This window comes from Pedobacter jaeyakensis, assembly GCF_054461315.1.
In genome coordinates, this window is the sequence record NZ_CM136921.1 from 3,977,495 (window position 1) to 4,092,837 (window position 115,343).

A 115,343-nucleotide genomic window follows, 5' to 3' on the forward strand; every position below is an offset into this window, starting at 1 on the left:
AGCAGACTGGATACAATTAATGCCTTACAGCAAAAGCACAAAGTGAATACCAACAGGGAACTGATTGAGGTAAAGGAAAAGCTGTCTGATAGCTTGAACGCACTTTTAAATAGTGATGAGACCATTGTAAAATTGGAGAGGGAATTAATAGAGATGAGTTCAAAGCTTGAAAAGATGTCGTCCACACTTTCTGCCAACCGAAAGCAATCTATTAAAAAAACAGAAGAACAAGTTATAGCTATATTGACCAATGCTGGTATGCCAAACGCCAGGATTAAATTAGAGCAACAACCACTTTTAGAATTTAATAAAGATGGTAAAGACGCCATAAACCTGCTATTCTCAGCAAATAGCGGTCAGCCACCTGCACCGGTGGCAAAAGTAGCATCCGGAGGAGAACTATCCCGGCTAATGCTTTCTATTAAATCTATACTTGCGAAACATACATCACTGCCAACGCTAATTTTTGATGAGATAGATACAGGTATATCTGGTGAAACAGCTGTGCGTGTGGGAAATGTGATTGGTGATCTAGCGCTAAATATGCAGGTAATTTGTATTACTCATTTACCCCAAATTGCAGCAAAAGGGCAATCACATTATTTTGTTTATAAACAAGAAGGTAATGAACGTACCACGACAGGCATAAAAAAACTGAAAGCAAATGAACGAGTAGCAGTTATTGCCGAAATGCTGAGCGGTAAAAACCCTGGAGAATCTGCCTTGCAGAATGCGAAGGAACTACTCACTGCAAACTAATTCTTTACATATCGTTTCCTTATATCTTTCATATTTTTCTTACTTTCGATAAATTAATATAGCATAACAAAACCAAGATATATGTATAATTTATTAAAAGGTAAACGTGGTATCATTACCGGCGCATTGGATCAGAATTCCATTGCCTGGAAAGTTGCAGAGAAAGCGCATGAAGAAGGAGCTACATTTGTATTAACCAATGCCCCAATTGCGATGAGAATGGGTGAGATCAACGCACTTGCTGAAAAAACAGGTTCGCAGATTATCCCTGCAGATGCTACCAATGTTGAAGAATTAACAAATTTGTTTACCCAATCTCAAGAGATATTAGGCGGAAAGATAGATTTTGTTTTGCACTCAATCGGTATGAGCGTTAACATACGTAAGAAGATTCCATATACTGAATCCAATTACGATTACTTTATGAAAGGAATAGACGTATCTGCGATGTCACTTCATAAAATGCTGGCTGTGGCTAAAAAATTAGACGCGATCAATGAAGGTGGTTCAGTTGTAGCGTTAACTTATATGGCTGCTCAAAGAACTTACCCATTCTATACTGATATGGCTGATATAAAGGCAATGCTTGAATCAATCGCAAGAAGCTTTGGCTATCATTATGGAGTGGACAAAAAAGTTCGTATCAACACTGTTTCTCAGTCTCCTACAAAAACGACAGCTGGAACTGGTATAAAGGGATTTGGTGATTTTTACGATTTCGCAAATTCTGTTGCTCCACTTGGAAATGCTGACGCAGAGTCTTGTGCAGACTACTGTATTACGCTATTCTCTGATCTTACCCGCATGGTAACTATGCAAAATCTGTTTCATGATGGCGGTTACTCCTCTACTGGCGTTAGCGATGACGTGATGCAAAGATTAGGTGTAAGTACAGAAGTGTAAATTTACATGTCTAAAGAACTTTAATAGAGATCCCGGCCCTCGACAGGCCGGGATTTTTTCTTTTGTGGGCAACACTTTATTGGTTACATTAGTGTGATGGTCCGCTGCATATTAACGCTTACATTTCTTTTCGGATGGTCTTGCATTTGTTATGGGCAGGACTCATATGCTATAACTGGCATCATAAAGGATAAAAAAGGAGAAACCTTGCCTGGAGCCGCAATTTACTTAAGTGGATATAAAATTGCTACAGTAGCTAATAATGAAGGTAAGTTTTCCTTGGGAAATCTAAAACCGGGTAATTATGATGTTTTAGTACAAGTAATTGGCTTCTTACCTCAAACAAAAAACGTTCTCCTGTTCGACAAATCTGTTAGTATAGAAATCATACTTGTGGAAAATGTAACCCAGCTGAGTGAGGTTGAAATTAAACCCGACCCCAATCGTGGAAACTACCTCAGCATATTTAAGAAATCATTTATTGGTAATACACCCAATGCAGAGCAGTGTGTGATTACCAATCCTGAAGTTATCCAGACAGACTATAATAAGGATACGAAGGTACTAACTGTTACGGCCTCCGACTTTTTGATCATAGAGAACAAAGCATTGGGTTACAGAATTAAATACCTACTTACTTATTTTGAAAATGATGCTAAAGAAAATGTGCTATTTTACGCAGGTCACCCGCACTTTGAGGAAATGGAGAAAGCTGAATCCAAAAGAAAGCGTTATTCGAAAGTGAGAGAAGCTGCTTACTTAGGTTCCTCGCAGCACTTCTTTAATTCGTTATACCATCATCGAACCAAGGAAGATGGCTTTGTTATACATAAAGTAGCTAAAATACCTAACAAAGACCGACCAGCTGATAGCATAATAAATGCCAATTTGAAACGCTTTGTAAGGACTTATGCCCGTGGCACCAAACTGTCTGATGCGCCTACTGATTCACTCAAGTACTGGAGAGAAAAAAAGAATGAGCCTTTGATGCTATCTATTTTAAACCGATCTGAAGTGAAAGTAGATACCCTTGTGAAAGATATGTTTAGTGATGTGAAATCCATCAACTATACGGATGCGCTTTATGTAATCTACACTAAAGAAAAAGAGTCGAAAGACTACACGCAATTTTCCGGGCACAGTGTAACCAGGCCAAAAGACATTCCAAATTTCCAAATCTCTGTTGTTTATCAATTATTGAGACCTGCTAGCTTTTATGAGAATGGCAGTATTTTCGATCCAAGATCTCTTTTATACGAAGGCTATTGGGCATATGAAAAGGTAGCTGATATGGTTCCAATGGATTATATCCCAGAGCCAAAAAAGTAAAACTTTTCTGGTAAAAATACTAATAATATTAGTATTTTTATAAAATGGATTCCAGTAACGATCTTCCCGAAAACTACCATAGAGGGCGCGGGGCACAAGTTAATCCCCATAATAGGTTTGCAAAAAATGATTATGTCCGGGAACATGATGAAGGTATAGACGATTGGGAAGAGGAAGCGCAGAAAACATCATTTATACTTGGTCGATCAAAATCAATTGTAAATAAAGTTGACAGTCCGGATGTTGGAATGGCATATTCACTAAATCCCTACCAGGGCTGTGAACATGGATGTACATATTGTTATGCCAGGAATGCACACGAATATTGGGGCTTTAGTGCCGGACTTGATTTTGAGCGCAAGATCATTGTTAAAACCGAAGCCCCGGTGTTATTTAAAAAGTTCCTGGAACGTAAGGGTTGGGATGCCAGTACAATTTCGCTGTCGGGGAATACCGATTGCTACCAACCGGCAGAACGAAAGTTCAAAATTACCAGAAGGTTACTTGAAATCGCCCTGGAATACAAACAGCCCATAGGGATGATCACTAAAAACTCATTGATTTTAAGAGATATGGATATTTTAAAAGAAATGGCCAGTCTTAATTTATGTATGGTTTACGTATCGATCAATAGCTTAAATGAAAAATTAAGGTCTAAAATGGAACCCCGGACTACAACTGCTAAGCAACGCTTAAAAGTAGTGGAAGAATTGAGTAAGGCTGGAATTCCTGTAGGAGTTATGGTAGCGCCACTGGTGCCGGGCTTAAGTGATCATGAAATTCCTGCCGTTTTAAAAGCAGTAGCAAATGCTGGTGCAATTGCTGCAGGGTACACTATTGTAAGACTGAACGGGGCTATCGGTACAATATTCGAAGATTGGTTAAGGAAAAATTATCCTGACAGGTTCGAAAAAGTCTGGCACATGATTCAATCCTGCCATCGTGGTAATGTAAACGATAGCAGGTTTGGCGATAGAATGCGTGGAGACGGAAACATTGCACAGCTGATTAGTGACAACTTCAAACTGCATTGCAGGTTGAACCACCTCAACCAGAAAAGAACTGAGCTGGATCATAGCATTTTTAGTGTGCCAAAAGACCAGCTTAGTCTTTTTTAAAATATCAATTAAACTAAAAAATTATCACATTCCCTATAAGCCTGGATTACCCTCAATTCTCCTTCTTTTCCCTGTTTTGAGTTACCATGCTCCATACCCATTACACCCTTATAACCCTTCTCATATAAATGTTTAAAAAGGTTTTTATAATTTATTTCGCCGGTTGTTGGTTCATTTCTGCCAGGGTTATCACCAATCTGTATGTAGGCGATTTCATCCCAGCACCTGTCCATATTTACCATTAACTGTCCTTCGGTTTTCTGCATATGATAAATATCGAATAAGATCTTGCAAGATGGACTTTTTACAGCTTTGCAAACCGCATAAGTTTCATGCGTTTGTTGCAAAAACAGTTCGGGTGTATCGCTAAGTGTTTCCAACACCATCACCAAGCCATGAGGTTCGAAGATTTCCGCTCCGGCACGCATGGCATCAATGACATTAGCAAACTGATTTCCGTATGGGAGATGACGCTCATAAAATCCTGGTACTACAGTAAGCCATTTGGCATTACATCTTTTTGCCGCTTCCACAGAACGCTTGCAGGTATCAATAAATTTATCTTTAAACTCTTTTTTTCCCGTAGTGAGTGATATTTTCCAATTGTCGCCACCATCAACCACAAATACCCCCATCCGCATTCCCAATTTGGCAAGAAGATTCCCGATTTTTGTTTGATCCTCCACAGACCTTCCTAAAAAACCATTGTCTTCAATAGAACGGAACCCCTGATCGTACATATATTGGATCTGATCAAGAAAACTGTTGCCTGCATTATTTCTGAACATGCCTTCATGAGGGGCATAGTCTAAATTAAAAGTCTTTCCTGCTAATTTTGCTATATCAGGACGCAAGTCTGGATTTGCAAGAGCATTTGTGGCAGATCCGGTTATAACGGCTCCAGTTGCTACTAGACTATTTCTCAAAAAATCAATTCTGTTCATATGTATGGTTTAAGTTTTGGTTATCACTAATTTAAAAAATATTATTCATCCACAATCATCTTTCTAAATCCGGCTGTCATGATATCTTTAACTTTCCCTTCCCGATCATGGTATATGATATAAGCCTCCAGTTTTTTTGATCTTGCAAAATTCAAAGCTTCATCAACATGCATAGCCATCACTGCGTTGTCATACCCGTCTGCAGTAATTGCATCCTTCGCATAAAGGGTTACGCTGATCATCTCATTTTGTAATGGGTAACCTGTTTTAGCGTCAATAAGATGCGAAATCTTTCGACTGCCTTGTTGCAGGAATTTCCTGTAATTCCCGGATGTTGTTATAGCTCCTGAGCTTAGACTGATCACATGCTTTACAGAGGGTTCTGTATGATCTGTATCTGCCGGACCTTCAATACCGATCTTAAACAATTTCCCATCAGGCCGAAAGCCTTCAATTCTCAACTCACCACCTATTTCAACAATAAACGAATTAATACTATTCTTTAAAAGGTGGTTGGCAACAACATCAACAGAATAACCCTGTGCAATTCCATTGAGATCAACTTGAGTGCAGGATTTGTTTTTGTGCAGGAATTGACCACTTAATTTTAGATGACGCATTCCAGTGCACTGTAGCAAGCTCAGAATAGTTGTGCTATCGGGAAAATCGGATATAGGTTGTGGACCGAAACCCCAGGCTTGCACTAATGGTTTTACAGTTACATCAAACTTACCTGCAGTTGCCTTATAGATTTCAAAGGATTTGCGTATCACTGCAGCAAAATGCTTATCGATTTTTAGGCCGTGAACCGATGAGTTAAATCTACAAATCTCGGAATACGGCTTGTAGAGCGACATTGACGAATCGATTTTTAATAAGATACTATCAATTGCGGCTTTTGTAACCAAGCTATCTGTCGCAAAATATTTAATTGTATAATCAGTTCCCTGAGCAAATCCTTGTATAATGTACTGTTGTTTCTCCTTCCTCTGGGGAAGAAAAAACAACAGTACCGTAAGAAAAATCAAGTGCTTAAAAAAAAGATACATTCAGATCAACTGAATTAGATCACTTTAGTTACGCCCGGGGTAGGGATCGGATACAATCCATTCGCATCAGGCAGTAGTTTCGGTTTTGCGTCCCATGCAAGGCGCTCTGGAAACAGACTATTATTGGCTTCCATTGCCTCTTTCCAAGTGATGGTTTTTCCAGAATAAGTAGCATAACGACCCATAATGGCTGTTAAGCAGCTTTTTGCCACGCGTTCCGCATCCCAGAATTTATATTCACCTTTAGCGATGGCTGCAAAGAGTTCTTCATGCTCCACTTCGTAAGGGTTTCTATTTGTTTTTGAGCTATAGTTATACAAGGAATTACCTTTCGTATCCCATATTTTTGCCTCATTCCCTGCAGACAAATAAATACGTCCTTTCGTTCCCTGGAAGCTCTCATCAACCCGGTTATCAATACCCTCGAAGTGACGACATTGACTATGAATTACCGCGCCGTCGGCATAAGTAAGTTCTACAGAATGGTTGTCATAAATTTCACCATAGTCTTTACCAGTTCTCCATGCACGGCTTCCTGTACCCTGAACCGAAACTGGATAAGCATTCTTTACCCAATTTGCGATATCTATGTTATGGACATGTTGTTCTACGATATGATCTCCACAAAGCCAATTAAAGTAATACCAGTTTCTCATTTGATACTCCATTTCTGTCTGATTTGCTTCGCGGGGTTTTACCCAAACACCACCACTATTCCAGTATACCTGACCTCCGGTAATGTCTCCCATCATGCCATCTTCAATACGTTTTAAGGCTTCACGATAGTTGGTTTGATATCTGCGTTGCAATCCCACAACGACATTGAGTTTTTTCTGTTGTGCAATCTTTGCTACCTCCAGAACTTTACGAACGCCAGGAGAATCAACCGCTACCGGCTTCTCCATAAAGACATGCTTATTCTGGCTAATTGCTTCTTCAAAATGACTTGGCCTAAAACCAGGAGGAGTTGCAAGTAAAACAACATCTGCAAGGGCTATTGCTTTTTTATAAGCATCCAAACCCACAAATCTACGCTCTTTCGGAACGTCGATCTTTTCCGGATACTTTTCATAAAGTTCTTTATATGCACTTTCCAGGCGGTCCCCAAATGCATCGGCCATTGCAACCAGTTTTAGATTCTGCTTGGTCATAAGTGCTTGTACAGCGGCACCAGTTCCGCGGCCACCGCAACCAATCAGGGCAATTTTAATGGTATCATCAACGGATGAATGAGCACCGCCACTCGCAAATGCAACACCATTTATCATTACACCGCCGGCAACCAGTGCCGACGTTTTCAGGAAATCCCGGCGTGTATCACGCATTTCTTCGTTATTCATGTAGTTTAGGTTTATAGATTGGTTAAAGTTTGTGTGAATTATTTAGTTATCTTTTATTGGCGCTTTGTCGTAGTACGCGTCAATTTCTGCTTTTGAAGGTGGAACGACTGGTCTTACAAGCCTCATCCCAACAAAGGGTGCTTCCGGAAACCACCAATTACTTTTCGGGATTTGGGGATCTAATTGTTTCCAACTTTTATCTGAAGGTAATCTAGATGCAGACCTGGTATCCTTTGGCTCATCGTTATATGCCCCTCCCCTAACTGAATTTGGATACAGCTTTGTTGGTACTGAAATTGGATTATTTGCTTTAGCATCTTTGACGGTTGCATAGAAATCTTCATTGTATTGATCGAAAGTCCACTCTGCAACGTTTCCATACATATCATATAATCCCCATTGATTTGGCTTTTTCTTCCCCACTAAATGTGTTTTGTCTCCACTATTTGCGGCGTACCAAGCATAGTCAGTTAATTTTGAGGCATCGTCGCCAAAAGAATATTCTGTAGTTGTTCCTGCGCGACAAGCGTATTCCCACTCAGCTTCAGTGGGTAGTCGGTAAAAGATACCAGTTCTGGCATACAACCACTTACAATATTGAATTGCATTATAATGTGTCATCGCAAGCGCAGGTTGCCCCTCTTTACCCATTTTAAAAGTCATATCCAAATATGGCTTTGTTGGACGCGTTACAGCATCCACGTTAGCGGGAATAGGCGTTACACTTTGAGAAACCTCATAATTCTTATACAAAAATGGTTCATAAATATCCCAGGTTACTTCAACAGCACCCATGTAGAAAGGATCAATCTTAACTTTATGAATCGGCAATTCGTCAGGGTTTCCTTTTTTACTCCCCATTTGGAACTCTCCACCAGGTATTCCTACCATGTCGAAAGTCAGTTTAGTACCTGTAATTTCCTGCTTATAAGACTTGGGCTTATCCTGCGCAGACGCACATAACCCTGCCAATAGGCATGGAAATAGTAAAGACAATTTTATGCTCATTATACAATTTGATATTATTTAACCTAACCTAACAGACTCTAAAATAGAAGCAAATTTTCATAAACCAAAATTTAGGAGGATAAATTGTGTCAAAATGTGTAAAACTAACACTATGTAGCGATGAGTTTAAAATAATGATAATAAAAAAGCCCTCTGAAAATTTTAATCTCCAGAGGGCTTGCATTAAGTAGATAACATTACTCTACGTTACCTTCTTCTTTTTTCTTTTTCTTACCCGGACTTCTGTTCTCTACTACGATTAGATCATTCTCTTTATCATAGTCTATTTCCAAAGTATCTCCGTCATGGATTTCGCCCTTAAGGATTTCTTCCGCAATAGGGTCTTCCAGGTATTTTTGAATAGCTCTTTTCAATGGTCTGGCTCCGAAGTTACTGTCAAAGCCCTTGTCGGCTATAAAATCCTTTGCCTTATCAGTTAGCTTCACTTCATAACCTAAGTTGTGTACACGACCAAATAGAGATTTTAATTCAATATCAATAATTTTAAAGATCTCATCCCTACCTAAAGTATTGAATACTACTACATCATCCACGCGATTTAAAAACTCTGGAGCAAACGCCCGTTTTAACGCACTTTCAATAACGCCCCTGGAGTGTGCATCAACCTGGTTAACTTTAGCAGTAGTCGAAAAACCAACACCTTGACCGAAGTCCTTCAATTGGCGTGCACCTATATTTGAAGTCATAATGATGATTGTATTTCTAAAATCAACTTTTCTTCCCAAACTGTCAGTAAGTTGACCCTCATCTAATACCTGCAACAAAATATTGAATACATCTGGATGGGCTTTCTCAATTTCATCAAGAAGGATAACTGCATAAGGTTTACGACGTACTTTCTCAGTGAGCTGGCCACCTTCCTCATAACCAACATATCCCGGAGGCGCACCTACTAAACGAGAAACCGCAAATTTCTCCATGTACTCACTCATATCTATCTGTATCAGTGAATCATCACTGTCAAACATGAATCTGGCAAGTTCTTTTGCTAACTCTGTTTTACCAACACCTGTTGGACCTAGGAATATGAATGAACCAATTGGCTTTTTAGGATCCTTTAACCCAGCTCTTGTACGTTGAATTGCTTTTGTCAGTTTCTTGATGGCGTCATCCTGACCAATAATTTTTTCAGCAACCGTTTCATACATATTCAGCAATTTGATGCTATCTGTTTGTCCAACACGTTGCAACGGAATGCCAGTCATCATCGATACTACCTCTGCTACATTGTCTTCAGATACAGTATATCTTTTAGCTTTAGTTTCATTTTCCCAGGCAGCTTTTGCGCGGTCGAGTTCTTCCAGTAAATTTTTCTCTGTATCTCTTAACTTAGCAGCTTCCTCATATTTCTGACTTTTAACTACTTTGTTCTTTTCCAATTTGATCTCTTCGATCTTGCTTTCAATTTCAATAATGTTTTCAGGAACATGAATATTAGTTAAATGCACCCTTGAACCTGCTTCATCTAGCGCATCAATAGCTTTATCAGGCAAGAACCTATCCGTGATGTATCTAGACGTCAACGCCACACATGCATTAATAGCCTCATCTGTATAAGTTACCCCATGGTGATCTTCATATTTCTCCTTAATACGATTAAGTATTTCAATAGTCTCATCCGGCGTAGCTGGTTCGATCATTACTTTTTGAAAACGACGGTCAAGCGCGCCATCTTTTTCAATATATTGACGGTACTCGTCAAGGGTAGTAGCACCAATGCATTGAATCTCACCCCTAGCTAAAGCTGGTTTAAACATGTTTGAAGCATCCAAGGACCCAGAAGCACCACCAGCGCCTACAATAGTATGTATCTCATCTATGAAAAGGATCACATCTGTAGATTTTTCTAGCTCGTTCATCACGGCTTTCATGCGCTCTTCAAACTGTCCACGATATTTAGTTCCTGCTACAAGAGATGCAAGATCTAAAGTAACCACTCGTTTATTGAACAATACCCTTGATACCTTTCGTTGTACGATCCTTAAGGCCAATCCCTCTGCAATTGCAGATTTACCGACACCTGGCTCACCAATTAGTATCGGATTATTTTTCTTACGACGGGATAAAATCTGTGATACACGCTCTATTTCTTTTTCGCGGCCAACAATAGGATCCAATCTACCTTCTTCAGCAGCTTTCGTCAAATCCCTTCCAAAGTTATCCAACACAGGAGTCTTAGACTTAATATCAGAAACCTTTTTCGGAGTGCTGAAAGATTCATCTTCACGGTAATCATCATCACCTGTGGAAGCGCTATTTTGCGGATCATCCCTGAAACCGTTCTTATTCACCTCTACCTCTTGTTTAAATATTTCATAATTGACACTATACTGCAACAGGATCTGAGAAGCAATATTATCGTCATCACGTAAAATAGATAACAATAAATGTTCTGTTCCAATCAAATCACTCTTGAATATTTTAGCTTCTAAATAGGTGATCTTTAATACTTTTTCAGCCTGCTTGGTCAAGGGGATATTTCCAAGATTTACAGTAACACTTGAAGTTCCTCTAACTGAATCTTCAATTGACCTGCGAAGCTTTGAAGTATCAACTCCTAATGATTTCAATATCTTGATTGCCATACCGTCGCCTTCGCGAATCAGGCCCAATAACAGATGCTCTGCGCCTATATAATCGTGACCTAATCTCAGGGCTTCTTCCCTGCTAAAAGATATCACGTCTTTTACTTGTGGAGAAAATTTCGCTTCCATATATACCTTTCTAAATCCGGAATGCTCTAAACTATAAAATTTGTTTTATAAATGCACCCCTGACATGTTTATTTTATCAACAATTACGCCATCCAGCAAGAAATAGATTCAACATATGACGTAATTACATGAATGTTGTTGTTTTTTGACTGATGTACATTAATCAACCTATAACATTCCGAAAACCAAAATCTACCTTTCCAAGCTCTGAAGGGCATATTATTTCAACAAAACCTAAACAAAAACACCATATGCCATTAAAATGTAAGGTTTCTATTGCAAATAGAACGCTGTCAAAACTGGTTAAATAATTATTTAAACGTTCAAAATGTCAGGAACCTTTTGCGTAATCTAAATGGCCGTAGAGCAACCAGAGCCTAGTTTAATTGCAGCGATGATGATGGCATACAATATTTAATTACGTGATTAATTGGAAAGACTCAAAAATTTAGAACGGCTTGCGACAGACTACTTTTTAACTCAGTAAGCTTTCCTATCTTTGCTACAAAAGTAGAGGCTGTAAAGAAAAATTCTACGCTAAAATTTTAATCATATAAAGATGTCAGACGAAAAAATAATCTTCTCCATGGCTGGGGTAAATAAGATTTACCCTCCTCAGAAACAAGTTTTAAAAAACATATACCTTTCTTTTTTCTACGGTGCAAAAATTGGTGTTATCGGATTAAACGGTTCAGGAAAATCATCAGTACTAAAAATCATTGCAGGTATTGATAAGGCATTTCAGGGAGAAGTGGTTTTCTCTCCGGGCTATACAGTTGGTTACCTGGCACAGGAACCTGAACTGGACAATAATAAGACAGTAAGAGAAGTTGTAGAGGAAGGTGTTTCAGAAATTACCGCCATTTTAAAGGAATACGAAGCAATTAACGAACAGTTTGGTTTGCCTGAGATTTATGAAGATGCAGATGCCATGGATAAACTAATGGTAAAACAAGGTGAGCTGCAAGACAAGATTGATGCTACTAATGCCTGGGAACTGGACATAAAACTCGAGCGTGCAATGGACGCTTTGCGTTGCCCAGATCCTGATACCAAAATTGGGGTATTATCAGGAGGAGAGCGCCGCAGGGTGGCCATGTGTCGCCTACTTCTTCAGGAACCTGATGTACTATTGCTGGATGAACCAACCAATCACCTGGATGCGGAGAGTATTGACTGGCTGGAGCAGTTTTTGAAAGACTACAAAGGGACTGTAATTGCGGTTACTCACGATAGGTATTTCTTAGATAACGTGGCCGGGTGGATTCTTGAACTTGACCGCGGAGAAGGTATTCCATGGAAAGGTAATTATTCATCATGGCTAGATCAGAAAGCGAAACGCCTCTCACAAGAAGAAAAAACAGAGAGTAAACGCCAGAAAACACTGGAACGTGAATTAGAATGGGTACGGATGGCTCCTAAAGCAAGGCATGCAAAATCTAAAGCAAGGTTATCCAACTATGATAAGCTAGCCTCTGAGGATTCAAAAGAAAGAGAAGACAAACTGGAACTATTCATCCCTGCAGGTCCACGATTAGGAAATGTAGTTATTGAAGCCAACAACGTCACGAAATCTTACGGAGATAAAATTTTGTTTGAAAACCTAAGTTTCTCATTACCTCCAGCTGGCATCGTTGGAATTATTGGCCCCAATGGTGCAGGTAAAACAACATTATTCCGCTTGATTACTGAACAGGAAACACCTGATGAAGGAACCTTCCGCGTTGGAGAGACTGTGGCATTGGGTTATGTAGACCAAATGCATAACGATTTGGAAGGTGACAAAACTGTTTACGAAAATATTACTGATGGCCTGGATAACATCCAACTGGGTAATAAAGCGGTGAATGGGCGCGCATATGTTTCGAAATTCAACTTTAATGGAGGTGATCAGCAGAAAAAAGTAAATATCCTTTCTGGTGGTGAGCGTAATCGTGTACATCTTGCTATTACCTTAAAGAAAGGCGCTAATGTTTTGCTTCTGGATGAGCCCACAAACGACATCGACGTTAATACCTTAAGGGCATTGGAAGAAGCTCTGGAGAATTTTGGAGGCTGCGCAGTAGTAATTAGTCACGATAGGTGGTTCCTTGATAGAATCTGCACACACATCCTTGCCTTTGAGGGAAATTCACAAGTGTATTTCTTCGAGGGAAATTATAGCGATTATGAAGAAAACCGTAAAAAACGTCTGGGTGATGCTACTCCTCACCGGATAAAATATAAAAAACTAGTGTAAAAAAAGAGGGGTGACTTTTCAGACACCCCTCTTTTTTTGTGTTATGCATACTGCTTTAGTATCTTCTCGAGCAGCAATTTGGTTTTCTTAATACCTTCTTCTTCAGAAAATCCATCTCCTTCCCATTCAATGCCCACAATACCACTAAATTTAGCGTCATGGATAATCTTGAACATCCTGGTATAATCAATATCAGGTTCTTCGCCCCTCTCATCAAACTTAAAAGTTTTAGCACTAATTCCTTTTGCAAAAGGGGCAAGATCTTTCACACCCTGATAAATATCATATTGTCTGTCGGCGCTAATTTTGAAATTACCAAAATCCGGTAATGTGCCACAAAAAGGACTATTTACCTGCTTCATCACATCAGCCAACCATTTACCGTCTGATGAGTAACCACCATGGTTCTCAACAATGATATTGATTTTACTTTTCCTGGCATATTCTGTAAGCCTTCCCAATCCATCTATAACTGCAGTTTTAACATCTTGCTCAGATCCATTACCGGCCGCATTTACGCGTACGGTAAGACAGCCTAATGTTTTTGCTGCATCAACCCACTTGTAATGGTTTTCAATAGCTTTTGTTCGTGCCTTCTCATCTGGATTACCCAAATCCCCTTCTCCATCAACCATGATCAAGTGATTTTGAATTCCTTCACCCTTGGTAATGGCAAGCAACTCCTTTAAATAAGCTTGATCGGTCTCCTTTTTATTGAAAAAGGGACTGACGTACTCAACGATGTTAATGCCAAACTCCTTCTTTGCACGCATTGGGAAATCCAAATTGGTCATTTTCCCACCGAATAGTGCTTTATGAAATGACCACTCTGCAAGAGATATTCTAAAGAATTCTTTTTTGGAACCAGCCAGCGCATCCAGAGGAAGCACAGAACCTATACCCGCGGCCGCACCGAGAATACCAAGGTCACGGATAAAACTTCTACGGTTTTTTGTATTAATAGCCATAACTATTTCTTATTAAAGTTATTATTAAAAAACATCAATTGGAAGCCAATTGCATTGGTCCAGTATTCCCAATTATGAGCACCCGGTCTGATTGTAAAATCATGAGGAATATTATTGTAGACTAATTTTTCGTGAAGCTTTAAATTAACATCATAGAAAAAATCGTCTCTCCCGCAATCTATATTAATTGCAAGGCGATTGGGCGTAAGTAAATATATCAGGTTGATCACTGAATTTTGCTCCCACCTTTCAGGATATTTATCCTCTGCACCAAGTCGTTTGGCTATATCCCAATTTAAAGGGAAAGGTCTGATGTCTACACCACCACTCATACTTCCAGCTGCCCCAAATACATCTTGGTGCTTAAAAGCGAGGTAAAGTGCACCATGTCCACCCATACTCAATCCTGTAATTGCTCTGCCTCTTCTGTCTTTAATGGTTTTATATTTCTTATCGATAAAATTAACGAGTTCGGTACCTACATAGGTTTCATATCTCCAAGCAGGATCCTCCGGACTATCAAAATACCAACTTGTCACATTTCCATCCGGACAAACGATAATAAGCTTAAAGTCATCTGCATACTTTTTTATAAGCGGAACTTTCTCAACCCAACCAGAGTACTTATCTCCAGCTCCATGTAATAAATAAACCGTTGGATATGCTTTACCTGAGTTATAGCCTTCAGGCAAAACAACAACTGCTTTTATGTTTTTTTTCATTGCTGCACTGTAGGTGTCTACAGTGTCTACTTGTGCCGCGAATACATTGCCTGTTAACAAAAGTCCTACTGTGGCAAGGAATAAAAAATACCTTTTCATATGTTATACCCAGCTACACGCCGCCCCAACAAGGGCCGCATCTTCCCACATTTCTGTTCTTCTAACTACTACTGACTTATCTATAAGTTGTTCCTTGAGTCTTACAATGAAATGATCCCAAGTCCTGGCGATATTTCCTCCGATAACTAAAACCTGCGGTTTTTCTTCAGCTATAAAATCATTTAAAAAGGCAGCTAGATTAGTGGCAAACTCATCAAATATTTTTGCTTTTGTATCAGCGCAATCGGTGTTCAGAAATAGTTCAACGTTTTTAATATCATTACCTGTAAGTTCTTTATACCGCTTTAAGAACCATCTTGTTGAAATATACTCTTCTGCGATGCTATCCAGAAAGGGAGCAAAAGCTTTGTTCATATCCTTTACTTCACCGCTACAATTACTGGTAGAACCTAATCCTGTACCCAATGTTATGCCTATAGCTCTATCAAAGTCTGAGGCTGCCCCAGAAGCCAATTCCCCGCGAAGAAAAGCCTCAGCATCGTTTATAAAAATAATGTCTTCAGCTGGAACCCCAAGTCGTTCAGATAGTATGGTACGGATGTTCATTCCATGCAGGGCATCATATTTCTGCATGCCCTGCATTAAAGATATCCCCTCCTTATAATCGAAAGGTCCGGGCATAGCAATTCCAATTTTTGTCGATTCAACCCCAGATTTGAGAATCAATGAAGAAAGCGCTTCAACCCATGATGTGAATATGGTTTCTGCTTCGTCCATAGAAGAAACGCGTTCCCGCTTCATGGTGTGGTCGATGATTTTATAAGTGTTGCAATCTACATGCGCCGCTGTGATGTGGGAGCCCCCGATATCTACACCAATAAATGGCAGCTTAGATGGATTAGAGTTCATGGTATCGTTTTATTCTTGGTTTAGGTGAATCCAAAAGATTCAATTTCTAAAATAAGGTTATTTAAACCGTTTTAGCAAACCTTTACAAATAAATAATTTAACCGCCCTCCGGTCATAAGCCTACCTTTTAAAGGGTGGCAGCATCTTCCTTTGGAGGGCGTGGCCCACGCTTGTAAATTACCAATCCATTCAGAAAATTGCGTAAAATTTGATCTCCGCACTTTTTAAAATTAGGATGATCATCTTTCCTAAAAATGTCCCCAAGCTCACTCCTGGTAACTTTAAAGCCCACCAGTTCCATTATCTTAATTATATCATCATTAGTTAGCGCTAGCGCTACGCGTAATTTCTTAAAAATATCATTGTTACTCATATTACATCGCTATTTCAATTTTTACCTTTTTGTTCTTAATGCGTTCATCAGCCAACGCTGATAGCACCTTGCCGACCATTTTGCGTTTTATTGCTACATAGGAATTCTGGTCTTTTACTTCGATCAAACCTACATCTTCCTTCTGTAAGCCACCTTTTTTTAATAGAAGCCCAACTATGTCTATCTTGTTTACTTTATCCTTCTTCCCCGCAGCAATGTATAAGGTCTGCCATTCACTGTCAGCCGGTATCTTAAAGTTACCTTTTAAATTTTCTGTTTCAACATCTCCCTTCAAAAAGGGGTATTTCTCGTCATCTGCGATAACTAAATATGCAGTTCCCTTTGCATTCATCCGTGCCGTCCGTCCATTTCGATGTAAAAATGCATCTTCCGTATATGGCAATTGGTAATGTATAATACACTCCACTTCTGGAATATCCAATCCTCTGGATGCAAGATCTGTAGTAATCAATATTTTTATACTTCCATTGCGGAATTTCAACAGCGCACGTTCACGCTCGTCTTGTTCCATTCCTCCGTGAAAAATATCATGTGCCAAATCTTTATCAATCAACAAGTCGCTAATCCTGTCAACCGTCTCTCTGTGGTTACAAAATATTAGGGTGCGCTTATCGCCGATTTTACAGATCAACTGAAAAAGTGTATCCAATTTATCTGCCGCTGTAGTCAGCACTTTTTTAAGCTTTAGATCCGGCACAACTTTCACATCCTTTAAAAAATCAATTTCTACTGAGTTATTAATTCCTGTAAAATCAGGTATTTCTTCCATTGCTGTTGCCGAAGTCAGTATTCTCTGTTTGAGAGACAACAACTTCTTGATGATGTAAGACATGTCTTCCTGGAATCCAAACTCAAGCGCTTTGTCAAACTCATCCAATACTAATGTTGTAATTCCTGATTCATCAAAATTTTCGTGCCTAAGATGATAAGCGATCCGTCCCGGTGTCCCTACTAATACAGCAGGGGGCTGTTCAAAGTTATTACGCTCTGTTTTAATTGGATGTCCGCCATAACAGCAATTGACCTTAAACCCAGTAGACATCAATTTAAATACCTGCTCAATTTGTAATGCAAGTTCTCTAGATGGAACCAGTACCAGAGCCTGTACACGTCCCTTTTCAAGGCGTTCCAGATTATTAAGCAACGGAAGCAGAAAGGCCAATGTTTTACCGGAACCTGTAGGTGCGAGTAAAACTATGTCATTGCCTTTTTTAGCAGCACTTATTGATGCAGACTGCATATCATTTAGCGCATTAATTTTTAATTTCTCAAGTATCTTTTCAAGCATAAGTCGTCAAAGATAGGTTACAAAGCGAACAATGTAGTGATACAACAATAAAGGGAGACATAAAGTGTTGACAACAAGATAATTGTTAGCAATTAAACAACCTATTTTTAACCTCATTTTAATTTAATAGGCTTAATTTTAAGAAACATGATACCGTAAACCGACAACCGAATGACATGGAAAAAATTTAGCGGTGAGCTGATTAGCTCATCAATTCTTGAAGAAGTGGAAAACGCCATCATCAGGGAAACCACTAGCGGTTATAAACTTAAAGTATGTATTGGCACGGATTCTCAAGTTAAGGGAGACCTAACTGATTTTGCTACCGTAATTGTTTTGTTGAGGGAGCATCATGGGGGTTTTATGTATATCCACCAGGAAAAGACACCTCAAAAAATGAGCATAAAAGAACGTATGCTTGTTGAAGTACAAAAATCAATTGAAACAGCCTACTCCATATGCGACTTACTAGATCTATACGATGTGGATTTGGAAGTACACGCTGATATTAATACCAATCCGGTATTTAAATCTAACAAAGCATTAAATGAAGCAATGGGCTACATTTTAAGTATGGGTTTTATATTTAAAGCTAAACCAGAGGCCTTTGCCAGTTCAACTTGTGCAGACAAAATGGTCCACTAATAAGTGTTACCAGTTTTTAGTTGAAACAGCACTGGGTTTTGTTGTCGCTTTCTTTGGTTCAGTTGGCGCATTCCCAATCATTGCACCAAGTTTGTCTGCAACCTTTTTACAGCCAAGCATTACAGCCGCCATATTAGATTCCCATTCAGACCGATTTAGTTTACTAGGCGTTTGTTCTAAAGGAGTACTCACTGTTCCTGGAACAAAATTGCTAAACCGGTCACGTACATAGGGAGTTAGAACGATATCTGTAATAACTAGACGGTATTTACCCGCTCTCAATGAAATCGAAATCTGATAGGTAGCATCACCAGAAGGATGACCGATGCCTACTACCTCTTTCTGGATAAACATTTTTCCCTTACCAGAAAAAACTGTATCACTTTCACTATTTTTCAATTGCAGAGATTTAGAATTCTCTTTAAAAAAACGTTTTACATTAGCAGCCATTATAGCTTGAGTTACCAACTTGAGTTCTTTAATTTCTACAAATGCATACTTTCCGTCCTCATCTATGGGAAGCGTTTTCTCCTGGCAATAGGAATTAAAACTGAACATCACTAAGAAAGCAAAAAAGATAATTCTCATAACTTGTTTTATAACAAAGGCTGTCAGAAAATGCTCCTGACAGCCTCAAATTTAAAAAATAAAGTTTAGCTTTTTAGAATGCGTATACTGCTGCTAAAGAGAACTGACCAGCACCTTTAGTTGCCGCTCCGCTACTTTTAACAAAAGTAGTTGGAGTTGTTCCGCCATTAAAAATACCTGTTGCAGATCCATTATCAAATCTTACTTCAGGAATAAAAGTTAAACCGCCTGCTTTAACGTTAGCAGATATTGTCGCGGCAAAAACACTTTCTCCGGCAAGTGGACCGTAAAGTACACCACCGTTATCTTTTGTCTTAAAATACTCACCTCTCAAACCTAAAGCAAATGCCGGACTAAATGCATATTGAGGATAAATCGCAGCACCTGTAAATCCAGTTTTATCAGCGTTTAAGCCTGCAGACCAATCAGCAACGTTTAAGCCCAACTTGAATTTTTCAGTAACTTGATAAGCAGTAGTTAGGTCAACTTCAGTTCCTGAAACATAACCTGTAGCAAGATTCAAATAAGCAGTCCATCCTTCAACAGGCGACACCATTAACTGAGCACCAAAAGTAGAAACTCCAAATCCAGGATTAGCAGTATAAGTGTTCCATGCATCATTAAAAGCGCCTACCATTAAGCTAACTTTAGGAGAAAATGCATAAGTGGCTTTTATACCAGCATTTTGGAATGGTCCGTTAGTAAACAAATAAGAAGTTGAATAGTTAAAATTAGCGGCCGGAGATATCACTTCATAACCGATAAAAGTACCCATGAAACCAGCAGTCATTGTAAACTTATCTGTAAAAGCATAGTTTACATATAGGTTCTGAATATGAAAAGATTCAGTACCAGCTGGGACTAACGACTGACCTTGTCCACGCGGACCAAAAGATAACTCTCCAACAAAAGATGCTTTGCCAGTTGTTTTCTTTAAAGCCAAATCTATCATACCTATTGATACAGAATTATGATCTGAAGCAAAACTGGTTGGAAGATTAGATACCTTTCCAAAATCATATTTATAATAAGTATCAACAGAACCAGAAATCTGTAGTGGAGCCTCAGCTGCTTCCTGAGCGAAAGCTGCAGAAGTGAAAGCAAGGGAAGCTATTGTCAGTAATGATTTTAATTTCATAATGTTTGTTTTTGAGTGAAATTTAGATGTGGGCTAATTAGATTTTGTTTTCTACTTCTTGTCCTGCAACGATCAAAGTACCTTGAGAATATTTCTCATTGTGTTGACTTGCATCCAATCCTTCTTCTTCTTCTTCTGAAGTTACGCGGATTGGTTGGATCAGGTTGATGAATTTGAAGATAACAAATGACATGATAAAGCTGAATGCCACAACGATAACAACTCCTTTTAGTTGAGTGATGAAGAATTCAGCATTACCGTAGAATAAGCCATCAACGCCAGCGCTGTTTACAGTTTTAGTTGCAAATACACCTGTTAATAACATACCAACAATACCTCCTACACCATGGCAAGGAAATACATCCAATGTATCATCTAAACTTGTTTTTTGTTTCCATGAAACAGCAAGGTTAGAAATAATAGCAGCGATTGCACCAATAAAGATACTAGAAGGTATACTTACAAAGCCTGCTCCTGGAGTAATCGCAACTAGACCAACAACTGCACCAATACAAAAACCAAGCACTGATGGTTTTTTACCTCTTGATACATCAAAGAACATCCAGGCTAAACCTGCAGCACCTGCAGCGGTATTGGTGGTTAAGAATGCAGACACAGCAAGACTATTCGCTCCAAGTGCAGATCCTGCATTAAAACCAAACCAACCAAACCAAAGTAAACCAGTTCCGATCAAAACATATGGAATGTTAGCAGGTGGAACTTCAATATGCTCAATGTGAGATTTTCTACGTTTTAGCACCAATGCACCAGCTAATGCAGCCATACCAGCAGAAATGTGCACCACAGTACCTCCGGCGAAATCCAGAACACCCATTTTGAAAAGGATGCCCTCAGGATGCCATGTCCAGTGCGCTAGAGGAGAGTATACAAATATTGCGAACAATACAATAAACAAGATATAAGATGTAAAACGGATACGTTCAGCTACGGCTCCAACAACTAGTCCTGGAGTGATGATAGCAAACATCAATTGGAAAACAGCAAATAAAGAAAGTGGAATAGTTGCAGCAAGGCTCCATGAAGGACTTGAGTTTACGCCTTGAAAGAAAAAGAACGTTTTAGGGTTTCCAATAAATCCGCCGATCGTTTCTCCAAATGCAAGACTAAATCCAACTACTACCCAAAGTACAGTAATTACACCTGCAGCTACAACACTCTTAATCATAGTTGAAAGAATGTTTTTACGGTGAACCATACCACCATAAAAAAATGCAAGACCTGGTGTCATTATGAATACCAAAGCTGTAGCTATTAATACAAACGCGATATCTGGTCCGCTGTATTTGCCCTCATCAAAATTTGGAAGTAAGGGAATAAAAAGGGCAAGAACTGCAATTATTAATAAAACTGCAAGTGGGCCCCATTGTTTGAATAAAACTTTTGCCATAAATGTGTTTTTTAACTGTTTGTAATTAAAGTTTATTTGATTTTTTGATAAAACTAATAATTATTTTGATAAAAAAACATTTGATTCCAAACAATTTTAGGAAATCAGTGTATATAATTCCATTTTTTGAGACTAAAACATAGGAAAATAACAATTTATACTCTAATTTTTTGCGTATTTACAATAATTGACCAATCAAATACCTTTATTTTTAAGAAATGAATAAAAATCACTAAAAGCAATAAGTTTGTATCTTTAGCTACTTATGAAATCTTACCAATTCACATTTTCACAACAGCTTCCTATTCCATTGGCAGAGTGCTGGAATTTCTTTTCATCACCAATGAATTTGGCTAAAATCACACCGCCTGAAATGGCTTTTACAGTTACTTCCAAAAAGGAGCACCTTAAAAGTATGTATGCGGGTATGTTGATTACCTATGAAGTGTCACCTATGCTAAACATCAAGTTAAACTGGATGACAGAGATCACTCATGTGGAAGACAGAAAATATTTTATCGACGAACAGCGTTTCGGACCTTATCAATTTTGGCATCATCAACACCACTTCAGAGAAATAGAAGGAGGTACGGCAATGGAAGACATTCTGACTTATGGCCTGCCATTCGGCATTATAGGTAACCTGGCCAATAGTTTATTCGTAGAGAAGAAAGTAAAGGACATTTTCGAATTCAGGAGAAAAAAGGTGGTCGAGTTATTTGGCGACTACACTACGGCAACTGATACATAGGCAGAGCCTTGCACTACTCCTCTTCGTTCTATTTCTTTATCGATATAGGTTTGAATTGCAGATTTGTTCAATCCCCAGTTTGGGGCAATAAGCAAGTCCCAATCCGATATGCCAAATAATCTTTGTATAACCACATCAGGCCGAAGCAATGGGATTAGCTTGCAAAGCAAATCCGTGTACTCTTCCAGAGAGAAAAGTTTAAACGGAGACTTCTTGTATTTGGCACCCATGATAGAACCTTCAACGATATGAAGGTGATGGAACTTCACAAATTTGATTTGCGGAAACCTATTTATCTCGTGTATGTAGCCTAGCATCATTTCTTCTGTTTCCCAAGGAAAGCCAAATATCGTGTGTACACACAAATCCAATTTACTGTTTTCCAATAGCTTAACAGCTTCTACAAACTCACCGTGACTGCATCCTCTGTTAATTTGACTTAAAGTTTCATCATAAATAGACTCCATCCCCATTTCAAGATCTACATCGTAACGGTCTGAATAGCTTTCCAAAAGCGCCACTTTTTCAGCATCTATACAATCTGGGCGTGTTCCTACGGAAAACCCAACTACATCTTCTGGATTTATTGACAATGCTTCATCATACATCATCTTTAAATAATGTACCGGGGCATAAGTATTGGTATTTGGCTGAAAATAAACGATAAATTTATCAGCTTTGTAAAAACCTTTCCCTCTTTCCATGCCCTGCTCAAGCTGTTCGCGGATGGAGGGAAGCTTACGGGAAAGCTCTGGAGTAAAAGAATCTACATTACAGTAGGTACAACCTCCATAACCTTTACTGCCATCACGATTGGGACAGGTAAAACCGCCATCTACAATCACCTTAAAAACACGTTGCCCTTTATACTTCTCTTTAAGGTGTGTACCGTAATTGTTGTAGCCTTTAATTCCCTGATCCAGTAATGTTCCCAATTCGTTTGCAATTTTTACAAAACTACAAAAAATTAATTCATGTTACTGGTTGTCTAGCCATTGTCTGGCTACTGTTGTATCCGTAAAAAACTGAGTCACCACATTACCCATAGCTATATCAACACTTCTATTCGCTGCTAATCTGCTAAACATACTGGGCGAGTAAACCCAGGCAAAATACTTAAGTCCAGCTCGCTCCATCATTGGAAACCACTCCTTACCTGCCCAGTCCGCAGCTTCAGACCATGAGCCTAATACATTTGTATTGTCATTTAAGACTTTTGTACAATTATTTTCTTTCAGCATCTCCAGCATAACCAGCCCTCCATTCTTCACAGTTTCTATGTCCTGATAGCCCGTCCAGTCAACTTCAAGCGCCAACGCAGTACGATTGTAGTTAATTGTAATGTGCTCATCCTGGTAATATGTTCCCGTTTTTAGCCTCGGACTGATCGGTTGATCTGAATGCAGAGGTAATCTAAAAAAGAAAATAGCGCCATTCCCTGGTTCACTTTCAATCCAAAAGCTTCCATCATGTCGCTTCAGTATTTCCGATGAAATGTACAATCCTAAGCCTAACCCCTCAAAACGCATGGCTGTATTGTCTACCCGATAATACCTGTCAAATAAATGATCTAAGTTCTTTTCTGCAATACCAATCCCGAAATCTTGTACAGACACCACAATATTGCCCAACTCGACTTTACTTTTAACTATCACCTTTTTGCCTTCTGGAGAATATTTTATGGCGTTAGACAGGAAATTGTGTAATACCTGTTCCAGCCTTAATTGGTCTCCTGTAAAAATAATATCCTCGTTAGTTTCTAGAACAATATGGTGGGTAAGCGTAGTGTGCTGCACGCTTTCTATACTTGCCTCAACCATCTCTGCAAAATTAAAAGGCTCCATGCTATAATTCATTTTGCCAGCATTGATCTTCGTTACATCTAAAAGATCTCTGATTAACATTTCCAAACGATGGACTTGCTCTGCCGATTTTGAGATAAAGCCGCGCATGCGTTCAGTATCCCCTGTACGTTGCATTAACTGATTAAAAGCTTTGATACTGGTAAGGGGTGTTTTTAATTCATGACTAGCTATAGATATAAATTCGTCTTTTTTACGCTCACTTATTGCAAGCTCCTCCATAGAAATGGCCAGCTCCTCATTTGTTGCAGTCAATTCTTCGTTTAGCGCCTGTTGTTCCTGCTCACTTTTCTCCAATAGTTTACGAGATTCAACCATCGGGGTTATATTGATAACGGAAGCCATAATGGCATCAATATTTCGTTCGGCATCATATAAAGGAGAATATTGAAAATCTACATAGATTCGCTTTTCTCCCTCGGCAGTACCTATAATGGCTTCAATTTCTGAAATGGATATCGGTTTTCCCGTATTAAAGACCTGCTCAAAGAGTCCTAAGAATGGCTGCCCAACAAGTTCAGGAAATACTTCCACCAGTTCTTTACCAATTACCTGCTCCCGTGTTCGGCTCCATATATCTAGCATCGGCTGGTTTGCCATCTCTATCTTCAAATTGCGACCTCTAAACACACCCAAACCAACTGGAGAAGTCATAATCATACTCTGCAGCCTATCTTCACTTTCTACCAAAGCTTTGGTTCTGTATGCAACTCTTCTTTCAAGCTCTTCATTTAAGCTAGACAAACTGTCCTGGGCTTGCTGCAATTCTTCGTTTGTAGAACTCAATTCCTCATTTGCAGCGGCAAGTTCTTCGTTCAGCGCTTGCTCACGCTCAAACAATCCCTCCTGCTCAAAGGCAAACGAGTTATTGAGTATATTTCCTATATGTAAACCAACCGATTCCAGAAAATTCTGATAGTTATCATCTAAACGTTTCCTTGGTGATATCCCAAAGACCATATACCCATTTACCTTAGAATCAGCTGCATTTACAGGTACAACCAAGACCTCCGAACAAACCTCTGACCTAATATTAACAGGGAGTTCCTCTATAAATTGACCAAGGTCATTAATGTAAATAGATTTGTTTCCATCTTTAGGATCGGGCTTAGGCCATCTTGCTTTTACAATTTCTTTAGTTGCTGTTCCTGTATAAAGAACTACTTCTCCTCTTATTTTATAATTTTCCGAAAAAGTGAATAAAAGACTGAAAGGGATATCCTCAGTAGCAGCGGCCAAAAGTGATTCAATATTCTGCAAACTGTCAGCAGTACTTCTAGAAAGATTAGCAAGGAGCAACTGGTGCAACAATTGCTTTCGCCTTTCATTGATTACACGGTATGTCGTCTCAATCACAGCATTAAACACACCCCCAATTTGATTCTTCGAATCTACTATCGGAGAAAGGGTATAATCAAAATAACATTCCTCTACATAACCATATCTATTCATTAGCAACAAAGAATCTGGTCTTCTTATTGACTCACCAAAGTTTAGTACGCTATTGAATTCTGGCGCCAAGCCATCCCAAATCTCTGGCCACACTTCTGCTCCCGGCATTCCCAGCGCATGGGGATGCTTATCTCCTGGAATGCTACTCCAGGCATCATTATAAATTAGAGTAAAATCTTTCCCCCAATATATCGCAATTGGGAATCCGGAGTTAAGGCTAATGCTTACGGCCAAATTTAAGCTCTCTGGCCAATCCTCGCGTCTGCCTAATGCAGTGTCAGACCAGTCTTTAGATTTTATCAGTTCAGTCAACATCATTGAAGGCTTCCACAACAAAAGATATGCCTATTTATTTTACAGTATAATTATGTAAGTTTGAAGAAGCACATCTACTTTAACATCATACATGGAGCAGCAAAAGGAACCCCAACCTGAGGTACTAAAGGTATTTGAAACCATACCTGCAATGTATCTTATATTGTCTCCTGATTTGATTATTCTAACTGCAAGCAATCTTTACCTAAGCCTTACTCTAAAAGTCAGGAATGAAATTAAAGGAAAAAACATTTTCGAAGTTTTTCCGATAGACGAGACGGACACCAATTCCTACTCCTTAAGAGATTCTTTGGAAAATGTGCTCCAAACCAAGAAATCACACCGGCTTCCTGTAGCTTATTTTGTGCACCGTTATTGGGACAGCACCAATACGCCCGTGCTCGATGATGATGGAGAAATATCTTATATTATCCATGCTACCAACGACGTTACTTCAGAGGTATTAGCAGAAAGAAATTTAAAAATTAGTCTGGAAAAGCAAACTTCAGCTGCTTCAAAATCTGCACAACTCAGCAAGCGCATCGAAAAATTATTTGCAGATTTACCCGCCAGAATTGCGGTACTTTCGGGGCCAGAACTTACATATGAATTTATAAATCCTTTGTACCATCACCATATCGGATACCGGGATCTTCTTGGAAAACCCTTTATTGAAGCCCTGCCTGAAATGGCAAGTCATCCTATTTACCAGGAATTAAAAAAAGTTTACAAAACAGGAGTAACCTACGAGGGTAAAGAAATTCTAATCAATCTATTTAACAAACAGGAACAAAGCTATACCGACTACTACTTTAACATCATGTACCAAGCGCGTCTTGACGAGCATGGTAATGTGAACGGAATACTCAGTTTTGCTTATGACATCACTGAATTGGTTAATGCCAGGAAAAGCGAGCACATGAAAGACGAATTTCTTTCTATTGCCAGCCACGAATTAAAAACGCCACTAACAAGCATAAAAGCTTATAACCAGTTAATAAAAAGATCAACAGATGTTGAGAAGCTACACGTTTTTGCTCAAAAATCAGCAGAAAACATCACTCGTTTGGACAGGTTAATATCAGACCTCCTGGATGTAACAAAAATCAATGCTGGTAAAATGCAATATAATATGCAGGAATTTAGTTTCAGCGAAATGATTAATGATGTGATAGACAATGTTCAACACACCTCTAGCTCACACAAGATCAATTTAGAAAGTGATGTTGATATTTTGTACACAGGCGATAGGATTCGTATCGAACAGGTGTTAAGTAATTTTCTTAATAATGCAATTAAATATTCGCCAAACGGTGATCGTGTAAATGTTACGTGTAAAATACTCCTACAGAACATTATAGTCTCAATTCAGGACTTTGGCATAGGCATCAATCAACACGACATGGATCATCTCTTTGAACGCTATTACCGGGCAGATAATAGTAATATGCAGTTTGAAGGACTAGGATTGGGACTGTTTATTTCTTCGGAAATTTTGAAAAGACACAATGGAAGTTTTTGGATTGAAAGCACCGTAGGAATTGGTTCTAAGTTCTTCTTTAGATTACCACTACCAAAACTGATAGTTGCATTACCCTCAAGAAACAACCCTGAGTATTATGTTGACGAATACATAACGATTAAATTTAATGAGTTATCAAATTGTATCGAGGCGGATTGGACTGGATTCCAAAATGCAGATTCTGTTCGAGCCGGCTGTCTGAAAATCCTTGAAATGATCAGGCATTTCAAAACTATAAAGTTAATCTCCGACAACGCTCATGTACCCGGAAGCTGGTCTGAAGCTACAGACTGGCTAAGAGAGATCTGGCTTCCATCATTGGAAAAAGAAGGGTTAAGATATTTTGCGTGGGTTCATGCTACAAACTCATTTAGCATACTATCAGTAAATAAGAGCACAGGTCCGTCAAAGGGCGAACTTAACGTCCGTCTTTTTCAAGATTACCAGGATGCAATTGCCTGGATCAACGACAATTAAAACCTACATGATCAATATTTTGCCGGAACTCCTTGTTTTGGTAACGACTTCAAAATAAAATCTCTTATGCTTTCATTTGCTGCAGCTAAATCTGGCTTACGCAAATACATCATATGGCCGCTTTCATAACCTTGCCAAGTCATCCTTTCTTTCAGTTTTCCACTTGGATCCAACTGCCACATATTATATTTAGCGTTAAAATAATCACACGCACCGTCATAATAACCTGATTGTACTAGCAAATGCAAATAAGGGTTTTGAGCCATCGCAGAACGTAGATCTTCACCTGTGCGATTACCTGTATTGTCCCATGGATAAACCGATCCGAACATGTTGTATTTAAGATCGGTTTTATAATTTAACTCATTACGCAAGTACATATTAATTGCAGGTGTAAAAGAATGTAGCCAAGAGGTTAATTCAGCATTAAAATCTGGTTCAGATCCCGCATCTGCCCGATCAATTCCTTTATATCTCGAATCTAAACGGCCAACTGTGAAACCTTTGTCCCGAAGTAACTCTTTCCAAAATAGACCAGTAGAGACATCAAGATTATTCTGTAAAAATATTTTTTCTGAGATTCCTGAGTATCTTGCCATTTTTGCCGCTATCTTAATCTTTTCATCCATAGACAAGAAGCCACCCTTAGCTACTGCCGGAAGCAATTCGTTAACGGTAAAATTCTCCACTTCTGGGAGCATCTCTGTCAATCTCTTAGATTGAAGATCCGCAGGAAGCATCTTATGATACCAGGCAGTTGCCGCAAAATACGGCAGCCGCAAAGAAGCGTCCATCACACTACCTCGCTCAATCCCAAGGTCAGTTGGAGAAACCAGAATTACGCCATTAAGGTACATCCACTGACTACTCTGCAACTCCAGCGCCAATCCAGAAACCCTTGTCGTTCCGTAACTTTCGCCAATAAGATATTTAGGAGATGCCCAACGGTTGTTACGAGTTACGAAGGTGTTTATCCATTCGGCCAGATAGCGTATATCTGCGCGCACACCAAAAAATTTATTCGTTGGAACATCTTTGCTGATGGCACGTGAGTAGCCAGTATTGACGGGATCAACGTAAACAATATCAGCTACGTCTAAAATGGACGCACTATTTTCCTTATATCCGTATGGCTGTACAGGGTAACCCTCGTCGTCTATGTTTAATACTACAGGACCAGTGTAAGCAATATGCATCCACACAGAGGCGGAACCCGGCCCTCCGTTAAATGAAATAACCAACGGTCTTGCTGACTTATCATGAATATCTGAACGTTCATAATAAGTGTAAAACAGCCCTGCAATTGCTTTACCTTCTTCATCCCAAACCGGCAGTGTACCAGCAGTGGCCTTGTATGGCACCGCCTTGCCCTTAATATTTAAAGTATGATTAGTTACAACCGAACTTTCGGCAACTATATTTCTACTTAGCGCTAAGTTTGTATTATCTGGGGAAACAACCGCGTCCTTAGTTAAAGTAATTTCCTTACTTACCCTTGAAGCAGGCGATTTTTTGGAAGATTGGGCAGATACAACAGAGCAATAAGCTAATAATAGCAATATAAATGTGCCTTTCATGAAATTTAGTTTGATGATTTGGTCATAAAGATCAAAAAAACAAGGATAAAAAAGGCTTTAGAACGAATTTGTTACCTTAGCTGTACTTTTTTAAAAATGAAATCTTTTTACTCGTCATTCTTAGCCATTCCCGGGTCATCAATTCATGTCCTGCCACAGTTGGGTGTACATGATCCCATATCCAATACTTTTCAGGAGCATGCTTAAGTGCCCTGTTAAAAACTTCTTGATAAGGAACAAAAACGGCACTGTAATCAGCTGCAATTTGTTTGACGATCTTCTGCCTCAATTTCACATCTTCTAAGCGAGGGTTTGCCTCACCCTCTGCACCATAAAAAGGCAAAGTAAAGGGCTCTCCCAATACAAAAATAATATTTGGGTTTTGGGCTTTGACCTGATTCAAGATTTGACGGTAAGTTTTGTCATACTGATCTGGAGAAACTCCCATTTTATGATCTGCACGGTAAGAGTCACTATCATTTATTCCAACTAAAATGCTCAATACATCAGGTTTCAAATCTAACGTATCTTTCTGCCAACGATCAGCAAGATCCCTAACATTCTGGCCACTAATTCCTTTGTTAATGAAAGTTAAGTTTCGTTCTGGGAAATCTGCGCCTACTCTGCTGGCAATACTGAAAGCATAACCATGACCCATGATATGGTTTAAATCCCAATCGGTCCTTCCTCTGTTTCCATCAGTAATTGAATCTCCTTGAAATAAAAAAACTATTGACGCATTTTGGGCAAATGTTGGCATAGCGAACAATCTGCTTTTGGACATTGCCGATAACATTGCCGTTGTCGCTACTGATTTTATGAGTTTTCGTCTATCCATTTTTATTTTGCCTTGGCCCCCTGTCTGTCTTGGCTAATTTACATCAACTACATTACATCCTGGCAAAAGGGTGGATTTTTTATACATTTAAATAGAAAAAAAATATTATTGATAATGATCCGATCCGCTTCAGTACTTTTTTGCTTTTTGTCACTGCTAATTAACGTTACACATTTGCCCGCCAACGGTATCAAAAGAGACGCAAAAACAAAAACGATAGCTATAAGTGTTCCTGGCAAGAAGTTGGAAATTATAATTGATTATGCACACGGCTGCTCAATAAAACAATTAATGCTGAAAGGTAAACAACTACCTTCTTCTTCTGGAATATACACTGGATTTAAAAGTAAAACCGACAGCTTCAATTCTTCCACACAAATTGGCCAAATAAAAGTAAAGGAACACTTAAACGAAATTACAATTACCGGCATAAGTTATGGCGACAGCGTACTTACTGTTGATGAAGACTGGAGTTTTAAAGTTACTGGAGATAAAATATTATGGAAAATTGAAAGAAATTACAACAACAATGCACAGCTTGAAGAAATAGCAATGCCAAAGTGGAATTTTTCTGATCGTTCCGTATGGAAAGGTGGGATATTGGACAATGGCGGAATGGTTTGGTGCAAATACTTAAAGCATGTTGACGATACCTATGGGGTTCATACCGGCGGTGTCACATTTTGGAACGAAGAATCTGGAAATGCCCTCAAAATTACTGCAAAGTCCTATTCCGGTAAAAACATAGCTGCTAAATATTCGCAGAGTGACAAAAATGAATTCACCTGCACACAAATGATAAGTGATACACCGTTAACGCAGCGTTATGAGTTAAGCAGGTTTGTTGCTGGAAAAAGTAATGTTTTTGGACCTATTGAGGTTAAAAAGGGAAAGATTAGCATTTACCTGGCTCTGGAGTATATCAACTTCGAGAAAGAGTATTCTCGAGGTACTCTTCCGGGTATAGACGCCACCGCGGTTAGGGAACTAATGAACACAACTGGGAGGTACGGGGTTGTCGACAATAACATTATTGGAGCTAATGGCTGGCTCACCAATTGGAAATGTTTGCACGAACCATTTTTCGCTCAAATTGGAATGGCTTTAGGTGACGAAAACTACACCAGGAACATGTCAGCTACTCTAAACCAGGAGCGTGATCTGGCTATGCTTGCCGATGGGAGGGTTCTCTCCCGTTGGCACAACGCCGCTGGAGACGAAATTCCAGGCACATATAATGACAAGACAGGTTATTATGAGGCGATGTGGGGATATACTATTGATTCACAAACAGGATACATTATTAATACGAGTGAGCAGTTTGAGCTAAATGGAGATCTAAAATGGCTCAAATCGCATCAGGCAAGTTGCGAAAGAGCGCTTAATTGGCTGATCAAGCGTGATGCTAATCACAATGGCATATTTGAGATGATGAATGATGGTGTTGCTGATAAAAAAGCCAGTGATTGGCTCGACATTGTATGGGCAAGTTACGAAAATGCTTTTGTAAATGCCCAAATGTATGAAGCCTTGAGGCTTTGGGCAAATTGCGAGAATGTATTGGGAAATGTAGAAATGGCCAACTACTATCATGCTGTTGCAACTAAATTGAAAATAGCTTTTAACAAACCAATTGAAGAAGGCGGATTTTGGTCCACAGAAAAAAAACAATACGTTTACTGGCGCGATAAAGATGGTTCAACCCATGGAGATAACTTGGTTACGCCAGTTAATTTTGCGGCTATCGCCTTTGGTCTATGTGATGACCCGGTACGTATGGCAGCAATCCTTGATCAGATTGAAAATAGATCAAAGGCAGAAAATCTATTTCATTGGCCACTTTGTTTTGATTCTTTCACAAGAGATGAAGTAAGTGATGGCAATTGGCCTTTCCCTAAATACGAAAACGGCGACATTTTCCCCAGCTGGGGATATCTAGGAATTAGAGCCTACGCTCATTATGATAAATCCATAGCCTTAAAGTATATCAGCAAACTGTTGGCGCAGTATAAAAAAGATGGGCTCTCCTCTCAGCGTTACAGTAGAAGTACTCAGCTTGGTTTGGGTGAAGATATTTTAGCCGGCATTTGTACCAGCATCACTGGCCTCTACAGGGACATCTATGGAATCAGACCGAAATGGAACCGAATGGGTCTGGAGCCTAATATGAGCGAAAAATTAAATGGCACCAAGTTTTCATATAAACTAAGAGGAAAAACTTACCATCTGGAACTCAGCACGAATAATTACCTGATGAAAACAAAGGGGTTTTCAGTTAGGAGCAGAGAAAGTTTTGGCGCTGATAAGACTGAAAACAAGCTTATAGTTTATCCTCACAACACGGAGGTCATGAAGCTTTCAATAACAGCAAATAACAATTCAAATATTGATTTAACAATCGGAAACTGGGGTCGAGAACGATACTCCTGGATCAACAATTCGCCCGGAAATTATACCACAACAATTAGTGGTCTTGTTCCTGGAGCTAAATATGAACTCTTTGTAAATAAAAGTCAAAAGACCATTCATGCGTCAGAAGATGGAACGTTAACCCTACGCAGAGCGTCTAAATCTGCAACTACATTTACCCTGATTTCAAGCTACAACTGATTTATTACTAAAACGGGCAACATTATTGCTATATTAATGGCAAATAATTTTGATTCATTAAATGACTGAAAAACCTTCTTTTTGGCAACGAATTGGCGTTCAGGATTGGTTTCTGACCAATAACGGAGGCACTGCCGCTACGAAAGCACAAGCCCTCACTCCGAATATTGTTTTTAAATACATTATTGAAAAGTTCGAAGAATCTATAGCTCAACTTTCCTTTTCTGAAAGGATTGTTTTTTATCATGAGTACATCATTTGCCTTAATTCAGACGATTATCGGGAATTTATGGACAACAAGAAAGGGATCCTTGGTTTAATAGCACAAGAGTCCGTCAAGAATTTCTACGAAATATTAAATCAAAAAATAAGTGAAGGGAAGAAAGCAGAGCCATCCAGCAATAAGTGGGTTTTTCGATTCGTATCTCATCCAGATTATAAACCAGGCGATAAAGGGTTTATAGGTAAACTACTGCCAGACAATAACAAAAAGGACGAAAACCTAAGAGTGACGTTTATTCCCAGACAAACGGGTATGGCGCAGACATTTGATATCAATAATGACGTCTTAAAAGATTTTATATTTTATAGTGAAGGTTATTATGAAATCCCATATGTAAGTACCTTGGTATTCGATCCAAAAACTCCGCTAAAAAATGAAAATGAACTACTTGCAAGGTTTGAGACTACATTACCAGATCGTGCATTCTCTGGCAAAAAGGTCGAGTTTTTAATGAAAAAAGAAGAGATTATAGTAACGGGCGAGGAAGATTCGAGGATTGAAGATTTTATATTTAAGATACCTTCAGAATGGGTAAATACCCCCCACCTGAAAATCCGGTATAGCAATGCAGATGATAAATTTTACCTGGCTTCCTTTGGGGAGAAAACAATTGTTAATGAAAATTTGATTGAACGCAGCGATATCAATGGTCCAAAATGGACAGAATTACCGCTTAACTCAAGAATTATTTTAAATGGGATTATAGGTATGAACATCTTTAAATCTTAATTGCTATGTCGCATGTTCTTTCTATAGCATTCCTGGTCCTGTGTTTAGCAATACTTGTTATTCACTTTAGAAACGTTAAAAATTCACCTAAATAAAATGGGTAAAAATCATTTTGGAATAACAGACATTGGTAAGGTTCGAAGCAATAACGAAGACACATTTATTGCAAAGGATACCGCTGCTGGTGATTATATAATTGCCTGTGTAATAGATGGCGTAGGTGGATATTCAGGCGGAGAGATTGCTGCAGAGATAGCCAAGCTATCTATATTAGAGCATTTAAGTAAACCTCAAGGAGACATCCTATCTCTGATGAAACAAGCCATCTCCGAGGCAGATTCAAAAATTCTCGCAGAAAAACAGCAAGCAAAAGAGTTGGAAAATATGGCTTGCGTGTTAACGTTGGCCATGGTCGACTTAAGCAAAAATATGCTATTCTACGTTCATGTTGGCGATACCAGGATGTACTTGTGCCGTGATAATTCTTTAGTTAAAATTACAAGCGATCAGTCCTTCGTCGGTTTCATGGAAGACACCGGGCGCTTAACTGAAGAAGAAGCAATGAAGCACCCTAAACGCAATGAAATTAACAAGGCTTTAGGTTTTGGAGTTAACCTTGTGCATCAGGATGATTATATTGAAATGGGTCAATCTCCATTTTTACCTGGAGATCTTTTGTTGATCTGCAGTGATGGGTTGTCGGACATGGTCAATAAAAATGAGATTGTAAATGCCTTGCACAGAGGGAAAGATTTAACAGGAAAAGGAACAAACCTCATTGTTGCCGCTAATAAAAATGGTGGTACAGACAACATAACGGTTGTTTTGGTAGAAAATACAAATGCCCCAATAAAGCATGAAGCAACTAAACCAGGGCAACCAGTCAAGTCTTCAATTTATTCTCAGCCATTACTTTTCGATGAGCCTGAACTCCAATCGAAAAACAATACAAAAGAGGTTGAGGAACTTCCGAATCCTCCTCTTGCACAGCCAATTATATACAAATCTAATAAAGGTCTTATCAGCCTGCTTGTCGTGGTGTGTCTGATCTTTATTGCCAGTACAGCTTACCTTTATTGGCTCTACAACAACCACCCTGCAAATGAGGTAAAGCAGCAACCATTGACTGAGGTCACTGAAAAAAGAAATACAAAAGAAATTATGCTTCAGGACACCCTGAATAAAATGAAAGGACAAACCCTGGTGCTAACGGATTCACTTTTTTCTTCTCCAATAATTTTGCACCAGCCATTGGAAGTTAACAAGGATACGATTTATTTGAAATCTGAAAAGGAACTGGTCTTCATTAGTGACTCTCTTTATAAAGGTGTCGCTATAAACATTAGGCCGGCCAGCAAGTTGCTACAATTACGAAATATTGCTTTCGAGAATTTTAATACAGCGATCATAACAGCCAATAATGCACTGGTTCTAAAAAATATTCGGTTCACCAACTGCCCTAACACCATACAAAGCACTTATAACCTGGCTCAAAAAAAATATATAAACGGTAAAATCCCGTTTAGCTCATTTACTGCAGACTCCCTATCCTTCAAGGAAACCGATTAATATGCAAAGAAGAACTGAACGCATTTTTATTTTTCTGATCACCATAGTTCTTGGTGCATTATTTTTTACGCTCTTTAGTGTGCTGCAAAGGGGTTTTGCTGATGTAGGCAAACGACTTGACAACGGGACAATGATCAATTTAAACAGCAGAAATGCTGGTTCTGTTATGGCTGCCCTGTTACAAAAAGGATATTATTTTGAAGACAAGCGCGACATTGCGATTATTGAGAACACTGTTTCAAATGGCATAAAGACATTTACCGAACCGATCGACAATATTGGTGAGCTCAACAAAAATAAGTTTTTTGTTAACGCGGATTTAGCTTCTTCAGCAGGCGGGGAAGTCTTTAAAAAACGTGCTGCTGATTCCCGGGGGCTATTAGGCTATACAGGTGAAGATGAAAAGCGCTTTTATGAGGAATTGCGAAATCCGCCGGAACTACCCTCATCAAAAGATCTGGCTTTGGGACCATATGATATTGATGGGAACATCTTAAACCAGGAAGATGGAGTAGTAGCTGGGGTATTGATCAAATTGTCGATGGTTCTGCCTCAAGATAGTGGCTACGTAGAAAACGATTCTATCCCTGTAAAACCTGAACTCGTTTTATATGCACGAACAGATGCAGACGGCCGATTTTCCTTTCAGCACCTGCCATCAGGTAAAGGCTTCGAAATTTTACCATTAAAACCAGGTTACCAGTTTGGCAGATCTCAGGGTGTCCAAGAATTGAGCAGCGATGCCAGTTTTACTTTTAGGCAATCGCCGCATACGATAAGGCTGTTTTCTGCGCGCGACTTTAAAATCCTCAAAAAAGAAAAATCACTTATTGTAAGAAGTATCGAAGAGTACAACCAATGGTATTGGATTATTGCGGGCAGCTTTTTTCTCGGCTTCTGGATTTTACATATGGTGATCAGTTTAAGATTCCCTCAGGCTGATCAATTGGTACTCCCGTTAGTTATGCTGATGACCGGCATTTCTTTTATTACCTTATTAAGCCTGCAAGATCCCCTCAGAGATCGCTTTTTGGCAAAGGACTCCCTCCTGTTTTTTGGAATAGGAATTTTTGGGATATTATTAATCTTGCTGGTTAACTTCAGAAAATTCACAGTAGATTCTCGCTTTTACAGGATGTTTGTGCTAAGTAACAAATCAAATAAAGCAAACGGATGGCAATGGGCATTGGTAGCGTTAGGTCTTCTTGCATTAACGATTGTATTTGGCAGTGGACCAGAAGGTAGCGGTGTGAAAGTAAATCTATTTGGCGTACAGCCGAGTGAACTTGTAAAATACGGCATTATCCTGTTTCTAGCAGGTTTCTTTGCCAGTAAGGAAAAATTTATAACAGAATATCGAAGCTGGAAAAAAAGATGGTACTTTTTTTCATTTGCATTAGCCGCGATGCTGGTTGCAATTTTGATGTATCTGGTACTTGGCGACCTTGGCCCCGCAATGGTAGTTTGTTTCACGTTCATTATTCTATTTTCTTTTTCCAGAGGAGATTTTATGATGATGCTATTTGCCATTATCGTTTATACATTATCAGTTTGGTTCTTAAATATCTGGATTGCCACCCTCGCAACTGTAGTCGTCATTGCCCTCACCATGTTTTTTAACAAGAAACAAACCAGCGAATCGGCCATTATGGTCATCATGGTAATGGCAGGTTTTTTATTGATAGATCAAATTCCATATTTAGATAAACTTATACCCGGCCCTGTAAACCGACTATCTGAAAGGAAATCAATTTGGCAGGACCCATGGAATAATGAAGTGTACGGGGGCGATCAGGTGGCAAATGGCATCTGGGCAATGGCAGGCGGTGGCGTTAGCGGACAAGGCGTCGGTGAAGGTTTTGCTAAAACTATTCCTGAAGCCCATACAGATATGATATTACCGGCAATTGGAGAAGAATTTGGCTGGGCAGCAATAACTGGGATTTTTATATTATTTCTAGTTTTACTTAACCGCTCTATAATTATTGGTCGACAAACTGGAACCCCGTTCCTGTTTTACCTTTCTGCGGGCATAGGGATAAGTCTATTTGTACAATTCCTTTTAATAGCAGGTGGCTCAACCGGGGCATTGCCTCTTTCTGGGGTCGCCTTACCGTTCATAAGTTACGGTGGATCATCACTTGTAGCAAACATGTTGGCAGCAGGTTTTCTGCTTTCAGTGTCTAAAGTTAGAGGTACTGCCTTGCAAATGGACTTTATCACCAAACAGCAGGACAAGAATCTTGTTCCTGCATTGCTCTCAGCAAGTATCGCCGTACTTCTTTTAACGGTAACCGTATCCAAATATGTAGTAAACAACAAAAAATGGGTAGTTCAGCCGGCTTTAGTTGCAGATAAAAGTGGTGCAAGGATGTTTAGCTACAATCCACGTATTGCAATTTTAATGAACAAATTAGAAGCCGGAGAGTTATATGACAGAAATGGCAGAATATTAGCAACCAGCAATCCAGACAAAGTAAAGAAGCAGCGCAATCTTCTACATCAGGCTGGTTTAAATTACAATCTGGATTCTGCGGTTCATAAAAGAGTTGATCGCTATTATCCGTTTGAAGAACAAGCATTTTTTTGGACTGGCGATGTAAATACTGGTGTATTCAATGGAAGCACCAATGGGTATTTCGCGGAGTATGAACATGCGGCGGAGCTTCGAGGCTTTCATACCCCTGGTGTATCATTAACAACGAAAGCAAACAAGTATAGGGAGGACCGTTTTCTTCCCAGGGGGATAAAAGAGATGACTGTTAGTAAAAGAGATTACTCTGAACTAGCACCATTGCTGTTAGCAGGACTAAATAGTAACGAAGTTACTGAGTTTAAAAAAAGGAACAGAGACGTTAAACTTACTCTGGATGCCCGGTTACAAACTGCAATACAACACTCCATTAGTAGAGACGATTCTTTAAAAAACAATAGGGTGTCTGTGGTTATTTTGGAAGACATCACGGGTGATGTTTTAGCTTCGGCAGTTTATCCTTTACCACAGGTTAAGGATTGGGAGTTGCTGACCATGACCAATGCTGAACAAAATAAACTGGCAGGTTGGTACACAAACGTAGATTTAGGATTTACGTACGCTACACAACCAGGATCAACGGCGAAGGTACTAACCGCTATGGCGTCATTTAATAAGTTAGGCCTTGCGGCTACCGAGAAAACTTTCAACGTTAGCCTTAACGAAAGAATAAGAACTAAAGGAATTGAACCCGACGAAGTAGGTAAGATCAACTTACAACGTGCCATCGTAAATTCGAACAATGTTTATTTCATCAAGTTAGCCAACGAAGAACATCTACAGGAAGATATGGCGGCACTTTATCTTAAAACCGGGATGTTTTTGCATGGGGTTGGGGGTTACTATTTTAATAAAGCCACGAACAACGAAAAACAGGAAGAAAAATGGATGGATCTTTGGAGGAGAACAGAGTTTAAAACCAAGCCTCCATACGACCCGGGAAATATTAGAAAAACCAGAGCAAAAGGGATTTCGGGTATGGCATGGGGACAAGGCGAGCTTATCGCCACACCAGCAGCGGTTGCCAGGTTAGCTTCTGCTGTGGCCAATAAAGGAATATTGGTTCCAAACAGATATGCACTCAAAATCAGTGATTCTACTGTGGCGGTAAAGCAGGGCATCAAACTAGCTAATGACCCTAAATATGCCGCACTTCTAACGGATTTTATGCTAAAGCAAAGTGCAAATAAATCTTTTACACTAGGCCTTACTGTTGCAGGGAAAACCGGAACGCCGGAGCGGGTATGGAAAAAGGAGCGCATCAATGATGGTTGGTATGTATTCTTTGCGCCAAAGAAAAATGGAAAAGGTCATGTCGTAGTTTGTATTAGAATAGAATCTACCAGGGGCTCAAGCAAGGCTGTACTATTAGCCGGCCAACACGTGGTGCCAGTATTGAAAGCGCTTGGTTACGTTGCTGAAACAAAGAAACCAGCCGTAGAGAACATTATTAATTGACCGTTCATTTAAACGAATACTAACAAGATGTTTAATTTATTTAATAAAAACACACCTGAAAAACCTCAAGATGTAAAAGCTATCAGAGAAGCGATGCTCGTTTTTATCAAGCAGGAGTTGCAAAAAATGGAAGGTGGAGAAGGTAAAAATATAAAAGGCTTCCAGCTTTTCATCTGCTGTTTACCCGCAGAGCAATTTATGTATGATTCTGCTTTATTTTCCGCAGAGCAAGATCGTTTTAAGAACGAAATACAACGAATTGCGGATGATTTCGCAATAGATCTGCCTCAAAACTGGACATTGGAAACACTTTTTGTTGACACCTTACCCGAGGGAGCCATAAAAATGGATAACCTGGATGCTGCACTTCTCATAAAAATACCTGAGCACACAAGCGTTCAGAAATCTGAAACCGCATATGTAAAAATACTTGCAGGCGAAGCAGAACAGTTAGTTTACGCCATCAAATCTGGTGATGGAAGAATAAATATTGGTAGAGGCAAGCAGGCACAGGATACCGATGGCTTTTTCAGAAACAACGAAATCGCATTTCCAGATGAAAGTGCTAATGAGTGTAATAAGTATATTAGTCGCCAACATGCACATATCGAATGGGATAATGAATCAAGCGCATTTATGCTTTTTGCCGATGACGGGGGAGTACCTCCAAGAAATAAAGTAAAAATCCGCTCCAAGTCTGATCATAATCCTGTTAAGCTGACTTTCACAGCGCTTGGATTTATTCTTCACGAAGGAGATCAAATTATATTAGGAGAGTCTGCCGTTCTGGAGTTCAGTTACAGTAAATAAATAGGAAATGGCAAAAGTATTTACAATAACAGAAGGATTAGAAAATATGGGCGCGCTTAGCACAGGTGGCCAGGGCTCCGTGTATAAGGGCAAACGTATGGGTGCGATCATCTCTGCTGTGAAATTGTTGCCTACGCCTATATATACGGAAAACACTGAAGATAAAAACTTCAGAGACTTTCAAAATGAGGTTGAAAAGCTTAAAAAGGTTAATGAAATTCCTAATCCTAATGTGGTAAAAATTATTAACTCAGGGCTCACTGAAAGCGGATCCTTTCCTTTCATAGAAATGGAGTACATAGAAGGCCCTGACTTAGAACAACTGCTAAAAGCACCGCATCCACCCATATTCACAATTAGAGAGACTATTAAATTAGCAACCCACCTTTCCAACGCATTATCTCATTGTCACAGGGCCGGGGTAAAGCATGGAGATATCAAAAGTAACAACGTAAAATTTAATACCGATACAGGTAATTATATATTGTTGGATTTTGGACTAGCTGTAATGTCAGATGAGCAGCGCAGGTCCAGCCTTAGACATGCTGGTGCAGTTGAATTTATGGCTCCTGAACAACATGAGGGTGAAATTCTTTTTCAATCTGATGTCTACAGCTTTGGCATTATTTTATATGAATTGCTGGCTGGAGTTGTTCCATTTCCATTAATCAGCAAGGGTGAATCAAATCGTAATCAAGTGATGTTGGCGCATATTGAGAGAGATGTACCAAGCTTGATGTCACTTCGAGAGGATAAACTACCTCAGGAATGGAGTGAAGAAAAGAAGCTTGCAGAAATGAACATACCTGAATGGCTACTCGGAATAGTTGAAACTTGCCTAAAGAAAGCACCATCTGATCGCTACTCGAATGGTGTCGTTTTACATGATGCCGTATGCAATCAAGTAGAAAATACGATCGCCGTAAACGCTGTTCCACCAATAATGGAAGTAGATACGGATCGTCTAAAATTAATTGAAGAAAACAAACAGCTAACTGCGGAGTTAAGTAAATACAGAACGGATTTTAAAAAGAAATCTATCTATCTAGGTATTGCAATGGTATCGCTTTGTTTGGTAACTTTAGCAATGAGTACATTGTTCGGCAGTGACAAAAATACAGAAACAGTTTTGAACGACAGTGTAGTAATCGCTAAAGCAGATAGTCTCAAAAAAATAAAGACTAAAACCAATAATATTAAAAAAATCAACGAACCAGTAAAGAAGAAAAATGCTCCGGCAAAAACTAAAGATGGTTTAATAAATGATGTACCTGAATTTTAACAGCGCTAAACATGAGTAAAGTATTTACCATAACAGAAGGACTAGAAAATATGGGGGCCCTGCGTACGGGAGGTCAGGGTTCAGTTTATAAAGGAAAACGAATTGGTGAGATCATAACAGCTGTAAAAATCTTGCCTACCCCTATACATACAGAAAATATCGATGATAAAAATTATAGGAATTTTAGGAATGAAGTCGAAAAGCTTAAAAAAGTAAACGAAATTCCTAATCCAAATGTTGTGAAGATCGTCAACTCTGGCCTTACTGAAAGTGGATCATTTCCTTTCATTGAGATGCAGTATATTGAGGGGCCTGACTTGGAAGAACTGCTTCAGCCACCGCACACCCCTATTTTCACAATAAGGGAAACTAAAAAATTGGCTCACCAACTAGCTAATGCACTTGCACATTGCCACAGGGTCGGTGTTAAACATGGCGATATCAAAAGTAACAACGTTAAATTTAATACAGATACAGGCAATTACATTTTGCTTGATTTCGGATTGGCGATCATGTCTGACGAACAGCGCCGCAGCAGCATACAACATGCAGGTGCAGTAGAATTTATGGCACCAGAACAGCATGATGGTGAAATGTTTTTCCAGACTGACATTTATAGCTTTGGCATAGTGTTGTACGAGCTACTAGCTGGTCAGGTTCCTTTCCCCTTAACCAACAAAGGTGAGGCCACAAGAAATGCGGTTATGGTATCTCATATGGAGAAACCTGTCCCGGACATATTAGCATTGCGTAAAAGCAAAATACCAGAAAATTGGTCTGCAGAAACGAAAGCACGGGAAATGAACATTCCTTTTTGGTTAATGCAGGTAATTAAAAAGTGTCTTGAAAAAAACCCGGAAAAACGATATGCTAACGGAACCGAACTTCAGGAAGCAATCCTCCATGAAACTGCTGAACAAGGAGCGATTACCGCTGTTAAATCGGTGAAAGTGGCCATTAGCAGTCCAGTGCCTGTTAATCCCGCTTTAGAGCCGGCCAATCCGGGAAGTTTAAGATCTCCGGATACTATGGAGGTTTCCAAGCCTTTATTTATCTCGCTGATTCTCCTGCTGGTGGCATTAGGTGGTTACTCCGCATATTCTTTATTCATCGCAAATACTGAGCGTAAACAGATCGTTTATGAAGATTCAGTTGCAAAAAACGCACCCGATACCACGGCATTGGACAATCCCTATCCTATTCAGCCAGATACTACTAAAATAAATCAACCTGTAGCAATTGATACTGCAAAAAGGAAGGCTGAAGTTGATAGTTTACAAAAGGCGTATATCGAGCAAACGGGCGATAAAAGTGTGAAACCTCCTACAGCTGCTGTTCCTACTGAAAGCGGCGTAGAACCCATTTTGGTTAGCAATGGAAAGCGATACAGAATGCCGAAAGGCGCAGCTTTTTTTTATGATGAACCCAGTGCAGAGTCTGTAAAACATGGTGTACTCGGACTTTGGGTAAATACCAAGTTCAGTGTATTGGATGAGCAGAATGGATTTATATTGGTCACGCACACTAACAACGATGGAGAGGTAACAAAGGGTTGGCTAAATAAGAATGATCTAAGGGAAATTCAATAATTAAAAAATAATTTTTAAGGATTAAAACCTATTTAAAGTAATCGTGAGGGCTATTTTAAGAAATATCAATAAAATTTGAAAAAAAATAAAACCTTTTCAAAACTTCAAGCGTTATGTATATAGTTTGTTTGGTTTAGTTGATCTGTGGTGGGTCAACATCTATTAAAACAGGGATAGCAGTTCATAGCTTATCCCTGTTTCTTTTTACAGCTAGTTTAACTCTCCTTTTCTTTAGTCAGGTAATAGATTGGTATTCCAATTAACATAATTAGCACACCCCAGCCACATGTTGCAAATTTATACCTAAGCAAACCTATACACAGGGCTGAAGCCAACAAAATATACACAGCGGGTAAAACGGGATATCCGAAGGCTTTGTACGGACGTTCCGCATTCGGCATTGTTCTTCTAAGAATAAAGATTCCATAAATGGTGAGAATGTAAAAGATCATCACTATAATGACAACAAAGTCAAGAAGATCTCCATATCTGCCGGTTAAACATAACGCGGATGCCCATATTCCTTGTATCCACAATGCCCACTCTGGAACATCAGACTTATTTAACGTCGCGGCCTTTTTAAAAAACAAACCGTCTTTTGCCATCGTATAATAAACCCGAGCTCCTGCCATGATCAATCCATTGTTGCACGCAAATGTTGAGATCATAATCATTACTGCAATGATAATCGTACCTGCTTCTCCAAAAATATATTGTGCAGCAACTACCGCAACCCTATCAGATTTCGCGGTAGCAATAGCATCTAAAGGCAAAACAGCAATGTACATCAAATTTGCCAGTATGTAAATTACAGATACGATGAATGTGCCAAGAAACAAACTTAAGCCAACATTCCGTTGTGGATTTTTAATTTCACCTGCGATAAAAGTAACGCCATTCCAAGCGTCACTGGAAAATAGAGACCCAACCATAGCTGCTGATATGCCCGAAAGTAACAATGAGCCGTTGATGCCGGTCCAACTCATTGTAGTGGTATTAAATGCTCTCGGCGTCCACACGTTTGCCCAGTTGGCATTCCATATTTCTGATTTTGCAGCAAGTGTAAATCCAAATATGATTAAACCAAAAAGCGATAGTATCTTAATAATCGTAAGTATGGTCTGCAAAATTTTACTGTCCTTTACTCCTTTGCTGTTGATGTAGGTGAGGAATATAATAGTAATAATAGATACGATTTGAGCGGCATTCAGTTTAAAGCTCCCTAATTCATATAGGATATTTTCATTACTCAACGGTTCATACAGATAAGCAGCGAACTTTGAAAATGCGACTCCTACAGCCGCTATTGTCCCTGTTTGAATAACCGCGAAAAGACTCCAGCCATATAAAAATGCGACGAGCTTATTGTATGCTTCTTTCAAGTAAACATATTGACCGCCGGCTTTCGGGAACATGGCGCTTAGTTCTCCGTAACTTACGGCCGCTATCATAGTAATCAGTGCAGTAACTACCCATATCGCAATAAGCCATCCTGCCGATCCGACCTGCCTAGCAATATCCGCACTTACAATAAATATTCCTGAACCGATCATCGATCCAACCACTAGCATTGTACCGTCCAAAAGACCGAGTTCCCGCTTAAATGAACCGTCTTGAATTTCTTTTTCCATTATTACTAAGTTAGTTTGCTTGGTTCGCTAATATATTTAAAATTTACAACTAATATGAAATACTACATTATATTGGGCATATAATGAATAACTTAATAAAATATTTGGTTATTTCAGAAACACCATTATTTTTGTATCCCCCGCTATATTTTATCTGATGATCACCGTCCTAGAACAGACAAAATATAGCCGGTGGAATTAACCAAATATTAGAACCTAAAAACTAAACGACATCCTATGGATTTTTTACAAGACAATTTAATTTATTTTATTCCCCTACTGGGATTAATCGGCCTGCTGGTGATGGCGGTTAAAAGCGCCTGGGTAAACAAGCAAGACGCTGGCGACAAAAACATGCAGGAGCTGGCCGGTTATATTGCCGATGGTGCTATGGCATTTTTAAAGGCTGAATGGAAAGTGTTAAGCATCTTCGTGCTTTTTGCAGGAGCACTTCTTGCATATTCCGGAACAGTGAACGAAATAAATGGTAAACCTATTCACTCTAGCTGGATCATTGCGATATCTTTCGTCATAGGTGCTGTGTTTTCTGCAACTGCGGGATATATAGGTATGAAGTCTGCAACTAAAGCAAATGTACGTACTACCCAGGCGGCAAGAACAAGTCTGAAACAAGCGTTAAAAGTTTCTTTTACAGGGGGTACAGTAATGGGACTTGGCGTTGCCGGACTTGCAATACTTGGTCTTGGAAGTTTATTCATAGTTTTTCTTAACTATTTTAATGTGATAGGCGCCGATGGTGTAAATCCCATTCACATGAAAACGGCGATTGAGGTACTAACAGGTTTTTCACTAGGAGCAGAATCTATTGCGCTATTTGCGCGTGTAGGTGGTGGCATCTATACCAAAGCGGCAGATGTTGGTGCCGATCTTGTTGGTAAAGTTGAAGCTGGAATACCAGAAGATGATGTACGTAACCCCGCCACTATTGCAGACAATGTGGGTGACAACGTTGGTGATGTTGCCGGTATGGGTGCAGATCTATTCGGTTCATATGTCGCTACCATCTTAGCAACCATGGTGTTGGGGCAAGAAATTACCGTTGTGGACAAATTTGGTGGGATGTCTCCCATATTGTTGCCAATGGTAATTTGCGGTCTGGGAATCTTGTTTTCTATCATAGGAACTTGGTTTGTAACGATTAAAGATGAAAACTCAAGCGTACAAAATGCCTTGAATTTAGGTAACTGGTCGTCAATTGTGATAACAGCTATTGCTTCCTACTTTATTGTAAAATGGATGTTGCCTGATACATTAAACCTACGGGGTTATGAGTTTTCGAGCATCAATGTTTTTTATGCAATTATGGTTGGCTTGGTAGTAGGAACAATAATGAGCGTCGTTACCGAATACTACACCGCAATGGGTAAAGGCCCGGTAAATTCAATAATACAACAATCTTCTACCGGTCATGCAACAAATATTATTGCTGGTTTGTCGGTAGGAATGAAATCTACTGTTATTCCTATATTAGTATTAGCAGGTGGTATCATGTCATCTTACTATTTTGCAGGATTATACGGGGTTGCAATCGCTGCCGCTGGTATGATGGCTACTACAGCAATGCAATTGGCTATAGATGCATTCGGACCGATTGCAGATAATGCAGGTGGGATAGCCGAAATGAGTCAACTGCCGCCCGAAGTTCGCGAGCGTACAGATAACTTGGACGCTGTAGGGAATACGACTGCAGCTACAGGAAAAGGATTTGCAATTGCATCCGCAGCGTTAACATCGCTGGCATTGTTCGCTGCATTTGTGGGTATTGCCGGTATTTCAGCAATCGATATTTACAAGGCGCCTGTATTAGCAGGTCTGTTTGTGGGTGGAATGATCCCATTCGTGTTTTCTGCACTTTGTATACAGGCTGTTGGAAAGGCAGCAATGGATATGGTACAGGAAGTGCGGAGGCAGTTTCGCGAGATTCCAGGAATTATGGAATATAAAGCTAAACCTGAATACGAAAAATGTGTAGCCATTTCAACTGAAGCTTCAATCCGTGAGATGATGTTGCCTGGAGCAATTGCACTGATTACGCCAGTGGTGGTAGGCTTTGTCTTCGGACCTGAAGTACTTGGGGGCCTGCTTGCTGGTGTTACCGTTGCCGGTGTTCTCATGGGGATATTTCAGAGCAATGCGGGAGGTGCCTGGGATAATGCCAAGAAATCCTTTGAAAAAGGAGTTGAAATCAATGGCGAAATGTACTACAAAAAATCTGAGCCTCATAAGGCATCAGTTACAGGGGATACAGTGGGTGATCCATTTAAAGACACTTCAGGTCCTTCAATGAATATTTTGATCAAATTAATGTCTATTGTTTCTTTGGTTATTGCACCTTACATCGCAATTTCTTCTGAAGGAATCGCTTCAGCAAATGGCATTTCCGTTAATGGCATGACCATACATGCTAAATCTAGTTCAAATTCAGTTGAAATGACTGTAAATATGGATTCAGTTGTAAAGAAATCCATTGAAAGCAAGATTTCTATGCAAATGAAGATGCAGAAACAGATGGATTCGCTTCAAAGCGTCATCGATAAGCAGTCAGAGAATCTATTACTGGAAACACATCAACAGAATTAATTATAATTGTTACGAATAAAAGGGGTTTTGAGGCAAAATCCCTTTTATTTTTAGATATATTTTCTTTACGTTTGACTTTCGTAATTCATTTAAAAAAACTAAACTAAACTTATGGGTCTTTTTACAAAGAAATCAATTACACAATTACTGGCTGATGCGTCAGAGTCTGAAAAGACTTTAAAGCGAACGCTTACCGCAGGGTCGCTGATCGCTCTCGGTATCGGTGCAATCATTGGTGCAGGTTTGTTTGTGCGTACTGCTTCAGCAGCAGCACAAAATGCAGGTCCTTCCGTAACCATCGGGTTTATTGTTGCAGCAATAGGCTGTGCCCTGGCCGGATTATGCTATGCAGAATTGTCTTCTTCTATTCCAATCTCCGGTAGCGCCTACACTTATACTTATGCCACAATGGGCGAGTTGGTAGCTTGGATCATTGGTTGGGATTTAATTCTTGAATATGCTGTTGGAGCTGCTACTGTTGGAATTGCCTGGAGTGAATACCTGAATAATTTCCTCGTTGAGGTCCTCGGGGCAAGTCCAATCCCATATCAGTGGTGTCACTCACCATTTCAATCTTCAGTTGACGGGGTAACTGGTATCATGAACTTACCCGCGCTGTTTATTGTTTCCTTATTAAGCTTGCTATTGATCAAAGGAACACAGGAGTCAGCACTGGTAAATAACGTAATTGTTATTGTTAAAGTAGCGATTGTAGTGATGATCATCATTTTAGGATGGAGCTATATTAACCCTGCTTATCACACACCTTATATACCTGAAGCAACAACTTATACAGATCATCAGGGAATAACTTATAATTTTGGTGGTGTTATGGGTATTCTCGGCGCTGCAGGTACGGTATTTTTTGCATTTATTGGTTTTGATGCTGTCAGTACAGCTGCTCAGGAAACTAAGAATCCTAAAACAGCAATGCCAATTGGTATTCTAGGTTCTTTAGCCATTTGTACTGTTCTTTACATTTTGTTCGCACACGTCCTAACAGGTTTGGCACCATTAGAATTCTTTAGGGACCCAACAAAGGGTGGTGAAGCCTCTGTTGTTGCGGCAATCAAGGAAGGTATGCCTGCAACATATAGCTGGTTGAGCAAATCAGTTACTGTGGCAATTTTGGCGGGATTCTCGTCTGTTATTTTAGTTATGCTTTTAGGCCAAAGCCGTGTTTTCTACTCAATGAGTAAAGATGGTTTATTACCAGCTGTATTTTCTAAGCTGCACCCTAAATTTAAAACGCCATATAAAGGAAATCTAGTGATTTTAATATTGGTTGGAATTTTTGCAGCGTTCGTTCCGGGAGATGTTGTGGGGCACATGACGAGTATAGGTACTTTATTTGCATTTATGCTGGTATGTGTAGCTGTAATCATCCTCAGAAAAACAAATCCCGATCTTCCACGTGAGTTTAAAACTCCATGGGTGCCTGTTATTCCTATTTTGGGAGTCATAGCTTGTGGTGCGATGATTTTTGGTTTGGGCTGGGAAAACTGGCTAAGGTTATTTGTATGGCTAGCTATAGGTTTTGTTATCTATTTCACTTACAGCAAAAAGAATTCTAAACTAGGCACTGAAGGAATCACAGTAAATCCTGTTGATCCTCCAGCTCCCAAGCCGTAGCTAAGCGATTTTAAGCCCCTCTTGTAATGCAAGAGGGGCTTTTTTATTTAGTGATGGTTTACGTTTGTAAAACGCATACCTTTGCTGAAGCAACTCGTCACAGCTATGGAATTTAACTTCAGTCAGATACTCTCCACAACCATGGTCTTATTTGCAATTATCGACATATTGGGTTCCATACCTGTTGTAATTGAATTAAGAAGGAAGGCTGGTCATATTCAATCAGAAAAGGCCGCAATAGTTGCCACAACATTGATGATCATTTTCTTATTCGCCGGGGAGACTTTGCTAAAAGTAATTGGTCTTGATGTGGAATCCTTCGCGATTGCGGGTTCCATGGTCATCTTTTTCATCGCTATGGAAATGGTACTCGGACTTACCATCTTTAAAGAAGGAGAAGCTCCGGAAACTGTCTCGATCGTTCCACTTGCCTTCCCATTAATCGCTGGAGCAGGAACAATGACAACCTTGCTGTCCTTAAAAACAGAGTACGCCACCCAGAACATCATTATAGGCATTCTGCTTAATATGGTATTTGTTTACGTAGTGCTAAAGAATACAGAACGGCTGGAGAAACTACTAGGGAAATCCGGACTCAACGTTCTTAGAAAAGCATTTGGGATCATTCTCCTGGCCATAGCTATTAAGTTATTCCGAAATAATACGGGACTGTAACAATCTTTTGGTAAATTAGTCCTAACTAAAAACCGAATATGAACAGCTTCGAACAATTGACTTTGATAATTGGCGGACTAGCGGTACTATTTGAGGCCGTCAGGCACCTGAAAGAAAAACTTAAAGATTGGTTAAAAACCAACCACCATTAACATTTTTGTTTGATCAGCCTTGCTGCGAACATGGTGTCAGCCTTATCATTATATCCTTTTATCACACGAGTATCTTCAATTTTTAAAGGCAGGTTATCAGTTAACCAATTGACTACGTCTTCATTCTCTTCAGCGAAAACAGAACAGGTAATGTAAATCAACGGCTTACCCTCTTTTAAATATTTTACCACATTTTCGGCGATGGACTTTTGTAATTTTGAAAAGTATGCAACCTTATGTTCATCAAAATAATAAAGCATCTCAGGCGTCCGTCCCCAAGTCCCTGATCCGCTACAAGGCGCATCAAGAATAATTCCATCAAACTCATAATGGTGCAAGTCCTGATCGTTATTTTGTAAAAGATCAAGTACTTTCTTTTGGTACTTTTTCAGCCCTGCTTCTTGAAACCGCTCCTCAAGATTGTTCAGACTATTTTCCCGTACATCGCTTACCAACAGCTGAATTTGTGGTTCCAGGTCATGTAATAGCAAAGATTTCCCACCAGATGCGGCACAGCAATCCCACCAGTAGTCCCATTTTTCTGGCCTGAATAAATCTCCGGTCTTCTGAGAGGAAAGATCTTGCACCTGATAATACTTCTGATCTAATAACTGCTCCAGCCTGGTGCCATTGGGCAACGCAAAAGTAGATTCTGTTAGTTGTTTATAGGGCACTTCGGCTTCGTTAAAGCTTTCAGTTATCACTTTAGAATATGAAGGTTTCACCCTTAAAAAAAGATCAGGTTGGGTAAGGTAAGAGGTATAGAATTCAACTTGATCAATTGAACTGCTCAGTTTGGCTTTGAATTGAAAAAGATCCGCCACCTTAAATTTTGGATAAGTCTTTTGAATCAAGCCAATCTTATATTCCACACTTTCGGTAATATGATCCTTGAGTTCAGTCAAATAGCTATCAACAATGAGACTTGAAGTCTGGTTACAAAGGAAATCTGCAATCGCTAGTCTTTGCAACTGACCTTCCCCCATTAATGCTTTTCCCAGTCTAAAAAAACTATAAATATAACGGGTTGCCCATCGTCTGTCTGATGAGCCCATCTGCTTATTCTGTTTGAAATAAGCAAACAAAAAACGATGCAGTGGTAAAACACCATCATAACTTTTAAATATCTGCTCAAATGATCTTACCTGATGTTCTACCCTCATTCAATTGTAATTAAAGCAAAATTCTGATATTTCAAAAGCATCACACTAGTATTAATATAGCCTTGTTTAGGATCGTACCGAAAATCGAAATTATTTTGCAATCCCTTATATTTTTCTTTGGTTAAATATTGCTGATAATTCTTCCCGTGTTCCGCTATTAATTTCGCAAAATAATATCCGGAATCAAACCCCTTATATGCATACTCACTTGGTTCAAAATGAAATGTCGACCGATATTTTCTAATAAACTGACTCACTTCCTTTCGGCTGTAGTCTACTTTATAAGAAGAACTGATAACGGTATTCAACGCCTGCAATTTATCTGTGCTATATCCTTGCTTTATCCAGTCTGGATGCCCAAACAGATCAATCGAAACACCTGAATTTTTTAGTTTAATCATTTTGTCGATAGTCGACACCACAAACTTTCTGTCAGAAGTACTGAGCAGGATCACATACTTTTTATTTTTGATCAGTTTAAGCTCCATCGTAAAAACAGAGGCAAATTCCTGGAAAAAAAATGGCTTCTTAGGGTCTTCAAAAAACTTTCTTAGTGGCGTTGCCATCAATGCCTCTTCGGCCCTCGCAGGATTGATGAGCACTACTACAGTTTGCGAAGGATTGTAATGGCTGGCTACGTATTCTCCAATCCTTTCCGCATGCAGGTCCGCATTGCTGCTTACAGAGATCATATTGGGATTATTGAACTCCTTAGGATGAGTAGCTGCCAGTGGATTAACAATGGCCAAATTCTTCTCGATGGCATATGTCCGGATGTGCTTTAAACCCTCTGGAAATATGGGGCCAACCACAAGATTACTTGAAAGCAATCCTCCGTTTTGCATTAGTCCTTCTATCTGAGAATTATTGTCGCGGGTATCATAAACTTTAAGCTTAAAATTTAAACCAGATCCTGCTACCGAATCCATACCTAATTTAAAGCCCTGATAAAAATCGATCGCCATTGCAGATTTCTCCACCTCAGCTTTTGTCGCGGTTTTTAAATTTACGCTGTTCAGTTTAAAGGGCAATAGCAAAGATACTGTCGCTTCCGTAAATTTAGCCACGGGTTTTTCCGGCTTCTTTTCCACTACCTTAGGAATATCACGCGGTTTAGTTACCGCAGTTTTAACCTTCGGAGAACATGATGCTAAGACTAATCCAAGAAGAACAACGAGGCGGTAATTACTCCCACTCAATAGTTGCCGGTGGTTTTGAGCTGATATCATATACAACGCGATTTATTCCTTTTACTTTGTTAATGATCTCATTCGAAATTTTTGCCAGCACAGGGTATGGAAGATGGCACCAATCAGCCGTCATACCATCTACTGACTCTACGGCTCTAAGGCAAATTACGTTCTCATAGGTCCGCTCATCACCCATCACACCTACAGACTGAACTGGTAAAAATATTGCACCTGCCTGCCAAACTTTATCGTATAAACCTGCTTCTCTTAAATTATCAATATATATCGCATCAGCTTCCTGAAGTATGGCCACCTTTTCCGCAGTTACTTCGCCAAGAATCCTGATTGCCAAACCTGGTCCAGGGAAAGGATGCCTACCGATAATAAAATGTTCAAGTCCCAGCGATGTTCCAACTCTTCTAACCTCATCTTTAAACAATGTATTTAAGGGCTCCACCACCTTCAGCTTCATAAAATCTGGTAATCCGCCAACGTTGTGGTGAGATTTGATGGTGGCAGATGGGCCCTTAACGGAAACCGACTCAATTACGTCAGGATAAATAGTCCCCTGAGCGAGCCATACCACATCCTTCACTTCATGCGCCTCGTCATCAAATACCTCGATAAAGACTCTACCAATTGCTTTACGCTTCAATTCAGGATCCTTTAATCCCGCAAGCTGGCTTAAAAAGCGATCTTTAGCATCAACACCTTTAATGTTCAAACCTAAGTGCTTATACTGCTCCAATACAGCTTCATATTCATTCTTGCGAAGTAATCCGTTATCAACAAATATGCAATGTAAATTCTTACCAATAGCCTTATGTAGTAAAATGGCGGCTACAGAAGAATCAACACCACCAGAAAGCGCAAGAACGACTTTGTCATTACCCAGCTTTTCCTGTAAGGCTGCAATTGTCGTTTCAACAAATGCATCTGCAGTCCATTCTTGCTTACATCCACAAATGTCAACAAGGAAATTTTCCAGCAGCTGTTTTCCATCAGCGCTATGTGTTACTTCTGGGTGAAACTGAATAGCATAAGTTTGTGAATCCTTAACTTGAAAAGCAGCAACTTTAACGCTGTCTGTGCTGGCGATCAGTTCGAAGTTTTCAGGAACTACAGTAATGGTATCGCCATGCGACATCCAAACCTGTGATCCCTTTTCAATATTTTTAAACAGCTTATTTTCTGAAGAAACGAAATTCAGATTAGAGCGACCATATTCTCTCGTCGAGGATTGTTGTACCTCGCCACCAGAGTGTTGGGCGATATATTGGGCACCATAACATACAGCCAATACGGGATAATGATTATGGAACTTCGCAAGATCAATTTGTGGAGCATCTTCCTGACGAACAGAAAAAGGGCTTCCGGAAAAAATAATTCCTTTTACGTCTGCTGTAAGCTCAGGAATGTTATTGAAAGGGTGTATTTCGCAATAAACGTTTAATTCGCGTACCCTGCGGGCAATTAATTGTGTGTATTGAGAACCAAAATCGAGAATAATGATTTTTTCTAGCATGGCCAAAGTTAAGAAAATTTAATTACCTCCACACCGAACCGACGCAAAAAATCAACTCCTTCATCGCTTGGCAGGCCTTTATAGGCAGCATAAGAATCCCGGTAGAGGACAACTTTAATGCCCGACGATAAGATTAGTCTCGCACAGGCTATACAAGGCGAAAGGGTGGTATACAAGGTTGCCCCAGAAATTTTAGATCCATTTTTTACCGCATATAAAATTGCGTTCTCCTCCGCATGCAAAGCCAGTGAACAGCTACCCTTCGAGTCACGATCACAACCAGTTTCGGGCCATTCTTCATCACAATTGTGTGTGCCAGCCGGAGGCCCGTTATAACCTATGGAGATGATCCTTGTATCCTTCGCCAGAACAGCGCCGACGTGTGCGCGAACACAGTGTGAGCGAGCCGCCAGATCAGAAGCCAGGTTCATGAATATGTGATTAAAGCTTGGTTTATTTGTCATATATCATAAAAAAGCCACAGGAAATCCTGTGGACTCAAAAATAGTTTAAAAAATTTAATGTCCTCCTGAAAGCTTTTTGTCAAAAGAAATTCCTTGATTTCTTAGAATTCCACTAACTTTCCACGCATAAAAGGCCAGGTATGCAAAACAGATAATTCCTACCACATAACTGTATTGTATTCCAGTGAATTCCGAAACATATCCCTGTATCCAACTGATAATACCTCCACCCATAATCATCATGATCAGGAAACTACTTCCCTGACTGGTATTCTTACCTAACCCACTTACGGCCAATGTGAATATACAAGGCCATAATGTGCTACAGAACAAACCAACACTAGTAAATGCATAAACACTGATCATTCCTGTTGTCAACATTCCAATCAATAACGCAGCGATACCCACAAAGGAGAAAATTAGCAACATCCTTGCTGGGTTACCCTTACTTGCCGCATCGGCGATAATCAATAACAGAATAATTATTGCATACACATAAAATGGAGCAAGATCGTGTTTGGCTATCGCATTAACAGCAAGGAATATTCCAAATGCAAGATATGGTGCAACAAACCGCAACACCTTTTGCACACTGATTTTATCGGTAAACGCTTCAACCGCACCTGTCCAACGACCAATCATCATACTCGCCCAGTATAAAGAAATATAGGGCGCAATATCCTTAATTGCAAAACCCAGATCCTTCTCCATATAAGCGGGTAAATTACTTGCGGTTGACACCTCAACTCCTACATACACGAAAATAGCGATCATACCCATAACCAACTGAGGGTAACGCAAAGCTGAGCTTTTCATTGATGTGTCTTCCACTTTTCCTTCTACCAATGCAGGTCTGTCTGGCAAGGAGGAAAGTTTTAGAAATATAGCAACAGCAATAAATGCAGCTCCAAGAATCAAATATGGTATTTTAACACTTTCAATACTGATAGTACTCGTAGCATTTGTACTTGAACCGAAAATTGCAAAACTCACGATAAGCGGCCCTATCGTTGTTCCAAAATTGTTAACACCGCCGGCCAAAGTTAATCGCTGAGAACCGGTATTTATCGGTCCAAGTGCGATAGCCAATGGATTGGCAACAGTTTGCTGCAATGAAAATCCCAAAGCAACAATAAACAACCCGGACAACATCAATGGGAACGAGCCCAAGTTAGCCGCAGGATAAAACAAGAGGGTGCCAACCGCTGATATTACTAATCCAAGCGCAAGCCCATTCTTATAACCAATTTTATTAACCAAATCTTGCTTAATGAGAAATGAAATACCTGTATATATAATTGAACCAACTGTATAAGCAATATAAAAAGCCAGGGAAACCCACTGACTCTGACTTTGAGAAAGGTTAAAAGCTTGCTTAAATACAGGTATTAAGATATCATTACTGGCAGCAACAAAGCCCCAAAAAAAGAATACCGTGACTAATGGAATGAACTGCCCCCACTTGGTTTGTGTCTGTTCTGAACTCATATTTTAATTTAGTTTTTAGTGTGTTAAACATAAATAAAAAAACTGTAAGCAAGTAAGCAAAAGCATAATAAATGGGCGTATTTTATGTTTAAAATTGCATATTAGCATATTATATCTATTGAACTGAATGTTTGAAGCAATATTACAAGGGATAGGTGCAGGGGTTTTATTTTCGTTTCTAACGGGCCCTGTTTTCTTTTCTATGATCAAAACCAGTATTGAATCAGGCTTCAAAGCCGGATTTTCTCTAGCTATAGGAGTAATATTCAGCGACATAATATTTATCTCCTTAACCATCTTCAGTTCACAGTTTGTCGATTATAATGCTGAGTACAATCAATACATAGGCATAATAGGTGGCCTTTTTCTATTTGGTATTGGCAGTTACTACTTATTCCATAAGGTTAAAGTCAATTACGAAATAGCGCACACCATTAAAATCCGCAAACGTGGGTATATATTAAAGGGATTTCTCATGTGCCTGCTTTCTCCTTCCACACTTATGTTTTGGATTATGGTGGGCGGAATCATTTCTGTTCAACTTCATTACGATATGGCAGAAAAGGTGGTGTTCTTCGCAGTGGCCATGACCACTCAGTTATCTGTAGATTGTGTTAAAACCTATTACGCAGCAAAATTGAGATACCGGATCAAAGAGAAAAACATACAGGCATTAAATAAAATAGCCGGCGCAGTGATCTTGATCTTTGCTATCCGGCTATTTGTACAAGTAATATTAAAATATTACAGCTAGTATTTCTTAATAAGCTCTTTGGTTATTTCCTTCTTTCCAGTTTACAAAAGCTTTATTAACCACTTTATTACCACCTGGTGTAGGGTAATTTCCTGAGAAATACCAATCACCACTGTGATTAGGGCAAGCGACATGTAAGTTATCCAGAGTCTGGTAGATCACCTTGACTTCAGCTTTAATATTATCTGGAGTGATGATCTTAGTGATTTGGTCTGAAATTTCCTGTTGTTTAAACGGTCTGTAAATATCTTTAACATGGTTTACAATCTCTTCTTTTGGCAACAGCAAAGAAGCTTTACATTTTTGATAAACTTCTTCAATCACATGCTCCATTCCTCTCGCTTTCAAAAGCTGTATAGCTGCCTCAAATGCTACAAACTGTCCCATTTTAGACATGTCAATACCATAACAATCCGGGTAGCGTATTTGAGGGGCAGAAGAAACAATAATAATCTTCTTAGGATGCAGCCTGTCAATTATCTTTATGATACTTTGCTTAAGCGTCGTACCACGTACAATAGAATCATCAACAGCCACCAATGTATCAGTATGGTTTTTTATTACACCATAGGTGGTGTCATAAACATGCGCTACCATATCCTGTCTGTCAGCATCCTGGGTAATGAAAGTTCGCAGCTTAACATCTTTAATTGCCAACTTCTCTACTCTTGGATTCATAGATAGCAACTCATCAAGCTCCTCATCAGATAAGGTTTCTTTACGGTGAAGTAAGGTATCTTTTTGAACATTCCTAATGTAACTATGAATACCTTCCACCATTCCATAAAATGATACTTCTGCAGTATTAGGAATAAATGAAAATACAGTATTCTTCAAATCAGAATCTACTGCGTCCAAGATTTGATCACATAGCAGTGCACCTAAATGTTTACGCTCACGATAGATCTCTGCATCACTACCTCTGGAGAAATAGATGCGCTCAAATGAACAAGCCCTTTTTTCCTCAGGCTCCCTAAATATTTCCTGGCTAACTGTTCCATCTTTTTTCACAATCAAGGCATGACCAGGCTGTATTTCTTTAACATCCCTGAATGGGATGTTAAATGCAGTTTGAATTGCCGGGCGTTCTGAAGCCGCCACCACAATCTCATCATCCTGATAGTAGAAAGCTGGTCTGATCCCTGAAGGATCTCTCAATACAAACGCATCTCCATTTCCAACTATCCCCGAAATGGCGTAACCACCGTCCCAATTCTTCGCAGATCGTTTAAGTATTTTTGCAATATCCAGATTATCAGATATCTTGTGGGTAATTTCTACGTTATCCAAGCCTTCTTTTTTGTATTCATCAAATAAGGTCTGGTTTTCATCATCAAGAAAATGGCCTATTTTCTCTAACACTGTTACCGTATCGGCTTGTTCCTTCGGATGCTGACCCAATTCGTACAATTGTTCCAATAACTCATCAACATTGGTCATGTTAAAATTACCCGCAATTACCAAATTCCTGGTCATCCAGTTATTCTGACGAAGAAACGGGTGACAGTTTTCAATGCTGTTCTGTCCATGTGTTCCATACCTAAGGTGTCCCAACAAGACCTCTCCAATGAAACTCACATTCGCTTTAAGCCATTCGGCATCCTGCATCAGCTCCGGGGTTTCGTTCTGAATACCTACAAATTTATTTTGTACATATCCAAAGATGTCTGCAACGGCATTCTGAGCCATAGACCTGTACCTGCTGATATAGCGGTGCCCCGGTTTCATATCCAATTTAATAGTAGCAATACCCGCACCGTCCTGGCCGCGATTATGCTGTTTTTCCATTAAAAGATAAAGCTTATTGAGTCCGTAAAGTGCAGTACCGTACTTTTCCTGGTAATACGAAAGGGGTTTCAGAAGCCTGATAAAAGCTATCCCGCATTCATGTTTTATCGAATCACTCATTCGTGTGTTATTTGAGCCGCAAATTTAGAGTTAATAACTTTGAGAACCTAGAAAGAAATGCAATCTAAATTCAGATTTCAGTCATAAACATCTTAAACACCAATCTGCTCAGATTCAATTACCGAATTGAAAAAAACTGAGGCATGCTCATCAAACATTTTCGGATCACCAGAGGTATAAAACCGTCTTTTACCTTCTACACCAAGCCTTTCCTTCATTTCAGGATGGTTATCCAGGTAAAGCATAAGGCTCTCTGCTACAATCTCCCCCTGCCCTACCAGCTGCACATTTTCTGGCAGAATCTGTGCAATTTTAGATGCCAGCAACGGATAGTGGGTGCAAGCCAATAAAATCGTGTCTATGTCCTGATCTTTTTGAAGCAGTTCATCAATATATTTTTTAACAAAATAATCTGCGCCAGGGCTTAAATGCTCGTTGTTCTCAACCAATGGAACCCACATTGGACAACTTTGCTGATGAACAGCAACATTTGGAAAAAATTTACGAATTTCCATCAGGTAGGATTCTGAATTCACTGTACCGCGGGTACCCATCACTCCTATCACGTTTGATTTGCTGTAATTACCAATCACCTCAGCAGTTGGCCTGATCACGCCTAGCACCCTGTTGTCGGGATACTTATTAGGAAGAATCTTTTGTTGTATAGAACGTAGCGCTTTAGCAGAGGCGGTATTACAAGCCAAAATCACCAATGGGCATCCTTGAGAAAACAGCCACTCCACACATTCTAAAGTATACTCATATACGGTTTCAAATGAATGGTCGCCGTAAGGCGAACGGGCATTATCGCCCATATAGATATAATTGTAACCTGGTAATTTTTCAGATATAGATTTGAACACAGTTAAACCACCATACCCCGAATCAAATACACCTATAGACTGATTGTTCATCATAAAAAAACGGGATTGAGTTTTATTACTCAATCCCGCAATTTAATTATTTAACAGCAAATACCGCGCCTCGGCACCGAAAGGTGTCTCATATTATTTTTTTGGTGCAGCTGCAGGTGTAGTTGCAGTAGCAGAAATTCCCAGTTTAGTTTTAATTAAAGCTGTGATGTCTTCACCACCATCAAAATAAACTAATGCAGGGTTAGCTGTATCAAATACATAAGCATAACCTTTTTCTTTTGAAACCGCTTTGATCGCTGCATCAGCTTTAACTCTAATTGGGTTGAAAACTTCTGCATTCTTAGTTTCAAGCTCTTGCTGTGCTTTGGTTTTAGCATCTTCAATACGTTTTTGAAGATCTTGCAATTCAGCTCCCGCAGTTTGTAGTTCCTTACCAACTACCTCTTTGTTCGCTTCGCTAAGTGTTTTCTCTTTTGCCTGTGCAGCCTGGTACTTTGTTTGGTACTCACCGATCATTTTATCGATCTCGGCAGACTTTGTCTTAGTAAGTGCTTCTAATGTAGTTTGACCAGCTTTAAATTCCGGCATCGCTTCAATAATCATCGCAGAATTCAGGTGTGCCAATTTTTGTTGTGCATTTGCAATGTTGGCAGTAAACAGTAATCCTGCTGCTACAAAAAATGCGTTCATTAACTTTCTCATCTCTATTGTTCTTAAAAATTGTTATAATTTACTTATTTATGTGTTATTTCAAAATAGTTCCTGGTTTGTAACCTAATCTGGTAATTACGTCGTTACTCACGTCGTAATTACTACTCGCGTAAATCATCATAGTTGATTCACTGCTTTTATCAAAAATAAAATCAAAAAACTTTGCCTTTGCAATTTCAGCGATGGCTTTACTTACCTTTTCCTGGATCGGACTCAAAAGCTTGGTTCTGTTTTGAAACAACTCACCATCCGGACCGAAAATTCTGCGTTGAAAATCCTTCGCATCTTTCTCTTTTTCAATGATCTCATTCTCCCTTCTTTTACGCATGTCTGCAGTTAGCAATACCTGATCTGCCTGGTAAGCCTTATACATTTTATCAATCTCCGTAAAATTGTTATCTACCTGCTTTTGCCATTGCTCAGAAAGTACGTTCAACTGACTTAACGATGATTTATACTCAGGTAAATGTTTCAAAATGTATTCTGTGTCCACATACGCAAACTTCTGTGCAAAAGATGCAAACCCGGTAAGTAGAAAGAAGCAAATTAAAAAGTACTTTTTCATATTTATATTTTTTTCGATAGGTGACAAATGCTCAATTAAAATCCTCCCAACTGTTGGGCTATACTGAAGTGGAACTGGCCTTTGTTTGCATCAGGTAACCCTGGTATTTTGTCAAATCCATATCCGTAATCCACACCCAGTAATCCAAATATTGGCAGGTAAATCTTAGCACCAACACCTACAGATCTTCTGATATTAAACGGATTAAAGTCGCTAAACTTATTCCATGTATTACCACCTTCAGCAAATGCAACCACAAATGCTGTAGCAGACTGGCTTGCAATAACAGGATACCTCAACTCCATTACATATTTATTAAAGATCGGGCTACCTGAGTTACGGGCGATATTTGGATCTGATCCTACTGGGATAACTGTATTATTCGCATATCCACGCATAGCAATCAACTCAGAACCTTGTAAGAAGTCAAACCCTTGCATACCATCACCACCAAGTTTGAAACGCTCAAATGCTGATTGTCCTACCGCACGGTTATATAATCCCAGGAAACCGAATTGTGCTTGTGCTTTTACCACAAACTTCCCAGCTAATCTTTGGTACCATTGAGACTCAAATTTCCATTTATGGTATTCCGTGAACTTATAACGCTGCTTATCAGAAGCGGTTGCATAGTTCAAGTTATTAATCAGTGAATATGGTGGCGTAGCCTGAATAGTAAACCTGAAGATTGATCCATCTGTAGGGAAAATCGTACTGTTTCTCGAATCCCTGCTTAGTTCCTGGGTTAAGTTAAAGTTGTATGACGTTCCTGTACTAAACAAGTATCCAGGGTAGTTATTCAAAATGTATTGCTGAGCATTGATAGAGTGCGTAAGCTGGAAATAGTTATCAGGAAATTTCAATACCCTTCCCAGGCTAATCGTAACACCATTCAAACGAATCTTTTGAAAATTGGTACTTGCTGAATTGGCACCGTTAGATTGAGAAGAAGTGAATGCACTTACCCCAAAACTAATCGGCTTCTTCCCACCTAGCCAAGGCTCAGAGAATGAGAAACTATACGATTGGTAATACTTACCATTGGTCTGACCCCTTAAACTTAACTTCTGGCCGTCTCCTTTTGGCAATGGCTTGTATGCAGAACCATTAAAAATATTTCTCAAAGAGAAGTTATTGAAAGTTAAACCCAAAGTTCCGATGATGTTACCACCACCAAAACCACCTGAAAGTTCAATCTGGTCAGACGGCTTTTCTTCAACTGTATATTCAATATCAACTGTGCCATCAGCAGGATTCGGTTTTGGAACAGGTACAGTTTTAGATTCATCAAAATAACCTAGCTGACCTAGCTCACGTATGGTACGTACCAAAAGCTCTTTAGAAAACTTCTCTCCTGGCTTTGTACGAACCTGACGCATCGCAACACGGTCATGTGTAATGGTATTACCTTTAATCGTTACACGGTTGTTGGTATACTGTGGACCCTCGGCAATACGCATTTCCAATTCAACAGTATCTCCGTAAATTTTCGTTTGTACAGGCTCAACATTGAAAGTCAGGTAACCGTCGTTCAAGTATAAACTTGAAACATCCTCACCTGATGGACTTCCCCGAAGTTTCTTTTCCAGTTTCTCTTCGCTAAAAACTTCACCCTTCTCTATACCTAAGATGCTAGCTAAAGCCTTATCGGTATACTTCGCATTGCCAGCCCAGGTAATATTACCAAAGTAATATTTAGGCCCTTCATACAGATCTATTTTAATCCCTATCGACTTATCGTTGTACTTGTAAATACTGTCTTTGAGAATTGTTGCATCACGATAACCTTTCTCTTGCATTTTTGCTACAAGTTTTACTTTATCCTCATCATACTTCTCCTTATTGAATTTACCAGAACCAAAAACTTTATAAAAAGCCTGTTGCTTAGTCTTCTTAAGGAACTTCCTCAATTTTGCTGAAGAGAATTCCTTATTCCCGGTAAAGTTGATTTCATGCACCTTTACCTTGTCTCCCTTGTCAACAAATACCTGTAGTACCATACCGTTTTCAAGATTGGGATCTGGGACAGTTTTATATTCAACTGAGGTAAAGAAAAATCCTTTGCCCAGTAAGTATTTCTTGATTGTTGCAGTGGTAGAATTGTATAAGTTGTCGTTGATGATTGCCTTACCTTTTTTCTCGTTTATCTTTTCAAGAATATCCGTCTTCTGAGATTTACTTAAACCATTCAGCTCAAACGTACTCAAACGCGGACGTTCAACTACAGCAATATCAAAATAGACAGTGTCTTCGTCAATCTTACTGATGTCTAGTTTGATGTCGTCAAACAAGCCCTGTCCCCATAATACTTTAATCGCATTTGCAGTGGCCTCGCCTGGCAAAGTAATGCGCTCTCCCTTGATCAATTTAGAAAGCGTAACAATAACATCTTTATCTATAAATTGGGTACCGCTAATCGTAGTTCCACCAATAATATACTCTTTTGGATTGAAATAATCTAGGTCAAGACCATTAACCTTTAAGGTTGGCTGGGCAGGAGGAGTTTGTGGACGGGAAATTTGTGCCATCGTTGGTAAACCAATCAAAAGCATAAATATGAGTTGATATATTCTTTTCATTTACAATCTAAAAATCGACGCTAAGTTAATTTAAACACATGTTAAAAAGTGTTAAAGTTAAAATTAGTTCAATTGTTCACTAATTTTACCGAAGCGTCTTTCACGCTTTTGGTAGTCTACAATAGCTTCAAAAAGGTTCTCCTGTCTGAAGTCAGGCCATAAGGTATCGGTAAAATAAAGCTCGGTATAAGCCATCTGCCACAATAGAAAATTACTCACCCGATGTTCTCCGCTGGTACGGATCATCAGTTCAGGATCAGGCATATTAACCGTAGTCAGTTCTCTTGAAAAATTCTCTTCATTTATATCGGCTATGGCTAGTTTCTTGTCTTCAATCTGTTGTGCTAATTTCTTTGCGGCATTCAAAATTTCCCATTTTGCACTATAACTCAAGGCAAGTGTTAAGGTACAGCGTGTATTGTTTGCTGTTTTATCCATAGCACTTTTTAAATCGTCAATGCATTTCTGTGGTAAGGAAGCAATATCACCTATGGCATTAAGCCGGATGTTATTTTTGGTCAAAGTTGGTGTTTCCTGGTTAATGGTCGAAATCAATAGTTCCATTAATGCATTCACTTCTTCGATAGGCCGGTTCCAATTTTCAGTTGAGAAAGCGTATACCGTTAAGTACTTAATTCCTATATCCGCACAACCTTCCACGATATCCTTCACAGAAAGAACACCAGTCTCATGGCCAAAATGCCTGAATTTGCCTTGATTTTTCGCCCATCGCCCATTACCATCCATGATAATCGCTATATGTTCAGGAAGGCGTGTAACGTCAATTTGTTCTTTGAATCCCATTATAATGTGCAAATATGCCTAAAATGTATAACATTTTTGGGACACAAAGGTAAAAGATATGCCAATACCTACAAACATATATGAATCTCTTTTCCTAAAATCCCCCCTTTGGGTTCCAGGAAGTCCATATTCAGGATTTAAAGAAGGGTTAGAAAGTTTTTCTCTAATGGCCCTGTTGTCGTCGGCAGGCCAAACGTTTGGATCTGCATACACGCCGCTAACATCGTCCAAATAGTCCGTAAAAGCAGTCCTGTAGCCTATCTGTGTAAATAACCCCCAATTTTCTTTGAGCCTCAGCTTTGCGCCAATTCCATAGGGTACCGACAAAGCAAAGTTCCTATATGCACTCGACTGGCCCTCAGTTTGATAAAAACGTAGCCTATATTCCTGTATTTCTGTAGAACTTCCAATCTGATAATTTCCTTTAGGACTAAAAAAAACCAGCCCAATACCTGTAAAAACATATGGTGTAAAATTCTTGGTACCCCCACCAGCAAAATACTCCAGGAAATTAAAATCAGCCTGCAGGCTCAGTTCATTTAAAGATGTGCTAAAGTTGAGTCCTCTGTTTTGCTGATAGGCATTACTACTCTTCAGGTCATCTGCTTTTACCTTGCCGTAGTTATAATGCAGGCCGAGCGCCCAATAAGGATCTAAATTAAGTTTAAGATAAGCACCTGCTGATGGTCCGCTAACTTTAAAATAATTTGTTTGGTTTAAGTCTCCGATATATGAAGCACCTCCTGCGCCTACACCTATTTCCAAATTTTGCGCATCGGAACTCGTATACTTAAAAGTAAGCATCGTAAAAACTCCTGCAAAAAATAGCATACATCGCATATCAGTAATTTCGGGTATCTATTCCCCAAAGTAATTTGTTCCTCAGGGTAGTCAGATAACTTTCATCGTTTAAACGAATCAAATTTACATGAAAGGACGCTTTATTTAAAGTTATTTTAACTGACCTGTCAACAGTCTCTGTTCTGGAATCGCAGGAAACCAAAAATTTTGCACTCCGGGCTTCAATTTCAAATGTTAGGGAAACATCGTCTGGAATAATAAGTGGCCTTACATTCAGGTTATGAGGTGCTATGGGCGTAACCACAAAGTTTTGCGAACTAGGGAAAATAATAGGACCGCCACAACTTAAGGAATATGCTGTAGAACCCGTAGGGGTTGCAATAATCAAACCATCAGCCCAATAGGAATTGACAAACTCATTATTCATATAAGCATGGATAATCATCATAGCAGAATTATCTCTTCTATGTATGGTTACATCATTCAATGCAAAATTCTCATCGCCAAATAACCCTTGCTTTGAGCTGAGAATCAGCAAAGTACGTTTGTCTAAACTGTATTCTTTATTATGGATTGCTTCAATCGCCGTTTTTATTTCATCTTTATTGATACTGGCAAGAAAACCCAGTCGGCCAAAGTTGATCCCGATTACCGGGATTCCCGAGTCCCTAACCAGCGCCAATGTATCCAATAACGTACCATCTCCCCCAAGACTAATCAACACCGCTGTCTTGCCTGGTAATTCTTTGTGGTCCTGAAAAGTAATGATTCGGTCTGGGAGCTTAATCTTGTCGATGATAAAGTCCAGGTATTTTTTATAAACAAATATTGGAGTGTCGTATTGTTCAAGTACAGTAAAAACCTCCTGTACAAAAGGTAGTACGCTATTGTTAAATTCTCTGCCGTAAATCGCAATCATTAATTATACGTTTAAATAATTCATAAATGAATTATACCTGTCCTCCGTACCATCGTCAGAAAGCGTTGTGTTGAAGACTGCTTTTACCTGGTAATTATAACGTTCAAAGGAAGCAATAATACTTGAAAGCTCTGTTTTATTGATTTTAAGTGTAACCTCAAGTTTTGTAGAATCCGGAAAAGATTGTACGTATGATGATAGAATTTGGGCATTGTCTGCTTCCACGATCTGTGCCATATGCGCCAGTGAATTGTTCCTGTTACCGATCTCTAAAACAATGATTCCCCCTTGTTCCTTAACGGCGTAGATTTCTGACGTATATTCCAGAATATTGTTGATTGATACCAGTCCAAGGTAGTTCTTCTTGTAGTCAAGCACTGGAACCACTGATAAGTTTAACTGGTTAAACAATCTGATAATATCATACACATGGGCATCCTCATACACAAACGGATTGTGTAATGGCAAAGAAATAGCGCCGATGGCTTGTTGGGTATCTCTCACCTCAATCAGGTCTTCTTCTGCAAGCAAACCCAAAAACTGCGTCTCGTTTACAATCGGCAAATGGTAGAGTTTGAACTCAGTCATCCTTTCCAACGACTTCTGAACAGAATCAGATGTCTTTAGCGGGGGTATTGAATTGGATATGAGTTCAGATGCAAACATTTATTTCAATAAAATTCTATTTAAAAATTTGTCAAGATAATCGTTAAAAACTTCAGGTCTTTCCATCATCGGTGCGTGGCCGCAAAGATCAACCCAGTTCAATTCAGAATTGGGAAGTAACTGATGAAACTCATCAGCAACCTCTGGCGGGGTCACTTTATCCTGTTTACCCCAAATTAAAGAAACCGGTATCGTAATCCTCGATAATTCCTTCGACATATTGTGTCGGATGGCCGATTTAGCCAGGGCTAAAATCCTTATTACTTTGGATCGCTCATTTATTGTTTTAAAAACCTCATCCACCAGCTCTTTCGTAGCTGTGGCGGGATCATAAAAGGTAAACGCGACCTTTTCGCGCACATAATCGTAACTTTCTCTCCTCGGGAAAGAACCACCAAATGCATTCTCATACAAGCCAGAACTTCCTGTCAAAACCAAGGCTTTCACATGCTCCTGATGTGAAACAGTGAATACCAACCCAACATGTCCGCCTAATGAATTTCCAATCAAAACCACCTGTCCAAGCTTTTTGTACTTAATAAACTTGTGTACATATTTTGATAAACTTTTAACACCAAGTGTTAAGATGGGCAGCTCATAAAGTGGCAGTATCGGAACAAGAATATGGTAACGATCTTTAAAATGATCGATTGTAGCCTCCCAGTTGCTCAGTTCACCCATTAATCCATGAAGTAATACCAGGGTCTCACCTTTTCCGGCTTCAATATATTTAAACCCATTATCGTCTATTACTTCGTATTTCATGTGATTTTGGTATGTTCAGCTACTAAGTTAGTAGACTATATTTAATTTAATGTAAAAAAAGCAATATTTGTGTATACAGTATGCAAACACAATTTATGCCAATTGTGCTTTAACCAACTCGGCAATTAGTTTTCCATCAGCCTTTCCAGCTAATTCTTTATTGGCCAAACCCATCACTTTTCCCATCTCTTTGGCAGATGTTGCGCCAGATTGCTTAATCAAATCTGCAATAATCAGCGTTAGCTCGTCTCTGTCCATCTGTTTAGGCATAAAGCCTGCAATCACGGCTATTTCTTCCTCTTCTATCAGGCTTAAATCTTCACGGCCTTGTTGCTTGTAAATGTCTGAAGACTCCTTACGCTGCTTCACCAATCGCTGTAAAATTTTTAACTCTCCTTCTTCCGTAAGCTCTTCCGAAGTGCCCTTTTCAGTTTTCGCTAGTAATAATGCGGCTTTTATAGCCCGCAAACCTCTTAACCTGGACTGGTTTTTAGCCAGCATGGCTTGTTTAATTTCCTGATCTATTGTTGATGATACCATGTCAATCGTATAATTTAGTTTCTGTTTATGATGGTCGCTGCTGCCTGTGCTGTAGGCATAATCAGCATATCGTTAATATTTACATGTGCCGGTCTGCTCACTACAAACCAGATCGCTTCTGCAATGTCGTTGGCTACAAGGGGTTCAAATCCATCATACACCTTTTTTGCCCTACCCTCATCTCCTTTAAACCGCACCTTGGAAAACTCGGTTTCTACCATGCCCGGATTAATTGCCGTAACCTTAATACCATGGGGCAACAAATCAATGCGCATCCCCTTGTTCAACGCATCTACGGCATGTTTGGTCGCACAATATACGTTACCGTTTGGATACACTTCCTGACCGGCAATAGACCCTATATTGATAATGTGACCTGTTTTCTCTTTAATCATCCAGTTAGATACAATCTTTGTGGTATACAACAAGCCCTTCACATTGGTATCTATCATGGTATCCCAATCCTGGATGCTGCCCTTATCAATAGGATCCAAACCCTGACTAAGGCCTGCGTTATTGATTAAAACGGCTACTTTTTTCCACTGCGCAGCTAAGGTCTCTAATTTATAAGAAAGGTCTTCCTGATCTCTCAGATCTGCAACCAGATGTTTGACTTCGATGCCGTATTTATCCTCCAGGTGTTTTGATATTTCTGTAAGCAAACCTTCTCTTCTTCCTACTAGTACCAGATGATAACCCTGTGCAGCGAATGTATGTGCACAAGCGGCGCCGATTCCTGAGGTAGCACCTGTTATTAAAGCAATTTTTGCCATAGTCAATTATGAATAGTTAGACAAAGCTATAATTTTTTTGAACGTAGCTGCTACTCGAAAAATAAACTGAAAGTAACGTGACGCAGCATTAACTTGTCAATCGGGACTGCATAGCGATGGGGCTCATCAATCAGCACGTTATTCGCAGAATAGGATAACTTAATCTCCGGAGACATCTTAAAATATTCAAAATAAAGATCTAATCCAAACCCTGCTTCATAAGAAATAAAGCTCCGTGCATTATTCACAAACTTCTCTGTCGGGTCCGTAACTAAACTATTATTGGTTTTCTTTTTTGATGAAATATCTGCCGAATATTTTGCTCCACCTAAAACATAGGCCCGGAAATTATTTCTCCTGTTAGATTTTAGCTTAATTCCTAGCGGAAACTCTACCAGGGTAGTTTGAATCTTTTTCAGGTTATTGTCCGATGCGTTAGCATATTGATAATCAATAGACCGATCGTTAAATACCAACACCGGAGTAAACCTTACATCAGCATTTTCAGCTAAGCGCTTATTCACAACGAAGCCAATCCCAAAACCGGCTGATGGTTTTGAGGAGATGGATGTCAATGCCGAAGTATTTGGCACTTGTCCATCCGGATCAACATAGGGATCCTGCCAGTTCACCTTTTTTAGGATTTTAAATTCTGAAGAAATGTATTGAAATGTAAAACCATAGTGCAGCGGCTCATCGTCAACACCGCCGCCCCAGTTTTGGGCACTGGCAGTAATACTAAACAATAAACAGACTCCTAGCAGCTTTAATCTCATGTATATCTTACTTAATTCCGGTATAAATGGCGCTAATTCCAAAAGTTAGCCGCCTGTCCCTGGCATTCTTAAAACCAACTTTCTCCATAATGGCTATGAAATCTTTACCGTCAGGAAAAGCCGCGACAGATTCCGGAAGGTATTCGTAAGCTCTACCATCCTTGGAGAACAGTTTACCGAGCATTGGCGTAATATATTTGAAATAAAAATTATACCCTTGCTTAACCGGAAAATTTCTCGGCTTCGAGAATTCCAGGATTACCATTTTACCCCCTGGTTTTAGCACCCGGTACATATCAGACAACCCTTTCTCCAGATTCTCATAATTCCTGACCCCAAATGCAACAGTGATTGCGTCAAAATGATCATTACCAAATTGCAAACCTTCAGAATCACCTTTCTGAACCGAGAATACCTGCGACAGATTTCTTTCTATAATTTTTTTGCTGGCGATGCCAAGCATACCTTCAGAAATGTCTACCCCTATTATTTGCTCAGGGTTTAAAATCTTTATGGCTTCGAATGCAAAGTCGCCCGTTCCGGTTGCCACATCCAGAATAATCTTTGGCTTAATTGCCTTCAGCTCTCCTATCGCCTTTTTACGCCATATGATGTCTATTCCCATTGACATGAAATGATTTAAAAAATCATATGTTCCAGAGATGTTATTGAACATGTCGGCTACCTGCTCTTTTTTTGTCGCGGTTGGAGAATGGTATGGAGTAATGTTTTCGTTCATAGTGTGCCTCAAAGATAAGTATTGTTGAAACTTAATTTTCTACCTTTGTCAAATGATTATAAAATCAGCAACATTTATTTGTAGCAATACAAAGGTTTCTGCGCTGCCCGTTGCCAACATGCCCGAATATGCATTTATTGGCCGGTCAAACGTAGGTAAGTCGTCACTAATCAACATGCTGGTTAATCAGCACGGGCTTGCCAAAACGTCTCAGCGACCTGGTAAGACTCAACTGATTAACCATTTTTTGATCAACGAAAAATGGTATATTGTCGATCTTCCTGGATACGGTTATGCTAAAGTATCCAAAAACAGTCGTGAAAAGTGGGAAAAATTCATCCGGAACTACATTACAAAAAGGGAAAGTCTTCAATGTGTATTTGTTTTGATAGACAGTCGCTTAGAACCTCAAAAGATAGATCTGGAATTTTGCTGCTGGATGGGAGAAATCCAGATTCCTTTTGCCCTCGTATTTACAAAAGCCGATAAGCAATCTACAGTTAAGACAAACCAAAGCGTAGCTGCTTTCAAAAAGGCGCTTGGTGGTTGGTTTGAAGAAATCCCACCCTATTTTATCACATCAGCAGAAAAAAGCACGGGTAAAGATGAAGTATTGGAATTCATCACTAAAGTGAATCTTGATTTCGCAATGCCGATTCTAACTCCTAAAGAAGACTATTAAACTCAACATATGAAAAAGTACTTTTCACTTGTACTGTTTGCACATTCTGTTTTTGCCCTGCCATTTGCAATGATCGGCTTTTTTCTGGGCGTCACCACTACAGATAATCCATTTAACTGGATGCTGCTCCTGCTGGTCATACTTTGTATGGTTTTCGCCAGAAACTCCGCAATGGCATTTAACCGCTATCTTGATAGAAATATCGACGCAAAGAATCCGCGCACACAGATGAGAGATATTCCGGCTGGAAAAGTAACAGCAAAGTCGGCGCTGCTCTTTGTAATCATCAATTGTGTACTGTTCGTAGGAACAACCTTCTTCATCAATGCTCTTTGTTTCTATCTTTCTCCTGTTGCACTTTTTGTGGTATTATTTTACAGCTATACAAAAAGGTTCACAGCTTTATGCCATCTGGTGCTGGGCCTAGGTCTATCATTAGCACCTATTGGCGCATACATCGCAGTTACAGGCGCGTTTAATGTTGTTCCTGTGCTCTATTCATTCGCCGTACTCTTTTGGGTAAGTGGCTTTGATATTATTTATGCCCTGCAAGATGAAGATTTCGACAAACAGGAACAGCTTCATTCCATCCCAGTTGCCTTGGGAAGAAGAAACGCCTTAATGCTATCTGTAGTATTACATGTCGGGGCAGCCCTATGTGTCATCCTGCCCATCTTATTTACCAGTTTCAGTTTTATCTACTATATAGGCGTTACTTTTTTCTGCGTCATGCTTATATACCAGCATTTACTGGTAAAACCAAATGACATCAGCAAAGTCAATAAAGCTTTTGCTACCACAAATGGCTATGCCTCCGTTGTATTCGCCATCTGTTTTTTATTAGATGCACTAATGAGGAACAACTTTAACTTCTAGATCATGATCGACCTTACAATACCTAAAAAGAAAAGAAACTATATTCCACAGGAACTGGAAATCAAATGGGAAAAACTGGAACCAATTCTGGAGGAATTAATGGACAGATCCATTGCAAATGTTCATGAGTTAGAACAATGGCTAAGAGACAAAAGTGAGTTGGAAGCTGCTTTAGAAGAAGATTTTGCCTGGAGGTATATCAAAATGAGCTGCGACACTACAAACGAAGCGCTCGTTCAAGATTTCCAATACTTCGCTACAGAGATTGATCCAAAATTATCGCCACTGTCCAACAAGTTGAATCAGAAATTTAACGACAGTCCTTTTATTGACGAGCTTGATCATGATAAATATTTTGTATTCATCAGAGCTGTACGAAAAGCCATAGAACTTTACCGAGAAGAAAATGTCGAGCTACTCACCAAACTTCAGGTTACCCAACAACGGTACCAGTCAATTACAGGTTCAATGAGTGTGGTCATCAATGAGCAGGAGTACACCTTAGAGCAAGCCGCAAATTTCGTAAAAGATACCAGCAGAGCGGTTCGTCATCATGCATGGGAAACCATCCAACAACGCAGACTGGTAGACAAAGATGAATTGAACATCCTTTTTGATGAACTCATTACAATGCGGCATCAGGTTGCGCTAAATGCAGGCTTTGAAAACTATCGTGACTACATGTTCCAGGCACTGGGAAGATTCGATTATACACCTAAAGATTGCTATCATTTTCACGAAGCTATTGAGAAAGAAATCGTACCAGTACTTAGGGAGCAGGCTGAAAAACGTGCAGAACTGCTTGGACTTGAGGAACTGAAACCCTGGGATCTGGAAGTCAGCACTTCAGGTAAACCTGCACTCAAACCATTTAAAAATGGAGTTGAGTTAATTGACAAAAGCATTTCCTGTTTCAATGCCATAAATCCAAAACTTGGTCAGCTTCTGGCCATTATGAAGCACAACAACCTGTTTGATGTGGAAAGCAGAAAAGGCAAAGCACCCGGTGGCTACAACTATCCGTTGGCGGAGACCGGCGCACCATTTATTTTTATGAACTCGGCAAATTCTTTAAGAGATCTGACTACTATGGTTCACGAAGGTGGACATGCAGTACATACTTTCCTTACCGCTAACCTCGAGCTTAATGACTTCAAGCACTGTCCCGCAGAAGTAGCTGAACTCGCTTCTATGAGTATGGAACTCATCTCTATGGACTACTGGGATATCTATTTTGAAAATGAAGAGGACCTGTTGCGTGCCAAAAAAGAACAGTTGGCTGATGTTCTAAAAACATTACCCTGGGTTGCGGTGATTGATCAGTTCCAGCATTGGATCTATACCAATCCTGGTCATAATGCGGCCGACAGAGAAGATGCGTTCAAACAAATCTACACGCGCTTTGGCCATGGGTTTGCAAACTGGGATGGATTAGAACAAGAATTTGGAAACGTTTGGCAAAAACAATTGCACCTTTTTGAAGTTCCTTTCTATTATATCGAATATGCAATAGCTCAGCTTGGTGCAATCGCTATCTGGAAAAATTACAAAGAAAATCCTGAAAAGGCTTTAGAACAATACCTTGAGGCACTTTCATTGGGCTATAGCAAACCAATTAATGAGATTTACAAAACTGCAGGCATTAAATTCGACTTCAGCGTAGGTTATATTGAAGAATTGGCGGCTTTTGTCAAAGATGAATTGCAGAAACTAGGCTAAATTCAATACTATTTCCATAAGTTTGGATTATCCAACCAAACTTAATTGATTTTCTATGTTTGAAAAACTATTTAGAAAGAAATCCATAACCAAAATCCTGGCAGATGCGGAAAAAGGATACGGTGAACATGGAACATCTCTGCATAAAACACTTGGGGTAAGAGATCTTACCGCTTTTGGAATTGCAGCAATTATTGGTGCTGGTATTTTTAGCACGATTGGTAAAGCCAGTGCAGATGGTGGCCCGGCTGTTATTTTCCTTTTCATTTTCACTGCAGTAGCTTGTAGCTTCGCAGCATTTGCATATGCAGAGTTTGCCTCAATGGTACCGGTATCCGGCAGTGCCTACACCTATTCTTATGTAGCATTTGGAGAACTGGTTGCCTGGATCATAGGCTGGTCGCTCATCATGGAATACGCCATCGGTAACATCACTGTGGCCATATCCTGGTCAGATTATTTTACCGGACTCCTCTCCTCCATTAAAATACCCGCGTTTGGAATCGATGGAATAAATCTTCCAGATTGGATGACGATGGATTACCTTTCCGCGTTCAATGGCCACAAACACGCAGAAGCGTTATTAAACGCTGGTAAAAGCTTTAGCGACCTGGAAGATGGGATCAGAATAGCAGACAACGCATGGAATACTGCGCCAAAAATTGGCAGTTTCCATCTTGTGGCAGACCTTCCAGCCCTTGGCATTATTATTTTCATTACCTGGTTGGTTTACCGGGGAATGAAAGAATCCAGAAATGCCAGTAACGCCATGGTCATCGTAAAACTCGCAGTAATATTGCTAGTCCTTTCAGTAGGGGTTTTTTATGTGGACACTTCTAATTGGAATCCTTTTGCACCAAATGGTGTGTCTGGAGTTTTAAAGGGGGTTTCTGCCGTTTTCTTCGCTTATATTGGTTTTGACGCAATTTCAACCACGGCGGAGGAATGCAAAAATCCACAGCGAGACCTTCCAAGGGGAATGATGTGGGCAATTATCATTTGCACCATACTCTATGTAGCCATCGCGTTAGTTTTAACCGGAATTGTAAATTATAAATTACTGGCCGTTGGAGATCCTTTGGCATTTGTATTTGACCAGATCGATCTTAAATTGATGAGTGGCATTATTGCCGTGAGTGCAGTCTTTGCAATGGCTAGTGTATTGTTGGTATTTCAAATGGGGCAGCCACGTATCTGGATGAGCATGAGCAGAGACGGCTTGTTGCCGAAAGCATTTTCAAGAATACATCCAAAATATCAGACCCCATCTTTTGCAACGATAGTGGTGGGTTTTGTTGTAGCAGTACCTTCCCTTTTCATGAACCTAACTATCGTAACTGATTTGTGCTCTATCGGAACTTTGTTTGCCTTTGTATTGGTATGTGCGGGTGTCCTTGTTCTGCAAAATAAGCCTGATATCCAGAGGGGCAAATTTAAAATCCCCTATGCAAACTCCAAATACATCATCCCTGTTTTACTTGCAGGGGCGGTAGCAATCGCGTTTACAGTGTATAAAAAAGAGTCTACCTCCTTTCTTTTGAATACGCCTAAAGTTTACGAACCTGTACCATTTTTAACTTCCTTAGACGATGCTGAACTTTCGATAGTTAAAAAAGACGTCAAGGGTGCAGATGCGGAAGCCTACTTAAATAGCCTGACCACTGCTCAATATGAAGAGTTTATGGCTAGCTCGGCTGTTTCTGCAGATAAAAAATATGAAAGTGGCTTGAGCCTTTTCAAGCATAAGATACCAATGTGGATTTTTCTACTCATCTGTGTAGTCATCACTTATTACTGCGTTACAAAAAACCTTTCCCTAATTCCTGTTCTTGGATTAATCAGTTGTCTCTACATGATGTGTGAACTGGGAATCTCTAACTGGATCGGATTTGGAATATGGCTAGTAATTGGCCTGGTAGTGTACTTTTTATATGGATTTAAACACAGCAAACTCAACCTAACTAAATAAAACCGAAAAATTTTTCTTTAAATTCTACATTATGAGAATAATTCTCTACATTAGACGTTAATAAAGAATATTCATTGAAAAGACTGAATATTTTCCCTTCCTACTTATCCCTAAAATTGTTTGGTTGGAAACCCTACAATAAAGGCTCCTCCCCGGAGCCTTTTTATTTTTTACTTACATCCTACCAGTATTCACTACATGATTTCTAATACTTAAACGGCTGTTGCTTCACAAAAACCTGGAAATTCTTAATATTACCTTCTGTTTTACCATCTGACCTCGGCAAATAACGGAAGCCCTTTAATACCGTAGATTCACCCAGATCAATCACTACCTGATGTGGGTATCCTGGCTTACCGCCAATTGTCTGACTTTGCCAAAATGTAGATTCCTGCAGGTCAAACAACTTGTCTGCTGCATGATTGGCACTGGTTATCTCTTCACTGTCGGCATAAACGATCTTCCATTTCAATGTTGATATCGGCTTGCCGTCCGCGCCAGTTAATTCAAGCTCAGCAATTGAAGCAACCAGGTCCTGATCAGATTGACCACCCAAAGCTTCAAAACAGAAATATCTTCCTTTCTCTGCATTATTAAAAGTGAAAGCTTTCCAGCCAGCACCGGAAGCGAAAAAGCCTTTACCCACCGGTTGCTCATCTTTCAATTGTAGAGTTTGGCCATTCGCTCGATGCAACAGCGATTCGTCTTGGTTAATCTTATCTATTATTGGCGTACTTAAACCTGCAACTATCCTCTTAGAAGGCTGGTCGACATCCAAGATAATCACTTCATTAGCACCTTTTCTTAAAAAAGATCCGGGTACAAACAAAGTCTGTTGAGGCCCGATTTTCCAGAAACGACCGAGGTTATTTCCATTTATCCATACCATCCCTTTGCCCCATGTACTCACATCAAGATAGGTATCGCCGGTATTTACCAAATTAAATGTTGACCGGTACCAAGCCGGACCAGTGGTTGTTCCCAACTTAAATTTAGCTTTCTTTTGAAATGCATAATCAACTGGAAAATTGTAGACCTGCCAATTTTTCAATTCTTGCTTAACATCCCCATTAACCAATTCTACCTTCTCAGTAATCCCTTTACGGTCATTAATTGCTTCACCATAATTGACCCTACCGGTGGCTTCAACTAAGATGTCAAGTCTGGCATTTGAAGAACCAGAGGGCAACTCAATCGTATTGTCGCCACGCCGGCGATCAAGTTTACCTATAGGTTTTCCATTAATGAAAACAGTTGCCCAATCGTGAACTTCAGTAATCACCAATTTAGTTTTATCGGTTACTTCAGGAAGTTTCAGTCGGTATAAAATTCTTCCCCAACCCTGATTAAAGAACTCCATAGACTGTATTTTCTCAGTTTGTTTTGCTGCGGGCAGATTGTCAAACAGCGATGCAGCTTCCTTAAGTTCAAAAGCAGGAATAGCAATGACAGGTTTTGCAGCAGGAATCTCAGCCAGTGTTTCGCCATCCTGAAGGTAATTTTTAAGCAAATTACGAACTGCGAAAAACTTGTCCGTAGTATTTCCTTGTTCTCCTATAGGCGCGTTGTAATCGTATGACGTTACCATGGCTGAGTATGGCCCCGCATTGGCTCCGCCCCACTGTCCAAAAGAAGTACCCCCATGAGCCATATATAAACTGAAGGAAATTTTACGGTCCATCATATCTTTCAAGCTGCCGATGAAGCTGTCAATTGAACGAGTTTCGTGCGGCCTGCCCCAATGGTCAAACCAACCGGTCCAGTATTCGCTGCACATCAGCGGACTAGTGGGATAAATTTTACTGAACTCTTTAAATTGATTATCGATATTAGAACCTGCTCCAAAATTCAATGTTGTGGCAACCCCATCCAATTTATAGTTGTTAAAATTTGAAGACCAGTCGCAGCGGAACAGTTGTACCTTATCAAAGCCAGCGGACCGAACACTGTTGCGTATAATTTCCATGTATTTTTGGTCGGAACCATAAGTGGCATATTCATTTTCCACCTGCACCATGATGATATTACCGCCATTTTGTATTTGCAGTGGCGCCAATTCTTTTCCTGCGGCATTAAGAAATTTTTGCGCACGCGATATGTAAAAAGCATCGTCTTTAGTCCGCAGCATGATGTCCTTTTTCTTCAACAACCACCAGGGTAAACCACCCATATCCCACTCTGCGCAAGCATATGGGCCAGGCCTCACAATACAGTACATGCCATTTTTTTGCACCAGCTTCACAAATGCAGCGACATCCTTTTCTCCTTTAAAATCAAAATTATCCTGCTCCTGCTCATGGAAATTCCAAAACAGATAGATACAAATGGTGTTCATGCCCATTGCTTTACACAGCTGAATTCGCTGTTCCCAATATTCCTTTGGGATACGCGCATAATGCATCTCAGCAGCACGTATTACATAGGGCTTTCCATTTAACAAAAATTCCTTATTGCCTACCTTGAAATCACCGCCTTTCTGCTGTGCAGATAGTTGAATAACAAGGCAACAGTTCAACATCAGGATTAATACTATCTTAAATAACTTTATCATATTGGAGTTGTATGGGCTTAAAAATAAAAATAGAAAATACAAATGTGAAGTACTTAGTTCAACTTCTTTCTAAAACATTTTCTTGATTCCTCATAGCCCTGGCGCTCGTAAAACCGGTGCGCATCAGCTCTGCGGATGTTGCTATGCAATTCTATCTTGTTGCAATTTCTGGCTTTAGCTAAAGTAACGCAATGTTCTTCAAGTTGCCGTCCAATCCCTTTGCTTCTCACCCACTCATCTACGGTCAGGTAACTAATGATTGCATAATCGTTAGCGAATGCAATTTGAGGTACAAAATGAATGGAAATTACGCCTTTTACTCCACCATCATCATACACTATCAACGAATGGTTTGGGTCATCAACTAATTGCATAATCTTTTGAGTTAGGAATGCTGGTTCCGTTGGATATCCCAACTGGTCCAATAGTAAGCCTATTGCCGGACAATCTTCTTTCTGGGCAATTCTAATGTTTAATGATGGTGTCATCCTGCAACCGCTTTACTTAAGTAACTTATAAATATGATAAAAATGAACGACACATGATTAGAAATTTCCTAAATTGAGCATATGAAAAACAATCATATCAACTACATTGAATTCCCTGCTAAAGATATTTCATTAACAAAGCAATTTTATCAAAAGGCTTTCAACTGGAAGTTTGAAGACTACGGACCGGATTACATTGCTTTTTCTAACGCCGGAATAGATGGAGGTTTCTTTAAAAGTGAAGATCCAATCTTAAATGGCGCATTGGTTATCCTTTATCACAACGATCTTACCGCAATTTAAGAGCAGATATCAACAGCCGGCGGTCAAATTTCAAAAGAGATTTTCTCTTTTCCGGGAGGACGGAGATTCCATTTTATTGATCCCTCAGGAAATGAACTGGCAGTTTGGTCGGACAAATAATGGCAGGACACAAGAGACATAGAAGATCTGAAGAACAGATTAGTCATAACATATCTACTATTTTGACTTGATCCTCAAACTTTAAATAAGAATAGTACTTAAAACGCTAAGCTGCCAAGGTAGATACTATTGGATATCCTTTCTCTATCCTGAGAAACAAAAGCCATATAGATTTCAATGCTGTTCCCATTAACTGCTCCTTGAGAATTAGCCCTCGAAATATCAATCTCCATACTTCCCTCCCCGATATAACGGCTAGCATTACCTAGCAAATAAAATGCTTGTTTGCGCGCAGGCAGATAGGCCAATGCCATTAGCTGACTAGTCCTTTCATCATAATTTGAGTTAGGGTCCAAGTCCCAGGTAAACTTTAAAGTTTGATCAATAAGTTCCACCTGCGGAGTAGATGGCAAGCTCAAATCACCTTCTGCTACAAGTACTTTGCTATAGTCAATCTGATAGTCAGGATACTCCCCTATAATTACATCTTTTAAATTGGCAGACATTGCCATATTCTGAGCAGTTTTACCAATTAGTGATTGCGCTTTTAATTTAAATCCTGCATTAGTAAATGAATTGATATTACCAATAAATTCAGTGACGATTGCAAATCTGGCTCTGGCGGCAACTTGTGCTACAGTACCCTTTTTCTTTCTTTTCTTAGTACGTGGTAAAGACCTAACCACCGGTTGCCCTAACCTGATGTATACTACAGTATTACCTAATCTTCCTTCAATTGGTCCATATGGGCCATGCTTCATTCTTGCCATAACATGATTTGTAAATGAATAGCACAAAGATACTAAATGTGTTCGGATTGTGCAGTAGTATTCAATTTATTTAGCTTGATATTACAATGTCTATTCAATGGCATTAATATGGGTTTAGCCGAACCAAAGCCGTACTAAAGCCGTACATATATCGTATAAAAACCGTAGAATACTATTGCACATATACAACACAGCGCAACTGGGGCTAATGCTAAAACACATCCCCTTACTGAGATTTATGGTGCTAAGAAACCTACTAGGTCTTTTCAAAAAATATCCTGATAATTGAAAATGGCTTAAAAAAAACAAACGCGTAACTTTCCTGTTTCTTAAAAAACGCTAATTTGCTGGTATGACCGACCCAACCGACAAACGTATTTTAACTGAACAATTGATCGTTGCAAATGAACATCGATTGAGGGCATTGGTGGCTGCCACATCTGATGTGATTTATAGTATTAGTGCAGATTGGAAGATCATGCGTGAATTAGACGGAAGAGGTTTTTTAGCAGATGCCTATGAACCAACGGGAGACTGGCAGCATAAAAATGTGCATGCGGAGGACATGGAAAAAGTCGAGATGGCTATTCAGGAAGCCATTAGAGAAAAGAAAATGTTTCAACTGGAACATCGTGTTAATCGACTTGACGGAAGTACTGGCTGGACCTTTTCTCGTGCAGTCCCGGTTTTAGATGACGAAGGCCATATACTGGAATGGTTTGGCACAGCAAGTGACATTACCGACCGGAAATTAGCTGAAGAAGCACTACAAAAAACCAGAGACCTATCAGAGCAGCAAAAAAGGTTGTACGAAACTGTTACCGCCACCACGCCCGACTTAATGTATGTATTTGACCTCAATTACCGTTTTACCTATGCCAATAAAGCCTTGCTAACCATGTGGGGAAAGGACTGGGATAACGCAGTAGGCAAAAGTTTACTGGAAAATGGATATGAGCCATGGCATGCTGAAATGCATGAGCGTGAGATTGATCAGGTCATAGCAACAAGAAAACCAATACGAGGAGAAGTGTCATTCCCGCATGCCGTATTAGGTACCCGCTACTATGATTATATTTTTACCCCCGTATTTAATGAGCTGGGCGAAGTGGAAGCAATAGCTGGCACTACCAGAGATATTACGGAACGAAAACAATGGGAAGAAAGGATTTCAATAAGTGCGGATGAGCTTCAGGCAATCAATGAGGAGATGGAAGCTACAAACGAAGAACAAGCTGCATCCAATGAAGAATTAACAGCTAGTTATAAAGAATTGGAACGGGTTAATTACCAACTTCTAGATGCCCAAAATAAAATTGAGGAAGGTGAAGCAGCACTCCGGATAGCCGTTAATGCCGCTGGACTCGGCACCTTTTACATGAATGCGACTGACCGAATTTTTGTGACTTCGGCAAAGCTTAAGGAATTTTTTGGATTCGCACCGGATGAAGATGTTCCATATGAGGCGGCCATTGATCAAATACACCCAGATTATCGTCAACAAGCTGCCGCTATGGTAGAATCGGCCTTTAGTAATGGAAGCAGATTTGATATGGAGTACCCTATTATAGCGCATAACGATGGTAAAGTCCGTTGGGTGAGGGGCATTGGTGAGATCATACGCAACAATGGAAAAGAATACTTTACTGGCGTGTTACATGAGATCACAGAAAAAAAACAGGACGAAATTCGCAAAAATGACTTCATTGGAATGGTAAGTCACGAGCTGAAAACGCCACTCACGTCAATGAAGGGTTATATACAGATGCTCATGATCAAACTTAGGAAGCTTGACGATGAGTTTACAAACAGTTCTCTGGAGAAAGCAAATGCGCAGATTACAAAAATGACTGGTATGATCAACGGGTTTTTAAATGTTTCTAGACTGGAATCCGGAAAAATACACATGGATCTGGCAGAATTTGACCTCGCATTGCTTGTTCGAGAAACTCAAGAGGAAACAGATGCTACGATATCCTCTCATAAGATAATATTTGCGCCTGTTGAAACTACAATTGTAAACGCCGACCACGATAAAATAGGCCAGGTTATGCATAACCTCATCAGCAATGCGGTGAAATATTCTCCAGCCGGAAGCACCATTAATGTAGCTTGCGAAACTTTAAATGGAAATGCACAATTTAGTGTCACCGACCGGGGTATGGGAATCAAACCGGATGACATTTCAAAAATATTTGACCGCTATTATCGTGTTGAAGCGCAGCATATGTTCTCTATTTCGGGCTTCGGAATAGGGTTATACCTTTGTGCAGAGATCATTCACAGGCATAACGGTAAAATATGGGCACAAAGTGAGTTTGGCCAGGGATCAACTTTTAGTTTCGCTCTACCTGTTATAAGGAAATAGTGTTATGACAAAGAAACTTCACTACAAAATCTTCCCTGTTAGGGTGACGATGGAGCGTTGAGGCAGAAGAATTTTTCCACTTGTTATTTTCGCCATTTTTAAATCTTCAGTTGCTGATGTAGTATTTGAAGACAGAAACTTGATTTTCCCGTCAGCCGAATTAATATTCACTGTAATGTCTTCAAAATTGGAGTTAACCAGCACCAGGCTGATCGTTTTACCATTTCTAAACGCGGATGTATGGATCGGAGTCTTCAGAGGTGATGCTTCGGCCGATTTCACATCTACGCGAATTGCGCCAGGTTTAATAAAGCGGCTATAGTTGCCAAGCGCCCAAAACATTTTACTTGGGTAAAAATTACCGTCTGTTTTGTTTTTATCCAGATATATCAAACCGTCTTTGTAATTGTACGGCGAAAGGGCCGTCCACCATTGCCATGCCGATGCATTAGCCACCGTTAGGTCGGTATGGATAACAGAAGCCAGGTAAAGCGCCGCGTCAATTCCTAAATCGCGACCGCTGCCTTTTATTTCGCCGGCATTATCGCCAAGAATACAATATTCCGACTGCCAATAATTCAAGCCCGGTATTTTTGAAATTTCTCCGGCTATCGCTTTGCGTGCTCTTATTGAAAGCGAAGCTGGCGATGTGGTGAAATAGCTGTGTGCGGTGATGGTATGTGCTACAGCTGGAAGGTTGCCCAAATAATTTGGGGCGCCTGGTTTGAAGAAATCGTTGATTTGGGATCCCTTGCCCGGTTTATCACCATCTCTAAATAAATATTCTACACTGCCGGCTTCGCCGATAATGATTTTAGTATCTGACTTTTTGCTAACTAACACCTGATTGATGGCCTTTGTAACACCTGCAATCTCAGCATTTGAAAACGGTGCGCCTTCCTGACCGCCATCACTCCATTCCCATTGTGGTTCGTTGATTGGAGATAGGTAATTGAATTTAATATTGGTGATTTTTTCTACGCCAGATATGACATTTGAAAGAAATACGGCGAAATCATTATACCGGTTGGCCGCAATGTTGACCCTTCCATTATTGGCAAATGCCTTTCCATTGGTGGTGAATTGAACAGGTGGACTGTTGGTAAAGGCTAAAAACTGGCTTACTTTACGTGCTTTTGCGGCTTTAAGAAACCATATTTGTCCGGACTGCTTATCCCAGTTATAAGTCCCGTCGCCATTCAAGAATGATTCGGCTCGTCGCCATTCGTCCCTGATTCCACTTGCTTTTTCTTGTTCAGCGCTGCCGGCACCAATATTGAAACGCCACATCGACAAGCCGATCCCCTTTGGAGATCCATCAGCGAGGTTGTCATTGCTGAATAAAAGATCGGCAATTTTGTTTTTCTTTTCATCTGGCCAGTGGCCTACAAATTGACAGGCCCAGGCGTCCGAGGCACCAAAATTATTAATGATTTGAAAGGTTTTATTGAGATCAACAGTTAAGTTAACCTGTTTGTCTTGCCCACTGGCTGCAAAGTAATTAAACAGTATTGTTGCAAAAATGAAAAAAGTATTTACTAATGTATTTTGGTTCATAACTGCGCTAAACAGGCAAACGATTCAATTCAATATCATCTGGTGTGACAAAGATAAGCGGCACCTTTTCTACGTCAACATAACTGGAATCCAATCCAAAACTGCGGACTTCTGAAAGACTGAGCTTCTTTAAAACAAAATAGTATGCCATGATGCTGCGTTCGTAAAAGCTCAACTTGTTGAATTTGGAGAGATGCTTCTCCAACAATACAAACCTGAAATCGCCAGCTATTTTGTGCTTATTTAAAGATTTGTACTGGCTGGTGATGTCGACCTCGCCATTTTTAACCAATTCTTCAATTACTTTACGATACAGCAGATTTACGCTTTGCTCTACCCTGAAACCGAGTTTAAAATCTATCCTGATTAGTTTCCCTGGAATCAGGAATTCTACTTTATAGTCGCGAGTATAAGGTTCGTCTACCACATCAACATGTACCAACCAGTACACATCTGCTCGTTTTGGTTCCTTTTGTATAATAGAGTAAATAATCTTTGACTCGATCTCTGTTTTAAAATTGGCGCTGGTTAGGTATACCAGTTGTGATGAATATTTTGGAACGGACTCATCATTGCTAAGCTCGCTGATGATTTGGAAATAGTCTTCAATCTCCACATACTTCACGAAACGATTTTTGATCTTTCTGGCAATATACCAGCTCCACATGACCGTAAATATAAGGATACCAATGGTTACCGTTAGCCAGCCACCGTGGAAGAATTTGGCCATATTACCCACTAAAAAGGTAAGTTCCAGTAAACCATAAACGCCCAAAAAGGCAACTATGGCATAAAGGGGCACTTTTTTGCGCTTCATATAAAAGGCTACTAAAATAGAAGTAGCGAGGAAAGTAAGGTTTATGGCTAATCCATACGCACCTTCCATTGCTCCGGAATTCTTAAATATCAGCACCACGCCGAGACAGCCGGCCCAGAGTATCCAGTTGATAGAGGGTACATAGATTTGTCCTTTTTGATTGCTGGGGTAATTGATCCTTACTTTAGGCCAGAGGTTTAAACGCACCGCTTCAGAAATTAAGGTGAATGAGCCGGTAATCATCGCCTGACTTGCTATTACGGCTGCACAAGTAGCTAAAGCTACCATGAATAGCAAGTATTGCGGTGGCACAATTTCAAAAAAAGGATTAAGTTCTGTATTGTAATTGTGGTGCTTCAAAGCCCAAACACCCTGTCCGAGGTAATTAAAAATCAACATGATCTTTACGAAGATCCAGCTTACCCTGATGTTTTTCCGGCCGCAGTGACCCATATCAGAGTAAAGGGCTTCAGCTCCTGTAGTACAAAGAAAAACACCACCCAAAATAAGCAGGGCCAGGGGATTACTGATCAGGAGGTGATAAGCATAGTATGGGTTTAAAGCTTTTAAAATGCTGAGGTCTTGCAAAACATATAGAAAGCCGAGCACCCCAAGTGTGCCAAACCAAAGAAACATCACGGGACCAAATAATTTACCCACCAGATCTGTACCGAACTGCTGTATGATGAACAGTGCGGTAATAATCGCCAATACAATGGGTATCACACTCACCGTTGGAAACTTTAACTGCAAGCCCTCTATAGCAGAAGTAACGGTGATACTTGGTGTGATGATACCATCAGCCAGCAATGCACAACCACCTATTACGGCTGGTATTACAAGCCACCTGGCCTTTTTTCTAACCAGTGAATAAAGGGAGAAAATACCACCCTCACCCTTATTGTCTGCCCTAAGGGTAATGATCACATACTTTACAGTGGTTTGCAATGTTAATGTCCAGATGATGCAGGACAAAGCACCCAATACCAGGTAATTGTCTACACTTTGGCCTCCATGCACCGCAGCATTGAAAATAGCTTTAAGCGTATATAGCGGGGAGGTGCCAATGTCTCCATAAACAATACCGAGGCTTACAAGAAGTCCGCCTGCCGTTAAGGCATTCAATTTTTTTTGGCTCGTCACGATAGTTTTAATAGTTGCGCAAAACTAGCTTAAAATTGAATAACTGCGCAGTAAAAGGAGTCATAAACGTAATAACTTGTTAAATATTGTTAAAAGAATAATTTAGGAACAAAAACCTTGATTTTTTTGTTTTATTATTTATATTTTTGACTCCATCTATATGAGCATAAAACCAATTATAACGCTTCTGCTAAAAATCATTTGCCTCGCAGGCATCTGCATCTTAAGCAGTGTGGTTGTTTTCGCTCAGAAACCTGATAGCTCTATCAATAGCATTCGCTCCAAAAAGATGGTCAATACCCCTTTAATTAAAGGAAGTGTACCTACTTACAAACCCAAGTATAATTTCGGTTTTATCCCATATACTGAGATTATTTCTGCAAGCAAAACTACATCCACTGGAATAGCAGCTAAGAACGATAAATTATTATCAGTATTAAAGGTTTACCCTAATCCCGTAGATGATGAAGTAAATGTAATGGTGCGCATTGATCGTGAAGCGAGTTTCTCTGTTAAGATCATGGACCTGTTGGGAAATGAAGTAGTTACTTTGGCAAATGAGCGCATCGGTGCAGGGGAACAAACCAAGACCTATAACATTCCTGATCGCTTAAATACCGGTATCTATTTCCTGAAAATTGTTGCCGGGGCTGAAACCGTTGTAAAACGTATTTCGGTTTTATAAATAACATAGCTACTTCATACTGATCTCGAAGAAGCAGCGAAGCAAAATAAATTCGGGATGACCTCCGTTTCAGTATTCTTTCCTATTTTCGTATAAAACACACTACTTAATGAAAGTTATTGCTATTGGGCGCAACTATGGTGCGCATGCGAAAGAGTTAAACAACCCTGTACCGGGTAAACCTGTTATTTTCCTTAAACCAGACACTGCTGTATTGAAGGACAATAAACCTTTTTATATCCCTGATTTTTCAAACGATATCCACTACGAAGTTGAGGTGGTCTTGAAAGTGTGTAAAGAAGGAAAGCACATTGCGGAAAAATTTGCGGCGAAGTATTTTGACGAAATTGGACTTGGGATAGATTTTACTGCGAGGGACATCCAGGCCGATCATAAAACTAAAGGCCTGCCCTGGGAACTTGCAAAGGCTTTTGACAATTCTGCTGCAATCAGTAGTTTTTTATCCAAGGATAATTTGGGTGATCTTGCTAACCTGGATTTTGAGTTGGCTATAAATGGGGAATTGAAACAAAAAGGAAATACCAGTAACATGCTTTTCTCTTATGAAAAGATCATCGCGTTTGTATCACAATACATCACCCTTAAAAAAGGTGATCTGATATTTACCGGAACCCCGGAAGGAGTTGGCCAGGTATACCAGGGCGATCAACTTGTTGGCCGGCTTGGAAGTCATGAACTGCTTAATTTCGAGATCAAATAGCTATGGTGAAATCTTCCTTCCTACTGCTATGCCTGGCTTTTTTCGCCATGCAAGCTAAAGCTCAACAAGTATTTAGCACCAATAAATATCCGCTAACAGATTTCAGATCACCTTTAGACATCGTTCCTCCTGCCCTGGCCGGCTCGTTTGGCGAACTGCGACCCAATCATTTTCATTCTGGTATGGACTACCGCACCAATCAGCGACAAGGTTATCCTGTATATGCCATTGCGGATGGCTATATCTCAAGATTAAGAGTACAGAACAGCGGTTTCGGATTAGCGCTTTATATCAATCATCCCAATGGATATACGTCAGTATATGGGCATCTTTCCAGGTTCAGTCCGAAAATTGCGCAACAAGTTAAATCCTTGCAATATGAAAAGAAAAGCTATGAGATAGATGAGTTCCCTGATCAGATGCTGATACCAGTACACAAAGGTGATGTCATTGCTTATAGTGGGAATACAGGCAGTTCAGGTGGACCGCATCTACATTTTGAGATTAGAGATACCAAGACAGAATCAACCATAAACCCGTTGCTATTTGGGCTGGAAATACCCGATAACATCCCTCCAGTTATCTATTCCATGTATGTTTACCGGCTGAATAAAAAACCCTTTAATGAATTTACGCCTAAGCAAGCCTTAGCAGTGGCGGGTAGTTACGGAAGCTATAAGTTGGTGGGGCCATCTACCCTTAATTTGGGTGGAGAGATTGGTTTTGGCATTGTGGCCACAGACCGTCATAATGGCGCTTCTGGCTTAAACGGTGTTTACTCTATTGAATTATACCTTGATGAAAAGCCTGTTTTTACTTCTGCGGTGGAGAGTTTTGAATTTGAGGACAGTAAAGCTATCAATTCACACATCGACTATCCGCTTTTTTTAAGCACAAAAAGGAGCGTTCAAAAGAGTTTTGTAGACCCTGGTAATCCCCTTTCAATTTATACGAACCTGGTTAATCGAGGCCGGATTGATTTTAATGATGGGGCAGTACATCAGCTTAAATATGTGGTAACGGATGGCAAAGGGAATAAAAGTACTTTGAGTTTCCAGGTTAAAGCAGAAACAGCGCCAGCACTGGTTGCGCCTGTGCTGGGAAATACCTTCTCATATGCTAAGGACAATGAGTTTAATACTGACCAGGTGAAGGTTGTCTTGCCCAAAGGAACGCTGTATAACGATCTTAACTTTGTTTATAAAACCCAACCCAGAGCAGTTGCAGGCACATTTTCTGCCATGCATCAGATCCACAACAACGTGACCCCACTTCACATCGGATTTGAATTATGGATTAAGGCCGACAGTAATTTGGAGAAATATAAAGACAAGGCATTGATTGTAAGTAGCGGAGGTTCTTCGCAAGGTGGCTATTATGAGAACGGTTATGTGAAAGCGAAGCCCCGCAGTTTCGGGAATTTTTACATAGGAATTGATACGGTAGCACCAGTGATTTTGCCGCAAAATATTGCGAATGGCAAAAGCATGGCAGGCATTGGTAAGATGATGTTTAAGATCCGTGATAACCTCTCCGGGATTAAAACTTTCAACGGCTATATTGATGGCAGGTGGGTACTGATGGAGTTTGATACGAAAACCGCATCTTTGTGGCATACTTTTGATGAGATGACTGCTCGCGGAAAGCACAACCTGGAGTTGGTAGTGGTGGATATGAAAGACAACATTAAAAAATATTCAATTACATTTTATAAGTAAATATCATGAGCGAATTAAAGGAAGGCCAAAAGGCACCAGAGTTTAACGTACAGGATCAGGATGGAAACCAGATTTCGCTGGCACAGTTTGCCGGGAAAAAGGTTGTTCTCTATTTTTATCCTAAAGACGATACCCCGGGATGTACTGCTGAGGCATGCGATTTCAGGGATAATTATCAGGGGCTTTTAGCTAAAGGTATTGTTGTTCTTGGCGTGAGTACTGACGACGAAAAATCGCACAAAAAATTCATTACGAAACACCAGCTCCCGTTTCCGCTGCTTGCAGACACTGATAAAAAGATCGTTGAAGCGTATGGCGTTTGGGGTGAAAAGAGTATGTATGGGAAAACCTATATGGGTACCAACCGTAAAACATTTATCATCGACGAAGAAGGGACGATTCTTCACATCATCAGCAAAGTAGATACAAAGAATGCGACAAGCCAAGTATTGGAACTGTTAGCCTAGTAGCTCTAAAATAATATACAAGAAGGGGAGCTTAATGCATGAAAACCGAACCCTCACCCGGATAGCGCAAATTGCTTCCCTTCTGTTTCATAAAAATATGCTTAAAGAATGAGATTGCTGCCGTTCATTTTGTTCAATTAATTTGTGCTTCTGATCTTATTCCCGTGAGCTGCATAATACCAAATGAAAATATAGCAAGGTACCATTATCCAGTAAGCCTGCTGGGCATTAATTGCATCATTAAGATAACCATAAAGCAGAGGCAGTAGTGCACCACCTGAAATACCCATTATAAGCAGGGATGCACCAGTTTTAGTAAATCTTCCTAAGCCACTAATTGCCAGTGGCCATATTGCCGGCCACATCAATGAATTTGCCAGTCCCAATAGCGATATCAATAAAACCGAAATGTATCCTTGGGTAAAAATGGCACAAAGGGCAAGTATTACCCCCAAGATGGCCGAAAACTTTAGCGCTGTTTGCTGGGAGAAGTATTTTGGAATGCATATAATTCCAATGATGTAACCTGCAATCATACTGATCAAAGTGAAAGTAGTGAAATACTTTGCAGTTGATAAGGCAATTCCCTGAGATGACGCATAACTAATTACCGTATCACCAGCCATAACTTCTACCCCAACGTATAGGAATAAAGTTAATGCACCAAGTAAAAGATGCGGGAACTGCATAATGCTACTCTTATTGGTATTTGCTATAGCAATCGCTTCGTCCTCATTATCAGTATCAATTTCCGGGAGTCCGGATCGGGAAGTTAAGATTGCTAAAATGACCAGCACTACGATAATGGCAACGTATGGCCAGATGACCCGATGCGCTAACAAGTCAAGCTCAGCCGACTTTTCAGCAATATTCATGCTCAGGATTCTGGTTTTGACACCATCCGCGTCACTTAGTGTTACAGCCCCCAATAAGATTGGAGCAATCGCACCGGCTACTTTATTGCAGATCCCCATAATGCTAATTCGTTTTGCTGCACTTTCTGCGGGCCCTAAAATGGTAATGTAAGGATTAGATGCTGTTTGTAGCACTGCCAGGCCTGTTCCCTGTATAAAAAGACCCGCGAGAAATAAAAAGTAGGTCCTGCTTAAAGCAGCTGGTATGAATAGCAGCGCACCAATAGCCATGATCACCAGTCCCAGCGCCATTCCCTTTTTGAAACCAGTACGTTTTAGAATCCAGGCCGAAGGCAAAGCCATTACAAAATAAGCGATATAGAAGGCGAATGCTACAAGATAGGATTCGAAATTGCTCAATTCGCATGCTATCTTTAAATATGGTATAAGAACAGAGTTTAGCCAGGTCACAAAGCCAAAAACAAAGAACAATGCCCCAATAATCACAATAGGGTTTAAAGATTTTTTAGCAGTCATAGCGAATTTGTGAGGTAATTAGAAGAATTCCTACTAAAATAGCAAAAACCGCTAAAACTAAAAGGGCCATCGCTCATAAAAATGAGACAACAGCCCTTAATTAGTAATTTAAAAAATTTAATCCCGATTATTTACCAAATGCTTTTTTAATTTGATCTGCCGCATAGGTCTCCGCGTCCATCGCCTCTGGCACAAGCGCGCCCATTCCAAAAAATTCATGCGTAACGCCGTCATAATTTTTAGAATCTACTGTTACCCCAGCCGCTTTTAGCTTATTTGCCAAAAGCATACCATCGCTTTGCAATGGATCGTATTCTGCAGTAACTATGGTTGTTGATGGTAATCCCTTTAAATTTGCTGCCACCAAATTAATTCTTGGGTCTTTTCCTTCGGTCATGCTGTTTAAATAATTTTTAACAAACCACATCATCATTGGCTTATCCAATGGCTTTGCAGCTGCGTTCTTTTTATAAGATTCCGTATTCATATCAGAACCAGCTACCGGGTAAACTGCTAAAATATGTGTTGGTAGCATGATGCCTTTATCCCGGGCCATGATCGCGGTATTGACTGCCAGATTCCCACCCGCACTTTCGCCGGCAACTGAGATCATTTTTGGATCTCCTTTGATGGAGCTGGTATTTTTAACCACCCACTGATAAGCAGCGAAAGCATCATTATGAGCAGTTGGGAATTTATGTTCCGGAGCCAGTCTATAGGCAACTGAAACCACAACAGCTCCAACTTTATCAGCCAGCACTTTTGCAGAAGCATCATACACATCCAGGTTGGCAATCACGAAACCTCCACCATGGTAATAAACGATTACTGGCATTGGATCTTTACCTGCTTTTGGCGTATAAATCCTTAAATGAATATTACCGCCTGTTACAGGTATATCTTTACCCATAGTATCAACATTTAAAACAGGCATTGGAATATTATTTTCTTTCATCAAATCCATAACCGCATCTGTTGGTGTATGATTTTTACGTGCCTTCACAGCGGTTAACTCTGGGATTGGCGTGTCTTTGTAACTGGCCAGTTTTTCAATTACAGCCTGCATTTGTGGTTTAATGGACGGCCCCCATTCAGGAGCAGGCCCCATTGGCTTCACATCTGCCGGTGTGGACGCCATGGTATCAGTTATCGAAGTATCTGTTTTCATTGCGGAAGTATCCGCAGAATTAGAACTGGTTGAACTACTGCTGCATGATGCCAATGCCAGCATAAACGTTGCTGCATAAGCCGCACTTGCTAATTTTCTTGTTTTCATAGATAGATATTTTATAGGTTTATCTATATACATACCTTCTAAACTTATTGTTTTCCAGCAAAGTGATTCTGGAAGTATTTAGCACAACTACTTGGAATAGGAGAAAATATAGTCCGCCAATTTGTTAATATCAGCATTACTAATAGCACCAGTCCATGCCGGCATACCTTTTTCTACAATACCATTGGTGATGTTCTTTACTATGGCTTGTTTGCTTGCACCGTATTTAAATGTTCCACGCAACAGGGATTTCCCCCTATCTGTGCCCTGCAGCTTATCACCGTGACAACTTGCACAAAGCTGCTGAAACAAAAGTGCCGGAGTTTGCTTTTTGCCGGCAATTGTTTGCGTTTTTTGAAGTTGTTTGGCAACCATCGGAACAGATCCTGAAGGCCTCAATCTGAGAATCATATCGTCGTGTTCATCACGGGGATGTCCCTCGCCCGGATCATGCATCGAGGTAGAAAAATAAATGTAACCATCTGGTCCGGTTACGAGCGATCTTATCCTACCATATTGTTGTTTCATCAATACCTGTTGATCTGTAATTTTCGTTCCCTGCAGGGTAATCGCCAATATAGACTCCCCTCTTAAACATGCAACCAGCAGTTTCCCTTTAAGCTGAGGTATTTTATCGCCCTCATAGAACATGGCCTCGCCAGGACCAATTGAAGGTGTATACTGTGCAAGGGGGCCTTCCATTCCACTCTTTGCATCGTCATGATGAATAACGGGCCATCCATAATTTTTACCTTTTGTAATGATATTCACTTCATCTCCACCGGTTGGCCCGTGTTCTGTTTCAAACAGCAAACCTGTATTTTTCTGAAATACTAAGCCTTGGGGATTGCGGTGTCCATAAGACCAGATCTCTTTTCTTGCAGAATCGTTTTTAAAAAAAGGGTTATCGGACGGAATACTACCATCATCATTGAACCTGAGGATTTTCCCGTTGTAAGTTTTCAGGTCCTGCGCCAGCATGGGCTGATCTGCATCGCCGGTGGTGATGTAAAGTTTTCCATCGGGTGCAAAAACCAACCTGCAGCCAGTATGATTTTGATTGGCGGGAATGTCTTTAAGGATGACCAGTGGTTCAACCAAAGTGTCGTTTTTAAGCGCAAATCTTACCACACGCAACTTCATCCTGTCTCCGAGCTGATAGTTAGATGCAAGGTAAACGTACCTGTTAATTGAAAAATTTGGATGAACGGCAAGCCCTAATACACCCGTTTTATTTCGCAAGACCACATCGTTAGCAGTAAATGCAGGTTTAGGAACAAGCTTTCCATTGCGATATAGCCTTACCCTACCCTCCCGTTCCGTAAATATCATAGATTTATCTGGCAAAAAAGCGATTTGCCATGGCACCCTCAGATTATCTGCCAAAGTATCAATCTCAAACCCTTGAGACTGTAATGTAGTAAAGTCGGCCTTTTTAAAAACGAAAGAAGATGCGATACAAATAAAGCAAGCAAAGACAAGAAATGAGGCTTTAAATTTCATAAAAATGTGAGGTTCAGGGTTTCAGGGCAACAGGTTCCAAATTAGAGAATAATAATCCAACAGTCAAATAGGTTAAAAGTTCTTTTAATATGGGTAATAGAAGGCATAAATATCAAAACAATTTTATCTAAGTTTGTTTATTAATCAATAACCAAGTTAATGAAACATACAATTAAAGAATTAGAAGATATCGCATCCCAAGTAAGGCGGGATATTGTTAGAATGGTTCATGGATGCCAGTCGGGCCATCCAGGTGGATCGTTAGGTTGTGCAGATTTCATGACCGCGCTTTATTTTGAAGTGATGAACCACTCCTCAGATTTTACGATGCTGGGCAAGGACGAAGATATGTTCTTCCTTTCAAACGGGCATATCTCTCCGGTATTTTATAGTGTTTTAGCCAGATCTGGTTATTTTGGTGTGAGTGAGCTAGCTACGTTTAGGAAACTGAATTCAAGGCTTCAGGGTCACCCAACTACACATGAAGGACTTCCTGGAATCAGAGTAGCATCAGGATCTTTGGGACAAGGTATGTCTGTAGCTATTGGAGCGGCATTGGCTAAAAAACTAAATAAAGACAAGTCTATTGTTTTCTCTTTACATGGAGATGGTGAGTTACAGGAAGGCCAAAACTGGGAAGCAATTATGTATGCTCCTTTTAACAAAGTTGACAATTTAATTGCAAGTATAGATTACAACGGTCAACAGATTGATGGCCCAACAGAGAAAGTATTGTCTCTGGAAAATCTTCAGGAAAAGTTTGAAGCATTTGGATGGCATGTCATCAACTCCGATGGTAATGACATGGAGGCTATTGTTAAGGCGCTACATTATGCAAAATCACTTACTGGTAAGGGTAAGCCGATTTTAAATTTAATGAGCACTCAAATGGGATATGGTGTGGACTTCATGGTAGGATCGCATAAATGGCATGGCGTTGCGCCTAATGATGAGCAATTGGCATCATCATTAAATCAGTTAACAAGTTCTTTAAAAGACTACTAAGCGGGAGCACTAAAAACCTGCAAAGCAAACTTGACCACCAAAATCAATAGAAACTAATGAAAAAATATACATACACAGAAAAAAAAGATACACGTTCCGGCTTTGGTGCCGGGTTATTGGAAGCCGGACAAAAAAACCCGGAAGTTGTAGCACTTTGTGCGGATCTTGTTGGTTCTTTAAAAATGGAAGCATTTATTAAAGAGTTTCCAGAAAGATTTTTCCAGATTGGTATTGCAGAAGCAAACATGATTGGAATAGCAGCTGGTTTGACCATTGGGGGAAAAATACCTTTTACCGGAACATTTGCAAATTTCTCTACTGGTAGAGTTTATGACCAAATCCGCCAGTCGGTAGCCTATTCTGATAAAAATGTTAAGATTTGTGCATCACACGCCGGTTTAACACTAGGTGAGGACGGCGCAACACACCAGATATTAGAAGATATAGGTTTGATGAAAATGCTGCCTGGTATGACGGTGATCAATACCTGTGATTACAATCAGACTAAAGCAGCAACTATTGCGATAGCAGAACACCACGGACCAGTTTACCTGCGTTTTGGACGCCCTGTAATCCCTGTATTTACAGATCCGGATCAAAAATTTGAAATAGGCAAAGCATGGATGGTAAATGAAGGTAAGGATGTGACCATTATTGCAACCGGACACATGGTTTGGAAAGCGATAGAGGCTGGAGAAAAATTGGCTGAACTGGGTATTGACGCTGAAATTATCAACATACACACCATTAAGCCATTAGATGAAGAAGCGATTCTAAAATCAGTGAAGAAAACGGGTTGCGTGGTAACTTGTGAAGAACACAATAAATTTGGCGGACTTGGCGAAAGCGTTGCAAGACTACTTTCTACCGAGCTACCTACACCTCAGGAATTTGTAGCGGTAAATGACAGCTTTGGAGAAAGTGGAACGCCAGATCAATTAATGACAAAATATGGACTTGACAGCGTAAACATTGTTGAAGCCGTTCAAAAGGTCATCAAAAGAATCAAAAAATAAGCAATTAAGCCGCAGATGAAGCAAGTTGAAGACTCAGAGATACTCGAGAAATTTTCGCATGAAAAAACTCGTAATGAAGCCTTCAACTTGCTTTTAACTAAATACCAGCAAAAAATCTACTGGCATATCCGCCGCCTGGTGATTGACCATGATGATGCAGACGATTTGGTACAGGATGTTTTTATTAAAGTTTGGAAGAACCTGGAAAAATTCCGCAGCGATTCTCAACTGTATACCTGGATTTACAGGATCGCATCAAATGAATCCATCACTTTTCTGAATAAGAAAAAGCAAAAAAACAACATCCCGTTAGACGAAGTTTCATCAGAATTGAATGAAACACTTGTAGCATCTTCCTATTTTAGCGGCGACAAGATCCAAATGAAGTTACAGCAGGCCATACTTACCTTGCCTGATAAGCAGCGGCTGATTTTTAATATGAAATACTACGACGACCTTAAGTATGAGGAGATTTCTGAAATAACAGGAACGAGTGTAGGAGCTTTAAAAGCATCATTTCATATTGCTGCAAAAAAAATTGAAGCTTTTTTGCTAAATGATGATGTTACCTTTTAAACCTTTTGCTATTTAAACCATCAATACATCTGTAATGGGAGAAAATTTAGAAAATAAGGACTGGAGAGAGGAAGCACCAACATTGGCCGGTGTTCCTGTGAGCGAGGGTTTTTCTGTTCCAGATGGCTACTTTAGTACTTTAGATAATCGAATACGTACCAGCGTTTATTTGGAAGGATTGAAAACAGAATCTGCCGACCATAGTTTTGGAGTGCCTAAGGGTTATTTTGAAACGCTTACTGAAAGGATCGAAGCCAATGCACTGTTGGAAAGTTTAAAACAAGAAGAAGAGATTTTTAGAGTCCCTGCCGATTACTTTGAGCAATCTAGAGCTGCTATTTTATCTAAAACAGCCGATACAGTTGAGAAGTCTAAAATTGTTCGATTGTGGCATTCTAATCTGTTGAAATATGCTTCTGCTGCCTGTTTTGTTATTGTTGCGGGATTGGGCGTCTATTTTAATCAGGAAACAACTGTAAAAAATGTCAACAGTACTGATATAGCCAACGAACAAATGTTGTTTGATATTGATGAAGACGTAATAATTGAACATCTTACTTCGCCGGAAACGAACAAGGTTTCTAACGATCAGGTTGCATTAGAAAATTATATCTTGACGAACTTTTCTTCTTCCGATTTAACTACTGACTACTAATCATATCTAAATGAAATATCTAATTGTTATAGCACTGTTCTTTACATTTCCTTTCCTGTCGTCTGCACAACGGGGAGGTGACAGATTTCAAGAAATAGAAGCATACAAAATTGGCTATTTGACGCAGAAACTAGACTTATCAGCAGATGAAGCTAAGATTTTTTGGCCTATCTATAATTCCTGGCAGAAGGAACAATCTGACCTTCGCAAGGAGCGGATTCAAAAGATGATTAGTTTTCGAAAGATAGATGAGATAGAACAACTTTCTGATAGCGAAGTACAAGCTTTAATTGTCAACGACTTCAACATCAAACAAAGAGAACTTAACCTGGAAAAAAAATACTATAATCAACTTAAATCAAACCTTCCGATTAAGATTGTTGGTAAATTTTACAGGGCTCAGGAAGCTTTCAAGAAGGAGATTCTGTCTAAATACCGTCCTCAGGGACGCCAATAGTTGAATATTTCGTAGTTTTGGCTATGCTTACACAACGCCAGCTATTTCTTCAGCACAACGCACAAACAACCTTAGCACCTCTACTTTTGGAATTCTCAAAAGCTAAAGGCATTTATCTGTATGATACTGCGGGCAGGGCTTATCTGGACCTGATAGCTGGTATAGGTGTGAGTAATGTGGGTCATTGCCACCCAGCCGTTGTACAAGCTGTGAAAGAGCAGGCAGAAAGCTATATGCACATTATGGTATATGGAGAGTTTGTACAAAGTCCGCAGGTCAACTTTGCTAAGGCACTTGCCGATATATTACCCATGCCATTAAATTGCACCTACTTTGTAAATTCTGGTACTGAGGCAGTTGAAGGTGCAATGAAACTTGCCAAAAGATATAATGGCCGCACAGAGTTCATCGCTTGCAATAGTTCCTATCATGGCAGTACACAAGGTGCTTTGAGCCTGATGGGAAACGAAGAGTTCAAACAAGCCTATCGTCCCTTACTTCCTAACGTAAAATTTATTGATTATAATGATGTTGCCGATCTGGATAAGATCAGCTCAAAAACTGCTGCTGTCTTTATCGAAACTATACAGGGCGAGGCAGGAATAAGAATAGCGGACATCAATTATTTCAAAGCCTTAAGACAAAAGTGTTATGAAACAGGAACCCTGCTTGTGCTGGACGAGATTCAGTGCGGATTTGGACGGACCGGTAAAATGTTCGGATTTGAACATTTTGACATTGTTCCTGATATCCTGTTACTTGCCAAAGGTATTGGTGGAGGAATGCCCATAGGCGCATTTATCAGTTCAAAAGAGATTATGCTTTCCCTCGCCACGAATCCTATACTGGGACACATTACGACTTTTGGAGGGCATCCGGTAAGCTGTGCCGCGGGGCTTGCTACTTTGGAAACTATTGTAAATGAGAATATGGTTGAGGGAGTATCGAAAAAAGGAGAATTATTTAAAGAACTGTTGGTCCATCCTGCAATAAAATCTGTAAGGGGAATTGGGTTAATGATTGCAGTGGAATTTGAGAGTTTCGAACTGAATAAAAAGATTATTGATGGTTGTATAGAAGATGGTGTCATCAGCGACTGGTTTTTGCATTGCAGCAACTCGATGCGAATAGCGCCGCCCTTAATCATAACTGAAGAACAGATTAAACACGCTTGTATGATAATTCTAAAAAACGTTAGCTCATTTTCTGTCGCTTAATCAGGTAGGCTTGCAATATTGGATAAAATCCGGCGGAAATATCAGCATCGATCATATCAATTTTATATTGCGTGCATTTTAATTGGATGTTTTGCCTGTATTCCTGAATCTTGGAAAGATAGGACTCTTTTACTTTAGCGGCATGAGCTTTAACTACATTTCCGGTTTCCATATCGATAAATTCATATGGCCTGTTTTCAAAATTAAAATCGATCTCCTTAGCTTTATCCGTTACGTTAAAAATGACCACCTCGTGTTTGTTGAACTTTAAATGCTGCATAGCAGAAAAGAGTGCCTCTGTGCTTTTCTCATCCTGAATAGTGTTGAGAAGATCGCTAAAAATAACCACCATCGACCTTTTGTGTATCAACTCGGCAATTTGATGGAGTGCCTGTTGTAAATTTGTTTTGACATTTAGCTTCTCTGCATCTAGCTGAGTTTCTAAATGAGTAAACAAATACTTCTGGTGAGTTGTAGTTGATTTTGCGGGTGTATTTAGCAACAGGTGGTCTGAGAATAGGCTAAGCCCGAAAGCATCGCGTTGCCTCTTCAATAAAAAAACAAGCGCAGCAGTGGCCTCTACAGAGAATTTTAATTTATTGTACGACTTCTGTGGGAAATACATGGAAGACGAGACGTCGATGATGAATTGGCAACGTAAATTGGTTTCTTCTTCATAACGCTTACTAAACATTTTATCTGTTCTTGCGAAAAGCTTCCAGTCAATATTTTTGATATTATCTCCGGCATTATACAATCTGTGCTCAGCGAATTCTACAGAAAAACCATGGAAGGGGCTTTTATGAAGGCCGGTGATAAAACCTTCCACAACTTGCCGGGCCAGGAACTCCAAATTGGAGCCAAAGGGAGCATGGTGCTGATTGATGGTTGACTGCATATGGTAAATATAAAAAAAGCGTCCATTATTAATGAACGCTTTCTCTTATATTAAGTCATCCTGAATTTATTCCAGGATCGGAGGATATTATTACAACTGTTTGTCTAATTTTCCAGCTAATACAGATTTTGGAACTGCACCAACTTGCTTATCTACAACTTCACCATTTTTAAAGTACAATAATGCAGGGATGTTACGGATACCGAATTGAGTAGAAATCTGAGGATTATTGTCAACATTAACTTTACCTACAATTGCCTTTCCTTCATATTCTTTCGAGATTTCATCTACTGAAGGTCCTACCATGCGACATGGTCCACACCATTCTGCCCAAAAATCAACCAAAACGGGTTTATCTGATTTTAATACAACTTCCTCGAAGTTTGCATCTGTTATTTCCAAAGCCATAATTCTTATTTTTATTTATACAAATATATAATCAATTGTAATGCCATTCAAATTGGGGTATGCCAATATGACATTAGTTCAACGTAGGGTTAACATCTAAGGCCTTCAATTGTTCCAATAAATAGTTATTAGGGTTGATTTTGATGCTTTTTGACGGCATTTTAATCCGCACGTTCTGCTCCCGGTCTGAGACCTCAAAAAGCAACTGGCAACGTTGGTGTTCGGAATTTTCCTTGTTATGCTCCAATAAGGCATGGATTTGCCCCATCAGATCCTCGGTAACTTTTTCCAGAGGAATTTGTAAAGTAATTGACTTGGCCAGCTTATCCCTCACTTCCGATAAGAGGTCTATGGAATTGATTTTAAACTCCCAATCGCCCTCTTTCCTAAATCGTTCTCCAACCCTGCCATTTATGCGTAAGAAATAGCCATCGGTTAAGAACTGTTTGAATTTTATAAAATCATCGCCAAACAATGCAAGTTCGCAGGTGTCTTCATAATCTTCAAAAACAATAGTCCCGAAGGGCTTCCCCGTTTTTGTCATCCTTTGCGATGCCATCACCACCAGACCACCTATTACAAGTTCCCGGTTCTTGATAGACTCAAATTCAGCCAGGATATCTTCATTGGTGTCGCCCGTCCTGATTTTATTAACAAGGGAGAGGTGCTTGACTTTGTGTATACAGAACCTATCGAGTTCAAGCTTATAATTATCTAGTGGGTGACCGCTCAAAAAGATTCCTATGGCATCCTTTTCATATTTAAGTCGATCAAGCAAGCTCCATTCAGGTGCTACAGGTAAAGTTGGCTCTGATATTAGATCACCTACAGAACCACCAAACAGTGAAGATTGTGAGGATGACTCATTATTTTGAAAATCGTTTGCGTATTTGATCAGCTTCTCTATCCCATTCATTTTATCATTTTGTCCGATAAAAAAGAATTGTGCTCTATGGTTGCCAAAACCATCAAAAGCGCCGCTGTAAACAAAACTTTCGTACGCCTTTTTATTTACTGTACGTGTGTTTGACCTTTTGGCAAAATCGTGTACACTTTTATAAAGTCCATTTTCCAACCGATCAGCTATGATACTTTCCACCGCCTTATCGCCAACTCCCTTGATTCCAGATAATCCAAACCTGACTTGATTCTTTACGTTTATTGAGAATTTGATATCAGATTCATTCACATCAGGGCCCAATACCTGAACGCCCATTTGCTTGCATTCTTCCATAAAGAATGCAACCTGTTTAATATCGCTCATGTTGTTAGAAAGCACTGCAGCCATATATTCTGCTGGGTAATGCGCTTTCAAGTATGCGGTCTGGTAGGCAATCCAGGCATAACAAGTGGAGTGCGATTTATTAAATGCATAGGAAGCAAAAGCCTCCCAATCCTTCCATATCTTTTCTAGTATAATGGGATCATGACCTTTTTCGGCAGCTTTGTCAATGAACTTAGGTTTCATTTTATCCAGCACGTCCTTTTGTTTCTTACCCATAGCCTTACGGAGAACATCGGCCTCACCTTTAGTAAAGCCAGCCAATTTTTGAGAAAGGAGCATTACCTGTTCCTGGTAAACAGTAATACCATAAGTTTCTTTCAGGTACTCTTCGCATGCGTCGAGGTCATATTTGATTTCCTCTTCACCATTCTTTCTTTTGACAAAGCTTGGGATATACTCCAAAGGGCCAGGACGGTAAAGCGCATTCATGGCAATTAAGTCGCCAAAAACGGTAGGCTTTAATTCCTTCATGTATTTTTGCATTCCGTTACTTTCGTACTGGAAAATACCGATTGTTTCCCCTCGTTGGAAAAGTTCGTAGGTCTTTACATCATCAATAGGAAAATTATCAGGATCTAGCTCCAGGTTGTGAACCTGTTTGACCAGTTTAACGGTATCCTTTATAAGCGTTAGGGTTTTTAGTCCTAAAAAGTCCATTTTAAGCAAGCCAGCACTTTCTACAACAGAGTTGTCGAACTGAGTTACATACAAGTCAGAGTCTTTTGCTGTCGCAACAGGAACAAAATTGGTGATGTCGCTAGGTGTAATGATCACCCCGCAAGCGTGAATACCAGTATTTCTTAGCGATCCCTCTAATATTTGCGCTTGCATAATGGTTTCTGCACTTAGGTTACTGGTAGCGGCCATAGCTTTGAGTTCCAGTACCCGTTCGTATTCATCTGCCCTTAACGCACCTTTTAGTGTCTTTTCATCCAGCGTAAAGATCTTGGCCAACTTCATATTTGGAATAAGCTTGGCAATCTTATCCGCTTCGAATAACGGCAAATCCAACACACGGGCGGTATCTCTAATGGAAGATTTGGCGGCCATAGTGCCATAAGTGATGATCTGCGCAACCTGGTTGGAGCCATACTTTTTAATGACATAGTCCATTACACGGCCACGGCCTTCATCGTCAAAATCGATATCAATATCTGGCATGGAAACACGATCCGGATTAAGGAAACGCTCAAAAAGGAGATCATATTTTATAGGATCAATGTTGGTGATCCAAAGGCAGTAGGCTACCACAGAACCCGCAGCGGAACCACGACCCGGCCCTACAGAAACATCAAGCTGCCTGGCCATGGCGATAAAGTCCTGTACAATCAGGAAGTATCCGGGATATCCGGTTTTTTCAATGGTTTGGAGTTCAAAATCCAGACGTTCTGTAATTTCCGGGGTTAACTCACCATATCTTTTTTTGGCACCTACGTACGTTAAGTGTCTCAGGTATTTATTTTCGCCTCGCTTTCCTCCGTCCTCCTCATCTTGAGGTACGAGGAATTCCTGAGGAATATCAAATTTAGGTAACAGTACCTCCCTGGCCAGTTTGAATATTTCAATCTTGTCTACAATAGACTGGATGTTGGTAATGGCTTCGGGCAGATCTGCAAAAAGTGCTTTCATCTCGTCTGCCGACTTAAAATAGTATTCCTGGTTTGGCAAACCGTAACGGTATCCCCTTCCTCTACCTATTTGGGTGGCCTGCTTTTCACCATCTTTTACACACAATAGAATATCATGCGCATTCGCATCCTTCTTATTGATATAATAGGTGTTGTTTGTGGCAACGATCTTAACGTCATGCTTCCTCGCAAGAGAAATCAAGGTTACATTTACGATGTTTTCATCATCCTGACTATGGCGCATCACTTCAATATAGAAGTCATCTGCAAATTGTTCTTTCCACCACAACAGTGCTTCTTCAGCCTGGCGCTCGCCAATATTCAAGATCTTACTGGAGATTTCACCGTATAAGTTCCCTGAAAGCACAATAATATCTTCCTTATACTGTTCTATCACGGCTCTGTCTATCCGTGGCACATAATAAAAGCCCTTGGTGTAAGCAATGGACGACATTTTGGCCAGGTTATGGTAGCCATTTTTGTTCTTTGCTAGCAGTACTACCTGGTACCCATCGTCTTTCCTCTTTTTGTCTTCATGGTTCTCGCACACGAAGAACTCACACCCTACAATTGGCTTCAGAATAACTTCTGTTGGCGCCTCTCCATTTTCTATTGCAGCGGCATTTTTGGCTTCAATGCCTTTATTGTAATTGAGTATCTGCGTAACAAAGTGAAAGGCACCCATCATATTGGCATGATCAGTCATCGCCACTGCAGGCATTTTCTGTGCAGCTGCAGTTTTCACTAAATCAGCAATACTTATGGTAGACTGGAGCACAGAGAACTGTGTGTGGTTATGCAAATGTACAAATGCGGCATCTTTTAAACTTTCAATACTACTGGCAAGGTCTTTCTTACCAAAGCCGGCTCCGTCTGTACGCTGAAGTCTTTTGCGAATATCTTCTGATGCAGACTTTAAATTAACGTGTTTAAGGCCGACTTTACCTATTACCCCTGGATTTCTTTGCTTATACAGCGTTAGATAATCTGGCGTACATTGTAACTGCTCTGCCTTGAAAACATCAATCTTAAGTAATTGCAGGAAACATCTGGTTGTTGCCTCTACATCGGCGGTAGCATTGTGAGCTTCGGCGAAGGGTTCTCCAAAAAGATATTGATGAAGTTCTGTTAGGTTAGGCAACTTATAACGCCCGTTTCTTCCTCCCGGCAAGCGGAGCAAGTCTGCAGTAACCTCTGTACAAGTATCCAGCACAGGCATCTGTGCCAAAATGTTCTCAATACCTAGTCTGTGGAACTCACATCCCATAATGTTGACGTCAAAACCAACATTCTGACCTACCACAAATTTAGATTTCGATAAGGCAACAACAAATCTTTCCAGCACTTCAGAAAGAGAAATACCTTGTTCGGCGGCCAGTTCAGTTGAAATTCCGTGGATCCGCTCTGCATCGTAGGGAATATTGAATCCATCTGGCTTTACCAGATAATCCTGATTCTCAATAAGATTTCCGAAATCATCGTGAAGCTGCCATGCTATTTGAATACAGCGGGGCCAATTCTCTGTATCGGTTATTGGCGCATTCCAATTACGCGGCAAACCTGTGGTTTCAGTATCAAAAATCAAATACATAGGAATAAATTAAATTGACCGCTTGGGAGATCAAATGATTAACCAAAAATACGGAATTTAACTAAGTGCTTAGAGAATGATCTTTGATTTTTACCTAAAAATTAGGCAATAGCTATATCTGAAGTTGCAATCGGCCTATGCTCTTGGGAAACAAGCTTAGCGGTATCATAGCCTTTCTTGTGACACCTGTTAATAATTTGAGAAAGTAGTTCTTCCGGCAAGGTTGGCTTGCGCGACATAATAAACAGAAACTTATGTTTGGGATGACCTATTACTGCGTAAGAGTAATCATCTGCGAGTTCGATAATCCAATAATCAGCTTTAAACGGCCATACAAACTGAGCTTTCATTTCTGCATTTCCAGTTCCACGAACAACGAATAATTTTGACCTGATGTACTTTTGTTCATCGTCTGCAATCAATTTATAGGTTGTAAAAACAGCATAATAACCGTCGGGGTGAATAACATAAGTTTCAATCGTTTGTCTCCAATGCTTATCCATCATGGTTGGAATGGAATATAGGGAGTACCATTTTCCTGCATAAGAAACGATATCTACTTTCTGTACTGGTTTATTAATCATATTCCCCCCCTTAGCTGATTTGCAACAAATGTAAATTCTTTATCATAAAACCAACAATGTAAAATAAAGTTTTTAAAACCATTTCAATAACTAAGCATAATTTCTAACTTCGGAAACAAGGATTTGTTTGCAGGCTTCTGCGGGCGACCTAAAGACCTTTAAATTAAACATATATGAAGATAACGGTAGTAGGCGCAGGAGCTGTTGGAGCAACCTGTGCAGATAATATCGCCAGAAAAGAATTAGCTGAAGAACTTATTTTATTAGACATCAAAGAAGGTTTTGCCGAAGGTAAGGCAATTGACATGATGCAAACTTCTGCATTACTAGGATTTGACACCAAAATAAAAGGTGTGACCAATGACTACGCAAGTACGGCAGATTCTGAAGTTGTGGTGATTACCTCGGGCTTACCAAGAAAGCCGGGAATGACAAGAGAGGAATTGATTGGCATAAACGCAGGTATTGTTAAAGGTGTAACCGAAAACATCCTTAAGCATTCACCAAACACCATCATAATTGTTGTTTCAAACCCAATGGATACCATGAATTACCTCACCTTTAAATCGGCAGGATTGCCTAAGAACCGTATTATCGGGATGGGTGGTGCGCTGGATTCGGCAAGGTTTAAATATTACTTGAGTCAGGAATTGGGATGTTCTCCGGCCGACTTAAACGCCGTGGTAATTGGTGGTCATGGAGACACTACAATGATTCCACTTATACAACATGCTACCTGGAACAGCATACCAGTAACACAGTTATTGAGTAAGGAACAACAAGATAAAATAGTTGCAGATACAATGGTTGGCGGTGCAACGTTGACTAAATTGATAGGCACATCTGCATGGTATGCACCTGGAGCGGGAACTGCGGCTATGGTAGAAAGTATTGTAAGGGACGAAAAGAAATTAATCTCGTCAGGCGTTTACCTGGAAGGAGAATATGGGCAAGAAGATATCTCTCTGGTTGTACCTGTAATACTTGGCAAAAATGGTGTTGAGAAAATCCTGGATTTTAAATTGAGTGCCGAGGAACAAGCTGAATTTAATAAAAGTGCTGATGCGGTACGCACCATGAATAATGTATTGAAGGAGATGAGCCTGATTTAACACAGGACTTAGTCATGAGAACAAATTCAGTTCCCTTAATACTCATAAATTTACAAGACGACGGTTTCCACCTTTTGGTGGAAATTGTTGTTTTTGGGGAAAAGTTATTTGCTGTTGTAGACACAGGGGCTTCCCGCTCTGTTTTTGATAAATCTTTCATCATGAAACATGTGTCACTTACTGATACAGAGGAAAGCCACGCAACAACATTGTTTTCTACAACGAGTACCTTGCAGGCTGTAATTCCAGAGCTAAAAATTGGAAAAACAAAAATAAGAAACTACAACGCCGTAGCGCTCGATCTGTACGGTGTAAACCAAGCTTATGAGAGCATGGGGCATCCCACCATATGCGGGATCATCGGTAGCGATATCATGATCCAACAACACGCAATCATAAACTTCAAAAAGATGAGGCTATTTTTCTATGAGGCCTAAACTTTAGGTTCCCATCCTTTTTCATAGGATCTGCTCCATAACTTCTGCGCGTCTTTATCGTTGATGATATGACCGTTGGTGGAGTCGATTTTTAAGTCGCGCCCTATTCTTAAAGAGATGTTACCAAGCTGCATGGCAACAACACTCTTGTGGCCAATCTCTACATCACAATTCGGCTTTCTGTTATTTCTGATTGCATCAAGGAAATCTGCAACATGATAGTTATCCAAGCCTACGCTGGGACTGGAAGTGTTGCGACCGTCGATCGCATCCTCCTTCATGAGGGACTTTACTTCATTGATCAACTTGCCGTTTAGATCAAAGATTTTATAACTATCGCCTCCAGTATCAAGACTGCCTTTATCACCATAGAAAATAATTCCTCTATCCAGCTCTTCCACCTTTCTTGCATTGGCACTGCGTCCTTCCCAAACTAAAGTTGCTCCTCCGGGGTATTCAATAGTTGTTAACTGCGTATCGGGTGTTTCCCAATCATCTTTATAGTTATACCGTCCGCCCATTGAGCTTACCCTGGTTGGATAATCTACGCCTAAACCCCAGCGGGCGACATCCACTTCATGGGTGCCATTGTTGAGTGCTTCACCAGTGCCCCAATGCCAGAACCAATGCCAATTATAGTGGATTAATCCGTCTTTGTAAGGCATCCTCGGTGCAGGTCCTTGCCAAAGTTCATAGTCGAGCCAGGACGGAACGGCTGCCGGTTTTAGAAAATTGGGTTTTCTAGCATTGGTATACCAGGTTTTAGCCATATAAACTTTCCCAATAATTCCTTCGTGAAGCTGTTTGATACCTTGAGTGAGCACAGGAGCCGAACGGCGTTGGGCGCCCATCTGCACAACGACTTTATGTTTTCTGGCAGCTGCAATTGCTAACTCCCCCTCATTGGGGTTATGACTTAATGGCTTTTCAACGTATACATGTTTGCCTGCAGCACAGCCTAAAATAGTTAACGGGGAGTGCCAGTGGTCTGGAGTAGCAATATAGATTGCATCTGTATTCTTATCTGCCAGGACCTTTCTAAAATCCTGTTCGGATAAGGGAGCGGTTTCCTGTTTCGCATCCATCACCGTTTTTATGGCTTTAGGGATAGTACGTGAATCAACATCACATATGTAGGATACATCCGTATTTTTTTGTCCTGCAAATACACCGGCCATACCATTTCCGCGACCGTTTACCCCTATTACCCCCACCCTGATCGTATCATTGGCACCGATAATCCTTTTATAACTGCTCGCATTAAAACCGAAGGCGCTGCCACCAAATATCTTCGTGCCCACTGTAAGTGCCGCGGTTGCGATACCTGCTTTTTTTATAAAATCCCTTCTATTTTCCATAAGGCTTATAGCTTTTTTATTTTTATGTTTCTGTAAGACACAACTCCACCATGTTCTTGTAACAGGATCTTCCCTTTATCCAGACTACCGAAAGCAGGAACGGTTTTCATAAATTTACTTGCAGCAACCGCATCAGTAAATGCTTTACTATCTCTCGTAAATTCCAGAATTTTGTAGTCATTTAACCAGTGTTCAACATGCTTGCCATTCGCCACAATCCTGATAGAATTCCATTGACCCGCAGGGTATAATTTTTTTAATCGCTTTGAGGGCTCCAAAATATCATACAGTGATCCAGTAAGATGATTTGCTTTCTGATTATCCTCAGCCAACATATCGTCGAGGATCTGGTACTCCATACCCAAATTACCACCGGTTGAGTAGCTATTGTAAAAGTATTTTACTCCACTATTGGCCGTTAGCTCCACTTTATAATCCAGTTTAAGTTCAAAATTGCTGAACTCAGCAGTTGTTACAATGTCGCCACCTTTTCCATCTGCCACTGATTTAAGTGTTTTATCTACGATTTGCCACCCAGCAGGCACTTCTGTACCAGAGGTGGTGGTCCAACCCCTGGTGGTTTCACCATCAAAGAGAAGTATCCAACCCTTGTTGCGTTCTGATTTTGTCAGTACATTAACTTTTTGAGCAAATGCAAAAGATGTTGCCGCTACCCAAAAAAGCAAAAGAAAAAAGATATTTTTCATTTTAAATTTAATTGTGTTTGTTAAGTTAGCAATAACATTTTGATTTACAATAAAGGTCATAATTACACCCTTAAATTGTCGTTTATAACCATAGCGGTTCTAGATTGGCCCTGCTATCTTTACATGAATTAATCACTTATAAACTATGGAATCAAAAAATAAAACAGTTATAACTGTCAACGCATCTGTAAACAAGCCTGTAGAGAAAGTTTGGGAATCATGGACCCTACCACAACACATTACTAAGTGGACACAAGCTTCTGATGACTGGCACGCACCGTTTGCTGAAAATGATTTGAGGATCGGAGGAAAATTTAAAACAACAATGGCAGCGAAAGACGGATCTTTCAGCTTTGATTTTGAGGGTATTTATGACGAAGTTATAGTCAACGAACTTATAAAGTACACTATAGGCGACGGAAGACAAGTTGAGATTAAATTCAATGCACTGGATGGCAGAACAGAAATTACGGAATCATTCGATGCAGAAGACACGCATTCCATAGAGATGCAACAAGGAGGCTGGCAAGCCATCCTTAACAACTTCAAAAAGTACACTGAAGAAAATCTTTAGCCCAACAACTGTATCACCTGATCAACGGAAAGATTTTGGTAGTCGTTAATATAAATGTCGCATGGAGGAAGCTCATCTTTAGTATGTGAGGTGAGTACTCCAACGACTTTCATCCCCGCATTTAACGCGGCCGAAATGCCCGAAAAAGAATCCTCGAATACAATACACTGCTCTGGAGTTACACCAAGATTTGCAGCCGACTTTAGGTAAACTTCAGGATCTGGTTTATGCTTTTTAACATCTGCACTCGCCAGTACTGAACCCAGAAAAGTTTGAATATGTACTTTGCTTAAAATTAGTTCAAGATTTGCAAACGGAGCGGATGTTGCAACGCCCAACTTTGCTCCATTTTCTTTCAGGTCCATGAAAAATTTTAAAAACCCTGGCACTGGATCAATATGTGGCTCATAGATTTTCCTAAACAGGCTCTCTTTCTCATCTTCAAGTTGCAAAAGCTCCTCGCCCATTATTGGCCTTTGCAAAAAGTGAGTCAAAATATAACTGTTACTTTTGCCAAACATATGCTGCGAAAACTCTTCATCAGTTGGAGACAGATTTCGAGTTGAAAAAAATTCTCTGAACGCAAGAGAATGGTAAGGATTAGTGTGGCATATCACGCCATCCATATCAAAAATTACTGCAAATTCTTTAGTCATAACGCAAAGATACCATCATTTTTTGATCTTCTTTTTCCTTCCCCACCAAATAATAAATCCGGTAACGGGTAGACTTGTTGCTACCAGACTGGCTAGAAATGCCATAATCTTACCGGGTAACCCTGCTATAGCACCAATATGAATATCATAATTTGCGCGCATTAGTTTGTCGGCGACACCTGCATTTGCAAATTTTCCAAATACATGTTTAACGTCAATTTCTTTCAGCGAATACTGATCATAATATAGATAGTCGGCTTTCCAATACGTTTCCGTATCAGGATTGATGGCGACCTCTATTGAAGATTTAGGGCTGTCTGGTGTATGAATTTCAACACTCCCGATAAATGTCTTACGTCTTGCAACGAAGGCCATGGTTCTGGCCCATAAAATATCAATTGCCGGTTGCTTACCAACCTTAGCATTCACAAATGTAGTATCAGATAAACTTTCCTCAAATAAATTCAATTTCTTTCCGCCAGATGTAACCCAGTAAGCAGATTGCGAAAACCATTGAAATCCCATCACCAATCCCGAGAACGCGATAAAAATAAGAATCCAGGTCATATAAAAACCAAAAACATTATGAAGGTCATAGTTTACCCTTTTCCACTTTGCATTCCATTTGATCGTAAAACGTTTCTTACTTGCAGCTTTATTCTTCGGCCACCAGAGGAAGAGGCCCGAAATCAATAAAAAAAGAAACATCAAAGTGGCGCTTGCCAATACAGGTTGCCCTATATTTGGAGGAAGCCATAAGTAATAATGACCGTTTATGACAATTCTGAAAAAGTCATCATCCATATTCTTAACCTTCAGCACCTCACCAGAATAAGGGTTTAAATAGGTAATCCAGAAATATTCTTCTTCACCAAAGGCATAGTAAGTCACCATACTGGCACTACCTTTCTGATAGCTTACGCTATGCACATGTTTGCCTGGTAATTTTTTATCTGCAATGGATTTTAGTACCGAAGGCGGTAAATAAGGTTTATCTTCAGGTTTCACAAACCTATACGTTTGTGTGGCATTTTCAATTTCCCGCTCAAAAGCCAGTATACAACCAGTGATGCCTAGAAAACATACAAATAGCCCGGAAGTTAATCCGAGCCATAAGTGTATCTGTCCTATCCAATATTTTGGAGTTCTTTTCTTATTATTCATTAAAACTTATATGCGATGCTTAGCCTATAACTTCTTGGCGCTTCTGCCTGCCAGGAATAAGCAGGCTGGTCTGCTGTACCTACTTTCCAATAACCTGTGTAGTAAGCACCCGTATATAGATATTTATCCAAGACATTAAATACGTTTCCGGTGATCTTTAAAGTGTGATTTTCCCAGAACAGGCCTGCGTCCAATTTAAAGTAATCAGGTAAATTTTGTTCTGGTTGTACCGGATTATAATTGTTTGTAGCTCTATCCGCATAATAGGTAAACCCGGAAGAAATTCCAGCACCTTTGAGTGCACCACTTTGTATGGCGTAGCTTAGCCAGGCATTTGATGTATGCTTCGCAAATCCAGGAACCACATCTCCTACTGACATAGACGTTACACCAGGTGCAACTTCAGTAACTTTCCCATCAGTATAAGCGTAATTGGCAATGAGGCTTAATCCCTTTGCAAGCTCTCCCTTAAGATCGAATTCAATACCCTGCGCCCTTTTCTCGCCAACTACGATGCTGTAATTTTCGTTCGCCTTGTTTGTTGGATCTGCTGCCAGCTCATTTCTCTTACGAATCCGGTATGCAGATAAAGTTGTATTCCATTTTCCATTGAACCAGTCTTTTTTCAAACCAACCTCGTAATTAGTTCCGGTAATTGGATCAATCTTTTCGCCACTGCGTAAAAAACCAGTTTGTGGAATAAATGCCTGATCATATAAAGCATAAACCGAGGTAGCTTTGTCAATGGAAACGCTCAAGCCAACACGTGGCGTAAAGCGCTCGCCTTTATCAGGACTTCCTCCCCAGGCAGACTGAGCTACATAGCTATACCTGCCTGCGAGTGTTAAACGTGCGCGGTTTTCAAAGAAGCCAATTTCATCCTGAAAATAAGCACTTAGATATTTTTGGTCCATTAATCCCCCAGCTGCTTTCGCCCTGTCTTTTAAAGGTGTTTCCCTGTCAAAATCAGGATATCCATTCGCAGGAAAACCATAATTAGGGCTATTCAAATTAAAGGGTGATGAGGCCAGGTCTAAGTCGTGCGATTGTCCCCAGTCGGCCATATAAGCTTTTTTTCCACCATCAAAACCCGCGAGAAGATTATGGGTAATCGCTCCAGTAGTGATTTTACCATTAATGAACAACTGTGCAAGTTTCATGGTACTTTCTGCATCCCATATGCCCACATTTCTGATCACTGTATTGTTCGCAAAAACTGATGATGGCCAGGAGCTTGAACCTACTTGTAAGTATTTAGAGTAAGCTACCTGCGCAGTTGCTTTCCAGGTGTCACTGAAATTGTGCTGTAGGTTAATGAACACGCTGTGATCATTCATCCTTGCTGGCTCCACTCCTGGTTGCGTTAGCGTAAAATCTCTTGGCAGCGTAGCGTAACCATTTGGTGAAAAAATGTAAAACGACCCAACCTCAGTCATCTTTGCATTTTGCAAGGCATATTCAGCAGTAATTTTAGTGCTATTGGCAATTTGGTAACTTACGCTAGGCGCGAAGGTATAACGGTCGTTCTTTTCAAATGGTCGGAATGACCCTTTATTTTGAGCCGCAGCGTTTAGCCTGAAAAGTAATTTACCATCCTCTGTTAACTTCCTGTCGAAATCAATCGCAGTGCGGTACAGGTCAAAGCTACCAATAGTAACTGAAGCCTCACCGCGATTACTTCCCGTAGGTTTTTTAGTAACCACATTATACATACCACTTGGATCACCATTTCCTAAAAGAAATCCGGCAGGTCCTTTAACAAATTCTACGTGATCAACAAAACTCATGTCTTCAGTAAGTGGACCCCAGTAAGAAGTAACGAAGTTGAATCCATTACGCATGGCTTGAATTTGTGACCCGCGCATGGTAATGTTGGTATACATATCACCCCAGTGTTCCAAACGGACTGCGCCGCTTACGTTTCTGATCAGTGCATCACTCATGCTAATGATTTGTTGATCTTTTAATGCTTCAGAGGAAACAACCTGGATGTTCTGTGGTATCTCCAATAATGGCGCGTTGAGTCGCAAGGATGATGAGGGAACATCTACTTTATAACCTTTTTTGCCACCGGAGATTTCTACCTCCTGTAACTGATCTGAATTCTCTGACAGTGTAAAGTTGATGATTTGTGAATCGCCGCCTTTAACATTTACTGATTTCGACTCAGATTTTAAACCTATAGCAGAAAGTACCAGGGTATAATCGCCCGCTTTTATTTTTGTAAAATTGTATTCACCATCATAATTACTTGAAGTGACGATACCCGTACCTTTAAGGCTTACGGTAACAGAAATTGCTGGATAACCATCAGCCGTGGTTATTTTTCCTCTAATACTACTGGTACGTTGTGCATTGGCCGTAGACGCGAGCATAACGAAAAATAATAGTATTAAAACTTTAGTAAAATTATACATTCCTTTATTTAGATTAATTCTCAATTGAACGCAAAGAAACTGTGTTTTCTTTAGGTTTCAAAATTTATTTAGAATTAATCTTACTAAGACGTTGTTTTCGCCTTAATCAACATCGTAACTCTGTAAAGGAGATAAATGCTTATTAAAGAAATGGCCACAACCAAATAGCCAACAATGTTATAATGTTGAAGGGGGGCAGACTTATGATCCTGAACAACGATTAAACCGGCAATTGCTGCAGCAACACCCCCTGCAATCTGTTGCATTGATGAATTTATACTCATAAAAGCGCCCCTATCTGCCATGTCCGGCACAGCGCTGACTAACGCAGTAGCGGGAATCATCCGGCTCATGATACCCATCATCATTAATATATTAAGTATCACAACCAACCAAAAAGGAGTTGTGCCCATGTTTGTATATACAATAACCATCACCATCATCCACACGCAGGCAACGGTAAAGATTTTAAGCTTGCTGATCTTGTCGCTTAGTTTACCAATAATAGGCAGGATTAGCAAAGAACTTATTCCGGAAATAAAGAACAGCACAGGTAACTGGCCTGCAGTTATTCCAATATTATTAACAGCAAACGCGCTTCCAAAAGGGAACATCATAAAACCGCCGATGGATAGCATGGCCATTGCAGAAAATCCAATTCGGTAATTCCGTTTCCCAACAGTATGCCAGAGATGCTTAAACGCAGATTTATCTTGCTGTAATTTTAAGTGATCTTTGACCGGAGGGAGCTTGAAAAATAGTAGTACGGCGATAACAATTGCTACCGCAGCCACCAGTAAAAATGCCGCCTCCCAGGCCCAAAGGTTTGCCACATACAAACCGATGGGTACCCCTAAAACCTGACTGGCACCAAATCCCATTTGTATGTATCCCATTACTCTGCCACGCTGTTCAAGCGTGAAGATATCAGAAATAATCGCCAGAGATATGGAGCCAATCACACCCCCAAATAAACCTGTAAATATTCTTGCCGCAACAAGCTCTACATAACTATGCGAGAGCCCGCAGAAAATCGTACCAGCAATAAATCCAATATAGAAGAACAGTAAAAGCTTTTTCCGATCAAATCTATCCGCAAAACCTGCGGTGAGCAATCCAGACAGGCCTGCACTGAAAGCATAGGCTGAAACGGCTACTCCAAATGCTGCGGGCTTCATAGACAATGATTTCATCATAAAGTCTCCTAATGGTGACATGATCATGAAATCCAGGATTACCGTGAATTGCGTTACCGCCAGAATAAAGATTATCCACTTCTGGGCAGAACTAAGTTTTGCGGGTTCATTCATATTGCAAAGTTAAAATATAGTATTCAGCACGCATATAACTAACTGCGATAAAAAAAGAGAAATGAAGAAATTAATTTACTAAAAATCGATATTTTCGCAGACATAAATATAAACTCTCATGTCATTTAAAACAGAATTGGAAGAACTACAATTTGACTGCAAATTAAAGTCTGGAAATTTAAAAACAGCGACTACCTCACTAGAATTGAATGGTTTTAACAGTCCGTGGCACTTAACAAATTACTTGTTATGCTTAAAGGAAAGTGAAGAAAGCATAAAAAAACTTCTTAACTATATTGATCAATAGCATTAATTACTGTCATCACGAACATTTAATACTGATATACCTGAAAAAGGAAGGTGCTTGTTAAACAGGGTTCAAATCACTAATTTAGCCACATTCAAAATCTGTTTTACACATGAATTTCCCTGATCAGTTTCCTGTACTCAATACGTGTACCTATCTAAATACTGCAAGTTCAGGACTTATTTCCCGAAACCAGATCGAGTGGCGAAGATCCCACGATGAAAACTTCCTTAATCAAGGCAGTGGTTTTCGTATAACGCAAGCAGAATTCCTTCAGGAAGTCAAAGTTAACCTATCTGGTTTCTTCAACTCCAAAATTGAAAATACATTTCTTGTTCCTAACTTCTCTTTTGGTTTCAATACTTTTTTAAGCGGTTTAGGTTCTGACCAACGGATTTTGCTGCTGCAAGAAGATTATCCTTCAGTAAACTATGCCATCGAATCAAGAGGTTATGTATGTGATTACGTTTCACTTTCTGAAAATATCGAAGAAAATATTATTAAAAAAATCAAAGAATTTAAGCCTAGTGTATTTGCCTTTAGCTTGATTCAATACATTAGCGGTATTGAGCTAGGGCTCGATTTTTTGAAAACAATTAAAGAAACATTTCCAAAGGTGCTTCTGGTTGCAGATGGCACCCAATTTTGCGGAAGCCGATCCTTCGATTTTGAAGCTTCAGGATTAGATGCACTGATGTCAAGCGGCTATAAATGGATGCTCTCCGGGTACGGCAACGGCTTTGTGTTGTTAAAGGATCAGGCCGTAGAATCGATTTATGTTGCTTCACGAAAAAGACCTCAACCAAAAGAACCATTTTTGCAGAGCAGGGGAATTTTAGGGAACTTCTTTGAGCCGGGTCATCTGGATACTTTATCTTTTGGCACATTAAACCAGGCTTTGCTTTTTTTTAAGGAAATAGACTTTGTGGAAACCACTAAAGCTGCTCGTTCGTTGGCGAT

General features: G+C 39.9%; 94 protein-coding genes (2 of these 94 running past the window's edge). 39 read left to right on the top strand and 55 right to left on the bottom strand.

Annotation, left to right across the window (positions count from 1 at the left end; translation table 11 throughout):
* The 4 genes from recN to ACXZ1K_RS17685 all read left to right on the top strand — a co-directional run.
* Positions 1-759, top strand: partial view of a DNA repair protein RecN gene (recN, locus tag ACXZ1K_RS17670; RefSeq protein WP_458971004.1) — the 3' end only. 900 nt of this gene lie to the left of the window's left edge; 759 of the gene's 1,659 nt are visible here — the last part of the coding sequence; its start codon lies beyond the left edge, outside the window; its stop codon occupies positions 757-759.
* A gap of 81 nt (positions 760-840) precedes the next feature.
* Complete coding sequence (locus tag ACXZ1K_RS17675) at positions 841-1,662, top strand: enoyl-ACP reductase FabI (RefSeq protein WP_458971005.1); 822 nt, start codon at positions 841-843, stop codon at positions 1,660-1,662.
* 96 nt (positions 1,663-1,758) lie between these two features.
* The gene (locus ACXZ1K_RS17680) at positions 1,759-2,991 is read left to right on the top strand and encodes a carboxypeptidase-like regulatory domain-containing protein (protein WP_458971006.1); all 1,233 of its coding nucleotides are present in this window, start codon (positions 1,759-1,761) and stop codon (positions 2,989-2,991) included.
* Positions 2,992-3,035: 44 nt separating this feature from the next.
* A complete protein-coding gene (locus ACXZ1K_RS17685) occupies positions 3,036-4,109 on the top strand; it encodes a PA0069 family radical SAM protein (RefSeq protein ID WP_458971007.1) in 1,074 nt (357 codons plus the stop codon).
* Between the two features lie 8 nt (positions 4,110-4,117).
* Here ACXZ1K_RS17685 and ACXZ1K_RS17690 read toward each other — a convergent pair whose 3' ends face one another.
* The 5 genes from ACXZ1K_RS17690 to ACXZ1K_RS17710 form a co-directional block, all read right to left on the bottom strand.
* Positions 4,118-5,053 carry a hydroxypyruvate isomerase family protein gene (locus ACXZ1K_RS17690; RefSeq protein ID WP_458971008.1) on the bottom strand — a complete coding sequence of 312 codons (936 nt, stop codon included), beginning with the start codon at positions 5,051-5,053 and terminating at the stop codon, positions 4,118-4,120.
* A 41-nt stretch (positions 5,054-5,094) separates the two neighbouring features.
* A complete protein-coding gene (locus ACXZ1K_RS17695; RefSeq protein ID WP_458971009.1) occupies positions 5,095-6,102 on the bottom strand; it encodes an FAD:protein FMN transferase in 1,008 nt (335 codons plus the stop codon).
* A gap of 14 nt (positions 6,103-6,116) precedes the next feature.
* Positions 6,117-7,442 carry a Gfo/Idh/MocA family protein gene (locus ACXZ1K_RS17700; protein WP_458971010.1) on the bottom strand — a complete coding sequence of 442 codons (1,326 nt, stop codon included), beginning with the start codon at positions 7,440-7,442 and terminating at the stop codon, positions 6,117-6,119.
* Between the two features lie 42 nt (positions 7,443-7,484).
* Positions 7,485-8,450, bottom strand: coding sequence for a formylglycine-generating enzyme family protein (locus ACXZ1K_RS17705; RefSeq protein WP_458971011.1), 966 nt, complete (start codon positions 8,448-8,450; stop codon positions 7,485-7,487).
* 197 nt (positions 8,451-8,647) lie between these two features.
* Positions 8,648-11,185, bottom strand: coding sequence for an ATP-dependent Clp protease ATP-binding subunit (locus tag ACXZ1K_RS17710; RefSeq protein ID WP_458971012.1), 2,538 nt, complete (start codon positions 11,183-11,185; stop codon positions 8,648-8,650).
* Between the two features lie 559 nt (positions 11,186-11,744).
* On the opposite strand from ACXZ1K_RS17710, the gene ettA reads away from it, so the two are divergent.
* Positions 11,745-13,424: an energy-dependent translational throttle protein EttA gene (gene ettA / locus ACXZ1K_RS17715; protein ID WP_458971013.1), complete on the top strand. Its 1,680-nt coding sequence runs from the start codon at positions 11,745-11,747 to the stop codon at positions 13,422-13,424.
* A 41-nt stretch (positions 13,425-13,465) separates the two neighbouring features.
* On the opposite strand, the gene ACXZ1K_RS17720 is transcribed toward ettA, so the two are convergent.
* The 5 genes from ACXZ1K_RS17720 to ACXZ1K_RS17740 form a co-directional block, all read right to left on the bottom strand.
* Complete coding sequence (locus ACXZ1K_RS17720) at positions 13,466-14,392, bottom strand: TIM barrel protein (protein ID WP_458971014.1); 927 nt, start codon at positions 14,390-14,392, stop codon at positions 13,466-13,468.
* A 2-nt stretch (positions 14,393-14,394) separates the two neighbouring features.
* Positions 14,395-15,213 carry an alpha/beta hydrolase gene (locus tag ACXZ1K_RS17725; RefSeq protein ID WP_458971015.1) on the bottom strand — a complete coding sequence of 273 codons (819 nt, stop codon included), beginning with the start codon at positions 15,211-15,213 and terminating at the stop codon, positions 14,395-14,397.
* 3 nt (positions 15,214-15,216) lie between these two features.
* A complete protein-coding gene (locus ACXZ1K_RS17730) occupies positions 15,217-16,083 on the bottom strand; it encodes an ROK family protein (protein ID WP_458971016.1) in 867 nt (288 codons plus the stop codon).
* A 127-nt stretch (positions 16,084-16,210) separates the two neighbouring features.
* Entirely contained in the window at positions 16,211-16,456 is a 246-nt protein-coding gene (locus tag ACXZ1K_RS17735) for a DUF1456 family protein (RefSeq protein WP_458971017.1), read from the bottom strand.
* Position 16,457: 1 nt separating this feature from the next.
* A complete protein-coding gene (locus ACXZ1K_RS17740; protein WP_458971018.1) occupies positions 16,458-17,765 on the bottom strand; it encodes a DEAD/DEAH box helicase in 1,308 nt (435 codons plus the stop codon).
* A gap of 171 nt (positions 17,766-17,936) precedes the next feature.
* Here ACXZ1K_RS17740 and ACXZ1K_RS17745 point away from each other — a divergent pair, with 171 nt between their 5' ends.
* On the top strand, positions 17,937-18,410 hold the full coding sequence (locus ACXZ1K_RS17745) for a ribonuclease H-like YkuK family protein (RefSeq protein WP_458971019.1): 474 nt from the start codon (positions 17,937-17,939) through the stop codon (positions 18,408-18,410).
* 6 nt (positions 18,411-18,416) lie between these two features.
* On the opposite strand, the gene ACXZ1K_RS17750 is transcribed toward ACXZ1K_RS17745, so the two are convergent.
* The 3 genes from ACXZ1K_RS17750 to ACXZ1K_RS17760 form a co-directional block, all read right to left on the bottom strand.
* Positions 18,417-18,998 (bottom strand): hypothetical protein, encoded by a 582-nt coding sequence (locus ACXZ1K_RS17750; RefSeq protein WP_458971020.1) that lies wholly within the window; start codon positions 18,996-18,998, stop codon positions 18,417-18,419.
* 73 nt (positions 18,999-19,071) lie between these two features.
* Positions 19,072-20,136, bottom strand: a complete 1,065-nt coding sequence (locus ACXZ1K_RS17755) for a porin (RefSeq protein WP_458971021.1) — start codon at positions 20,134-20,136, stop codon at positions 19,072-19,074.
* A 37-nt stretch (positions 20,137-20,173) separates the two neighbouring features.
* Positions 20,174-21,544 carry an ammonium transporter gene (locus tag ACXZ1K_RS17760; protein WP_458971022.1) on the bottom strand — a complete coding sequence of 457 codons (1,371 nt, stop codon included), beginning with the start codon at positions 21,542-21,544 and terminating at the stop codon, positions 20,174-20,176.
* 265 nt (positions 21,545-21,809) lie between these two features.
* Here ACXZ1K_RS17760 and ACXZ1K_RS17765 point away from each other — a divergent pair, with 265 nt between their 5' ends.
* Entirely contained in the window at positions 21,810-22,295 is a 486-nt protein-coding gene (locus ACXZ1K_RS17765) for an SRPBCC family protein (protein WP_458971023.1), read from the top strand.
* Here the strand turns inward: ACXZ1K_RS17765 and ACXZ1K_RS17770 are convergent.
* Positions 22,271-23,230, bottom strand: a complete 960-nt coding sequence (locus ACXZ1K_RS17770; RefSeq protein ID WP_458971024.1) for a TIGR01212 family radical SAM protein — start codon at positions 23,228-23,230, stop codon at positions 22,271-22,273. The genes ACXZ1K_RS17765 and ACXZ1K_RS17770 overlap by 25 nt on opposite strands.
* Before the next feature lie 42 nt (positions 23,231-23,272).
* On the bottom strand, positions 23,273-25,927 hold the full coding sequence (locus tag ACXZ1K_RS17775) for an ATP-binding protein (RefSeq protein WP_458971025.1): 2,655 nt from the start codon (positions 25,925-25,927) through the stop codon (positions 23,273-23,275).
* 88 nt (positions 25,928-26,015) lie between these two features.
* Between ACXZ1K_RS17775 and ACXZ1K_RS17780 the strand changes: the two genes are divergently transcribed.
* Complete coding sequence (locus tag ACXZ1K_RS17780; RefSeq protein ID WP_458971026.1) at positions 26,016-27,923, top strand: ATP-binding protein; 1,908 nt, start codon at positions 26,016-26,018, stop codon at positions 27,921-27,923.
* 11 nt (positions 27,924-27,934) lie between these two features.
* Here ACXZ1K_RS17780 and ACXZ1K_RS17785 read toward each other — a convergent pair whose 3' ends face one another.
* Positions 27,935-29,500, bottom strand: a complete 1,566-nt coding sequence (locus tag ACXZ1K_RS17785; RefSeq protein ID WP_458971027.1) for a S10 family peptidase — start codon at positions 29,498-29,500, stop codon at positions 27,935-27,937.
* Positions 29,501-29,576: 76 nt separating this feature from the next.
* Entirely contained in the window at positions 29,577-30,338 is a 762-nt protein-coding gene (locus ACXZ1K_RS17790) for an SGNH/GDSL hydrolase family protein (RefSeq protein ID WP_458971028.1), read from the bottom strand.
* A gap of 291 nt (positions 30,339-30,629) precedes the next feature.
* Between ACXZ1K_RS17790 and ACXZ1K_RS17795 the strand changes: the two genes are divergently transcribed.
* The 7 genes from ACXZ1K_RS17795 (at position 30,630) to ACXZ1K_RS17825 (ending at position 43,201) form a co-directional block, all read left to right on the top strand.
* Positions 30,630-32,948 carry an alpha-L-rhamnosidase-related protein gene (locus ACXZ1K_RS17795; RefSeq protein ID WP_458971029.1) on the top strand — a complete coding sequence of 773 codons (2,319 nt, stop codon included), beginning with the start codon at positions 30,630-30,632 and terminating at the stop codon, positions 32,946-32,948.
* Positions 32,949-33,009: 61 nt separating this feature from the next.
* Positions 33,010-33,960, top strand: coding sequence for a hypothetical protein (locus ACXZ1K_RS17800; protein ID WP_458971030.1), 951 nt, complete (start codon positions 33,010-33,012; stop codon positions 33,958-33,960).
* A 96-nt stretch (positions 33,961-34,056) separates the two neighbouring features.
* Positions 34,057-35,529, top strand: coding sequence for a PP2C family protein-serine/threonine phosphatase (locus ACXZ1K_RS17805; RefSeq protein ID WP_458971031.1), 1,473 nt, complete (start codon positions 34,057-34,059; stop codon positions 35,527-35,529).
* Between the two features lies 1 nt (position 35,530).
* Positions 35,531-39,520, top strand: a complete 3,990-nt coding sequence (locus ACXZ1K_RS17810; RefSeq protein WP_458971032.1) for an FtsW/RodA/SpoVE family cell cycle protein — start codon at positions 35,531-35,533, stop codon at positions 39,518-39,520.
* 27 nt (positions 39,521-39,547) lie between these two features.
* Complete coding sequence (locus ACXZ1K_RS17815) at positions 39,548-40,330, top strand: FHA domain-containing protein (protein ID WP_458971033.1); 783 nt, start codon at positions 39,548-39,550, stop codon at positions 40,328-40,330.
* A 7-nt stretch (positions 40,331-40,337) separates the two neighbouring features.
* A complete protein-coding gene (locus ACXZ1K_RS17820; protein ID WP_458971034.1) occupies positions 40,338-41,612 on the top strand; it encodes a serine/threonine protein kinase in 1,275 nt (424 codons plus the stop codon).
* Positions 41,613-41,623: 11 nt separating this feature from the next.
* Positions 41,624-43,201, top strand: coding sequence for a serine/threonine protein kinase (locus ACXZ1K_RS17825; RefSeq protein ID WP_458971035.1), 1,578 nt, complete (start codon positions 41,624-41,626; stop codon positions 43,199-43,201).
* Between the two features lie 215 nt (positions 43,202-43,416).
* Here the strand turns inward: ACXZ1K_RS17825 and ACXZ1K_RS17830 are convergent, their stop codons facing one another.
* Entirely contained in the window at positions 43,417-44,832 is a 1,416-nt protein-coding gene (locus ACXZ1K_RS17830; RefSeq protein WP_458971036.1) for an APC family permease, read from the bottom strand.
* 237 nt (positions 44,833-45,069) lie between these two features.
* On the opposite strand from ACXZ1K_RS17830, the gene ACXZ1K_RS17835 reads away from it, so the two are divergent.
* From ACXZ1K_RS17835 to ACXZ1K_RS17845, 3 genes are all read left to right on the top strand, one after another.
* Entirely contained in the window at positions 45,070-47,433 is a 2,364-nt protein-coding gene (locus ACXZ1K_RS17835) for a sodium-translocating pyrophosphatase (RefSeq protein WP_458971037.1), read from the top strand.
* 111 nt (positions 47,434-47,544) lie between these two features.
* A complete protein-coding gene (locus ACXZ1K_RS17840; RefSeq protein ID WP_458971038.1) occupies positions 47,545-49,065 on the top strand; it encodes an amino acid permease in 1,521 nt (506 codons plus the stop codon).
* A 105-nt stretch (positions 49,066-49,170) separates the two neighbouring features.
* Positions 49,171-49,740, top strand: a complete 570-nt coding sequence (locus ACXZ1K_RS17845) for a MarC family protein (RefSeq protein WP_458973262.1) — start codon at positions 49,171-49,173, stop codon at positions 49,738-49,740.
* Positions 49,741-49,888: 148 nt separating this feature from the next.
* Here ACXZ1K_RS17845 and ACXZ1K_RS17850 read toward each other — a convergent pair whose 3' ends face one another.
* From ACXZ1K_RS17850 to ACXZ1K_RS17870, 5 genes are all read right to left on the bottom strand, one after another.
* Positions 49,889-51,055: an RsmB/NOP family class I SAM-dependent RNA methyltransferase gene (locus ACXZ1K_RS17850; protein ID WP_458971039.1), complete on the bottom strand. Its 1,167-nt coding sequence runs from the start codon at positions 51,053-51,055 to the stop codon at positions 49,889-49,891.
* Entirely contained in the window at positions 51,052-52,284 is a 1,233-nt protein-coding gene (locus ACXZ1K_RS17855; protein WP_458971040.1) for an ABC transporter substrate-binding protein, read from the bottom strand. The genes ACXZ1K_RS17850 and ACXZ1K_RS17855 overlap by 4 nt, the downstream gene beginning before the upstream one ends.
* Entirely contained in the window at positions 52,241-53,770 is a 1,530-nt protein-coding gene (gene guaA, locus ACXZ1K_RS17860) for a glutamine-hydrolyzing GMP synthase (protein ID WP_458971041.1), read from the bottom strand. Before guaA ends, ACXZ1K_RS17855 begins: the two co-directional genes overlap by 44 nt.
* Before the next feature lie 8 nt (positions 53,771-53,778).
* Positions 53,779-54,201, bottom strand: coding sequence for a deoxycytidylate deaminase (locus tag ACXZ1K_RS17865; RefSeq protein WP_458971042.1), 423 nt, complete (start codon positions 54,199-54,201; stop codon positions 53,779-53,781).
* Positions 54,202-54,288: 87 nt separating this feature from the next.
* Positions 54,289-55,722: an MFS transporter gene (locus ACXZ1K_RS17870; RefSeq protein WP_458971043.1), complete on the bottom strand. Its 1,434-nt coding sequence runs from the start codon at positions 55,720-55,722 to the stop codon at positions 54,289-54,291.
* 127 nt (positions 55,723-55,849) lie between these two features.
* On the opposite strand from ACXZ1K_RS17870, the gene ACXZ1K_RS17875 reads away from it, so the two are divergent.
* Positions 55,850-56,476, top strand: coding sequence for a LysE family translocator (locus tag ACXZ1K_RS17875; protein WP_458971044.1), 627 nt, complete (start codon positions 55,850-55,852; stop codon positions 56,474-56,476).
* A gap of 6 nt (positions 56,477-56,482) precedes the next feature.
* Here the strand turns inward: ACXZ1K_RS17875 and ACXZ1K_RS17880 are convergent, their stop codons facing one another.
* From ACXZ1K_RS17880 to ubiE, 14 genes are all read right to left on the bottom strand, one after another.
* Positions 56,483-58,384 (bottom strand): amidophosphoribosyltransferase, encoded by a 1,902-nt coding sequence (locus ACXZ1K_RS17880; RefSeq protein WP_458971045.1) that lies wholly within the window; start codon positions 58,382-58,384, stop codon positions 56,483-56,485.
* Positions 58,385-58,476: 92 nt separating this feature from the next.
* Complete coding sequence (gene murI, locus ACXZ1K_RS17885; protein ID WP_458971046.1) at positions 58,477-59,301, bottom strand: glutamate racemase; 825 nt, start codon at positions 59,299-59,301, stop codon at positions 58,477-58,479.
* A 90-nt stretch (positions 59,302-59,391) separates the two neighbouring features.
* Positions 59,392-59,961 carry an OmpH/Skp family outer membrane protein gene (locus ACXZ1K_RS17890; protein ID WP_458971047.1) on the bottom strand — a complete coding sequence of 190 codons (570 nt, stop codon included), beginning with the start codon at positions 59,959-59,961 and terminating at the stop codon, positions 59,392-59,394.
* A gap of 43 nt (positions 59,962-60,004) precedes the next feature.
* Complete coding sequence (locus ACXZ1K_RS17895; protein ID WP_458971048.1) at positions 60,005-60,535, bottom strand: OmpH/Skp family outer membrane protein; 531 nt, start codon at positions 60,533-60,535, stop codon at positions 60,005-60,007.
* 35 nt (positions 60,536-60,570) lie between these two features.
* On the bottom strand, positions 60,571-63,114 hold the full coding sequence (bamA, locus tag ACXZ1K_RS17900; protein WP_458971049.1) for an outer membrane protein assembly factor BamA: 2,544 nt from the start codon (positions 63,112-63,114) through the stop codon (positions 60,571-60,573).
* 63 nt (positions 63,115-63,177) lie between these two features.
* A complete protein-coding gene (locus ACXZ1K_RS17905; RefSeq protein WP_458971050.1) occupies positions 63,178-63,918 on the bottom strand; it encodes an isoprenyl transferase in 741 nt (246 codons plus the stop codon).
* Positions 63,919-63,936: 18 nt separating this feature from the next.
* Positions 63,937-64,749: a type IX secretion system protein PorG gene (gene porG, locus ACXZ1K_RS17910; RefSeq protein WP_458971051.1), complete on the bottom strand. Its 813-nt coding sequence runs from the start codon at positions 64,747-64,749 to the stop codon at positions 63,937-63,939.
* Positions 64,750-64,759: 10 nt separating this feature from the next.
* Complete coding sequence (locus ACXZ1K_RS17915) at positions 64,760-65,638, bottom strand: NAD kinase (protein WP_458971052.1); 879 nt, start codon at positions 65,636-65,638, stop codon at positions 64,760-64,762.
* Between the two features lie 3 nt (positions 65,639-65,641).
* The gene (locus ACXZ1K_RS17920) at positions 65,642-66,304 is read right to left on the bottom strand and encodes a CBS domain-containing protein (protein ID WP_458971053.1); all 663 of its coding nucleotides are present in this window, start codon (positions 66,302-66,304) and stop codon (positions 65,642-65,644) included.
* Complete coding sequence (locus ACXZ1K_RS17925; RefSeq protein ID WP_458971054.1) at positions 66,305-67,069, bottom strand: alpha/beta fold hydrolase; 765 nt, start codon at positions 67,067-67,069, stop codon at positions 66,305-66,307.
* Positions 67,070-67,162: 93 nt separating this feature from the next.
* Entirely contained in the window at positions 67,163-67,609 is a 447-nt protein-coding gene (locus tag ACXZ1K_RS17930) for a GatB/YqeY domain-containing protein (RefSeq protein WP_458971055.1), read from the bottom strand.
* 14 nt (positions 67,610-67,623) lie between these two features.
* Entirely contained in the window at positions 67,624-68,382 is a 759-nt protein-coding gene (locus tag ACXZ1K_RS17935) for an SDR family NAD(P)-dependent oxidoreductase (RefSeq protein WP_458971056.1), read from the bottom strand.
* 50 nt (positions 68,383-68,432) lie between these two features.
* A complete protein-coding gene (gene porT / locus ACXZ1K_RS17940; protein WP_458971057.1) occupies positions 68,433-69,158 on the bottom strand; it encodes a type IX secretion/gliding motility protein PorT/SprT in 726 nt (241 codons plus the stop codon).
* A gap of 7 nt (positions 69,159-69,165) precedes the next feature.
* Positions 69,166-69,897 carry a bifunctional demethylmenaquinone methyltransferase/2-methoxy-6-polyprenyl-1,4-benzoquinol methylase UbiE gene (gene ubiE / locus ACXZ1K_RS17945; protein WP_458971058.1) on the bottom strand — a complete coding sequence of 244 codons (732 nt, stop codon included), beginning with the start codon at positions 69,895-69,897 and terminating at the stop codon, positions 69,166-69,168.
* Between the two features lie 52 nt (positions 69,898-69,949).
* On the opposite strand from ubiE, the gene yihA reads away from it, so the two are divergent.
* The 4 genes from yihA to ACXZ1K_RS17965 are packed head-to-tail and all read left to right on the top strand — an operon-like array spanning position 69,950 to position 75,143.
* Positions 69,950-70,579 (top strand): ribosome biogenesis GTP-binding protein YihA/YsxC, encoded by a 630-nt coding sequence (gene yihA, locus ACXZ1K_RS17950; protein WP_458971059.1) that lies wholly within the window; start codon positions 69,950-69,952, stop codon positions 70,577-70,579.
* 9 nt (positions 70,580-70,588) lie between these two features.
* Entirely contained in the window at positions 70,589-71,455 is an 867-nt protein-coding gene (locus ACXZ1K_RS17955) for a UbiA-like polyprenyltransferase (protein WP_458971060.1), read from the top strand.
* Positions 71,456-71,458: 3 nt separating this feature from the next.
* Positions 71,459-73,174, top strand: coding sequence for a M3 family oligoendopeptidase (locus ACXZ1K_RS17960; RefSeq protein WP_458971061.1), 1,716 nt, complete (start codon positions 71,459-71,461; stop codon positions 73,172-73,174).
* 55 nt (positions 73,175-73,229) lie between these two features.
* Positions 73,230-75,143, top strand: a complete 1,914-nt coding sequence (locus ACXZ1K_RS17965) for an amino acid permease (RefSeq protein WP_458971062.1) — start codon at positions 73,230-73,232, stop codon at positions 75,141-75,143.
* Between the two features lie 205 nt (positions 75,144-75,348).
* Here ACXZ1K_RS17965 and ACXZ1K_RS17970 read toward each other — a convergent pair whose 3' ends face one another.
* The gene (locus tag ACXZ1K_RS17970; protein ID WP_458971063.1) at positions 75,349-77,694 is read right to left on the bottom strand and encodes a beta-galactosidase; all 2,346 of its coding nucleotides are present in this window, start codon (positions 77,692-77,694) and stop codon (positions 75,349-75,351) included.
* A 53-nt stretch (positions 77,695-77,747) separates the two neighbouring features.
* Positions 77,748-78,182, bottom strand: coding sequence for a GNAT family N-acetyltransferase (locus ACXZ1K_RS17975; protein WP_458971064.1), 435 nt, complete (start codon positions 78,180-78,182; stop codon positions 77,748-77,750).
* Between the two features lie 81 nt (positions 78,183-78,263).
* Between ACXZ1K_RS17975 and ACXZ1K_RS17980 the strand changes: the two genes are divergently transcribed.
* Positions 78,264-78,485, top strand: a complete 222-nt coding sequence (locus ACXZ1K_RS17980) for a VOC family protein (RefSeq protein ID WP_458971065.1) — start codon at positions 78,264-78,266, stop codon at positions 78,483-78,485.
* 218 nt (positions 78,486-78,703) lie between these two features.
* Here the strand turns inward: ACXZ1K_RS17980 and ACXZ1K_RS17985 are convergent, their stop codons facing one another.
* Positions 78,704-79,375 carry a DUF6266 family protein gene (locus ACXZ1K_RS17985; protein WP_458971066.1) on the bottom strand — a complete coding sequence of 224 codons (672 nt, stop codon included), beginning with the start codon at positions 79,373-79,375 and terminating at the stop codon, positions 78,704-78,706.
* A gap of 352 nt (positions 79,376-79,727) precedes the next feature.
* Here ACXZ1K_RS17985 and ACXZ1K_RS17990 point away from each other — a divergent pair, with 352 nt between their 5' ends.
* Positions 79,728-81,743, top strand: a complete 2,016-nt coding sequence (locus ACXZ1K_RS17990; protein WP_458971067.1) for a PAS domain S-box protein — start codon at positions 79,728-79,730, stop codon at positions 81,741-81,743.
* 21 nt (positions 81,744-81,764) lie between these two features.
* On the opposite strand, the gene ACXZ1K_RS17995 is transcribed toward ACXZ1K_RS17990, so the two are convergent.
* A complete protein-coding gene (locus tag ACXZ1K_RS17995) occupies positions 81,765-83,300 on the bottom strand; it encodes a glycoside hydrolase (protein WP_458971068.1) in 1,536 nt (511 codons plus the stop codon).
* Between the two features lie 7 nt (positions 83,301-83,307).
* On the bottom strand, positions 83,308-85,260 hold the full coding sequence (locus ACXZ1K_RS18000) for a KUP/HAK/KT family potassium transporter (RefSeq protein WP_458971069.1): 1,953 nt from the start codon (positions 85,258-85,260) through the stop codon (positions 83,308-83,310).
* A 160-nt stretch (positions 85,261-85,420) separates the two neighbouring features.
* Between ACXZ1K_RS18000 and ACXZ1K_RS18005 the strand changes: the two genes are divergently transcribed.
* The 4 genes from ACXZ1K_RS18005 to bcp all read left to right on the top strand — a co-directional run bounded on the left by ACXZ1K_RS18005 (position 85,421) and on the right by bcp (position 88,851).
* A complete protein-coding gene (locus ACXZ1K_RS18005; protein WP_458971070.1) occupies positions 85,421-85,945 on the top strand; it encodes a T9SS type A sorting domain-containing protein in 525 nt (174 codons plus the stop codon).
* Between the two features lie 109 nt (positions 85,946-86,054).
* A complete protein-coding gene (locus tag ACXZ1K_RS18010) occupies positions 86,055-86,666 on the top strand; it encodes a fumarylacetoacetate hydrolase family protein (RefSeq protein WP_458971071.1) in 612 nt (203 codons plus the stop codon).
* Between the two features lie 2 nt (positions 86,667-86,668).
* On the top strand, positions 86,669-88,384 hold the full coding sequence (locus ACXZ1K_RS18015; RefSeq protein ID WP_458971072.1) for a M23 family metallopeptidase: 1,716 nt from the start codon (positions 86,669-86,671) through the stop codon (positions 88,382-88,384).
* 5 nt (positions 88,385-88,389) lie between these two features.
* Positions 88,390-88,851, top strand: coding sequence for a thioredoxin-dependent thiol peroxidase (gene bcp / locus ACXZ1K_RS18020; protein ID WP_458971073.1), 462 nt, complete (start codon positions 88,390-88,392; stop codon positions 88,849-88,851).
* A gap of 137 nt (positions 88,852-88,988) precedes the next feature.
* Here the strand turns inward: bcp and ACXZ1K_RS18025 are convergent, their stop codons facing one another.
* The 3 genes from ACXZ1K_RS18025 to ACXZ1K_RS18035 form a co-directional block, all read right to left on the bottom strand.
* On the bottom strand, positions 88,989-90,242 hold the full coding sequence (locus tag ACXZ1K_RS18025) for a sugar MFS transporter (protein ID WP_458971074.1): 1,254 nt from the start codon (positions 90,240-90,242) through the stop codon (positions 88,989-88,991).
* A 127-nt stretch (positions 90,243-90,369) separates the two neighbouring features.
* Positions 90,370-91,518 carry an alpha/beta hydrolase gene (locus ACXZ1K_RS18030; protein WP_458971075.1) on the bottom strand — a complete coding sequence of 383 codons (1,149 nt, stop codon included), beginning with the start codon at positions 91,516-91,518 and terminating at the stop codon, positions 90,370-90,372.
* Between the two features lie 87 nt (positions 91,519-91,605).
* Positions 91,606-93,021, bottom strand: a complete 1,416-nt coding sequence (locus ACXZ1K_RS18035) for a PQQ-dependent sugar dehydrogenase (protein ID WP_458971076.1) — start codon at positions 93,019-93,021, stop codon at positions 91,606-91,608.
* A gap of 159 nt (positions 93,022-93,180) precedes the next feature.
* On the opposite strand from ACXZ1K_RS18035, the gene ACXZ1K_RS18040 reads away from it, so the two are divergent.
* From ACXZ1K_RS18040 to ACXZ1K_RS18065, 6 genes are read left to right on the top strand one after another with little or no spacing between them, the layout of a single operon-like run.
* Positions 93,181-94,026, top strand: a complete 846-nt coding sequence (locus ACXZ1K_RS18040) for a transketolase (protein WP_458971077.1) — start codon at positions 93,181-93,183, stop codon at positions 94,024-94,026.
* Between the two features lie 56 nt (positions 94,027-94,082).
* Entirely contained in the window at positions 94,083-95,042 is a 960-nt protein-coding gene (locus ACXZ1K_RS18045) for a transketolase family protein (RefSeq protein WP_458971078.1), read from the top strand.
* A gap of 15 nt (positions 95,043-95,057) precedes the next feature.
* Complete coding sequence (locus tag ACXZ1K_RS18050; protein ID WP_458971079.1) at positions 95,058-95,618, top strand: RNA polymerase sigma factor; 561 nt, start codon at positions 95,058-95,060, stop codon at positions 95,616-95,618.
* Between the two features lie 34 nt (positions 95,619-95,652).
* The gene (locus ACXZ1K_RS18055) at positions 95,653-96,273 is read left to right on the top strand and encodes a hypothetical protein (protein ID WP_458971080.1); all 621 of its coding nucleotides are present in this window, start codon (positions 95,653-95,655) and stop codon (positions 96,271-96,273) included.
* Between the two features lie 10 nt (positions 96,274-96,283).
* Positions 96,284-96,730 carry a hypothetical protein gene (locus tag ACXZ1K_RS18060; RefSeq protein WP_458971081.1) on the top strand — a complete coding sequence of 149 codons (447 nt, stop codon included), beginning with the start codon at positions 96,284-96,286 and terminating at the stop codon, positions 96,728-96,730.
* A 23-nt stretch (positions 96,731-96,753) separates the two neighbouring features.
* Positions 96,754-97,947 carry an aspartate aminotransferase family protein gene (locus tag ACXZ1K_RS18065; RefSeq protein ID WP_458971082.1) on the top strand — a complete coding sequence of 398 codons (1,194 nt, stop codon included), beginning with the start codon at positions 96,754-96,756 and terminating at the stop codon, positions 97,945-97,947.
* Here ACXZ1K_RS18065 and ACXZ1K_RS18070 read toward each other — a convergent pair.
* The 4 genes from ACXZ1K_RS18070 to ACXZ1K_RS18085 all read right to left on the bottom strand — a co-directional run bounded on the left by ACXZ1K_RS18070 (position 97,925) and on the right by ACXZ1K_RS18085 (position 104,341).
* Positions 97,925-98,845, bottom strand: a complete 921-nt coding sequence (locus ACXZ1K_RS18070) for a DUF58 domain-containing protein (protein ID WP_458971083.1) — start codon at positions 98,843-98,845, stop codon at positions 97,925-97,927. The genes ACXZ1K_RS18065 and ACXZ1K_RS18070 overlap by 23 nt on opposite strands.
* Positions 98,846-98,935: 90 nt before the next feature.
* On the bottom strand, positions 98,936-99,253 hold the full coding sequence (gene trxA, locus ACXZ1K_RS18075; protein ID WP_458971084.1) for a thioredoxin: 318 nt from the start codon (positions 99,251-99,253) through the stop codon (positions 98,936-98,938).
* A 73-nt stretch (positions 99,254-99,326) separates the two neighbouring features.
* The gene (gene dnaE / locus ACXZ1K_RS18080) at positions 99,327-103,757 is read right to left on the bottom strand and encodes a DNA polymerase III subunit alpha (protein ID WP_458971085.1); all 4,431 of its coding nucleotides are present in this window, start codon (positions 103,755-103,757) and stop codon (positions 99,327-99,329) included.
* Between the two features lie 101 nt (positions 103,758-103,858).
* Positions 103,859-104,341: a lipocalin family protein gene (locus ACXZ1K_RS18085; protein WP_458971086.1), complete on the bottom strand. Its 483-nt coding sequence runs from the start codon at positions 104,339-104,341 to the stop codon at positions 103,859-103,861.
* Positions 104,342-104,514: 173 nt separating this feature from the next.
* Here ACXZ1K_RS18085 and mdh point away from each other — a divergent pair, with 173 nt between their 5' ends.
* Entirely contained in the window at positions 104,515-105,453 is a 939-nt protein-coding gene (gene mdh / locus ACXZ1K_RS18090; RefSeq protein ID WP_458971087.1) for a malate dehydrogenase, read from the top strand.
* 14 nt (positions 105,454-105,467) lie between these two features.
* On the top strand, positions 105,468-105,890 hold the full coding sequence (locus ACXZ1K_RS18095; protein WP_458971088.1) for an aspartyl protease family protein: 423 nt from the start codon (positions 105,468-105,470) through the stop codon (positions 105,888-105,890).
* On the opposite strand, the gene ACXZ1K_RS18100 is transcribed toward ACXZ1K_RS18095, so the two are convergent.
* Both ACXZ1K_RS18100 and ACXZ1K_RS18105 read right to left on the bottom strand, forming a co-directional pair.
* Positions 105,887-107,248, bottom strand: coding sequence for a Gfo/Idh/MocA family protein (locus ACXZ1K_RS18100; protein WP_458971089.1), 1,362 nt, complete (start codon positions 107,246-107,248; stop codon positions 105,887-105,889). The genes ACXZ1K_RS18095 and ACXZ1K_RS18100 overlap by 4 nt on opposite strands.
* A gap of 5 nt (positions 107,249-107,253) precedes the next feature.
* The gene (locus ACXZ1K_RS18105; protein WP_458971090.1) at positions 107,254-107,955 is read right to left on the bottom strand and encodes a 3-keto-disaccharide hydrolase; all 702 of its coding nucleotides are present in this window, start codon (positions 107,953-107,955) and stop codon (positions 107,254-107,256) included.
* Positions 107,956-108,100: 145 nt separating this feature from the next.
* On the opposite strand from ACXZ1K_RS18105, the gene ACXZ1K_RS18110 reads away from it, so the two are divergent.
* Positions 108,101-108,529, top strand: coding sequence for an SRPBCC family protein (locus ACXZ1K_RS18110; RefSeq protein ID WP_458971091.1), 429 nt, complete (start codon positions 108,101-108,103; stop codon positions 108,527-108,529).
* Here ACXZ1K_RS18110 and ACXZ1K_RS18115 read toward each other — a convergent pair.
* The 4 genes from ACXZ1K_RS18115 to ACXZ1K_RS18130 all read right to left on the bottom strand — a co-directional run bounded on the left by ACXZ1K_RS18115 (position 108,526) and on the right by ACXZ1K_RS18130 (position 114,076).
* Complete coding sequence (locus ACXZ1K_RS18115; RefSeq protein WP_458971092.1) at positions 108,526-109,185, bottom strand: HAD family hydrolase; 660 nt, start codon at positions 109,183-109,185, stop codon at positions 108,526-108,528. The genes ACXZ1K_RS18110 and ACXZ1K_RS18115 overlap by 4 nt on opposite strands.
* 15 nt (positions 109,186-109,200) lie before the next feature.
* Positions 109,201-110,349 carry a PepSY-associated TM helix domain-containing protein gene (locus tag ACXZ1K_RS18120; protein WP_458971093.1) on the bottom strand — a complete coding sequence of 383 codons (1,149 nt, stop codon included), beginning with the start codon at positions 110,347-110,349 and terminating at the stop codon, positions 109,201-109,203.
* Complete coding sequence (locus tag ACXZ1K_RS18125; protein ID WP_458971094.1) at positions 110,349-112,724, bottom strand: TonB-dependent siderophore receptor; 2,376 nt, start codon at positions 112,722-112,724, stop codon at positions 110,349-110,351. The genes ACXZ1K_RS18120 and ACXZ1K_RS18125 overlap by 1 nt, the downstream gene beginning before the upstream one ends.
* Before the next feature lie 125 nt (positions 112,725-112,849).
* Positions 112,850-114,076, bottom strand: a complete 1,227-nt coding sequence (locus ACXZ1K_RS18130; protein WP_458971095.1) for an MFS transporter — start codon at positions 114,074-114,076, stop codon at positions 112,850-112,852.
* A 419-nt stretch (positions 114,077-114,495) separates the two neighbouring features.
* Here ACXZ1K_RS18130 and ACXZ1K_RS18135 point away from each other — a divergent pair, with 419 nt between their 5' ends.
* On the top strand, positions 114,496-115,343 hold the 5' portion of the coding sequence (locus tag ACXZ1K_RS18135) for an aminotransferase class V-fold PLP-dependent enzyme (RefSeq protein ID WP_458971096.1). 229 nt of this gene lie beyond the right edge of the window; 848 of the gene's 1,077 nt are visible here — the first part of the coding sequence; its start codon is at positions 114,496-114,498; its stop codon lies off the right edge, out of view.

Bases quoted from the DNA above. Each gene is read 5' to 3' on its own strand.
- yihA (WP_458971059.1), top strand. From the start codon at position 69,950: ATGATTATAAAATCAGCAACATTTATTTGTAGCAATACAAAGGTTTCT.
- ACXZ1K_RS17690 (WP_458971008.1), bottom strand. From the start codon at position 5,053: ATGAACAGAATTGATTTTTTGAGAAATAGTCTAGTAGCAACTGGAGCC.
- bamA (WP_458971049.1), bottom strand. From the start codon at position 63,114: ATGAAAAGAATATATCAACTCATATTTATGCTTTTGATTGGTTTACCA.
- ACXZ1K_RS17970 (WP_458971063.1), bottom strand. From the start codon at position 77,694: ATGATAAAGTTATTTAAGATAGTATTAATCCTGATGTTGAACTGTTGC.
- ACXZ1K_RS17975 (WP_458971064.1), bottom strand. From the start codon at position 78,182: ATGACACCATCATTAAACATTAGAATTGCCCAGAAAGAAGATTGTCCG.
- ACXZ1K_RS17830 (WP_458971036.1), bottom strand. From the start codon at position 44,832: ATGGAAAAAGAAATTCAAGACGGTTCATTTAAGCGGGAACTCGGTCTT.
- ACXZ1K_RS17675 (WP_458971005.1), top strand. From the start codon at position 841: ATGTATAATTTATTAAAAGGTAAACGTGGTATCATTACCGGCGCATTG.
- bcp (WP_458971073.1), top strand. From the start codon at position 88,390: ATGAGCGAATTAAAGGAAGGCCAAAAGGCACCAGAGTTTAACGTACAG.
- ACXZ1K_RS18065 (WP_458971082.1), top strand. From the start codon at position 96,754: ATGCTTACACAACGCCAGCTATTTCTTCAGCACAACGCACAAACAACC.
- ACXZ1K_RS17840 (WP_458971038.1), top strand. From the start codon at position 47,545: ATGGGTCTTTTTACAAAGAAATCAATTACACAATTACTGGCTGATGCG.
- ACXZ1K_RS17955 (WP_458971060.1), top strand. From the start codon at position 70,589: ATGAAAAAGTACTTTTCACTTGTACTGTTTGCACATTCTGTTTTTGCC.
- murI (WP_458971046.1), bottom strand. From the start codon at position 59,301: ATGATGAACAATCAGTCTATAGGTGTATTTGATTCGGGGTATGGTGGT.
- ACXZ1K_RS17700 (WP_458971010.1), bottom strand. From the start codon at position 7,442: ATGAATAACGAAGAAATGCGTGATACACGCCGGGATTTCCTGAAAACG.
- ACXZ1K_RS17705 (WP_458971011.1), bottom strand. From the start codon at position 8,450: ATGAGCATAAAATTGTCTTTACTATTTCCATGCCTATTGGCAGGGTTA.
- ACXZ1K_RS17930 (WP_458971055.1), bottom strand. From the start codon at position 67,609: ATGGTATCATCAACAATAGATCAGGAAATTAAACAAGCCATGCTGGCT.
- ACXZ1K_RS18085 (WP_458971086.1), bottom strand. From the start codon at position 104,341: ATGATTAATAAACCAGTACAGAAAGTAGATATCGTTTCTTATGCAGGA.
- ACXZ1K_RS17865 (WP_458971042.1), bottom strand. From the start codon at position 54,201: ATGAACCTGGCTTCTGATCTGGCGGCTCGCTCACACTGTGTTCGCGCA.
- ACXZ1K_RS18095 (WP_458971088.1), top strand. From the start codon at position 105,468: ATGAGAACAAATTCAGTTCCCTTAATACTCATAAATTTACAAGACGAC.
- ACXZ1K_RS17745 (WP_458971019.1), top strand. From the start codon at position 17,937: ATGACATGGAAAAAATTTAGCGGTGAGCTGATTAGCTCATCAATTCTT.
- ACXZ1K_RS17960 (WP_458971061.1), top strand. From the start codon at position 71,459: ATGATCGACCTTACAATACCTAAAAAGAAAAGAAACTATATTCCACAG.
- ACXZ1K_RS18040 (WP_458971077.1), top strand. From the start codon at position 93,181: ATGAAACATACAATTAAAGAATTAGAAGATATCGCATCCCAAGTAAGG.
- ACXZ1K_RS17965 (WP_458971062.1), top strand. From the start codon at position 73,230: ATGTTTGAAAAACTATTTAGAAAGAAATCCATAACCAAAATCCTGGCA.
- ACXZ1K_RS18045 (WP_458971078.1), top strand. From the start codon at position 94,083: ATGAAAAAATATACATACACAGAAAAAAAAGATACACGTTCCGGCTTT.
- ACXZ1K_RS18070 (WP_458971083.1), bottom strand. From the start codon at position 98,845: ATGCAGTCAACCATCAATCAGCACCATGCTCCCTTTGGCTCCAATTTG.
- dnaE (WP_458971085.1), bottom strand. From the start codon at position 103,757: ATGTATTTGATTTTTGATACTGAAACCACAGGTTTGCCGCGTAATTGG.
- guaA (WP_458971041.1), bottom strand. From the start codon at position 53,770: ATGCTAGAAAAAATCATTATTCTCGATTTTGGTTCTCAATACACACAA.
- ACXZ1K_RS17740 (WP_458971018.1), bottom strand. From the start codon at position 17,765: ATGCTTGAAAAGATACTTGAGAAATTAAAAATTAATGCGCTAAATGAT.
- ACXZ1K_RS17820 (WP_458971034.1), top strand. From the start codon at position 40,338: ATGGCAAAAGTATTTACAATAACAGAAGGATTAGAAAATATGGGCGCG.
- ACXZ1K_RS17825 (WP_458971035.1), top strand. From the start codon at position 41,624: ATGAGTAAAGTATTTACCATAACAGAAGGACTAGAAAATATGGGGGCC.
- ACXZ1K_RS17995 (WP_458971068.1), bottom strand. From the start codon at position 83,300: ATGAACCAAAATACATTAGTAAATACTTTTTTCATTTTTGCAACAATA.
- ACXZ1K_RS17785 (WP_458971027.1), bottom strand. From the start codon at position 29,500: ATGAAAGGCACATTTATATTGCTATTATTAGCTTATTGCTCTGTTGTA.
- ACXZ1K_RS18055 (WP_458971080.1), top strand. From the start codon at position 95,653: ATGGGAGAAAATTTAGAAAATAAGGACTGGAGAGAGGAAGCACCAACA.
- ACXZ1K_RS17725 (WP_458971015.1), bottom strand. From the start codon at position 15,213: ATGAAAAGGTATTTTTTATTCCTTGCCACAGTAGGACTTTTGTTAACA.
- ACXZ1K_RS17855 (WP_458971040.1), bottom strand. From the start codon at position 52,284: ATGATATCAGCTCAAAACCACCGGCAACTATTGAGTGGGAGTAATTAC.
- ACXZ1K_RS17695 (WP_458971009.1), bottom strand. From the start codon at position 6,102: ATGTATCTTTTTTTTAAGCACTTGATTTTTCTTACGGTACTGTTGTTT.
- ACXZ1K_RS17775 (WP_458971025.1), bottom strand. From the start codon at position 25,927: ATGATGTTGACTGAACTGATAAAATCTAAAGACTGGTCTGACACTGCA.
- ACXZ1K_RS17735 (WP_458971017.1), bottom strand. From the start codon at position 16,456: ATGAGTAACAATGATATTTTTAAGAAATTACGCGTAGCGCTAGCGCTA.
- ACXZ1K_RS17915 (WP_458971052.1), bottom strand. From the start codon at position 65,638: ATGATTGCGATTTACGGCAGAGAATTTAACAATAGCGTACTACCTTTT.
- ACXZ1K_RS17925 (WP_458971054.1), bottom strand. From the start codon at position 67,069: ATGAAATACGAAGTAATAGACGATAATGGGTTTAAATATATTGAAGCC.
- ACXZ1K_RS18120 (WP_458971093.1), bottom strand. From the start codon at position 110,349: ATGAATAATAAGAAAAGAACTCCAAAATATTGGATAGGACAGATACAC.
- ACXZ1K_RS17895 (WP_458971048.1), bottom strand. From the start codon at position 60,535: ATGAAAAAGTACTTTTTAATTTGCTTCTTTCTACTTACCGGGTTTGCA.
- ACXZ1K_RS17685 (WP_458971007.1), top strand. From the start codon at position 3,036: ATGGATTCCAGTAACGATCTTCCCGAAAACTACCATAGAGGGCGCGGG.
- ACXZ1K_RS17815 (WP_458971033.1), top strand. From the start codon at position 39,548: ATGTTTAATTTATTTAATAAAAACACACCTGAAAAACCTCAAGATGTA.
- ACXZ1K_RS17875 (WP_458971044.1), top strand. From the start codon at position 55,850: ATGTTTGAAGCAATATTACAAGGGATAGGTGCAGGGGTTTTATTTTCG.
- ACXZ1K_RS18030 (WP_458971075.1), bottom strand. From the start codon at position 91,518: ATGAAAACAAGAAAATTAGCAAGTGCGGCTTATGCAGCAACGTTTATG.
- ACXZ1K_RS17730 (WP_458971016.1), bottom strand. From the start codon at position 16,083: ATGAACTCTAATCCATCTAAGCTGCCATTTATTGGTGTAGATATCGGG.
- ACXZ1K_RS18015 (WP_458971072.1), top strand. From the start codon at position 86,669: ATGGTGAAATCTTCCTTCCTACTGCTATGCCTGGCTTTTTTCGCCATG.
- ACXZ1K_RS17805 (WP_458971031.1), top strand. From the start codon at position 34,057: ATGGGTAAAAATCATTTTGGAATAACAGACATTGGTAAGGTTCGAAGC.
- ACXZ1K_RS17980 (WP_458971065.1), top strand. From the start codon at position 78,264: ATGAAAAACAATCATATCAACTACATTGAATTCCCTGCTAAAGATATT.
- ubiE (WP_458971058.1), bottom strand. From the start codon at position 69,897: ATGAACGAAAACATTACTCCATACCATTCTCCAACCGCGACAAAAAAA.
- ettA (WP_458971013.1), top strand. From the start codon at position 11,745: ATGTCAGACGAAAAAATAATCTTCTCCATGGCTGGGGTAAATAAGATT.
- ACXZ1K_RS18035 (WP_458971076.1), bottom strand. From the start codon at position 93,021: ATGAAATTTAAAGCCTCATTTCTTGTCTTTGCTTGCTTTATTTGTATC.
- porT (WP_458971057.1), bottom strand. From the start codon at position 69,158: ATGAGATTAAAGCTGCTAGGAGTCTGTTTATTGTTTAGTATTACTGCC.
- ACXZ1K_RS17760 (WP_458971022.1), bottom strand. From the start codon at position 21,544: ATGGCAAAAGTTTTATTCAAACAATGGGGCCCACTTGCAGTTTTATTA.
- ACXZ1K_RS17720 (WP_458971014.1), bottom strand. From the start codon at position 14,392: ATGGCTATTAATACAAAAAACCGTAGAAGTTTTATCCGTGACCTTGGT.
- ACXZ1K_RS18125 (WP_458971094.1), bottom strand. From the start codon at position 112,724: ATGCTCGCGTCTACGGCCAATGCACAACGTACCAGTAGTATTAGAGGA.
- ACXZ1K_RS18010 (WP_458971071.1), top strand. From the start codon at position 86,055: ATGAAAGTTATTGCTATTGGGCGCAACTATGGTGCGCATGCGAAAGAG.
- ACXZ1K_RS17755 (WP_458971021.1), bottom strand. From the start codon at position 20,136: ATGAAATTAAAATCATTACTGACAATAGCTTCCCTTGCTTTCACTTCT.
- ACXZ1K_RS17780 (WP_458971026.1), top strand. From the start codon at position 26,016: ATGGAGCAGCAAAAGGAACCCCAACCTGAGGTACTAAAGGTATTTGAA.
- ACXZ1K_RS17800 (WP_458971030.1), top strand. From the start codon at position 33,010: ATGACTGAAAAACCTTCTTTTTGGCAACGAATTGGCGTTCAGGATTGG.
- ACXZ1K_RS17750 (WP_458971020.1), bottom strand. From the start codon at position 18,998: ATGAGAATTATCTTTTTTGCTTTCTTAGTGATGTTCAGTTTTAATTCC.
- ACXZ1K_RS17935 (WP_458971056.1), bottom strand. From the start codon at position 68,382: ATGGCAAAAATTGCTTTAATAACAGGTGCTACCTCAGGAATCGGCGCC.
- ACXZ1K_RS18105 (WP_458971090.1), bottom strand. From the start codon at position 107,955: ATGAAAAATATCTTTTTTCTTTTGCTTTTTTGGGTAGCGGCAACATCT.
- ACXZ1K_RS17835 (WP_458971037.1), top strand. From the start codon at position 45,070: ATGGATTTTTTACAAGACAATTTAATTTATTTTATTCCCCTACTGGGA.
- ACXZ1K_RS18110 (WP_458971091.1), top strand. From the start codon at position 108,101: ATGGAATCAAAAAATAAAACAGTTATAACTGTCAACGCATCTGTAAAC.
- ACXZ1K_RS18115 (WP_458971092.1), bottom strand. From the start codon at position 109,185: ATGACTAAAGAATTTGCAGTAATTTTTGATATGGATGGCGTGATATGC.
- ACXZ1K_RS17880 (WP_458971045.1), bottom strand. From the start codon at position 58,384: ATGAGTGATTCGATAAAACATGAATGCGGGATAGCTTTTATCAGGCTT.
- ACXZ1K_RS17795 (WP_458971029.1), top strand. From the start codon at position 30,630: ATGCTGAAAGGTAAACAACTACCTTCTTCTTCTGGAATATACACTGGA.
- ACXZ1K_RS17905 (WP_458971050.1), bottom strand. From the start codon at position 63,918: ATGGGATTCAAAGAACAAATTGACGTTACACGCCTTCCTGAACATATA.
- porG (WP_458971051.1), bottom strand. From the start codon at position 64,749: ATGCTATTTTTTGCAGGAGTTTTTACGATGCTTACTTTTAAGTATACG.
- ACXZ1K_RS18130 (WP_458971095.1), bottom strand. From the start codon at position 114,076: ATGAATGAACCCGCAAAACTTAGTTCTGCCCAGAAGTGGATAATCTTT.
- ACXZ1K_RS17845 (WP_458973262.1), top strand. From the start codon at position 49,171: ATGGAATTTAACTTCAGTCAGATACTCTCCACAACCATGGTCTTATTT.
- ACXZ1K_RS18005 (WP_458971070.1), top strand. From the start codon at position 85,421: ATGAGCATAAAACCAATTATAACGCTTCTGCTAAAAATCATTTGCCTC.
- mdh (WP_458971087.1), top strand. From the start codon at position 104,515: ATGAAGATAACGGTAGTAGGCGCAGGAGCTGTTGGAGCAACCTGTGCA.
- ACXZ1K_RS18050 (WP_458971079.1), top strand. From the start codon at position 95,058: ATGAAGCAAGTTGAAGACTCAGAGATACTCGAGAAATTTTCGCATGAA.
- ACXZ1K_RS17790 (WP_458971028.1), bottom strand. From the start codon at position 30,338: ATGGATAGACGAAAACTCATAAAATCAGTAGCGACAACGGCAATGTTA.
- ACXZ1K_RS18025 (WP_458971074.1), bottom strand. From the start codon at position 90,242: ATGACTGCTAAAAAATCTTTAAACCCTATTGTGATTATTGGGGCATTG.
- ACXZ1K_RS17985 (WP_458971066.1), bottom strand. From the start codon at position 79,375: ATGGCAAGAATGAAGCATGGCCCATATGGACCAATTGAAGGAAGATTA.
- trxA (WP_458971084.1), bottom strand. From the start codon at position 99,253: ATGGCTTTGGAAATAACAGATGCAAACTTCGAGGAAGTTGTATTAAAA.
- ACXZ1K_RS17765 (WP_458971023.1), top strand. From the start codon at position 21,810: ATGAAATCTTACCAATTCACATTTTCACAACAGCTTCCTATTCCATTG.
- ACXZ1K_RS17680 (WP_458971006.1), top strand. From the start codon at position 1,759: ATGGTCCGCTGCATATTAACGCTTACATTTCTTTTCGGATGGTCTTGC.
- ACXZ1K_RS17810 (WP_458971032.1), top strand. From the start codon at position 35,531: ATGCAAAGAAGAACTGAACGCATTTTTATTTTTCTGATCACCATAGTT.
- ACXZ1K_RS17870 (WP_458971043.1), bottom strand. From the start codon at position 55,722: ATGAGTTCAGAACAGACACAAACCAAGTGGGGGCAGTTCATTCCATTA.
- ACXZ1K_RS17920 (WP_458971053.1), bottom strand. From the start codon at position 66,304: ATGTTTGCATCTGAACTCATATCCAATTCAATACCCCCGCTAAAGACA.
- ACXZ1K_RS18060 (WP_458971081.1), top strand. From the start codon at position 96,284: ATGAAATATCTAATTGTTATAGCACTGTTCTTTACATTTCCTTTCCTG.
- ACXZ1K_RS18100 (WP_458971089.1), bottom strand. From the start codon at position 107,248: ATGGAAAATAGAAGGGATTTTATAAAAAAAGCAGGTATCGCAACCGCG.
- ACXZ1K_RS17890 (WP_458971047.1), bottom strand. From the start codon at position 59,961: ATGAGAAAGTTAATGAACGCATTTTTTGTAGCAGCAGGATTACTGTTT.
- ACXZ1K_RS17850 (WP_458971039.1), bottom strand. From the start codon at position 51,055: ATGAGGGTAGAACATCAGGTAAGATCATTTGAGCAGATATTTAAAAGT.
- ACXZ1K_RS17710 (WP_458971012.1), bottom strand. From the start codon at position 11,185: ATGGAAGCGAAATTTTCTCCACAAGTAAAAGACGTGATATCTTTTAGC.
- ACXZ1K_RS17990 (WP_458971067.1), top strand. From the start codon at position 79,728: ATGACCGACCCAACCGACAAACGTATTTTAACTGAACAATTGATCGTT.